This is a genomic window from Ruegeria sp. HKCCSP346 (assembly GCF_017872595.1).
GTDB lineage: Bacteria > Pseudomonadota > Alphaproteobacteria > Rhodobacterales > Rhodobacteraceae > Ruegeria.
Window position 1 is genome coordinate 1 of sequence record NZ_JAEDOT010000008.1, and the last position, 113,555, is coordinate 113,555.

General features: G+C 55.9%; 116 protein-coding genes and 2 tRNA genes. 56 read left to right on the forward strand and 62 right to left on the reverse strand.

Annotation, left to right across the window (positions count from 1 at the left end):
• Positions 1-493 precede the first annotated feature (493 nt).
• The 4 genes from I9185_RS17425 (at position 494) to I9185_RS17440 (ending at position 4,409) form a co-directional block, all read left to right on the forward strand.
• Positions 494-1,243 carry a carboxyltransferase domain-containing protein gene (locus tag I9185_RS17425; protein ID WP_209835343.1) on the forward strand — a complete coding sequence of 250 codons (750 nt, stop codon included), beginning with the start codon at positions 494-496 and terminating at the stop codon, positions 1,241-1,243.
• Entirely contained in the window at positions 1,240-2,238 is a 999-nt protein-coding gene (locus I9185_RS17430; RefSeq protein WP_210093699.1) for a biotin-dependent carboxyltransferase family protein, read from the forward strand. The genes I9185_RS17425 and I9185_RS17430 overlap by 4 nt, the downstream gene beginning before the upstream one ends.
• A gap of 12 nt (positions 2,239-2,250) precedes the next feature.
• Positions 2,251-3,012, forward strand: coding sequence for a 5-oxoprolinase subunit PxpA (locus I9185_RS17435; RefSeq protein WP_210093700.1), 762 nt, complete (start codon positions 2,251-2,253; stop codon positions 3,010-3,012).
• Between the two features lie 149 nt (positions 3,013-3,161).
• A complete protein-coding gene (locus tag I9185_RS17440; RefSeq protein ID WP_171637978.1) occupies positions 3,162-4,409 on the forward strand; it encodes a hypothetical protein in 1,248 nt (415 codons plus the stop codon).
• A 57-nt stretch (positions 4,410-4,466) separates the two neighbouring features.
• Here I9185_RS17440 and I9185_RS17445 read toward each other — a convergent pair whose 3' ends face one another.
• Positions 4,467-5,861: a D-alanyl-D-alanine carboxypeptidase family protein gene (locus I9185_RS17445; protein ID WP_210093701.1), complete on the reverse strand. Its 1,395-nt coding sequence runs from the start codon at positions 5,859-5,861 to the stop codon at positions 4,467-4,469.
• A 279-nt stretch (positions 5,862-6,140) separates the two neighbouring features.
• Positions 6,141-6,842 carry an HAD family hydrolase gene (locus I9185_RS17450; RefSeq protein ID WP_210093702.1) on the reverse strand — a complete coding sequence of 234 codons (702 nt, stop codon included), beginning with the start codon at positions 6,840-6,842 and terminating at the stop codon, positions 6,141-6,143.
• Between the two features lie 93 nt (positions 6,843-6,935).
• On the opposite strand from I9185_RS17450, the gene clpS reads away from it, so the two are divergent.
• The 4 genes from clpS to hemF are packed head-to-tail and all read left to right on the forward strand — an operon-like array spanning position 6,936 to position 10,012.
• Entirely contained in the window at positions 6,936-7,277 is a 342-nt protein-coding gene (gene clpS / locus I9185_RS17455; RefSeq protein ID WP_152456986.1) for an ATP-dependent Clp protease adapter ClpS, read from the forward strand.
• Between the two features lie 42 nt (positions 7,278-7,319).
• Entirely contained in the window at positions 7,320-8,285 is a 966-nt protein-coding gene (locus I9185_RS17460) for a class I SAM-dependent methyltransferase (protein ID WP_210093703.1), read from the forward strand.
• Positions 8,286-8,321: 36 nt separating this feature from the next.
• Complete coding sequence (locus tag I9185_RS17465; protein ID WP_210093704.1) at positions 8,322-9,122, forward strand: SDR family oxidoreductase; 801 nt, start codon at positions 8,322-8,324, stop codon at positions 9,120-9,122.
• A 5-nt stretch (positions 9,123-9,127) separates the two neighbouring features.
• Positions 9,128-10,012, forward strand: a complete 885-nt coding sequence (gene hemF / locus I9185_RS17470) for an oxygen-dependent coproporphyrinogen oxidase (protein ID WP_210093705.1) — start codon at positions 9,128-9,130, stop codon at positions 10,010-10,012.
• 3 nt (positions 10,013-10,015) lie between these two features.
• Here hemF and I9185_RS17475 read toward each other — a convergent pair whose 3' ends face one another.
• Positions 10,016-10,423 (reverse strand): hypothetical protein, encoded by a 408-nt coding sequence (locus I9185_RS17475; protein WP_210093706.1) that lies wholly within the window; start codon positions 10,421-10,423, stop codon positions 10,016-10,018.
• Positions 10,424-10,608: 185 nt separating this feature from the next.
• Between I9185_RS17475 and I9185_RS17480 the strand changes: the two genes are divergently transcribed.
• Together I9185_RS17480 and I9185_RS17485 are read left to right on the forward strand one after the other, a co-directional pair.
• The gene (locus I9185_RS17480; RefSeq protein ID WP_210093707.1) at positions 10,609-11,121 is read left to right on the forward strand and encodes a toxin-activating lysine-acyltransferase; all 513 of its coding nucleotides are present in this window, start codon (positions 10,609-10,611) and stop codon (positions 11,119-11,121) included.
• Positions 11,122-12,048, forward strand: coding sequence for a Hint domain-containing protein (locus tag I9185_RS17485; protein WP_210093708.1), 927 nt, complete (start codon positions 11,122-11,124; stop codon positions 12,046-12,048).
• Positions 12,049-12,050: 2 nt separating this feature from the next.
• Here the strand turns inward: I9185_RS17485 and modC are convergent, their stop codons facing one another.
• Genes modC through modA form a run of 3 tightly spaced genes read right to left on the reverse strand, consistent with a single transcriptional unit; the run spans position 12,051 to position 14,625 of the window.
• Positions 12,051-13,151, reverse strand: coding sequence for a molybdenum ABC transporter ATP-binding protein (modC, locus tag I9185_RS17490; RefSeq protein ID WP_210093709.1), 1,101 nt, complete (start codon positions 13,149-13,151; stop codon positions 12,051-12,053).
• On the reverse strand, positions 13,148-13,840 hold the full coding sequence (gene modB / locus I9185_RS17495) for a molybdate ABC transporter permease subunit (protein ID WP_152456975.1): 693 nt from the start codon (positions 13,838-13,840) through the stop codon (positions 13,148-13,150). Before modB ends, modC begins: the two co-directional genes overlap by 4 nt.
• 5 nt (positions 13,841-13,845) lie before the next feature.
• Positions 13,846-14,625 carry a molybdate ABC transporter substrate-binding protein gene (modA, locus tag I9185_RS17500; protein ID WP_245223627.1) on the reverse strand — a complete coding sequence of 260 codons (780 nt, stop codon included), beginning with the start codon at positions 14,623-14,625 and terminating at the stop codon, positions 13,846-13,848.
• A gap of 294 nt (positions 14,626-14,919) precedes the next feature.
• On the opposite strand from modA, the gene I9185_RS17505 reads away from it, so the two are divergent.
• Positions 14,920-14,995: transfer RNA gene (locus I9185_RS17505), tRNA-Val, on the forward strand.
• Between the two features lie 218 nt (positions 14,996-15,213).
• On the opposite strand, the gene I9185_RS17510 is transcribed toward I9185_RS17505, so the two are convergent.
• Both I9185_RS17510 and I9185_RS17515 read right to left on the reverse strand, forming a co-directional pair.
• Positions 15,214-16,206, reverse strand: a complete 993-nt coding sequence (locus I9185_RS17510) for a site-specific integrase (protein ID WP_210093710.1) — start codon at positions 16,204-16,206, stop codon at positions 15,214-15,216.
• Between the two features lie 641 nt (positions 16,207-16,847).
• Positions 16,848-20,171 carry a hypothetical protein gene (locus I9185_RS17515; protein ID WP_210093711.1) on the reverse strand — a complete coding sequence of 1,108 codons (3,324 nt, stop codon included), beginning with the start codon at positions 20,169-20,171 and terminating at the stop codon, positions 16,848-16,850.
• Positions 20,172-20,586: 415 nt separating this feature from the next.
• On the opposite strand from I9185_RS17515, the gene I9185_RS17520 reads away from it, so the two are divergent.
• From I9185_RS17520 to I9185_RS17550, 7 genes are all read left to right on the forward strand, one after another.
• The gene (locus I9185_RS17520; protein ID WP_210093712.1) at positions 20,587-21,300 is read left to right on the forward strand and encodes a ParA family protein; all 714 of its coding nucleotides are present in this window, start codon (positions 20,587-20,589) and stop codon (positions 21,298-21,300) included.
• Between the two features lie 10 nt (positions 21,301-21,310).
• On the forward strand, positions 21,311-21,604 hold the full coding sequence (locus I9185_RS17525; RefSeq protein ID WP_210093713.1) for a hypothetical protein: 294 nt from the start codon (positions 21,311-21,313) through the stop codon (positions 21,602-21,604).
• 381 nt (positions 21,605-21,985) lie between these two features.
• Positions 21,986-22,309 carry a hypothetical protein gene (locus tag I9185_RS17530; RefSeq protein ID WP_210093714.1) on the forward strand — a complete coding sequence of 108 codons (324 nt, stop codon included), beginning with the start codon at positions 21,986-21,988 and terminating at the stop codon, positions 22,307-22,309.
• A 329-nt stretch (positions 22,310-22,638) separates the two neighbouring features.
• Entirely contained in the window at positions 22,639-24,411 is a 1,773-nt protein-coding gene (locus I9185_RS17535) for a hypothetical protein (RefSeq protein WP_210093715.1), read from the forward strand.
• Positions 24,412-24,692: 281 nt separating this feature from the next.
• The gene (locus I9185_RS17540) at positions 24,693-25,121 is read left to right on the forward strand and encodes a hypothetical protein (protein WP_210093716.1); all 429 of its coding nucleotides are present in this window, start codon (positions 24,693-24,695) and stop codon (positions 25,119-25,121) included.
• A 123-nt stretch (positions 25,122-25,244) separates the two neighbouring features.
• Entirely contained in the window at positions 25,245-25,760 is a 516-nt protein-coding gene (locus tag I9185_RS17545) for a hypothetical protein (protein WP_210093717.1), read from the forward strand.
• Positions 25,761-25,949: 189 nt separating this feature from the next.
• Entirely contained in the window at positions 25,950-26,555 is a 606-nt protein-coding gene (locus tag I9185_RS17550) for a PIN domain-containing protein (RefSeq protein ID WP_210093718.1), read from the forward strand.
• A gap of 274 nt (positions 26,556-26,829) precedes the next feature.
• Here the strand turns inward: I9185_RS17550 and I9185_RS17555 are convergent, their stop codons facing one another.
• Together I9185_RS17555 and I9185_RS17560 are read right to left on the reverse strand one after the other, a co-directional pair.
• Positions 26,830-27,006, reverse strand: coding sequence for a hypothetical protein (locus tag I9185_RS17555; protein ID WP_210093719.1), 177 nt, complete (start codon positions 27,004-27,006; stop codon positions 26,830-26,832).
• 247 nt (positions 27,007-27,253) lie between these two features.
• Positions 27,254-27,727: a hypothetical protein gene (locus I9185_RS17560; protein ID WP_210093720.1), complete on the reverse strand. Its 474-nt coding sequence runs from the start codon at positions 27,725-27,727 to the stop codon at positions 27,254-27,256.
• Between the two features lie 698 nt (positions 27,728-28,425).
• Between I9185_RS17560 and I9185_RS17565 the strand changes: the two genes are divergently transcribed.
• Entirely contained in the window at positions 28,426-29,235 is an 810-nt protein-coding gene (locus tag I9185_RS17565; protein WP_210093721.1) for a hypothetical protein, read from the forward strand.
• Between the two features lie 38 nt (positions 29,236-29,273).
• On the opposite strand, the gene I9185_RS17570 is transcribed toward I9185_RS17565, so the two are convergent.
• From I9185_RS17570 to I9185_RS17625, 12 genes are all read right to left on the reverse strand, one after another.
• Complete coding sequence (locus I9185_RS17570; protein WP_210093722.1) at positions 29,274-31,394, reverse strand: AAA family ATPase; 2,121 nt, start codon at positions 31,392-31,394, stop codon at positions 29,274-29,276.
• Between the two features lie 260 nt (positions 31,395-31,654).
• On the reverse strand, positions 31,655-31,957 hold the full coding sequence (locus I9185_RS17575; RefSeq protein ID WP_210093723.1) for a hypothetical protein: 303 nt from the start codon (positions 31,955-31,957) through the stop codon (positions 31,655-31,657).
• 79 nt (positions 31,958-32,036) lie between these two features.
• On the reverse strand, positions 32,037-32,501 hold the full coding sequence (locus I9185_RS17580; RefSeq protein WP_210093724.1) for an AAA family ATPase: 465 nt from the start codon (positions 32,499-32,501) through the stop codon (positions 32,037-32,039).
• Positions 32,502-32,522: 21 nt separating this feature from the next.
• On the reverse strand, positions 32,523-32,843 hold the full coding sequence (locus I9185_RS17585; RefSeq protein ID WP_210093725.1) for a hypothetical protein: 321 nt from the start codon (positions 32,841-32,843) through the stop codon (positions 32,523-32,525).
• A gap of 143 nt (positions 32,844-32,986) precedes the next feature.
• Entirely contained in the window at positions 32,987-33,328 is a 342-nt protein-coding gene (locus tag I9185_RS17590) for a hypothetical protein (RefSeq protein ID WP_210093726.1), read from the reverse strand.
• Between the two features lie 1,031 nt (positions 33,329-34,359).
• The gene (locus I9185_RS17595; protein WP_210093727.1) at positions 34,360-35,406 is read right to left on the reverse strand and encodes a class I SAM-dependent methyltransferase; all 1,047 of its coding nucleotides are present in this window, start codon (positions 35,404-35,406) and stop codon (positions 34,360-34,362) included.
• A gap of 90 nt (positions 35,407-35,496) precedes the next feature.
• Positions 35,497-40,851 carry an FtsK/SpoIIIE domain-containing protein gene (locus tag I9185_RS17600; RefSeq protein WP_210093728.1) on the reverse strand — a complete coding sequence of 1,785 codons (5,355 nt, stop codon included), beginning with the start codon at positions 40,849-40,851 and terminating at the stop codon, positions 35,497-35,499.
• Complete coding sequence (locus I9185_RS17605) at positions 40,848-42,371, reverse strand: hypothetical protein (protein WP_210093729.1); 1,524 nt, start codon at positions 42,369-42,371, stop codon at positions 40,848-40,850. Before I9185_RS17605 ends, I9185_RS17600 begins: the two co-directional genes overlap by 4 nt.
• Before the next feature lie 2 nt (positions 42,372-42,373).
• Positions 42,374-44,209, reverse strand: a complete 1,836-nt coding sequence (locus I9185_RS17610) for a hypothetical protein (RefSeq protein ID WP_210093730.1) — start codon at positions 44,207-44,209, stop codon at positions 42,374-42,376.
• A 71-nt stretch (positions 44,210-44,280) separates the two neighbouring features.
• Entirely contained in the window at positions 44,281-45,120 is an 840-nt protein-coding gene (locus I9185_RS17615; RefSeq protein ID WP_170707375.1) for a phosphoadenosine phosphosulfate reductase family protein, read from the reverse strand.
• Positions 45,117-48,512 carry a hypothetical protein gene (locus I9185_RS17620; RefSeq protein WP_210093731.1) on the reverse strand — a complete coding sequence of 1,132 codons (3,396 nt, stop codon included), beginning with the start codon at positions 48,510-48,512 and terminating at the stop codon, positions 45,117-45,119. Before I9185_RS17620 ends, I9185_RS17615 begins: the two co-directional genes overlap by 4 nt.
• Positions 48,512-49,522: a DUF4007 family protein gene (locus tag I9185_RS17625; RefSeq protein ID WP_210093732.1), complete on the reverse strand. Its 1,011-nt coding sequence runs from the start codon at positions 49,520-49,522 to the stop codon at positions 48,512-48,514. Before I9185_RS17625 ends, I9185_RS17620 begins: the two co-directional genes overlap by 1 nt.
• A gap of 105 nt (positions 49,523-49,627) precedes the next feature.
• On the opposite strand from I9185_RS17625, the gene I9185_RS17630 reads away from it, so the two are divergent.
• A complete protein-coding gene (locus I9185_RS17630) occupies positions 49,628-50,818 on the forward strand; it encodes a cysteine desulfurase family protein (RefSeq protein WP_210093733.1) in 1,191 nt (396 codons plus the stop codon).
• A gap of 216 nt (positions 50,819-51,034) precedes the next feature.
• Here the strand turns inward: I9185_RS17630 and I9185_RS17635 are convergent, their stop codons facing one another.
• The 5 genes from I9185_RS17635 to I9185_RS17655 all read right to left on the reverse strand — a co-directional run bounded on the left by I9185_RS17635 (position 51,035) and on the right by I9185_RS17655 (position 56,788).
• Complete coding sequence (locus I9185_RS17635; protein WP_210093734.1) at positions 51,035-51,691, reverse strand: hypothetical protein; 657 nt, start codon at positions 51,689-51,691, stop codon at positions 51,035-51,037.
• Between the two features lie 442 nt (positions 51,692-52,133).
• Complete coding sequence (locus I9185_RS17640) at positions 52,134-53,375, reverse strand: membrane dipeptidase (protein ID WP_210093735.1); 1,242 nt, start codon at positions 53,373-53,375, stop codon at positions 52,134-52,136.
• Between the two features lie 50 nt (positions 53,376-53,425).
• A complete protein-coding gene (locus I9185_RS17645; protein ID WP_210093736.1) occupies positions 53,426-54,604 on the reverse strand; it encodes a carbohydrate porin in 1,179 nt (392 codons plus the stop codon).
• On the reverse strand, positions 54,601-55,365 hold the full coding sequence (locus I9185_RS17650) for a DUF3299 domain-containing protein (protein ID WP_210093737.1): 765 nt from the start codon (positions 55,363-55,365) through the stop codon (positions 54,601-54,603). The genes I9185_RS17645 and I9185_RS17650 overlap by 4 nt, the downstream gene beginning before the upstream one ends.
• Positions 55,366-55,390: 25 nt before the next feature.
• Positions 55,391-56,788 (reverse strand): amidohydrolase family protein, encoded by a 1,398-nt coding sequence (locus I9185_RS17655; protein WP_171118964.1) that lies wholly within the window; start codon positions 56,786-56,788, stop codon positions 55,391-55,393.
• A 142-nt stretch (positions 56,789-56,930) separates the two neighbouring features.
• Here I9185_RS17655 and I9185_RS17660 point away from each other — a divergent pair, with 142 nt between their 5' ends.
• Together I9185_RS17660 and I9185_RS17665 are read left to right on the forward strand one after the other, a co-directional pair.
• Positions 56,931-57,932, forward strand: a complete 1,002-nt coding sequence (locus I9185_RS17660; RefSeq protein ID WP_210093738.1) for an AraC family transcriptional regulator — start codon at positions 56,931-56,933, stop codon at positions 57,930-57,932.
• Positions 57,933-58,468: 536 nt separating this feature from the next.
• Positions 58,469-59,467 (forward strand): LacI family DNA-binding transcriptional regulator, encoded by a 999-nt coding sequence (locus I9185_RS17665; protein ID WP_171638007.1) that lies wholly within the window; start codon positions 58,469-58,471, stop codon positions 59,465-59,467.
• Here I9185_RS17665 and I9185_RS17670 read toward each other — a convergent pair whose 3' ends face one another.
• Positions 59,468-60,601, reverse strand: coding sequence for a Gfo/Idh/MocA family oxidoreductase (locus tag I9185_RS17670; protein ID WP_171638008.1), 1,134 nt, complete (start codon positions 60,599-60,601; stop codon positions 59,468-59,470).
• A gap of 38 nt (positions 60,602-60,639) precedes the next feature.
• Positions 60,640-61,743, reverse strand: a complete 1,104-nt coding sequence (locus tag I9185_RS17675; protein WP_171638010.1) for a Gfo/Idh/MocA family oxidoreductase — start codon at positions 61,741-61,743, stop codon at positions 60,640-60,642.
• Positions 61,744-61,866: 123 nt separating this feature from the next.
• Between I9185_RS17675 and iolC the strand changes: the two genes are divergently transcribed.
• The 3 genes from iolC to I9185_RS17690 are packed head-to-tail and all read left to right on the forward strand — an operon-like array spanning position 61,867 to position 64,517.
• On the forward strand, positions 61,867-62,835 hold the full coding sequence (gene iolC, locus I9185_RS17680; protein WP_210093739.1) for a 5-dehydro-2-deoxygluconokinase: 969 nt from the start codon (positions 61,867-61,869) through the stop codon (positions 62,833-62,835).
• Positions 62,836-62,844: 9 nt separating this feature from the next.
• Complete coding sequence (locus I9185_RS17685; protein WP_171638014.1) at positions 62,845-63,681, forward strand: 5-deoxy-glucuronate isomerase; 837 nt, start codon at positions 62,845-62,847, stop codon at positions 63,679-63,681.
• Positions 63,678-64,517, forward strand: a complete 840-nt coding sequence (locus tag I9185_RS17690; protein ID WP_209835328.1) for a class II fructose-bisphosphate aldolase — start codon at positions 63,678-63,680, stop codon at positions 64,515-64,517. The genes I9185_RS17685 and I9185_RS17690 overlap by 4 nt, the downstream gene beginning before the upstream one ends.
• Positions 64,518-64,520: 3 nt before the next feature.
• Here the strand turns inward: I9185_RS17690 and I9185_RS17695 are convergent, their stop codons facing one another.
• The 13 genes from I9185_RS17695 to I9185_RS17755 form a co-directional block, all read right to left on the reverse strand.
• Positions 64,521-65,300 (reverse strand): TIM barrel protein, encoded by a 780-nt coding sequence (locus I9185_RS17695; RefSeq protein ID WP_171725068.1) that lies wholly within the window; start codon positions 65,298-65,300, stop codon positions 64,521-64,523.
• A gap of 26 nt (positions 65,301-65,326) precedes the next feature.
• Positions 65,327-66,085, reverse strand: a complete 759-nt coding sequence (locus I9185_RS17700) for an SDR family oxidoreductase (RefSeq protein WP_171638020.1) — start codon at positions 66,083-66,085, stop codon at positions 65,327-65,329.
• On the reverse strand, positions 66,082-66,888 hold the full coding sequence (gene iolB, locus I9185_RS17705; protein ID WP_171725069.1) for a 5-deoxy-glucuronate isomerase: 807 nt from the start codon (positions 66,886-66,888) through the stop codon (positions 66,082-66,084). The genes I9185_RS17700 and iolB overlap by 4 nt, the downstream gene beginning before the upstream one ends.
• Before the next feature lie 48 nt (positions 66,889-66,936).
• Entirely contained in the window at positions 66,937-68,118 is a 1,182-nt protein-coding gene (locus tag I9185_RS17710) for a phytanoyl-CoA dioxygenase family protein (RefSeq protein WP_171725070.1), read from the reverse strand.
• A 50-nt stretch (positions 68,119-68,168) separates the two neighbouring features.
• Positions 68,169-69,068, reverse strand: coding sequence for a myo-inosose-2 dehydratase (gene iolE / locus I9185_RS17715; RefSeq protein WP_210093740.1), 900 nt, complete (start codon positions 69,066-69,068; stop codon positions 68,169-68,171).
• Complete coding sequence (gene iolD / locus I9185_RS17720) at positions 69,065-70,897, reverse strand: 3D-(3,5/4)-trihydroxycyclohexane-1,2-dione acylhydrolase (decyclizing) (RefSeq protein WP_210093741.1); 1,833 nt, start codon at positions 70,895-70,897, stop codon at positions 69,065-69,067. Before iolD ends, iolE begins: the two co-directional genes overlap by 4 nt.
• Before the next feature lie 153 nt (positions 70,898-71,050).
• Positions 71,051-71,872 (reverse strand): ATP-binding cassette domain-containing protein, encoded by an 822-nt coding sequence (locus tag I9185_RS17725; RefSeq protein ID WP_152459131.1) that lies wholly within the window; start codon positions 71,870-71,872, stop codon positions 71,051-71,053.
• A 1-nt stretch (position 71,873) separates the two neighbouring features.
• Positions 71,874-72,980, reverse strand: coding sequence for an ABC transporter permease (locus tag I9185_RS17730; protein ID WP_171118992.1), 1,107 nt, complete (start codon positions 72,978-72,980; stop codon positions 71,874-71,876).
• A gap of 69 nt (positions 72,981-73,049) precedes the next feature.
• Positions 73,050-73,970 (reverse strand): sugar ABC transporter substrate-binding protein, encoded by a 921-nt coding sequence (locus I9185_RS17735; RefSeq protein WP_171638033.1) that lies wholly within the window; start codon positions 73,968-73,970, stop codon positions 73,050-73,052.
• 124 nt (positions 73,971-74,094) lie between these two features.
• Positions 74,095-75,108, reverse strand: coding sequence for an inositol 2-dehydrogenase (gene iolG, locus I9185_RS17740; protein WP_210093742.1), 1,014 nt, complete (start codon positions 75,106-75,108; stop codon positions 74,095-74,097).
• 381 nt (positions 75,109-75,489) lie between these two features.
• Positions 75,490-75,566, reverse strand: a tRNA-Arg gene (locus I9185_RS17745).
• Between the two features lie 21 nt (positions 75,567-75,587).
• A complete protein-coding gene (locus I9185_RS17750) occupies positions 75,588-76,064 on the reverse strand; it encodes a GNAT family N-acetyltransferase (RefSeq protein ID WP_171638037.1) in 477 nt (158 codons plus the stop codon).
• Positions 76,065-76,376: an ETC complex I subunit gene (locus I9185_RS17755; protein WP_152459136.1), complete on the reverse strand. Its 312-nt coding sequence runs from the start codon at positions 76,374-76,376 to the stop codon at positions 76,065-76,067.
• A gap of 157 nt (positions 76,377-76,533) precedes the next feature.
• On the opposite strand from I9185_RS17755, the gene I9185_RS17760 reads away from it, so the two are divergent.
• Positions 76,534-76,791 carry a hypothetical protein gene (locus I9185_RS17760; protein ID WP_171638041.1) on the forward strand — a complete coding sequence of 86 codons (258 nt, stop codon included), beginning with the start codon at positions 76,534-76,536 and terminating at the stop codon, positions 76,789-76,791.
• Positions 76,792-76,805: 14 nt separating this feature from the next.
• On the forward strand, positions 76,806-78,992 hold the full coding sequence (gene uvrB, locus I9185_RS17765) for an excinuclease ABC subunit UvrB (protein ID WP_171364014.1): 2,187 nt from the start codon (positions 76,806-76,808) through the stop codon (positions 78,990-78,992).
• A 3-nt stretch (positions 78,993-78,995) separates the two neighbouring features.
• Here uvrB and I9185_RS17770 read toward each other — a convergent pair whose 3' ends face one another.
• On the reverse strand, positions 78,996-79,859 hold the full coding sequence (locus I9185_RS17770) for an FRG domain-containing protein (protein WP_210093743.1): 864 nt from the start codon (positions 79,857-79,859) through the stop codon (positions 78,996-78,998).
• 231 nt (positions 79,860-80,090) lie between these two features.
• Here I9185_RS17770 and I9185_RS17775 point away from each other — a divergent pair, with 231 nt between their 5' ends.
• Together I9185_RS17775 and I9185_RS17780 are read left to right on the forward strand one after the other, a co-directional pair.
• On the forward strand, positions 80,091-80,798 hold the full coding sequence (locus I9185_RS17775) for an ORF6N domain-containing protein (protein ID WP_210093744.1): 708 nt from the start codon (positions 80,091-80,093) through the stop codon (positions 80,796-80,798).
• A gap of 43 nt (positions 80,799-80,841) precedes the next feature.
• Complete coding sequence (locus tag I9185_RS17780) at positions 80,842-81,270, forward strand: excinuclease ABC subunit B (protein ID WP_210093745.1); 429 nt, start codon at positions 80,842-80,844, stop codon at positions 81,268-81,270.
• A 5-nt stretch (positions 81,271-81,275) separates the two neighbouring features.
• Here the strand turns inward: I9185_RS17780 and I9185_RS17785 are convergent, their stop codons facing one another.
• Both I9185_RS17785 and I9185_RS17790 read right to left on the reverse strand, forming a co-directional pair.
• Positions 81,276-81,509 carry a zf-TFIIB domain-containing protein gene (locus tag I9185_RS17785; RefSeq protein ID WP_209835348.1) on the reverse strand — a complete coding sequence of 78 codons (234 nt, stop codon included), beginning with the start codon at positions 81,507-81,509 and terminating at the stop codon, positions 81,276-81,278.
• 157 nt (positions 81,510-81,666) lie between these two features.
• A complete protein-coding gene (locus tag I9185_RS17790; protein WP_210093746.1) occupies positions 81,667-82,089 on the reverse strand; it encodes an excalibur calcium-binding domain-containing protein in 423 nt (140 codons plus the stop codon).
• A 146-nt stretch (positions 82,090-82,235) separates the two neighbouring features.
• Between I9185_RS17790 and I9185_RS17795 the strand changes: the two genes are divergently transcribed.
• Complete coding sequence (locus I9185_RS17795; RefSeq protein WP_210093747.1) at positions 82,236-82,718, forward strand: pyridoxamine 5-phosphate oxidase; 483 nt, start codon at positions 82,236-82,238, stop codon at positions 82,716-82,718.
• Between the two features lie 3 nt (positions 82,719-82,721).
• Here the strand turns inward: I9185_RS17795 and I9185_RS17800 are convergent, their stop codons facing one another.
• The 5 genes from I9185_RS17800 to I9185_RS17820 all read right to left on the reverse strand — a co-directional run bounded on the left by I9185_RS17800 (position 82,722) and on the right by I9185_RS17820 (position 88,117).
• On the reverse strand, positions 82,722-83,129 hold the full coding sequence (locus I9185_RS17800; RefSeq protein WP_171725080.1) for a universal stress protein: 408 nt from the start codon (positions 83,127-83,129) through the stop codon (positions 82,722-82,724).
• A gap of 65 nt (positions 83,130-83,194) precedes the next feature.
• Positions 83,195-83,521, reverse strand: coding sequence for an antibiotic biosynthesis monooxygenase family protein (locus I9185_RS17805; protein WP_152459145.1), 327 nt, complete (start codon positions 83,519-83,521; stop codon positions 83,195-83,197).
• A gap of 144 nt (positions 83,522-83,665) precedes the next feature.
• Complete coding sequence (locus I9185_RS17810; protein WP_210093748.1) at positions 83,666-85,954, reverse strand: glycosyl hydrolase family 28-related protein; 2,289 nt, start codon at positions 85,952-85,954, stop codon at positions 83,666-83,668.
• A 138-nt stretch (positions 85,955-86,092) separates the two neighbouring features.
• Positions 86,093-86,494, reverse strand: a complete 402-nt coding sequence (locus I9185_RS17815) for a DUF4864 domain-containing protein (RefSeq protein ID WP_171725082.1) — start codon at positions 86,492-86,494, stop codon at positions 86,093-86,095.
• A 48-nt stretch (positions 86,495-86,542) separates the two neighbouring features.
• A complete protein-coding gene (locus I9185_RS17820) occupies positions 86,543-88,117 on the reverse strand; it encodes a lysine--tRNA ligase (protein ID WP_210093749.1) in 1,575 nt (524 codons plus the stop codon).
• Positions 88,118-88,481: 364 nt separating this feature from the next.
• Here I9185_RS17820 and I9185_RS17825 point away from each other — a divergent pair, with 364 nt between their 5' ends.
• From I9185_RS17825 to I9185_RS17835, 3 genes are all read left to right on the forward strand, one after another.
• Positions 88,482-89,207 carry a class I SAM-dependent methyltransferase gene (locus I9185_RS17825; protein WP_210093750.1) on the forward strand — a complete coding sequence of 242 codons (726 nt, stop codon included), beginning with the start codon at positions 88,482-88,484 and terminating at the stop codon, positions 89,205-89,207.
• Positions 89,204-89,578: an EamA family transporter gene (locus tag I9185_RS17830; RefSeq protein WP_210093751.1), complete on the forward strand. Its 375-nt coding sequence runs from the start codon at positions 89,204-89,206 to the stop codon at positions 89,576-89,578. The genes I9185_RS17825 and I9185_RS17830 overlap by 4 nt, the downstream gene beginning before the upstream one ends.
• Before the next feature lie 88 nt (positions 89,579-89,666).
• A complete protein-coding gene (locus I9185_RS17835; protein ID WP_210093752.1) occupies positions 89,667-90,089 on the forward strand; it encodes a tellurite resistance TerB family protein in 423 nt (140 codons plus the stop codon).
• Between the two features lie 19 nt (positions 90,090-90,108).
• On the opposite strand, the gene dacB is transcribed toward I9185_RS17835, so the two are convergent.
• From dacB to I9185_RS17850, 3 genes are all read right to left on the reverse strand, one after another.
• Entirely contained in the window at positions 90,109-91,587 is a 1,479-nt protein-coding gene (dacB, locus tag I9185_RS17840) for a D-alanyl-D-alanine carboxypeptidase/D-alanyl-D-alanine-endopeptidase (protein WP_210093753.1), read from the reverse strand.
• A gap of 66 nt (positions 91,588-91,653) precedes the next feature.
• On the reverse strand, positions 91,654-92,274 hold the full coding sequence (locus tag I9185_RS17845) for a nicotinate-nucleotide adenylyltransferase (RefSeq protein WP_210093754.1): 621 nt from the start codon (positions 92,272-92,274) through the stop codon (positions 91,654-91,656).
• A gap of 32 nt (positions 92,275-92,306) precedes the next feature.
• Entirely contained in the window at positions 92,307-92,777 is a 471-nt protein-coding gene (locus tag I9185_RS17850) for an MOSC domain-containing protein (protein WP_171638071.1), read from the reverse strand.
• 136 nt (positions 92,778-92,913) lie between these two features.
• Between I9185_RS17850 and ettA the strand changes: the two genes are divergently transcribed.
• The 8 genes from ettA (at position 92,914) to I9185_RS17890 (ending at position 99,658) form a co-directional block, all read left to right on the forward strand.
• Complete coding sequence (gene ettA / locus I9185_RS17855; RefSeq protein WP_210093755.1) at positions 92,914-94,581, forward strand: energy-dependent translational throttle protein EttA; 1,668 nt, start codon at positions 92,914-92,916, stop codon at positions 94,579-94,581.
• A gap of 121 nt (positions 94,582-94,702) precedes the next feature.
• Positions 94,703-95,413: a hypothetical protein gene (locus I9185_RS17860; RefSeq protein WP_210093756.1), complete on the forward strand. Its 711-nt coding sequence runs from the start codon at positions 94,703-94,705 to the stop codon at positions 95,411-95,413.
• Positions 95,414-96,158: 745 nt separating this feature from the next.
• Positions 96,159-97,001 carry a 50S ribosomal protein L2 gene (gene rplB / locus I9185_RS17865; RefSeq protein WP_170356688.1) on the forward strand — a complete coding sequence of 281 codons (843 nt, stop codon included), beginning with the start codon at positions 96,159-96,161 and terminating at the stop codon, positions 96,999-97,001.
• Between the two features lie 3 nt (positions 97,002-97,004).
• Entirely contained in the window at positions 97,005-97,283 is a 279-nt protein-coding gene (gene rpsS / locus I9185_RS17870; RefSeq protein WP_068348022.1) for a 30S ribosomal protein S19, read from the forward strand.
• A gap of 3 nt (positions 97,284-97,286) precedes the next feature.
• Complete coding sequence (gene rplV, locus I9185_RS17875; RefSeq protein WP_039538267.1) at positions 97,287-97,667, forward strand: 50S ribosomal protein L22; 381 nt, start codon at positions 97,287-97,289, stop codon at positions 97,665-97,667.
• Positions 97,667-98,377 (forward strand): 30S ribosomal protein S3, encoded by a 711-nt coding sequence (gene rpsC, locus I9185_RS17880; RefSeq protein WP_171638079.1) that lies wholly within the window; start codon positions 97,667-97,669, stop codon positions 98,375-98,377. The genes rplV and rpsC overlap by 1 nt, the downstream gene beginning before the upstream one ends.
• Before the next feature lie 12 nt (positions 98,378-98,389).
• Positions 98,390-98,803, forward strand: coding sequence for a 50S ribosomal protein L16 (gene rplP / locus I9185_RS17885; protein ID WP_117872242.1), 414 nt, complete (start codon positions 98,390-98,392; stop codon positions 98,801-98,803).
• Positions 98,804-99,037: 234 nt separating this feature from the next.
• Positions 99,038-99,658, forward strand: coding sequence for a 2OG-Fe(II) oxygenase family protein (locus I9185_RS17890; protein WP_171638081.1), 621 nt, complete (start codon positions 99,038-99,040; stop codon positions 99,656-99,658).
• Positions 99,659-99,735: 77 nt separating this feature from the next.
• On the opposite strand, the gene I9185_RS17895 is transcribed toward I9185_RS17890, so the two are convergent.
• The gene (locus I9185_RS17895; RefSeq protein WP_171638083.1) at positions 99,736-100,179 is read right to left on the reverse strand and encodes a GFA family protein; all 444 of its coding nucleotides are present in this window, start codon (positions 100,177-100,179) and stop codon (positions 99,736-99,738) included.
• Between the two features lie 339 nt (positions 100,180-100,518).
• Here I9185_RS17895 and rpmC point away from each other — a divergent pair, with 339 nt between their 5' ends.
• From rpmC to rpmD, 11 genes are all read left to right on the forward strand, one after another.
• On the forward strand, positions 100,519-100,725 hold the full coding sequence (rpmC, locus tag I9185_RS17900) for a 50S ribosomal protein L29 (RefSeq protein WP_010437082.1): 207 nt from the start codon (positions 100,519-100,521) through the stop codon (positions 100,723-100,725).
• A gap of 4 nt (positions 100,726-100,729) precedes the next feature.
• Positions 100,730-100,960, forward strand: a complete 231-nt coding sequence (gene rpsQ, locus I9185_RS17905; RefSeq protein ID WP_171638085.1) for a 30S ribosomal protein S17 — start codon at positions 100,730-100,732, stop codon at positions 100,958-100,960.
• A gap of 75 nt (positions 100,961-101,035) precedes the next feature.
• Positions 101,036-101,404, forward strand: a complete 369-nt coding sequence (gene rplN, locus I9185_RS17910; RefSeq protein ID WP_008757934.1) for a 50S ribosomal protein L14 — start codon at positions 101,036-101,038, stop codon at positions 101,402-101,404.
• Positions 101,405-101,406: 2 nt separating this feature from the next.
• Positions 101,407-101,718, forward strand: coding sequence for a 50S ribosomal protein L24 (gene rplX / locus I9185_RS17915; protein ID WP_152459159.1), 312 nt, complete (start codon positions 101,407-101,409; stop codon positions 101,716-101,718).
• Complete coding sequence (gene rplE, locus I9185_RS17920) at positions 101,711-102,271, forward strand: 50S ribosomal protein L5 (RefSeq protein WP_171638087.1); 561 nt, start codon at positions 101,711-101,713, stop codon at positions 102,269-102,271. Before rplX ends, rplE begins: the two co-directional genes overlap by 8 nt.
• A 19-nt stretch (positions 102,272-102,290) precedes the next feature.
• Positions 102,291-102,596 (forward strand): 30S ribosomal protein S14, encoded by a 306-nt coding sequence (gene rpsN, locus I9185_RS17925; RefSeq protein WP_010437098.1) that lies wholly within the window; start codon positions 102,291-102,293, stop codon positions 102,594-102,596.
• 13 nt (positions 102,597-102,609) lie between these two features.
• Positions 102,610-103,002, forward strand: a complete 393-nt coding sequence (rpsH, locus tag I9185_RS17930) for a 30S ribosomal protein S8 (protein WP_068340741.1) — start codon at positions 102,610-102,612, stop codon at positions 103,000-103,002.
• Between the two features lie 11 nt (positions 103,003-103,013).
• Positions 103,014-103,547, forward strand: coding sequence for a 50S ribosomal protein L6 (rplF, locus tag I9185_RS17935; RefSeq protein ID WP_210093757.1), 534 nt, complete (start codon positions 103,014-103,016; stop codon positions 103,545-103,547).
• A gap of 11 nt (positions 103,548-103,558) precedes the next feature.
• Complete coding sequence (gene rplR, locus I9185_RS17940; RefSeq protein ID WP_039523386.1) at positions 103,559-103,918, forward strand: 50S ribosomal protein L18; 360 nt, start codon at positions 103,559-103,561, stop codon at positions 103,916-103,918.
• A 116-nt stretch (positions 103,919-104,034) separates the two neighbouring features.
• Complete coding sequence (gene rpsE, locus I9185_RS17945; protein ID WP_170328768.1) at positions 104,035-104,601, forward strand: 30S ribosomal protein S5; 567 nt, start codon at positions 104,035-104,037, stop codon at positions 104,599-104,601.
• A gap of 12 nt (positions 104,602-104,613) precedes the next feature.
• Positions 104,614-104,802, forward strand: coding sequence for a 50S ribosomal protein L30 (gene rpmD / locus I9185_RS17950; RefSeq protein ID WP_050605831.1), 189 nt, complete (start codon positions 104,614-104,616; stop codon positions 104,800-104,802).
• 100 nt (positions 104,803-104,902) lie between these two features.
• Here the strand turns inward: rpmD and I9185_RS17955 are convergent, their stop codons facing one another.
• Positions 104,903-105,334 (reverse strand): MarR family winged helix-turn-helix transcriptional regulator, encoded by a 432-nt coding sequence (locus tag I9185_RS17955; RefSeq protein WP_171638089.1) that lies wholly within the window; start codon positions 105,332-105,334, stop codon positions 104,903-104,905.
• A 77-nt stretch (positions 105,335-105,411) separates the two neighbouring features.
• Between I9185_RS17955 and I9185_RS17960 the strand changes: the two genes are divergently transcribed.
• The 4 genes from I9185_RS17960 to I9185_RS17975 all read left to right on the forward strand — a co-directional run bounded on the left by I9185_RS17960 (position 105,412) and on the right by I9185_RS17975 (position 108,724).
• Positions 105,412-105,780 carry an antibiotic biosynthesis monooxygenase family protein gene (locus tag I9185_RS17960; RefSeq protein ID WP_210093758.1) on the forward strand — a complete coding sequence of 123 codons (369 nt, stop codon included), beginning with the start codon at positions 105,412-105,414 and terminating at the stop codon, positions 105,778-105,780.
• Between the two features lie 21 nt (positions 105,781-105,801).
• Entirely contained in the window at positions 105,802-106,263 is a 462-nt protein-coding gene (locus I9185_RS17965) for a hypothetical protein (protein WP_210093759.1), read from the forward strand.
• A gap of 164 nt (positions 106,264-106,427) precedes the next feature.
• Complete coding sequence (locus I9185_RS17970) at positions 106,428-106,640, forward strand: DUF1127 domain-containing protein (protein ID WP_171638095.1); 213 nt, start codon at positions 106,428-106,430, stop codon at positions 106,638-106,640.
• A 1,265-nt stretch (positions 106,641-107,905) separates the two neighbouring features.
• Entirely contained in the window at positions 107,906-108,724 is an 819-nt protein-coding gene (locus tag I9185_RS17975) for a hypothetical protein (RefSeq protein ID WP_245223628.1), read from the forward strand.
• Positions 108,725-108,937: 213 nt separating this feature from the next.
• Here the strand turns inward: I9185_RS17975 and I9185_RS17980 are convergent, their stop codons facing one another.
• From I9185_RS17980 to I9185_RS18010, 7 genes are all read right to left on the reverse strand, one after another.
• On the reverse strand, positions 108,938-109,570 hold the full coding sequence (locus I9185_RS17980; protein ID WP_210093760.1) for a hypothetical protein: 633 nt from the start codon (positions 109,568-109,570) through the stop codon (positions 108,938-108,940).
• Positions 109,567-109,863 carry a 50S ribosomal protein L23 gene (locus tag I9185_RS17985; RefSeq protein ID WP_008757532.1) on the reverse strand — a complete coding sequence of 99 codons (297 nt, stop codon included), beginning with the start codon at positions 109,861-109,863 and terminating at the stop codon, positions 109,567-109,569. Before I9185_RS17985 ends, I9185_RS17980 begins: the two co-directional genes overlap by 4 nt.
• Positions 109,860-110,477 carry a 50S ribosomal protein L4 gene (gene rplD, locus I9185_RS17990; protein WP_171638100.1) on the reverse strand — a complete coding sequence of 206 codons (618 nt, stop codon included), beginning with the start codon at positions 110,475-110,477 and terminating at the stop codon, positions 109,860-109,862. The genes I9185_RS17985 and rplD overlap by 4 nt, the downstream gene beginning before the upstream one ends.
• Entirely contained in the window at positions 110,474-111,199 is a 726-nt protein-coding gene (gene rplC / locus I9185_RS17995; protein ID WP_171638102.1) for a 50S ribosomal protein L3, read from the reverse strand. The genes rplD and rplC overlap by 4 nt, the downstream gene beginning before the upstream one ends.
• 15 nt (positions 111,200-111,214) lie before the next feature.
• A complete protein-coding gene (gene rpsJ / locus I9185_RS18000) occupies positions 111,215-111,529 on the reverse strand; it encodes a 30S ribosomal protein S10 (RefSeq protein ID WP_008756422.1) in 315 nt (104 codons plus the stop codon).
• A gap of 298 nt (positions 111,530-111,827) precedes the next feature.
• Positions 111,828-112,697 carry a DUF2971 domain-containing protein gene (locus I9185_RS18005; protein ID WP_210093761.1) on the reverse strand — a complete coding sequence of 290 codons (870 nt, stop codon included), beginning with the start codon at positions 112,695-112,697 and terminating at the stop codon, positions 111,828-111,830.
• 175 nt (positions 112,698-112,872) lie between these two features.
• Positions 112,873-113,555: EF-Tu/IF-2/RF-3 family GTPase (locus I9185_RS18010; protein WP_245223629.1), on the reverse strand; the 683-nt coding region annotated here is incomplete at its 5' end.

Genomic DNA, 113,555 nt, shown 5'->3' on the forward strand with positions numbered 1-113,555 from the left:
AGCGTAACCGCCGCTTCCGCCGCGTCCCAGCGCCTCAGCAGCGCCGGTGAAGGGGGTTCTAAGTATAACAAACAAATCCCGCAAGCGGAAAATGACGCCGCAGAGCATTTTTTTGAAAATTCTTAGATAACCATTTAAAAACAGCATATTACAAGCGTCGAAAGCTCACCTTTCCTGTGTCGGTCGGGACTCTCTCCATCGGATGGCCACGACACAACCCGGAAGACACAAGATGGCACTACTATATATAGGGAATCGACCGACACTGAACACAAGGCCGCGCGACTCAAGCCCGTGAATCGACTCGGGACTCTGCCAGAATCTGCATTGAAAACCCTAAAGGCCAGATTTCGAACTGCATCATGCCGAGGGGGTCTACATGATTCCGACCACACCTTGAGCGTGCCAACATTCTGAACACCAATCTTGAACATCCCACCGAGATGAGTTCTGGTCTGGGACATTCGTTTTCGACTTCTTCAGCGAGACAGGCATGACGCGTCACCTTACGTTCCCACTGGTCAGAACCGTCGGATTTGACGGAGCGCTTGTCACATTTGCGGACACGATGTCTGAGACAGCGAACCGAGCGGCGCTGGCCTTTCGATCTGAACTGGATCGGCTTCAATGGGCAGAGGTCACGGAATCTTCTGCCACGCTGGCCTCGGCATATGTCCGGTTCGATACGCAAAGCACCACCCACCAACAGATGCTGCACAAGCTTCAGGACCTCGTCGATCAGAAGGACTGGTACAGCACACCACTTCCAACAGGCCGCAGGCTGTGGCGAATTCCGACGGTCTATGGCACCGACCTTGCGCCCCAGCTGGACGATGCCGCTGCTGCTGCCGGTCTCGCGCCGGAAGAAGCAATACGGCGGCTTGGCCAGTCCCGCGTGCGGGTCTTGACGATAGGGTTCGCCCCCGGGCAACCCTACCTTGGGCCATTACCCCCCGAGTTCAATATTCCGCGGCTGCAAAACCTGACCCCCATGGTGCCCGAAGGCGCTCTGGTTCTTGCAATATCTCAGTTTGTCCTGTTTTCCGGGCCGACGCCAACCGGGTGGCGGCATGTCGGGCAGACGGCTTTTCGGTGTTTCCGGCCCGAGACGACCGAGGCATTCGCCCTCAAGCCTGGGGATGAACTGATATTCGAACCCATTTCCCGCGAAGACCTGGAACAAATCAGAGCCAAAAACGAAGATGGCACGGGCGGAGCAACCTGCGAGGAGATTGCGCCATGAGCCTGATCGTCCACCAGATCGGCCCGGCTTGCACCATCCAGGATCAGGGGCGCTCAGGTTATCTGGACCAGGGCCTGTCCCGGTCCGGGGCCGTCGATACACTGGCCCTTCATGAAGGCGCAGCATTGCTCGGCCAAAGCCCGGAACTTGCTGCGCTGGAAATGGCCGGAATGGGCGGCACGTTCGAGGCGGCACAGAACATGCGCATCGCATTGACCGGTGCGCAGATGCAGGCCAGCATTGATGGCAGCCCCGTGGCCTGGAATGCCTCGCATCACCTGAAGCCCGGACAACGGCTGGTCATCGGTGCGCTTCTGCAAGGCAATTACGGCTATCTTCATTTGGGGGGCGGTATCGATTCAGAGGTTTTTCTTGGATCTCGATCCGCGCACCTGACGGCACGGATCGGGCGAGCGGTGAAGCCGGGCGACCGGCTGACCTGTGGCGCGGAGGCAGGCGACGCTGGTTTGAAACTGCCCCCTTCCGAACGCTTCTCGGGTGGCGTTCTGCGTGTCGTCGCCAGCTTCCAGACGTCCTTGTTTGATGACGCAACGCTTGATCGGTTTGCGCGCACCTCATTCCATCGTGGCGCACGCGCCAACCGGATGGGGATGCAAGTCAACAGTGACGGCGACGGGTTTGCGGCCACTGGCCAACTGAACATCTTGTCCGAGGTTATTTCCCCGGGCGACATCCAGATGACCGGAACCGGAGACCCGTTCATCCTGCTGCCCGAATGCCAGACCACAGGAGGGTATCCCCGCATCGCGACCGTTCTGCCGAGCGATATGCCCCGCGCGGCACAGACACCCGCGGGCGGAGCGATCACGTTCGAATTTGTCAGCATCGAGCAAGCCACCGAATTGCACGCGGCATTCATGGCGGATCTTGCCCGCCTGCCCTCGAAAGTCGAAGCGTTGGTGCGTAACCCGCATGACATCCCGGACTTGCTGTCCTACCAATTGATCAGCGGAGTGATTTCTGCCACCGACTAAGGAGATGTGCCGATGCCAAGCGTCGATCTGAATGCCGATATGGGGGAAAGCTTTGGCCCATGGAAAATGGGCGACGACGAAAGCCTTCTGAAGATCATCACCTCGGCCAATATTGCCTGTGGCTTTCATGCGGGTGATCCGGATGTAATGGCATCGACAATGAAGCTGGCAGCCGAGAATGGTGTCGGCATCGGGGCGCATCCCGGGTTTCCCGACCTGCAAGGCTTTGGCCGCCGGAACATGAAGCTGTCTCAGGACACCCTCCGCAATCTGGTGCGGTATCAGTTGGGCGCAGCCATGGGCATGGCCAAAGCGGTTGGCACCAAAGTTCGTCATCTAAAGCTGCACGGCGCACTGGCCAATATGTGTTCGCTCGATGTCGATATGGCGCGGGCCTGCTATCAGGGCGCGCTGGACGTCGATCCCGACATCATCGTGATGGTTCTTGCCGTGACGAAACAAGAAGACGCCGTGCGCGAGCTGGGCTGCAAATGGGTGGGCGAGATTTTTGCCGACCGCGCCTACAATGACGACGGAACATTGATTGACCGCAGCCTGCCCGGCGCGGTGATCCACGACGCGGATGTCGCAGGACCTCGCATCCTGAACATGGTCCGCGAAGGCGCGATCATCACCGAAAGCGGCAAGCGGCTGGAAACATCGATCGACACAATCTGCCTGCATGGTGACGGACCAACTGCGGTGCAGATCGCCCGTTCTGTTCGTGAAAGCCTGATCGGGGGCGGTGTCGAGGTGACGAAATTCACCCGCTGAACATCATGGGTTAACGTCGGCAACCCAAATTCACGACTGTTGCCCGTACAGGCCTCAGCGCCTAGCATGGCGGGCAAACGCATATTCTGAATACTACAATTTCAAACAATGCCTTGACCCATGGCGGGCAAGAGCAAGGAGGTCGTGGAATGTCATTTGATCTGATGTCTTATCAGCCCCGGGGCGACAAGAAGAACTCGGACTTCTTCAACGAATACCTTCCGAAGATTTACGAACGCCGGACAAGCTCGGGCATTGCGGATCAGGTCGGCGCGATGCGGGCCATCATCATTCAGGTCGAACCCGACGCGGTGTTCGACACGATGGTCGAACTTTACGTGATGACACCCTATCGGCACACCGCCAGCTATCTGGGACGAACCCACAGAGTCTCGGTTCTGCATTCACATCCCGACTATCCTGCGCTGATCCTGATGGCGCCGCTCAGCCCCGGATTCGAAGACTTTATCCCCCGCATCAATCGCATGTATCCACTGGCGCGCAACACACCGCAGACGCGCTATGTAGGCGAGGTATTTGCTGCCTGTGATCTGGACGCGCTGACCCATGCACTTGAGGATCAGAACATACGTTTCGAATATCCCGGAGATACCGAGAACCCGTTCTACACATCGGACGGGTTCCGATTCACCACCCCGTCCGATTTCACCTGCAACCGCGTCGGGTATTCGACCCACGACTTTAACGACACCGACAGTCTGGGCCTTGGGGATCGCGTGTTACTGAGCGACACGGAACAGGCCCGTCTGGAACAGGCCGCCGCCTTTGGAACCGAAAGCAAAATCGCCCCGCTGATGCTGGGAATCGACCATCTTGCGACGCGGGTCCTGGCGGGCGAGCGCGAGGATGCGATCCTCGAGTTTCTGACCATGGTGCCCTATTATTTCTGGGGCGCTTACAACATATTCGACATGAACTCATCGACCAACGTGAACCGCAACGGCAATGTGGACGATGACAAAAAATCTCCGGCCAAGGTATTCACCGCAAACAACACGCCATCCTTCGTCAACTCCTTCGCCAAACTGCCGATGCCGACCGAGGATTTCGTGCGCAATTTTGGCCGTCGTCTGCACCACATGGCCGTCGAGATTCAGGATGGCGATCACGGCGCCGGGGAAAAGAACGTCGATTTCGTTGTGAACACTTTGAAGGACAAGGGTGTGCCGTTCCTGGCCCATGTGGTGGGCGAGTGCAAAGACGACCCGAACCTGAAACAGATCTTCTCGAAACACTCCAAGCACACCCTGCTGATTACCGAGTATATCGAGCGGTGCCACAAATATGATGGGTTCTTCACCAAGGACAATGTCGCCGCCCTGACAGCCGCCGCCGGACAGGACGAACAATACCAGCACGGTCACGTTTTCGATTGAAAAAAGGGCTGCGGAATACCGCAGCCCAGACCCATTCAGGAGAGAATATGCCGAACCTTATGATGGCCCGATCATGAAACAGGTGACGTTGCGGGCCTGCAAACGGCGACAGGCCAGATCCGCCTGTTCGCGGGTCATGCCCTGAAAGGTTGCGTCAAACCCGCGCGCGCTTTGGTTCACTTTGCGCAGCGTGCCTTCCAGTGTGGTCATTTCCGACAATGCGGTTTTCAGCAAAACCTTCTCGGCCTCATACCGCGTGGTATAGCGCCCCACATTGACCCCCCACAGGTGCCCACCTGACGAAGACAACCGAGTGACAACCTCCTGCTCAGGCTCTGGCTGCTTGGTGGAATCCGTCGAAGCCAGAACCAGATTGTCGGGGCGCAATGCCGGACGGGTATCGGATGTTTCCACCGGCGGTGCCGTTGGTGCGATATCCGCTTCGGCAATGGCCGCCGCGATCGCGCTGTTAATGCGGCCACGATTCTCATCAGCTGTCACAGCAACCGCGCTTGCGACTTGCGTCGACGCGGAGGGGCGCCGAACCGGGCGCAAACTGGATTTTGGCGCGCCGCTCACGCTGGCGACCTGCGTCCCGACACCCAATCCGGTATTTCCAGCATAGGCCGGTCGGGCAGGTTTGCGAATGGGCGCACGGGACGGGGCGCGGCGGAAACCCAAATCCAGAAGCTCGGCAACCTTGGCATTCCGAGAGGCGCCGGACTTTCCGCCGAAAACGGTGGCGATGATACGTTCATCCTTGCGTTTTGCCGATGCCACAAGATTGAACCCCGCCGCACGGGTGTAACCGGTTTTGATGCCGTCGGCGCCTTTGTAGGCCGCCAGCAGGCGACGGTTGGTGTTGGGAACGGTTTTGATCCCTGCATGCGTCGATTGACGCGAGAAAAGGTTATAGTATTGCGGATAGTCATACAGCAGATGCCGACCCAGCGTGGTCATGTCACGTGCGGTCGAAAGATGCCCCGCCTCGGTCAAACCATGGGCGTTCTTGAAGGTCGTGCGGCTCATCCCCATCGCCTTGGCGGTTCGCGTCATACGACGCGCAAAAGCTGCCTCGGACCCGCTGATGGCAATACCGATGGCCGTGGCAGCATCATTGGCCGATTTCACAGCAGCCGCGCGGATGAGATAGCGAAAAGCAATTGTCTGACCAGCGCGCAGGCCCAGCTTCGACGGTGGCTCGGCTGCCGCCTTTTTGGTGATCCGAACCGGGGTATCCAGAGTGATCTCACCGTTCCGCACCGCTTCGAACGCGATATAAAGCGTCATCATCTTGGTCAGCGATGCCGGGTGAAGCCTTGTATCAGCATTGCGCGAATGCAGAACCTCTCCGGTTCGGGCATCAATCACCATCGCTGCGTAAGGTGCCGCCATGGACCTGAGCGGCGCAAACGCCAGCACGCACAACACCACTATGAGAAAAAAGCCCATTCGGGCCGGAACTATCCGCCGAATCTGCACGATTTTTGCCTCTGTCTGCCTCGCGCCGCCGGGTATTCCCGGTCAGCAAAAATTATTTTATTATCGTAAACACTATCACAGAGACTTGGTGAAATAAACCGAAAGCTGAGCATTTCGCGGTTTCGTTAGGTTGCCTGAACTGGGCTATATCTAGACAAATACTGCCCAAAGCCCACCAGATGCGCGATTGAGGCAGAACTTGGTCAACACCCGGCAGGGTTTTCGTGGAACTGCGGCCAATAGGCAACATCACTTCAGGCTATGCACCAGATCGGCCAAACCGCCCAAATCCCTCAACTCCCGGAATCGGGGACTGTCGACCGGGGCTTCGGCATGCTCCACCTCCCAGACAAGGCCGTGCGGGACATGAACCCCCCAGCTTCCTGCCTGGATCGGAGCCACAACATCAGATCGCATGGAATTGCCAACCATCATCGCGCGCGCCGGGCCATCACCATGCCGCTCAAATATCGACCGGTAAGTTTCAGGGGTCTTTTCAGACACGATTTCCACTGCGTCGAACAGATCGCCCAGACCCGACTGGGCCAGTTTGCGTTCCTGGTCGATCAGGTCCCCTTTGGTAATCAAGACAACCCGGCACAAGCCTGTCATGCCTTCCACCGCGTGGCGGGCATGGGGCAACAGCTCGATCGGATAGGCCAGCATCTCTTGCCCGGCTTCGATCAATTGGCGAATGACCAAGGCCGGCACACGGTCATCCGTGACCTCGAGAGCGGTTTCGATCATCGACAGAACAAAGCCCTTGATGCCATAGCCATAGTGTCGAATGTTGCGCTTTTCGGCCGCCAGAAGCCGCTCCATCAGATGATCCTGGTCGGCATGATCGGCCAGCAGCTCGGCAAAATGCGCCTGCGTCAGCTGAAAAAAACGCTCATTGTGCCACAGCGTATCATCCGCATCGAAACCGATTGTCGTCAGCTTGTCAGTCATCTCGTTTACGTCCGCTTGCTCTTTTCACCGGCCATCCCCACGTTATATAAGCGCGAAGATAAACCCCAAAACTGAATCGGACAGTTGCCTACGATGCTGGAAAAGACCTGGATGATGTCTGACGAACCGGACGACGACAGCGACGCGTCCGTTCTGGTACAGACGCGCCCAAAAACCAAGCGTCCGCCTTTGTACAAGGTGCTGTTGCTGAACGACGATTACACGCCGATGGAATTCGTGGTTCATGTTCTGGAACGTTTCTTCGGCATGACCCATGCAGAAGCATTCGAGATCATGCTGACCGTGCATAAAAAAGGTGTGGCCGTCGTCGGGGTCTTCAGCCATGAAATTGCCGAGACCAAAGTTGGCCAGGTTATGGATTTCGCCCGCCGGCACCAGCACCCGCTGCAATGCACCATGGAACGCGAAGAATAAGGCTTTTCGCCTGACCCTCACACATATTTGCCGGAATTGCCCATGTCCCCTCGCCTGGAACTTGCATTGCAGAACGGCCTGTCGCTGTCGTCGCCCCTCAGCGTGATCTGCCCTGTTCCAACCCATGATCTGTCGGCGCTTCCCCATGCGGCGCAGGTGGTGCAGCCGTTCAAACCTTTTTATGACCATTTTGCCGCGCAGGGCTTTGACACGGTGCCCGAGGCAGAAAACCCTTGCGAGGATGCAATTGTGTTTTTGCCGCGGGCCAAGGCGCTTGCACGGGCGATGATCCATCTGGCCAGCTCACGAGCCCGCGGCGTTGTCGTGATCGATGGCGCAAAGACCGATGGCGTGGACAGCATTCTGAAAGATTTTCGCAAAAGGGTCTCGGTCGAAGGGCCTCTGTCCAAGGCACACGGAAAAATCTTCTGGTTTCAGGCTGACCCGCACAGCTTTGCAGATTGGGCTGCGCCAAAGACGCAGATCGTCGATGGGTACCACACGGCACCAGGTGTGTTTTCAGCGGACGGGATCGATCCCGCCTCGGCCATGTTGCTGAACGCCTTGCCTGCCAAGCTGGGGCCGCGCGTGGCCGATCTGGGTGCCGGGTGGGGGTATCTGACCGCAGAGCTTTTGAAGCGCGACAACCTTAAATCCGTGCATCTTGTCGAAGCAGACCACACGGCCCTTGCCTGCGCGCGCATCAACGCCTCTGACCCCAGGGTCCGGTTTTATTGGGCTGACGCCGTTACTTGGACGGCGCCAGAGCCATTGGACACGGTTGTAATGAACCCCCCGTTTCACACCTCACGCAGTGCCGACCCCACGCTGGGGCAGGGTTTCATCGCAGCAGCGGCACGCAATCTGACGCGCAACGGAACCCTATGGATGGTCGCCAATCGCCACCTTCCCTACGAAACCACTCTGAACGAACACTTCGCTCGGGTCGATGAAGCCGCCGGCGACAACCGGTTCAAGGTGTTTGAGGCCTCTCGCCCTCGGCGATAAGGCCAGCTAACCTGCCCCTAATTCAGGAGGATTCGGATGTCCTTTTCCATCGCAGGCAAGACCGCAATCGTTACAGGCGGGGCCAATGGCATCGGGCTGGCCATAGGTCGGCATTTCGCGGATGCGGGCGCAAATGTCATGTTCGCCGATATAGATGAAAAACGTCTGGTCGATGAGCTGGGGGAACAGGCAGAAGACGGCAATATTCGGTATTTCGCAGGCGACCTGCGTGAAAAGCTGACCATTGCCAATTTGCTGTCGGCAACACTGGATGCGTTTGATCAGGTGGATATTCTGATCAACGGCGCGCGCCAGGTGATCCAGTCTGATCCGCTTGATCCCGATGACGACTCGATGCGCACCTTGCTGAACCAGAACCTGATGCCCGCGCTGCGGCTCAGCCAGTTGGTCGCAAAGCGTATGATCAAACAGGCCGGGGATGACGATGAGAGCCCTTCCGGATCGATCATCAACCTGTCATCCATCGCGGCCCGCCGCACGCATCCCGACCTGATGGCCTATTCCGTGTCGACAGCCGCGCTGGACCAGATGACACGTTCACTGGCCGTGGCGTTGGCGCCGAACCGCATCCGGGTCAATTCGATTGCGCTCGGCTCGGTCATGAGTGCATCACTGCAATCGACACTGAGAGAGAACCGGGAATTCCGCGACGATATCGAAAAGCACACACCGCTTGCCCGTATCGCGTCGGCCACTGAATTGACGGAAACCGCGCAGTATCTGGCATCGGATGCAGCCGGATTCATCACCGGCCAGATCCTGACAATCGACGGCGGCCGCACATTGCTTGACCCTGTTGCCGCACCTGCGCATTGAGACCCATGTTCGAAACAGAAAAAAACACCGCCTCTGCCTGGTTCCGCCAATTGCGCGACGACATCGTTGCCGCATTCGAAGCATTGGAGGACAGCCACGACACCGGCCCGTTTTCAGACGCAAAGCCCGGCCGCTTTGAAGTCAAGGAAACCAAACGCCAGTCCGAGGACGGCTCTGACGCAGGGGGCGGTCTGATGTCCGTGATGCGCGGCGGGCGCGTGTTTGAAAAGGTCGGGGTCAATGTCTCGACAGTTTACGGGACCCTGGGCGAACGTGCACAACAGGCGATGGCAGCACGCAAAGGCATTCCCGGGATGACCGAAGACCCGCGTTTCTGGGCCTCGGGGATCAGTCTCGTGGCGCATATGCAGAATCCCCATGTCCCGGCGGTGCATATGAACACTCGGATGTTCTGGACCCCGCACGCCTGGTGGTTCGGCGGCGGATCGGATCTGAACCCCTGCATCGAATATGATGACGATACGGCGCATTTCCATGATACCCAAAAGGCTCATCTGGACCCGCATGGACCCGGACATTATCCACGCCTGAAAGAGTGGGCGGACGAATATTTCTATATCCCCCACCGCAAACGCGCACGCGGCGTGGGCGGTATTTTCATGGATGATTATTGCACCGGAGACTGGCAGGCCGATTTCGCCCTGACTCAGGATATCGGTCGGGCTTTCCTGCCCGCTTTCGTGCCATTGGTTGAAAAACGGCGCGCACAGGGTTTCTTGGACGCCGACAAAGACACCCAGCTGGTGCATCGCGGTCTTTATGCGGAATACAATCTGGTCTATGACCGCGGCACCAAGTTCGGACTGGAAACCGGACATGATCCGGACGCGGTTCTGATGAGCCTGCCACCATTGGCGAAATGGGTCTGACGCTCAGAACGTGTCCATGATGAAGTTGTCATAGCAGTAGTTCTGCGCCGACGACGCCGACATGTTGGCCCCGACTTTCCTGACGGTGATGGAATATCCCGGCTTGGTATCCGCCCCCGGCGGCGGGGTCAGCGAGAATTGCACGGTCCGGACGCCGGGTTCATAGGCGCGCCAGATATAGATCCGTTGGTTGTTTGGCACGCCCAGACTGCGGATCGCGTAATCCCCAATTCCACACCAATAATTCACGGGCGCTGAGGATCCGATGGCCTTGACCTCGTAGACACCGTCCGGCATCGGCGTGATTTCCGTACGGAATTGCGGCCGAACGGACAGGCCGAAACCGACAGCCTCGGCCATCGCAGGTATCGATAAAAGCACGGCAGTAGCCAGAGTCTTGAATGAACGCATAATCCAGGTATCCCGAAACAAGGGTCCGATACCAATAGCATAGTCGGGACGACCTGCGAGTAAAGCAGGACAGGCCAACGAGCCGGCAACACTGACCACATCAAAGAATTTATTCTACCCATATTGCAGGAAAGCAGTACACTCGCTGTAGACTTTTGGTTCCCGTTACACTGTTGGGCATCTCTTTGAGCAAGACGTTTCCAAAAGACTGGTTCGACTTCACGCCGGAAAAATATGCGGATCTGGGCGCTATGTTCTATCTGGCGGGTTTGACGAAAACACATCAGAAACGCAGTCTGGCACAGGTTTTGTACGCGTTCGAAACTCCGTTTCGCCTGGGCCAGTACCATATCTTCCGGCAGCACGGATTCCCTCGTGGTTTTGTCACCTTCGCCGGGCTCAACCCCGAAGCCGAGTTCCGTTATGCGGTGAAAGAAAAACCCCTTTCCGACACGGACTTCACCAGCGGATCATCCTTCTGGATCATTGATCTTGTGGCTCCGTTTGGACAGACCAGCCAAATTGTTGATATCCTCAAGCAGGAAATCCCGCACCCGCGTGTGCGCACCAACCGGATGGACAGTGACATGACACGCAATCGCATCGTCGAATGGACGCGGGATGAAGCGGGCGAGGTTCACATGCGCCTGTATCGCAAGAAGGAATTTGAACGCGTGTTGCAGCAAAGCGAGGGTTAATTGGTTTCGGTTCCGATCACAGGTGAACTGACCGGGGATGTGACTGGTTTTCCACCCAACGTTGAGACGGGGCAACCCACTCTGGACAATGGAAACTTCAATCCGGTCACGCAAACCTGGACGATTGCGGCACAGCCCGCCAACGGAACCGCTTCGATCGACCCGAACACAGGAGAGTGGACCTATACCGTCGACCCGACATTTTTCGATGGTCTCGACAAAGGCGAAGTCGTCTTCGATTCTTTCTTCATCAGCATCTCGGGTACAACGCAAGCCGGCCCATTCACCCTTCCATTCACCGGCACACCGGACCCGGTTGAAGTGATCATCAGGATCGAGGGCGTCTGTTTTGCGGCCGGAACTCTGATCGAGACTGAAAGCGGCCCGCTTGCGATCGAAACGCTGCAAGCAGGTCATAAGGTGGCCACTGCCGATCACGGTCTACAACCTATCCGCTGGATCGAAAGCAGCAGGATTCCACCCGAACGATTATGCGATGAACCTGCTTTGCGCCCCGTTCGTATCTCGGCGGGCAGTCTGGGGCCGAACGAACCCTCACGTGACCTTCTGGTGTCGCAGCAGCACAGGATCCTGGTCAAAGGCCCGAAGGTCGAACTGCTTTTCGGCGCATCCGAAGCCCTGGTTGCCGCCAAACACCTGTGCGGATGGCCCGGCATCTGCATCGATACATCGGTTCAAACGGTCGAATATCTCCACGTCCTGCTGGACCGGCATGAGATCCTGAACGCCGAGGGCGCGCAGGCCGAGAGCCTGTTTCTGGGGGAAGAGGCCCTTTATTCGCTGTCCTCTGAGGCATTGCGGGAACTGGCTTCGATATTCCCCGACAGACCGACCTCGGGTCGCACCGGGTTCGGGCGCGCGGCTCGCCTGATACTGCGCGAACACGAAGCCCGCGCCCTCGCCTGAGCCTAGCTGCCGGCCACAATGCGCCCGCCGACATCCTGCGGGGCCAACGCAACCGTCTTGATTACGGCATAACATGTGCTGCCCGGTTTCAGGTTCAGGGCCGCAACAGAGCGACGCGTAACCCGCGCAAGCACATTGCCCGCCGGGGTCTTTACGGACACGATGGCACCCGGCCCCTCGCCCGACCGGATCGTATCCACGGTCCCGGCCAGCACGTTCAGCGCCGAAAGCCCCTCGGGTTTGTTGTTCGACAGGATCACTTCCTGTGCGGGTATTCGAATACGCAAGTTTGCCCCGACCTCATGCGCGATTCGAGGCAGAAAGAGCCGCGCGCCATTGGCGTTCAACTCTGTCAGCCCGTCGGAATGATGCTTTGCAACCTGAACTTGCAACACGGCCCCGACGGCGCGAATTCCCGCAGGAGCCACTGACGGGTCGGCAAGCATTTCGGATGCGGGCCCGTGACGAACGGCCTTGCCATCCTGCAACGCAACAACGGATGTTGCCAACCGGGCCACTTCGGCGGCAGAGTGGGTCACATAGAGGATCGGAACCGAGACCTCGTCCCTGAGACGCTCGAAATAGGGCAGGATTTCCGCTTTTCGCTCATCATCCAGTGCTGCCAACGGTTCATCTGCAAGGATCAACCGCGGGCTTGCCAACAAGGCCCGCCCGATGGCGACGCGCTGTTTCTCACCGCCTGACAACCCGGCAGGTCTGCGGTCCAGCAGATGACCGATGCCCAGCATGTCGATGACCCTGTCGGGGTCTTCGCGGCGTGTGTTTTTCGGCGCAAACCAACGCCCATAGGCAAGGTTCTGGCGCACGGTCAGATGGGGGAACAGCCGCCCTTCCTGAAAAATATATCCCAATCGACGCCGATGCGGCGGCAGCCACAGGCCCTGTTCCGTGTCGAACAGAACCCAGTCATCTACTGCCACACGGCCCGCCTGGGGCCGCAGCAACCCTGCCACGGCATTGACGATGGTGGTCTTGCCCGATCCCGAGCGCCCGAACAGCACCGTCACGCCCTGTGGCGCATCAAAACTGACATCCAGATCGATCCCCGACAGATGGTGGTGCAACCGAACAGACAGGCTCATGATCCGGCCACCCGAGCTGCAGCACGCCGCCCCACATACTCCGACAGCAACAACGCGCTCATTGCGATGACGATCGATATCAGAACCAGCCGCGTCGCGGCTGCCTCGCCGCCTGGGACCTGCAAAAAGGCGTAGACAGCCGAAGGCAACGTCTGCGTCTGACCCGGGATGTTGGACACGAAGGTAATCGTCGCACCAAATTCACCCATGGCCTTGGCGAAGGCCAGAATAGCCCCGGCTATGACACCCGGTAAAATCATCGGCAAGGTCACCGTACAAAACACCATCGGACGCGACGCGCCCAGAGTTGCCCCGGCCTGTTCCAGCTTCGGGTCCACCGCTTCGATCGACAAACGTATCGCCCGGACCATCAAAGGGAAGGCCATGATCCCGGCGGCAAGGGCCGCGCCTGTCCAGCGAAAGGCCACTACGATCCCGAACTCGGCCAGAAGCCGGCCCAGCGGCCCTTGAATGCCAAAAGTCAGCAACAGCAGGTATCCGGTGACAACCGGCGGCAGGATCAAAGGCAAATGCACCAGACCGTTCAAAACCTGCCGTCCGGGAAACCGCCAACGTGCCAGAGCATAAGCGACAAATATCCCAAACGGCAAAGTCGCCAGCGTCGCCCAAAAGGACACGCGCAATGAAAGCTTCAAAGCTTCTGCTTCGGCAGGCCCCAACCAATCCAAGGCAATCACCTGACCGGCAGGGTAAATCCCTGCTCCAGAAATACAGCCGTGGCTGCATCCGTTTTCAGGTGTTCAAGAAAGGCGTGTGCTCCTTCTTTTGCATTGAGGGTCAGTGCCGCAGGGTAAATTATCGGTGGATGCAGATCGGCAGGGAATGTCGCAACGACTTGGACCCTTTCTTCCACCCTGGCATCTGATTGGTACACGATCCCAAGCGGCGCGGCCCCTGCCGCCACCAGAGCCAGCGCAGCGCGCACATTGTCGGCCTGCGCCACCTGTGTCCGCACAGCCTCCCACTGGTTCAGACTTTGCAAAGCAGCTTTGCCATAGATACCGGCAGGCACCGCGTCGACCAGTGCCATGGCCAGATAGCCGTCTTTCAAGTCCGCCTTGAGGTCATATCCGGGCTGGATCTCACCCACTTGCGCATGATCTTCAGCCCCGATCAGAACCAGGCCGTTGCCCAGCAGATCAACCCGAGAGTCTGCCCGGATCAAACCGTCCTGCTCCAACACATCCATCCAATCCGTATTGGCGGAGACAAACACATCCACGGGCGCGCCGTGCTGAATCTGCCGGGCGAGGACCGACGACGCCGCATAGGAAACGGAAACGCTCTGACCGGTCTGCTTTTCGTACCCTGCAACGATTTCATCCAATGCGGTCTTGAGGCTGGCCGCTGCAAAGACCAGAATGCCTTCTGCACCGGCCTGAATCGGGGCCAGCGCCGTCATGCCAAGGACCAATGCCACCATCCAAAATCGGCGGGCGAAGGATAGGGTCATGTACACTCCCGACCGGTTTGCTTCAGTCTCTCTGGGGATATCGGACGTCACCGGTGGCGCGCAAGCGCCTTTGGCCATTTACACATGATGGGTCGCAGGTTGAGCAAGGCGGTTTCCATCGATCCGTCTTAAAATGTGCTGCCCACCTTCCAGCCCGAGAGGCGCCCCGAACGCCCGCCTGTTCGGCCTACTGCTGACAATATGCCCCGTTGGACGGCCGCCAGCGAAGGAACGCAAGAAAATCTTCCAGACCCTCTTGCACCTGCCCGCAGGCTTGGCTAAATGCAGCATCACGGGTGATTAGCTCAGTTGGTAGAGCGCTTCGTTTACACCGAAGATGTCGGGAGTTCGAGTCTCTCATCACCCACCATTATTTTCCTCTACAATCAACAATTTCAGGTGTCGTGCCAAAAATCTTCCGAAGCGTATGCAAAGTTCAATGAACTTTTTGCTCGGCTCCGCCATTATTTAGCCAACAGAGAGCTATCGGCTGCGCTATTCAAGAAAACAATCTTCTTTCGGAGAAAAGCCAAAAGCCCGCCACATAAAGCGCAGCGGACTTGAGCCATCAAGATGTCTTTCTCAACGTCAGGAATCGTCTAGAAAATCCAGAGCAGTAGCGGCTGACGCAAGGTGCTCTGGTTGGAAACGTGCATAGATTTTCTTGGTGATGTGAATATTCGAATGCCCTAGGAAGTCAGATACTTTTTCGATAGTTTCTCCGGCTTCGAGCATCTGAACAGCAACTGTGTGTCGGATTTGATGAATGTTAACACCTTGAATCTCTGCGCGTTTTAATGCGCTGTAGAAACCGGTTCTCATCGATTTGATCGCTGCACCGTTGTATTCAACGACCCAGTCGGTCTGCCGAGCGGCGTACGCCTCTTCGAGTGCGGTCCGCGCCATTTTGTTCATTGGCACGATTGCACGCCCCTTTCGGGTCACACCATCATCGAGACGCAGGTCAATCGTTCCGCGACGGAAATCGATGTGCTTCCACTGGCGGTCCAAAACAGCGCCGACTCTGGCTCCTGTTGCAAACAGAAGAATAACCGCGAGTTTCTGGTGGGGTGCCGCACAGTTGTTGATAAGTTTCCTAATTTCACTCCGAACCAATGGGCGAATATCTGAATCAGGTTTCGATGGAAGTTCGATATGAGGAGCTTTTTCAACCAAGCCATTGCTGTCAGCCCACAACAAGGCGCTTCTGAGATGACCGAGCTCCGTCCAAACAGTCCCGACCTTGCGTCCTTCTTTAAGACGACTTTTCGTGTAGTCCCGCGAGTCTTGGATTTTAATGATTTCGACTGTCATGCTTCCAAAATGAGCTTTGATCGGTTTACCTGTGTAGCGCATTGTCTTCGACGTCGGTTTATCACCCAAGTACTCGCGGTATTTTTCCCAGATTTCCGAAACTGTAAGTTTGGAAGAACCAATGGATTCCTTCATGTACCGCAAGCGACCTTCGGCCTCCGCCTCTTTTCGTGTGCGTGCCTTAAGTTGATAGCGTCGCCGCTTTCCAGTTTCTTGCCAGGAAACGCAGTAACCGCCTCTAAGTCTGCCGATTGTAATTTCTTGCATTGTTCGATTGCCTCAACTTCTGTTCTTGGAATTCTGAATAGTTTACCGATTTTGAAATGTTCGATTTCGCCCGCGCTGCACATTTGACGTACTTTCGTAGCGCTAATCTGCCAGCGCCCTGCGAGCGTTTCTGGGGTAAAAGGTATTGGCGTCTCTGAAGTAAGCGGTCGCTCCAAACACGCCTTATTTGCCTGTATCATTTTCTTAGTTGTTACCTCTTTAAGTTACAGGCTCACCTTACATGGTGTCGGAAATCGAATCCTTTATAGCAGGTTAAAGAAACCGGAATTTTGGACTACAAATGTCACTTGGCTGCTAGGTACAGCCGGATGACGCGACCTAACCTGACCTTGGTGCTTGGACATCACCTATTTGCCGATGCCCAAGGCAATTTCGCGTGTTGCTCAAACTCACAAATAGCGGTTTATCAAGGCATACAACGGCCATCTCCACCTAGAACACATGAACGCATCATAGTTCCTGCCCATGGTCGAAGCACGCACCAGGATCAATGCTAGGACAAGGCTACTCTTCGAGTTGCTGGAATTAACGGCCATCCCATTCCCACCGCAGAGTCCGCGCCAGCTGCGCAAATTTTTATGTTGCCTGACCATGGAGACAGACAACACCTTCGAAACCCGTCATGGGAGATCGGTTCTCAAAACCTGAAACTTGGCCAGCGGCCCGGTCAGCACTTCCAGTCGAACGCGGGCATTGGCCTCGCCCGCAAACACGGCTGCCGTTCTCCTTCTCGATTTCCGACCCGACGGTGTCTCTGGCCAAAACGCCACATGGAGCGGGCACTTTCCGTCAAATCCCCCTTCGTAGATAAATCTACATGGGTCTTTTGACATTTCTTTCGCGGGGGGGAGGTCGGTGGCCGCTAGCTGTTTGGATGCCCATATGTGTGGCATGTATTTGGCGCAGTCGGTTGGCGAAAGAAACACGACGGCATGCCTTGCAATCGCTTGGGCGACCCGGCTCCCTCCCTTTTTGAACGTACGCCATGGCTCAATTCTGTCGACTGTGGCATCCACAACCACGGGTGAAAGCAAGATGACTTGCTTCGGTTTTGGATTGTGAATAAGCCGAGCCCGATCCATCGCTTGCTCAATTTCTGCTTCTCGGATCTGCCGGAGAACCCGATCCCCCCAGGGGTCGCCGTGCACTTTAACTTCGGTTGAATGAACGTTCTTCTTTGTCCGGATTCCCCGTGTGGCGGTCACATAGTCTCCTGGGGAAAAATCATCACCCGCGGCTGCGGCATAGGCTCGCGCGGTTGCTTCCAAGTCATCCAAAGGTGGTTGCTCCCTACCAATGATAATGACGGACTCATGGTGCTCCCATCTGTTCTGACCACGCAGAGCTCCGAAGTGGCCGGCTCGCTCTGGATCCGAAATCGCAAGCGACTTGATGACACTGCGGTTGCCAAAAACGGCGGCATTCGGGTAGCGTGAAGTTACTTCTTCCAACCACGACTTCAGCCTTTGGTTTTCGCTCAGGATCTTTGGAGTCAGTTTCTGCCTTCCTTGGGTTTCATCACACAGGCGTCGCTTGGCGAAATTGCATCCCAAGACCTGCGTGATCTCGGCATGGCGCTCAACAGGATATCTATGGCAGTCTAAATCTGCACCAAATGCAATCCGTGCCATGTCAGGATCGGCCGTTCCATCGAGATAGAGAAAAGGGACCTCTAGCCCATGTTTCAACTCCTTTACCCTGACTGCGGAAATACCAGGTTCCCACACGCGGTTGTTAGGGTTTGGTACTCGTTTAAAGACGGAAACAGCCATTTCGTGCTCCCGTTCGATTTCCTGCCGCAGGCATTCAAAAAGGAACCGGAGTCGGTGGACTGGGCTTACTACGGAGCTTTTCAATTGCGCCGTCAAAAGCGAGAGATCCGTATGCGACGCTTCTGCGGTTCTGCCCCCAAAAGTTTTGCCTAGGATCCGCAGAATGTTATTTGGCTTGAGGGTCTCCAAATCCGCGATGGCTTGATCCAGGATCTCCCGCGTCACACCCGAGCTCCGAAGCATCATGAGAGATAGGCCTGCCGAGGCACCCGCTGCTCCAAGGAGAGCCCGTTTGATCGGTTGGATGGCCCTCTCCTGAACGAACAAGGACTCGCCAACCTCTTCATCGCGATATTCTCGCGACCGCGCGAGTCCGCGCAGAGGCGGAATGATAGCCTCCTCCAGCTCCCGAAGGCTTACATGAACTTCCTCGACCGCAAAGTCCCTCGGCCGCTCGTCAAAAACCACAAGATCAGGCTTGGCTTCCCCCGGCAGCGGGAGATAGGCGAACTCGTGGGGGGCGAAGATCACCAAGCCAACTTTTCCCTTAAGGTGGTGTTTGATGTCCGCTTCTTGTCGTAGGTATCCGCAATCGGTTTGAAACGGGCACTTCTTGCAAAGAGTCGAGCGAACCGGCACCCCGTGTTCAGACAATTGTTGCGCTGTTACATTTGCTCGACACATGGTGGTCGAGCTGTCATTTGTAGCCGGATCCGGCCTGTTACGCCCCCTCAAGACTACGGCTGGTGGCGAACCAGAAGGCGCGTATTCCAGGTAGTCCGCCAAGGCTGCTTCAGCTTTTTCGTGACTTGGCAAAAGCATGAGCGAGACCAATCCGTGCGTGCTGTGCAGAAATCCTGGATTATCACTTCGCCCCACCAGAAAGGCCGTTTTGCCTATACCTTGGGCACCGGCGAGCAAAGCACGGGGCGCCGTCTTGGTACGTGGGTGATCCCAGCCTTTCCAAGCTTTTCCATGAAAAGCCAAAGCTTGTATTCCCCAGTTTTCCAAGACCCTGGCGTGCCTCGAAATTGCATCTTCCCTAGAAAGCACCGGTGCCGGATAGAATGGCTCCTTGACCAATGCGGGAGCAACCGAGCTGATGGGGCGACCTATACCGGTTTTCAGGCCATTTTCGACTACCTCGTCGGCTCTGGCGTAACCCGTCGATTGGGCGGCGCTCAGAAGTGCGCTTCGGGCATTGCTCAACACAATCTCGCCGCCTGCTACATAGCCACCGATCAGCTGCGCCTGATTGAATATTTCGGGGTTGGACGCCCCCTTTTTGCGGATCTGTTCACAAGCTTTGGACAGCAACTCTTGTCCTTGCCTGGAAGTCACTTCCTGATTTTTGGCAGGTTGTTTTTGGTGAACCTTTGCTTTTCCAGTGCTCGCTGGCTTTAGATTGGCAAGCCTTCCCTTTCCTTGGCTTGGGAAGGAAATCCTTGACGTGTCCAGCCTTTCCTTCGTCCCCTTGATGGTCCCTGACCGCGGGAGGCCATTCAAAGGATCTTCAACGCTATCGAAAATCGGGTTGGCCGAATAATTCGGTTGAGCGATTGATGCGAGAGACGTGTCACTACCGACAAGTTGGAATAGGTGCCGGCGTTCAAATGCGTGAAGCGGACGGTCTGCAAGGCACCAGAAATGAAATTTGGCCAGGTGCTTTTTACCAGGTATCGCTGCGCTGGACGACGCTTGCCAGACTACAGACACCTCTTTCAATGTGGGGAGGCGGCCGCAGACTTGATCCCAAGTCCACTTCGCCAAGACCGCCGGATCCTCCCATCCGAGGTGATCCGGTTTCAAAAGATCGTCGACGTCGAAGTGCAATAAAGCGCTGCCTGAATCTTCCAGGGTTGCCGGGCTATCCTCTCTGTGATGCGCTAGCCTGCGGATGCTCGTTTGGTCGCGGTATTCCGCTTTGACGGCTCCCATCACGATAACTTTGCATGGTTCTGTCGCTAAGCTTCGGATGAGACTAGCCAGGTCGTCGAAGCCCTGGATTTCGGTTTCAGTCGGTTGAAAGAACTTTGCCCTGCTGCTTCTATCGACTCCGCGTTGGTGGAACCTCTTGGTTTGTGGTCTGTTGTTTGGTGCCTTCAGGATCGTAATCCTGATTGGACTGGTACTGTCAGTTGACCTAATCGCTGTTTCGGCTTTCTCTATCATCTTCTTTCTCCCGGAACCGCGAGGTCGGGGAGAGATCAATTCTTCGGTTTGCGAATATCATTTGCTTCAAAGTCACTGCTCGGTTCCGGCCATTGCGGCTCTCAATATTGGCCAGCGAAATTGCTGACGGACGCAGTGTTCGGAGAAAGGGTTTCGCTGAGATTTAACGAGCGAGCTCCACCATCGAGTGTTCAGAGTTCGTTAATCTTTGACGACGGCGAGGCCAGTCCTGGGCAACTCATTGTTTGGAGTTGCAATCTTAGTCATTCATTGGAAAGCCAAGCCTTGGCTTGGCCACGCAAGTCTTTCCGTGACACGGCTGGCCTATCCATTCCAAGACGTGGTTTCTCATGACTTGCCAACCGAAGGCTGAGCAAGGATTTCTTAAACCTTTCCGAAAGGCCGATCTGCAAGAATGAATTCAGGCAAAATAAGGAGTTACCAAGTGTCTGTTATTTCATTTCTTTCGCCCAAAGGTGGGTGTGGCAAGTCGACCGCATGCGCGTTGATTTCACAAGAGTTTTCGCGGCTGGATTTGTCCTCGGTCATCCTGGACACCGATCCAAAACGCTGGTTGTCCAGTTGGGCAAACCTGAAACCGCTAAATTCGAATATCAAAGTTCGACAAGTTGATCAGGAGGATCTTACCGACGAGGTCTTCCAGGCCGCCCTGGAAGCAAGCTTTGTTTTGGTCGACGTCGAGGGTTCCAGTGACGCCAGCCTCATTGACGCCGTGTTGGTATCCGATTTCGTAGTTGTGCCTTGCCGCGCAAGCCGGATGGACGCGTTGGGTGCGGTGCAGGTTCTCAAGCAAGTCCGCCAGAAAAGCCAAGTCCTCCGCCGCAGCATCCCCGCAAGCATTCTGCTCAATCAAACGGAACCAGGCGCGGTTGAGTTCAGAATTACCGGGGCCATCAAAACTATTCTAGAGGAAGCAGGCGCACCGATCATGAGAACGCAGCTGGCGGCACGGCCAATTTTTCAGGCAATGATGAGCCTGGGAGGAGACTATCTTGATCTGCCCCGCGAGTTTCAAGGGTCATCACCAAAAACGGCTCAAGCCAATGCGTCAGCATTGGCGAACGAATTGCTTCTGACGGCATTCACCAACAATCACGAAGCGGCATGAGGGGGCGCAAATGACCAAGGAAGCAAAAATTGCGGCTGTAGGCAGCATTTTGGAAGATGCAGTTCAGGACATGCAGTTTGAGCGCAAGAGACCGGTGTCGCCGTCGCAGCTGAAGCTGGAACAGATGAGCCCCAGCCGACGGAGGGCCGCGCTCAGGACAAAGACGTTCACAGCAGATGTGAACCCGCAACTGTATGCCGCATGGGACGACCTGCGCGAGGGCAAGGAGCTGACGGTCGTCCGGGCTCTAGAGCTATCCTTGATCGCCTTCCTGAAAGCAAATGGACAAGAGTTCGAACTGTGAATTCATCCTCCGGCGCTTTTCTGCGACGGAGGAAACAGCCTTGTCTTGATTTCTGTTCGAGGTCAAATTTCTCTGCCAAACCAACGAACAAACCTTTTTCATGACGAGGCAATCAGAATGACACCAGAACAGAAGGTCATGTATTTAGTATCCTCGGGCATCTGAGCAGGAATGACTATTCGGATGCCCGCAAATACGAAGGCGCGGGCCAGGTCTCAAAGCTTGTACCGCGGCTGATTTCGCTGACTGTCTGATGCACACCGCGAACGGGATGCTTGAGGATTGGTCACCGGCCGAGGTGGCTCTTGAGCGCGGAGGAATGTTTCTTTTGAACCAAATCCGACCCTGGAAGTGTCTGCTTGCGGTAATCGGCTGCAAGATGTGGTCCATTCGGGCACGCTGGAATGCGGTTCGAAAACGTTCAAGAAAAAAGAAAAAAATTGCTTTGATGTGAGAGTCACACAACCAGAAAAGACTCCGGTGGTCGAATCCGACACCCAAGTCGGCCAACCGGAACGCAATAACAAACTTCTGGAACTCACAATGAATAGAACATCGAAACAAGTCATGGCAAAAGCCAAAATGACGAGCGCAGCCGCCGCGAGAATTCAGTCGGCAACAGCCAAGTCGCGCGGCGGAAAAGTGTCGACCAAGAGTTTTGCCGCTCGTGCACAGCGCGCAGCCAGCAAACCCATCAAGCGTTAAAAAAACGACAACACCGGGTGGGGAGTTTAACGACCCTCCCGGTCATGCGTTGAGGTGTTTAAACAGATGACAATTTACAGCAAGGACAAGATGATCAACGCCTTCGCTAGAGATCTTCGGCGATTGGGATGGCGTTACCGAAGAGGAAAGAAGCATGGTGTACTGACTGCCCCCAACGGGCGGAGGGTAACCGTGTCGACAACTCCAAGTGACTTTCGATCTTTCCAGAACTTTCGACGAGATATTCGCCTGGCCTGCTCGGAAAGAGTTCAATATGAATCCCCTTCTGTGCAGAACGCCGGTAAGTGCAGCAGTGATGAGAAATGAACATGAAAAATGACAATCTAACTGCCAGCTCAATTCGTGCCCGTGTAATTCAATCGCTGACAAATGTCGGGCTTTGGCCTGGGGACGACGCGACAAGAAAGTCATTCATTGAATCGGTCAGAAGTCCAGTAGACAAGAACAAGGACCTTTTTCCGAACCGTGTCCCGATGAGTGTTTTTGAGAACATCGCTATCCTTAAAATTGCCTTTGGCTTCAATAATACGGGCGTTAAAGACGTTGCCTCCGGAAACACGTCGGTAGTTGAAGGGAAATTGAAAGCGCGGGAGGCAGAAATCACATTTCTGGCCGACGCGTATCAACACGCCAAGTCTCAGTTCCCTAAATTAAGGCAAGCGCTGCAATCCGGTAAGGCTTTTCATGAGATGAGCCTGAAACAAATGATGTCATCGACACATTCCGGGCAGGCGTCAAATACAAGCGCACCTGCGGCCCCACTTCATGTCGTTCGGGCTCTCGAAAAGGTTCGATGGAGCGAGGAGTACCAAGAAGGGAACCCCGATGCCATTTGTATTGCGGCCGAGCACTACCTGGCGGCTGGTGCGATGGAAATTGCTGAACCATTGATCCAAGAAGTCTTGGACGTGCATTCCGAACATCCAGGTGGTTGGTTTCAGAAGAGCCGGCTCCTACTTGAGAAATCCAAGCAGGCCGCACGAAAAGCGACGCGCTACAAGGTTATGAGCGAAGATGCGGATGTCCTTAGCGCGGCAGAACGGCATTACGAAGAATTGGCCTTTGATGAAGCTGATGCTTCAAGGAGTCTGGAGGATCAGGCATTTGAAACCTGCATCACGGCTTACAAGCTGCTGCCAGACAACAAGTCTTATGAACAATCGGCCATCAAATGGTCGCGAGACTATGGAACGCTTCGTGAACTCCGCCACAGGATGTTGCTCTTTATAGTTTCCATGGCAGCAAAAAGATGTGATCCCAATGCGTATAACAGTCCGGTTTTTGAACGCGTCCGGGCTCGGTTGGGGCGTGTTAGAAAATACGATCCCAAAACTGGAGGATCCACACCCGACTTGGACAAAATCACCGAATTGTCCGCATTACCGCTGTTTTCTGCGGACACGGATGCACTTGTACTTTCCGCCTACGACGAACTCATGAACAAGTTGCATTGGAGGCATTTTGATAGCACCGCCCTTCGGTTGAACTCGTTGAACTTCTTCCGCCTCTTAGCTCCAAAGCCGGATTATCACGATGAAGTTGAGAAATTTGTGGAGGATTTGAAGCGCGGAATACCGGAGGATTCATGCCGCTATTTCGGGGTGTTCTCAGACCCGGAATGGCTAACCGGATGGCGAAACACTCTGCATGAACATCTCGACGCCGTGATGAGCCGGCACGAGCAACGGGAACTTGTGCGGGAACTCCATAGAGCATGGGTTACCGACATTGAGAAAAGGCGCGACGACGCGTTGCTGTCGATCTACGATGACGAACTTCGAATGAAATTTGATGCCCGCGATCCCTTGGGGGCATTCGATGTGGCAGTCCGTGGAGAGAATGAAGGCATCTATCGGCGTGACGATGGGCATGGAGCTTTGGTTCTTAGAAGAACCGCGCAGCATGCGGAGCTCGCTGCTGACAAAAAAAATAGTTCAAACGTTAAAATTCGATATTTGCTACAGGATCAAAGCCTGCAATCTGTTGCAGAGGAGTATTACGATCAGCGCTTGGCAGAATCTGATCCTTTAGATGGTCCAGATCCCTTCCCTGAGTATTTGTATGAGGTCAATTCGGACTAGGAACTTGAATGGTCACACTAAGTAAGCTGTATCCTTTTTTGAATTAGCATATGTGGTGTGGCCTAAATCTCTGATCCGGGCAATTCAGGGCGGGTGTTATGATTTCCCTTGCTGTCGAGAGTTGGGAGCTCGGACCGCAATGGAAATCTACATTCGCTCGAAACAGTTGCATGTAAACTTACCTCAAGCCAAAGCACCCTCGCCGTAGGCTGGGCCAAAATCTGCCGCAAAATGAACAAGTTCCGAAGTGAGAGAAAGGGCTGAGTTGGCTAGGTGGTGGCATGTCCCAAGATCTTTCCCTGTGTGAGATTTCGATTTTGGTTTGTTTATTGCCTACCGAACACGTGGCGGTTTGCCGCGTCGAGCAAGCAATGCAATTCGGACCTGGCTTTGGGCGTGCGTGGTATGCCAACCAGAAAGAACACTGGATCGGTTGGCCGGCAGACTACGAGGGGCCCGGAGCTTATGTAAAAGCACCCAAGGGAAATGTTGCCGCTGAATACGTATATCGCCGGATGGTTTGTACACCGGCACTGTTTTGGTTGGTCGTTCAGTCTGCGTCTATCGAGCGAACCGCTGCGCAAGCTCTTGTCACATCCATACTGGCAGATCCGAATGCCGCGATGGCCAGCCATAGCACATTAAAACGGCGTACAGTGCCTTGGGATGTCGTTCGAACGGCGTTACTCAATCGTGGACCGATTTCATGAGAGGAATGGAACAGCGCTTGTGCAACGCTCCTCGAAACTCGTGAGAAGTTACGCACCCATTGTTATTCACAAAAGGCTTGTGCAGCGACATGCGAATTCGAACAGATAGTAGACGAGGTCGAAATGGACATAGAAAAGATCATCCATAGTTTGCCCCAGAAAAGTACTGCTCAGCGGCAAATCATGCGCCGAAATGCCGAGAAGCTCATGGATGACGGTGCCGATGAACAACGAAGTGCGGCAACGCAACTGATCTCAGCGCTGGATGAGTTGGAGGAGCGGGAACGCAAAACCTTGAATCAAAAACTATCAGGAATGAAGCCGGCCGAAAGGGTGATCCATGCGTTCACCTGCGTACCGCCCAGCGAAACCGAAATTGGACTAATCCGTGTTTTGATGGACCGCCCCGGATCCACATCAACTGAGCTCAGCCGCGCTCTCGGTTGGGACGCACAAACTTGGCATTTGCATTTTGGTACGATGTGTAAACGGCGGGAAGCAGATTTGTGGCCGGCGGACGCTTCGAATATCCGTGATTCAAGCTTCTACAGCGGGATTCTCGCAAACTTTGACAACCAAAACGCTACTTGGGAGCTCAAACCTGAAGTTGAGGCGGCATTTCGAAATCTGGGCATCTAGTTGGTTGAAGATTGTTTAACGCCGATGGGCAGACAGGGGTTGGCGCATCTCTTGTTGCCATGAAACTGTGCTTTTCTGGTGGTCGACCAGCCCTGCCATTTCTTCATCACGTCAGAACGAAACTCGGTCGTGAATGCAGCAAGTAAAGAATAGATCCTGCTCTACCAGAAACCAAGTGGAGAACGCCAATTGAAAAACAACTACATTTTGATCGATTTTGAGAATGTTCAGCCTGTGAATCTTGGAGCCCTCAATAGTCACGACTTCAGATTGATCGTCTTTGTCGGCGCCAACCAGAAAAATGTCCCTTATGACTTCGCGACAGCGCTGCAAAACCTGGGCGAAAAGGCCACTTATCAGAAGATCTCGGGCAATGGCGCTAACGCGCTGGATTTCCACATCGCCTTCTACATCGGTGAACTCTCGGCCAAGGACGAGAACGCCTACTTCCATATCATCTCACGTGACAAGGGCTTCGATCCGCTCATCGTTCACTTGCGTGAACGCAGGATTTACGCGCTCCGCCATAAGGACCTGTCAGAGATCCCCTTTGTCAGGATATCAAACGCTGAATCACCCGACGAAAAAATCGATGCAATTGTTGCCAGTCTAAGATCCCGCGGTTCTTCGCGCCCAAGGAAAATCAAAACCTTGGCAAGCACGATTAATGCCCTGTTTATGAAGACCTTGGACGAAGCTGAACAGGACAGGTTGGTAGCGGAGTTGCAAAGTCGTGGGCACATTATTGTAAACAACCAATCGGTCAGCTACGGCGCTTCGATTGTTGGCTCATAGCGCTATTGCCTTGGTATTCAAGCATGCTGTAAAAACAGGCTTTAGCAAGGGAACGCTATTGATTGAGATCGACGGCACCGCACCCATTTTGAACCAAAAAATGCTCCGGCGTAGCGGATTCAGCTGACAGACAGTCCAGAAAGACTTTGTGTCCTTCAGGGAAACCAATCCGGCAACAATTCTCAAGAGCATTGTCGATTTAAGTGTTCGGGCACTGGTATCCGAAATCAGCTTTTTTGCGACGGCAGCGCAGCCGGTGAGATCTAGGTGTATTTTAGTCAGCCGTCTTTGTCGTCGATGCGGCCAACCCCAATTTCACTAGCTCTCGGATCGCCTTGGTCCGTGCACGAATTCTATGGTCGAACCCCCAGTCGTCAATCGCATCGACTTCATCTTGGGGCAGGTAGATATGCAGTCTAACGTTTTTCTCTTTTTCAACATCTTCGGTCATATGGGTCTCCTTGCCCTCAAAAATGGGTATAGATGCTTCTTGTGTCAATTGTGCTACTGACACACTGGCTAAATTTTGGCACAAAAGTCCCACTAGGCACAATCATGATTGGAGACGCCATGATCCAAATTGCAAAGGAAATCTATCACCAACTGCACGTTGCAGCTGTCATCATTCACGTCTCGCTGGTGTTCGGTGAGATGTATCACCTGATCCCACACGCTTGATCGAGGTCATGATGTTTTTGTTAAATTTCATTCAGATATCTCGGCCAGATCGGGCCTCGTGATGACATACTCGATGCGGAAAACCTGGGTTTAATCAGCCATTTCCGCGCTACGCCAGACGGTCGCGGCGACTGTTCCTGCTTTACGATTTCCAAAAAACTCAACTTCAGAGACTTCGTCTTCAAATCTTTGGCAGACACCCAAAGGTTGCACAAGAAGTCGCGCTCATCGATTCTCACAGCGCCGACCATGTTAGGATCACCCGAACTATTCTGTTCCACCACTTCCAGTTTTCCCTTGTGGATACAGGCGCCTTGTTCTGTGTGAGCATGGAATTGTAGGAAGGCCTCCGCCTGGCGGCCTGGGAAAATTTCGATGTCGGCGACTGTGATCAAATGCTGATCATCAAGCTCCAAAACACCAAGAAATACAGGAGCGCCCGGTCGTCCAAACAAGACCGATTTGTACAGTGTGACGCGAGCAATTTCTTCCATCCAAAATCTCCTCAGTGTTGAAAATCAGATTGTCGACTGCTCGCAATGAACAAGCACCTTGTGCCAGACCGGCGCCTTCTTTGTGCCTTGCAAGCGGCCTGACACATTCTTGTGCAACGGGTTTTAGCCAGTCGTGTTGCAAGCCGGATTTGAGCAGAGGAGTTTACAAATTGAAGAGAACAGCAATAAGGAAGCAGACGGAGATGATAGGTCTGCGGGTCGATCAGGCTCTATTCAGCGCTTAGGGAACGCGCGGACAACCAAGGTGTTTCGACAACATCCTGCGCCCGGCTATTGATCGCTGAAGCACTTGGTTACAATGCGGATCTGCCTCTGGAGCGCGCCAGGCGAAGGCTATCTAAGAAGCCGGTTCAATCTGAACTGAAGAATGCAGTTCAGTTTTTGGCGCTCCTAATCGACATCAGCACAGACTTGAGATCGGTGGTGCGCAGGTTCGGAGAAATGTCTGCACGCGAAGAATTCTCCGAAGCGGAGTTGAGAAGCACCAAGATTTTAATGAAGAAAACACACGATAGTCTGGCTGAAATCCGCGCTCATCTATTGGAGCGGGCTCAATGATACTCAAATCGACAAGGGTGCCAGCTGGTCGAGCCAGGCAGATAGCGAACTATCTTTCCGATCAAAAAGACAACGACAGAGTGTCCTGGTTGCGAGGGTGCCCCCAAGACATTTTGACCATGGGAGAGATCTCCGGCTTGGCCGGCAAAGCGTTTGCGGTTCGGCATTTCACCGTGTCACCAGGTGCGAAGATGACCACCGGTGATCTGGCGCTCGTGATCTGTGAACTCTGCCGTGAGTTCAGCATCCCAAAGACTTCCGCTAATCGAATAGCAGTCGTTCAACACGACAAGCCTCGTGCATCCGGGTCGGGAAATGAACAGCACTGGCATCTGGCCGTACCGGAAGTACATGCTGAAACACTGCAAACCCTCAATAGCTCTTTTTTCAAGATACGGAACGAAAAGGTGTCCAGGGTTTGTGAAATCAGGTTGGAACACCCAGTGGTTCCCGGCAGGTTCAATTGCAAAGTGTTTCGAGAGCTTCAAAAGGCCCGCCCGGAATTGGACTTGGCGATGTTTGAGGCTGCTCTAAGAAGGGCCGCAGTTAAATCAATGATGAAGGAAGACGACTGGCTGAATTACCGCGCGGTGGCTGCCTTCTCGAACAATCATAATAGATCGTTGGAACGCAAGTTGGATCAGGTGACCGGCAAAACCTGTTTGGATGTACGTGCCGCAAAGCTCCCTGCGATCCGGGCGCATGTCGGTAAATTGGCGGACGAACGGCCTGCGGATGCGCTCTTGTTGGAAATGCGCAGGCAAGGCTTTGAAATCAGACGCGGGCAGAAAGGCCAGCCGGTGATCTTCGGCAAGGATGTGTACCTTGGCGGACTAGAGCGAATGTCCGGCGGTTACAAACCACCTTTTGGGTCACCCGCCCCAATCCAGTACTCGATTGAAAACACAGTAGTCAGCAACGAGCATTGAATTCCTCCGGTATCAGGTTGGTAGTTGAAAGAACCTGACTAGAATGCCCGTACCTCTGACAGAGGCAGCGTCAAGTCTTGGTTAGGCGAGACCTCCGTGGTGGCCTCGGGTACATGCCCACCAAGGTTTGGTGTTAGAATAGCTTCCAAATCCTTCGGGCCCAATTGCCGGTGCTCCATCAAGGCCGTTGCTACAGCCATGACCTCTTTTCTGCTCTTTAGAATTGCGGTCTTTGCTGTCTTCTCTGCTCGTTCCAGTCGAAGAGCTACCTTGTGGGAAAATTCGGGCTCAGCGAACAGCGAATTCAATTCATTGATCTCGACGGGGCGCCAAAGCAATCGCTGCGCACCAAACCCAAATTGGTTTTCCATCTGAACGGCAAGCAGAGTTGCTTTCGCCAGATCGCTACCTTCATCCCCGCCAGCCCCAGTCGAGACGGAATTCAGGAAGACACGTTCCGCAATACGGCCCGCCAGAGCGGTTGAAATCAGTACTTCCAGCTCAGACGCGGTTGGGTAATTCCCTTTAGCGTGGAATTCAACAGACCCACCTTGAGAACCGATTTCTGCACGAATTGGGACGCCCTGCCCAAGAGCATGACCAACAATAGCATGCCCAGCTTCGTGGAGAGCTGCCCTTCGCAGATCCTCTGGAAGCGAAGCCGGTGCGAAAAGCCTTGCCGCCGTCAAGAGGTCTTGGTCGGTTAACTCTCGCTTCTGGCCTCGCGCCAGACTCTTGGCCTGGCGCACAACGGCGGCGGCATCGGCACCGGTGCATCCGACCAAATGAGCGGAAACCTCATGTAACGTTTGGTTGGACACAGCAGCACCGACATGACCGTCCAGGATTTCAGCGAACACCGCCTTATCTGGAAGCTTCATTTCAACTTTCAGATCGAACCGCCCGGATCGGATCAATGCAGAATCGAGCTTGTCAAAGCTGTTGCACGCTCCAACAACCAGAACGCCCTCTGTCGAACGAACCCCATCCAGCTTCTCAAGGAGCGCGTTGACGGCGGCTCGGGTGTAGTCGGCATTGTCACCAGCAGCTGTTTCACGATCTGTGAAACTGTCAATTTCGTCAATGAAAAGCAAGCTGGGAGCGTTGTCGCGGGCTTCAGTAAAGGACTTGGCCATCGCATTGAGAAAGTCCCCTAGATGCCCATGTTTCTGCCAGTCCGCGTAGCTGGTAGCGACAAAGTGGAAACCTGTCTGCTCTGCGAGTTTGCCGGCCGTAAAGGTCTTTCCTGTACCCGGAGGGCCAAAAAGCAAGGTGCCCCGCGGAATCTCTGACCACTCTACATCACCAGCAGCCCACGTTGTCATGTCGGCGGCAAGCTGCTCCAACAGGATGCGGGAGTCACCTAAGCCTTTGACGTCTTTGAGAGCATCAGGGTTTGCAACTGATTGTTCTCTTCCCGAAGATTTCTCGATTGCAGAAACAACATGGGCAAAATCTGGCTGGCGTGCTGCCAGAGCCAAGCTGTCCGGTTTTGCACGAGAAAGAAAACCAGTGTCAGACGACACAGGTTGATTCAAGATTTCGGGCCACCGTTCCTTTCGGCCATGCAAAATCTCATGCAGTCTGCTGACCATGGGCCAAGTCAACGACGCCAAGGACTTCCAATTGGTAGCTGCTTCCCTCGCCACATCCGGCAATGAATCCGCACGGTCGGTAACGAAAATGACTGGTTCCCGTTTCGCCAGTCGTTCCTCTACTTCCCGTGCAAACTCATCACGTGCGGCGCGTCTTTTGGCAATCGATGGAACCTCGTGAGACACCGCCTGAATTTTTGGCAAGTACTTATGTTTGCTGCGGGTTGCAGGCAGAAGGCCGCTGTTCAGCGCCTTCCGTGTTGAGAAAATCCAGGCTGGGTCCTCGGTTTCAATCACCGTCACCGCGAAAGGCTGATAAACAGATTCCACAAGTTCGCCCGGAGCGCGGGGGAGTGTTGCAAACAATCGCACCAGCGCTGCTACCGAAGCTACATCATACTGGCCAGAATTTGACTGCCAGATGGAGCACGGACCTTCTTCCTTATCGTCGGAATTGGTGATCTCCAGCCAACCAGCATTCTCGTCCAGGTATTCCAAGGCATTGGTGAAGATCTCGTTGAATTCTGGGAAGGCGGTAGAGGGGTTCTGCTTTTGACAGGCCATGAAGGGTCCTTTTCGACATCAATCTGAATGCAACTGGAAAGGCACCGCAAAACGCGGCGCCAAATGGATCAGTTGCGCAATATCGAGTTCGCGACGGCGAACTGGTCATACTCAGATTTCAATGTCGAAAAGCACATGGATAGTATTCCTCTCGGACGAAACAACTTAAGGATGCGACTGCCGAAGGTCAAGGTAAAGCGCCGTCACGCGCAGGTAATGGTAATTTCAGCGGCCCGCCGGATATTGATAGGCGGTCAATTTCAAGCCGCCTTATCTTGGCGAGATTGGGTCCATTCAGCACGCAACTCATCAAATACATCTTTGTCGAGCAAGGACTGGATGCTGTGCCGAGTCGTCAGCACGTAACGAATGGCTTCAACTGCACACTCCGCATGTTTTGCATCAAGTGACATCAGGCAGCTGGGGTCAAATGGATACCATGCTGGCTCCACGCAAAACATCAACACATCCCGAGCTACAATCCCTGAGTTCTGTTTGTGACGAGTGGCCAAACTGGTTAAAGTTTCAATGGAGGTTGCAAGTGTTGCTCGATCTTCAGTCATTTTTTGTTCTCTCTTCTGACTATGTCAGCAAGCTACCAAAAGATGTTTAAACTGAAGTTTCGCGACAAGCGTTTTTCCTCTATTTGTGCCACCGCTCCATCCGCACCCTTTGCAGCGCGACGATGTCTTCAGGTACATCGTGAACATTCGGAAAGCGCCCCTCCATCGTGATCACGGTTACGTTTGGGGTCATCTGGGTATAGCACTCAACTTCCCATCGCTTTGTCAGGGTGTTCGCAACCGCGACGTTTTCCCCCCGCTCCAGCGCTTGTTTTGTGCGGCGCTGGCACTCTGCGTGGCAATATTTCAGCCGACTTCGATCATGTTTATAGTTGCCTGTGTCGTCTACCATCCAATCATCGGCTTCGAAGACGTGATCAACGATACCGGCTTTAAGGAGCGTGTTGGCAAACGTAGTTTTTCCTGACCCTGATGGGCCGCGCAGAAGATAGAGCATGTTTGGACTCGATTTGGCGGCGAGATTTTTCCCGTGCGCGGGTTTTTTGTTTCTGGGGCGGCTATTTTTGCCGCCCCAATCTGACACTTGGGTCTCCAAGAAAACTGTTCAGGAACCGCTTGGTCGAGAGGTCGAGCTGTGTTCAGGCTCCTTTCGGGCAAGCCATTGCTCGAACCAAATTTCTCCATCCTCAAGCAGCCGCGGGGGGATGTCATAGCCAATCAGGTCGTCAAAACCCCAAAATGCAATACGATTAACTGCTGTATCAAAGTAGATACAGCCTTCGCCAACCTCGCCTGGGTTCTGGATCAGACGTGCGGCTACATACACCTCTTTGTGGTCATCTCGGTAGGTTTCATCCAGAATATGGAATTGCCACAGAGGCTCCGAGGATTGGGCGGTTTCGCCGGATTTGTTGATTGAAGACATGCTTTTCCTTTTGTTCTTCGTCTGTTTGAGCCATCGCCACTTGGTCGATTGGCAAAATGAAGGGGCGCGATGAACAGCTGTTCACCACTATTTCGGGTTTCGGGTTCTCTTGTGATTGGGGGACGTGAAAGCGCGCGCAGCAACTATGCGGTTGCGCTCATTTCGCTTTCTACAAGCTGGACTAATCGGCGCACGTCTCGCTCGTCTATATCGAAGAGTTCAGCTACATGGCGAAGGCTGCGACCATGTGCCATTTCTGAATAAGGATATGAACGCGAAGGTCTTCGAATACCTTCACAGCAGGCCCTTCGCTCCTGACTTGCCAGATAGAAGCGTTGTCCACCGTCAAATTCTCCATTTGGATGGGACAGTCGACGCTTGCGCTTGATATATTCCAGTGCAGCACTGCGCACCTCACTGGATAAGTCGCCAGAAACGTTTCTGTAGACGCTTTCAACGGCGGTTTCGAGTTCTTGTGTTTTCATTTGACCTCCATTTTCCATTCAATAAAGCAACCTAATTGATTGCTCGACGGGGTTATTGCCAGATTTCAAATCGGGCTTGAGGCCAATTGTTGTAAAAAAAAGGCGCCCCACCAGCTTAAAAATCAATTCACTCGAATTTTATTTCCGGACGAAATCAGCGCTATAACTTCAAATTTGCGTCAATCACAGAAGATTCTTCGAAATATTGGAAACCAGAGGAGATATTTGCCTCAAGTTGATGCCTGAGGCATTAACCAATTTTGATACCAAAAAATACCAAAAAGTAGCGGAAAATTAGCCTGTTGCAAAAGTGAAACGGCGCAAGAAAAATACAGGATGCTCCCTCTTGAAAATGCAACTTTTTCAGCAGTTAAACCCGAAGCGCCTTTTTGAAATTAGACAGCTTACTTCAAAGAAGTCTGAAACAAACCCCATCTCTGTCTCGAATTCTGGACCCGCCATATAAAAAGAAATGCTGTGAGCACTAGAAAGCAAAGCTCAGCAATTGGTCCCGCAAGCCAAACACCAATCTCGCCAAATCCACGTGACAAAAGGATGGCAAGAGAAATTGCGAAGAGGTAGGGCTTGACAAGCCCAAGTAGTCCAGCGCGTCGAGCGTCGTCGATAGCATGAAAATGCACTGCAATCATCATCGACGGGTCCGTTGCCACAAATACACGAAGCCAAGCTTTGCGTTTTCTACCTATCCTGCCGCAGCCGTGTTGGAAGGCAGTTGCCCTCATTGAAAATGAGCACAATGAACGCGCCCACGACCAAAAGTGCCAAACCGAGTGCTCGGGCAAAGACCGCACATGCCTCACCCAAACTGTTTTCACCCAACTGGTTTGCCAAAAGGCCGGACATACAACTTAAACCAGCGCTTAGAGAACCGCGCATAGCACAAATCCGAAACCCCGCAGGCTCGCCACTACTTCGTCAAACTAAGTCTAAGCAGCGGTGGACCCGCTCAACACAAATGAGGCCACATTGGATGCCGACAAGGGGTCAACCCAGAAGATCCCATTTACACCCTAGCTTTCGGGGGTGCGGTCCAACCGATACATTTTCCAGCTTACGTCGGGCCTTTCAAGAAGATCGGCGAAATCGCCCATTGGAACGACTGTGAAACCGGCGTTCTCTGCACGTGCCACAAACTCACTAGACGATATTTCGAACATGCCTCTTTCGCTATCTTGAGGCCCAAGGCGTAGCGAAACGAAGGCAGACCCTTCCGGTTTCGTTGATGAATGCAACTGCCTCATCGCCTCATCCCGTTGAGTCCGTGGAATGTGCATCCATACCGCGTTTGCCAACACGACATCGAAATCCCGAGCCTCTAGGCTGGGGTCGCTGAAACGAGGCAGACGATCATCAATCCAGGAAATATTCAAGCCGTCGTGCAACTTTTGAGCAATGGTCCTCATGGATTCAGATGGCTCCACAGCAAACACGGTGTGCCCTCTTTCAGCGATCCATGCGGCATCCCGTCCGGTTCCTGCACCAATATCGACGACCGTCAACGGAGCCCCTTCAAATAGCGTGACGAGGAATGGATAGGCGTCCTCAAACGCAACCGATTCATACCCGTCTGCGAGCGTTGCGGCGTGCGCATCATAGAAAGCGACTGCCGTTCCTGAATTCGGCACTTTCAAACTCCATTCCCGATCATACCAATAGCCTAGAAACACAACTAGGCTCCACGCTGAAGCCCAATACAGCATATATGAGAACAAAGTACGAACTTTTTTATTTGTATTCCGAAACCGTTCGCGCTTGCTCTTCGAGCTTGAGTTCGGGCTAGCATTGACGAACCCTTCTGGAAAAGCTTCTTCTAGCCAATCCAAGTAGCACTGCATCACGTGCCGGAACCGGTATAAGATACCCGCCAGCATTAGGTTTCCAAACACGGCCGTGAGCAACAGAGCGCTTGTGAGAAGTGGCGCATCGCTCAACCTTGAAACACCAAACCACAAGCCCCCGGTTAGCGTCATCGCCAGCACGGGTATTTGCCACATGATCTGGTTGAGCGAGCGAAATTGTTGGTAATTTTGTTCGTATGCGGACTGTTCAATACTCATTGAAGGCATTCTTTAGTGGAATTTCATCTACGACTTGGCGAAAAAGAGGAAGTGGTTCCCAGCCGGGATGCGGAGTAGCATCTAAGCTGGCTACAAAGTTCCTCCATCACACCAAGCTGCGGTGATCAGTGCCGCGATTTCAGCCATTTCATCCTCATCAGCAAATGGAACCTGAGCGAGCATGATATCGGCTTCACCTGAGAGCTTGGCAGCGAGATGCCCGCGTCCAAGCAAGCGTTCGGCTCCTGGTTCATCGAGAACCAAGTTGGAATTTCGCTTGTCGGCAACTTTGAGAACGAGCCGGTTGGTCAGGTTTGCCCTGAGTTGCATCGGCAGAGCGTCTTTGTCAGGGCGCTGTGTGATGAGAACCAGATTGATTCCTGCGGCGCGTGCTTTCACGCCGAGGCGACTGGCATTCAATTCAACGGCATCGCGGTACTCGTCAATCAACATCCAATCGGCAAGTTCATCATGGAACACCCATATGCGCGGCAATCGCTCGGACGGTGCGACCTTCTTGTTATAGCTCGCGAGTTTGGTTACGCCCGCATCAGCAAGAAGACGATTGCGCCGCTCCATTTCTTCAACAAGCTCCTGAAGCGTTTCGACGGCCTCTTCCTGAGTGGTGATAAGATCACCATCAAGATGCGGCATTCTCCGCAGCCAAGGGAAGTCGATTCCGGCTTTCGGATCGATCATTCGGATGCGTGCGCTGTTTGGCGAGTTCGTAGCACAGATGTCCAAAAGCAAACACTGGACAAGAACACCCTTTCCGCTGCCCGTTTCGCCCGCGATAAGGGTATGAGGGCCATGCGGATGCAGGCCTCCAAATCCGTCCCCAACATTGAGATAGAGTAATTCGCCATCCGACTCACGCGCGCCGAGAAGAAGGCTTGTGTTAGTTTCAGGCGCGCTATCTGGAAGCTCGCGCTGACGCCAGAGGTCTCTGAGATGAAGGACCGCTCGCTTCGGGCGCCCGACCATGATGATAACTTCCATAGGCGCAGCGAGCACATTGATCACATTGATCGCGTGTGAAGTTAAGAGCTCTTGGCGTCGCTTTTCGACCTTAGGAAGTGTCAGGTCATCAGAGCCCCTGAAACGTACGAGTGCGGCATTGGGTGTCAACCGTGAACCTATGAGCTCGGCTGTCATGTCGTATCCCCGGAGCGCTCGCTGGAGCGCCGAGACTGTATTGTTCAGCCACTGCTCAGCTTCGTCATCACTCTCAGTGGTCTCCTCGCCAATCCACTGCAAGAGCTCTGCGGAAGGCAGCTTTGAATCCGTTGGCAAGGCAACTGGTGTTGAAGGCGGACTGTCAGGTTGCTCGTCCGTGGCGGGTGGCGGCGTGGGCTGAACCGGCTCAGTTTTCGCGTCCGCATGTTCAGCAATTGCCTCCTCCGGTTTGACTTCGGGTGCTACGGTTGGAGTCTCCTTAGCTGCTGTCATTTCGGGAGCGAGCATTCTCTCGGCGACGGCTTCGTCTGCGGTCGTGTCAACATCAACAGAAACGAGAGCTGCTGCCCAAACATCGTCCGTGTCTTTGGCTCCCCCCAACGTTTCCTCAGTCCCAGAAGCAAACGACCTTAGCGCCGCCGCGACGCGAGGTTTATCAAAAACCTGCTGATGACAATGGGGCATGCCACTGAGCGGCAATGGCTCGCCTGCATCGACATATTCGTCATCGTCGTGGACAAATACATGGGAAAAACCAGCAAGAATAATTCTCACATTATCTTGCCTGACTTCATCAGACCATCGGTGCAAGTCCCAGCCATCAAACAGGGCAGGATCAAATGGCTCCATACCTTCGATGATGAAATCACCGAGGCGATGCAGCCACGACTCCCGGTCGATCCGTTTGTGGTTAGGATCAAGCGCGCGTCCAAGACGCGAAATGGTTTCTTCTAGCTGTTTCGCGGATTTCTTGGCCTGTCCTTTGTAACCGTTGGAACCTACAAATTTCGCTTCAGCGATTGCGATACGCAAAACATGCTCGCCGTCTTCAAAACGAGGGGCAATCGCCATGATATCAGCGATTTGCTCTTCGCGTTGGCCAAACCAGGACGCATAATCGTCAAGGAAATACCACCCGATTGGAAGGGAACGGTCGCCCAAACCAGGTTTTAGCATTTCCATCGACAAGACAATGCCGAGAAGTTCGTTCGCGTAGTGACCATAGCGGGCGGCCCGCATCACAACATGCCCGGACAGCGTAGTCGCTTCGTCGATCAGTTTTGTGATTGGTGTATCGCCATGCGCGTTAACGATGCCGGGATCGATACGATTAAGGCGCTCCCTAAGCAGGGTTTGAAGCAAACGCGGCTTTGAAGTCGTAGATACGGTGATGTTTCGATCCACACTGCGATCATGGATGTGGCGAATTACCTGGACGCCATTGTTTGCAAGTAGTCTCCGGTCAACAAGCTCATCGAAGTTTACAACCCACTCACCGATCCGATGTGCATCGTTAAAAACATCTCCGACTTCGGCATCTGAGAAGTTGACTTCGCGCGCCGGAATGACATCTCCGCTCTGAGCGTTTTCACCGTGAAGAAATGTTTGGATCGCGTTCAGATAGATTTGACCAATCCAAGGCTGGACAGGTGCCGTCAGATAGACAGATGTGGAATTGTCAACCGCACTTACCGGCCTTCGGCGCGACCACGTGTGAGGGATGTGTTCGAGCAACTCCGGGCGCCGTTCTACGGGTGCCTTTTTCCAGACGACCTTAGCATTGCGGGCAATGACATCTTGAAGGGCAACGAGGTCGGACGCGCGCGTATCGTCGCCTTCGGGAAGATCATTCGCGTCCAGAAAGCCTACCCGCAGTCGCGAAAGGAAATTTCTCGCAGCTTCGCTGGCCATGACTGACCCGGAGTCGTCCCCGACGGCCACGTTCTGTTGCTCGTAAATCTTTCGCATCCGCATCGGATGTGAGTGTGTGAGCAAGAGGTCGCACTGGAGATCGTTTTCTTGCTGGACCTTGTTCGAAAGCTCACTTGCCAAAGCGCCCGGCAAAGCCTTTGACTCCGCGTTGTAGAGAACAACTGAGAAGTTGTTCTGCTCGTGTGGCAAGAGTTTCAAAAACTGTTCACCGACGGCGCTGAACGCACGGGCTGCAATACCGGGTTCGATATCAAGGGCGTCGTCGCCGTCTGCGCTTGCTCTGCGCTGCGGAGGCTCGGCGAGAGAGTAATCAAACTTGCTTTCGGTGAGCGAAAGCAAGGTGGGCTTGCCGTCGTCAAACCCGATGCAAACTTCGGGATAATAATCCGCAAGCAATTCCGCCTGTTTTTGCTGGAACAACAAATCAGCGCGGAAGATGTCTTCCTCGCCCGCATGAAGAACCGCATTCACTATCTTCGCCACCTGAGCGGCTTTAATGTGAAGCTCTGCCATCCGCAGTGGGTGCCAGGGCAAAACGATAGCGGCCGGTGCCCCGCTGCCGACGTTCGCCGTGCCGATGCGCATGCACTCTTTCCAAAGACTCTCTCGCGCACGGTCGTTGTTGGCATTTTCATGCAGGGCATGAAGGAGCTCCCCGTAGGCCTGTGCTTGGGTCAGCAATACTTCTGAAGAAATCCCCTCGCCGTTGGTTCCGGCCCAATCACGAATGGCCAGCTCATAACCTTCTGTGAATTGCAGGAAAGCCGCGCGGATCGCATCGATGCGCGGCGCGGCAAGGACGCTCGACAAATCGTCCAAGGCATCTAGAAAAGCTGCCGCACGGTCGCCGCTTTCGCTATTCGGCGCGACCATGACGCCGTCGTTCCCGTTGCAAACATCGCGAATGGTGTTCACGTCGGTTAGATCAATACGCTGGATTTGCCCCTTGGCGCTTATCGACTGTCTAGTGATGTCCGCTGTCGGAAGAAGAGCGTGATCTCCGGTCTCATTGGCGATGCGGACAAGGTCATCGGCCATACTTGTTGCAAGAGCATCGACCGGCATCTCCCAAACAAACATTAGCTTGGCCTTTACACCGCCCGGATCAAGTTCCACCTCAAATTTCAGACTACGGGCCTCTCGGGCGCCTGAGGTATTTTTCTCAAGCTCGCTATCGAGATGCGGAAAGTAGAACTCATTCAACTTGCCGAAGTCGAATGAAACGTCCGTCCCAAAAAGCTCCTGAATGCCGCGATAACGCACCGCGAAATAACGCGCGATCTTCGCGTTCTTTGAGCGCCAGAAACTCTTCTCGCGACTGCGCGGAATTCGTACAACGATTTTGTTCTCGGTAATCTCGTCATCGCCCGTCCGTTCACGCAAGCGGTGCAGCGTGGCGATAAAGCCGACAAAGAAATCGTCAAATTGCTGCGGGTTGCTGTAAATATACTTTTCCCAAGTGCTGTAGAGCTTTTTATCTCGTGCAATATGCTCTTGGTGCTCTTCAAAAAAATCCTTGAGATCATGTGTCGGATCTTTGGGAAAGGCTGAACCCAAAAGGTTGCGTTGATCTTCATTGAGCGGATCGTCGAATTCGTCTTCAAAAAACTCTATCGTGCGTTCACCCAATGGAAGGCTATCGACCTTTTTCAGCCCCTCAAAAACTTCATAGATTGAGCGCCAATCTAGATTGACAAGGTCAGTTTGGATGCTCGTCCAGCCGTCTGCGGATATGTCGCTGTCCAAAAAAGCTGAAATGACAGCTTTTTCCGAATCCGATAATCGCTCGCCTACTGCATCGAAATTACTTGCCAGAGTTTCGTCAAGCGGCTCGCCACGCTCGCTCTCACGAGAGAGGAGTGGCCGAGTTTTTTGGTGCAAACGCCTGAATATCTTTGCCCATTCGGAAGGGTTGTCGCGTTTGTTCTCTGCAACGCGATCAAATTGACCTGCATAGCTCGGCAGGCGCAACGCAGGGAGCGCGCTGTCTACGGCCTTCTGTAGAGGCAGCCCCGTTGAAAGGGTGGCATTGGCAATTTGCAGCACGAAGTCAGCAAAATGCTCTATTGTACGTGCCGCATAGGTTTCATTCGCCGCTTGTAGGGCGGCTCGAAGGTGCGCGCGCTTTAGCTTATCCAAATGCGCTTGCGTTAATCCCGCTTGCTCGATCCAGGTTTCATAAAGCGTACGCAGCGCATCCGTTTCAATTTTCGTTATCTTTTCAACGCTCTTGTCATTGCGTTGCAGTTCTTCTTGTGAGGCAACGAAAAGAACGGCACGTTTGCCTTCCGGGAGGCGGCAGTGACGCCAGTGCGTGATGGATTCATCGCTACGTAAGTCTGCGGGAAGCTCGTTATCGGGATCAAATGCCGTCGCTATTTTGCTCAGCATAACGGCACGCGTGTCGGCATCGCTGTCAGCGGCGCACGCTATCGCGCGAACGATGGTCGGCTCCAGCCCGAGCATGCAGACACGCAGCGTACCTTCCGGCTCATTTTCAAGCTGTGTCTTAATGTGTTTCAGCGCAACTGCGGCGATGAGCTCATTCCGTGTCATGCGCGCCTCCGATATGGGTTTTCTACATATGCGCAATCGTCCGACAGGCGGCGCAGCAAGCCGAGAGTGCGAAGGCGCTGTTCGAGACGTTGAGCGTTTTGGGTAAATGCGTGTTGGTCTGTCGGCAGATTGCCGAAAGCCTTTTCCGCCTCCGGCGCTGCGATAACGAGGCGGAAGCGTTCATAGAGCTTGGCGAGAAAACGGTGATACTCTTCGCGGCCATCTTCGACGGTACACATTACCAATGCTTTGAGAAGAGAATCGCTTGGCGCGTACCATGTCCCAACCCCGCGCCGCGAAACGGTCAAGCCGATCTGGCGTGTCCACTCGTTGTGAACCTTCGCAACGTGTTGCTGGTGTCGCTTTTCGGCGTAAGAACGAAGTACAGAAAAAATTGCATCTGGATCGCCGCCCACAGGGGCATCTTCGGGTTTCCAGGCAAAGCGGTCTGCAAGATGGGTGCGCACGGCATCCGCGGGAACACGTGCGGCGAGGGCGTCGTGCCAACCTTGATCATTCTTTGCATTTTCGACATGTGCACGCACCGCGCGTAGCGTTGCCATGCGGTTCGCGCGAAGGCTCTCGGAGGAAAGCTCAAACAGTGTCGTTTTGCTTGGAGCCGCAATTTCGAGCACGAATTTCGGCTCAGCATTGTCACCGATTTCTTCGCCTGCGCGGCGCATCATGTAAAGAAGCATATGTAGCGAAGAAAGTCTGACAAGCGGATCAAATAGCGCGGCGCCCGGAAGATCGAGCTGCAAGAGATGTCGCCATGTTTGCGCAAGCTCTTTATATTCGTCTCTGTCCGCATATGGCAGATAGCCAATTGCACTTGATATTGCCCCGGAATCGCTGCGATAATCTTCTGGCAAAAGGGCCTTCGAAACACGGTTCCATGGGTCGGTTTCTACAAGCAAACGCTTGTTTATCAGTTCGGCAATTTCTGGTCCGTGACCGCTGCGACATAGCATCAGATAAAGCAATTCACCGCCGCGGGCGAAGAAGCGGCGATCAGGGCTACCTTGAGGATTTCCTGGCAAGTCGGCGTAAAGACAATCTGGTCCGTAAGGGAAGATGAAGCGTGATGTCCATCGTCTTTGCCTGTGGGGCTCTACGGCTGTGTTCTGGAAGTACTCGACAACATGGGTAAGCCTTGAGAACTCCCCGAAGCGATCCCGGAGAAAAGAGAAATCGTAATCGCCATTGACTTGCTTCAGCCAAGCTGCCCACTTCTCGCTATCGCTGCGCTTGGTGGCGTCAATATGTTGGATGTGGGGGTTATTAAAGACAATGTCACGGAGCGGGATTAGGCGCGGCACATGGTAGGTTATGACTTCATGGGCACCGTCTGCACGCGGTTCGTCGAGTGCACGCCCATCAAGATGCCGTCCTCGAAATACGGATAGGAATTCAAGGAAGACCAACCAAGGCGTCTGATCGTTGTAAAATCGATGGCCCCAAATGGCCTCATCGACCCAGACATTGACATCTTTTTTGAATTTTTCAGGTGCAGGGATCATGCTCATATTCCCCCCACTCTGATGCGAATGTTGTCGGGCTGGGGCCTTCCGCGCTCATCGACTTTGACTGCTTGAACACTAATTTCGTTGGGCCTTGGTTCATCACCGATTATCGGCACGAGATGCTTGATGACTCGCAGTTTGAAATCAAGGAAATCTTCATAGCATTGCCGGGAGAAACTCGCGGGCAAGCTGCCTTTAGCCACGCGCATGAGGTACTCGAAGTGCGTAATTTGAAGCTCTAGCTCATCGATCACGCTATCTGCGTCGGCTGCTGGGTCAACGATCATCATACGCGGGGTAAGGCCGTCATGCGCGAGCCCGAAATCGAGATAAGGATCGCGTCTGTGGCGGGAGACACCGATGTCGAAGTTCAATATCGAGGCAATGCGGCCTCTGCCGTCACCACCGGATGAGGCAAGGTAGAGTCTATCCCCTTCGTCGATCATCATGCCGCAGAAGGTTCGATTCAGACCTCGGACTAGGATTTCGGCGATGCGTGAGGCGTCATCACCAGCAGCAAGCCTTTTGCCAAATTCGAGAAACGTTCCAGAGGATTGATAGACACTTAGCGACCAAGGCGAAAGATCGCTGTCGAGCGGCAAAGAAAAGAAAAGCCGCTGCCGTTGCAGCGCGAGGGCGCGCATGAACTCTCCCATATTCTCACGCTCACCTTCGAGGTAGTCGCGGAGATAATTCCTATAAGCGATACCACCATAGAAAGGGTCATTACCAATCAGGGCTTGGTAGTTCTTCTCATCGTCATAGGGTCCGTAGACCAAAAGGTTATCGATCTTGTTGTCGGTCTCCCGGCCGATGCCAAAAGCTTCCAGTGTGGAAAATGCCTGATACTGTTGACGTTGGCGCGGCCGCAGGTTGGCTCCAAATGCGTTGGCGTAAGGATTTGTTTCGCGATAGGCCTCGCTTTCGGCTCGGTTCATTGCCTTCCGGCATGTGAGGAGGCTTCGTGATTCATGATCCCCCAGAATGATGTTTACGCACAGCAGCAACAAATCGCGGATAGGCAAGTGCATGCGATTAGCACGCGCGAGTTTGAGAAGTTCGGACATACGGTGGCGAAAGGGCGAGACACCATCATCCGTACCACGCAACCTGTCGCGGTTAATTCTGATTGGACATTTCGTCGATCCGTCCTCAGAGAGCAGCGTACACCCCTCGCACTGCCGCCACTGCGGGTGTTCGGTCACTTCCGTTAGGATTTCTTCAAAGTGCTCTGAGCCATCAAGATGGCTCAGATTGTAGAGAAGGAGAGACAAGTTCTTGTTTGTGGTCTTTTCGTCGACAAGCATCCCTTCGATGGACTTAAAGTCCCGGTAGTATTCACCGCCACTAGCTTCCGCGAAATCGCGCCAGCTTGCGAGCAATTGGCCGTCATTGGCGGCAACAAGATAGATGTTGCGCGTGTTCTCACCGCGGACAGCATCTGCCAATTCAGGCAAAATGCGCTGTTTTTCTGCGACCGTGAGTTCGCTCAAGTCTTTTACAATTATTAGGTGTTTCCCCGAAGCCGGAAGCCGTAGTTCAGCGGCTTTTGTTCCGTCTCGCCATCTTTCAGGATCACCCCCAAAATGTTCCCAGACCCGGCGACAGTGGTAGGTTTTTCCGTCCCCGGCCGTGCCGGTCAGGATGACGTTTTTGGGCTCTTCGGCCTCAAAATTCTCAATGACTTCAGGCAGCCGTGCGGGTGGAATATTGATCGGTTTTTCTATGCCGTAATGTTCAATTTCAGTCTGTATGAGCTCGTCATACATATTGTCGCTTGCCGGTATCGGGCCGTAATGCCGTAGAAACGCGACAAGGTTGTTCGAATGGGACATGTACTTCTCTGCTCGCCCTTTGCTTGCTGTATTATAAGCTCCTAAAAATCATATACTATTTCTTATCGCCTTCACTTGTGACAGGCTAGGCACATTTTTGATGAACCATACAATTCGTCCAAATCCAGCTCCTCGACGTTTTGGCGCAGAGGATTGAGTTGTCGCCTCTCTCTCAGGCGCTCCAGTCTCTTCTCATAGTCTTGCTTGATTTGGGCAACACGATCCGGCGCCGTCAGCTCATCCAAAGACTCTCCCTGAGACCAGGTGAAAGGCGAGCCGTGCGCGACAGCATCCTTCTCGTAGGACTTCGCTTCTTCGAAAGCCTCGGGGTGATGCTCCTTGAGCCGAACCCACTCAATCTTCTGTTGATAAAAACAGAACGTACAACCGCTGCGTGAACGCCAATCATAGTAGCGCGGCAAGCCCAGCCCGGAGTCATCGAGGATATCAGTGACACCGGCCTTGTCGATTCCGTCATCCTTAAACGGAAGCTTGATGATCAAATTGTCATTCTTGGAGCTATAGCCTTCGCGGTATTCTTCATCGGCGCGGATCGCCACGTAGCTGTAAACCCGCATACCCTCATCAAGTAGCGGCCTAATCCAATGCTCGAACGGGCGCAGTTTGAGTTGACGGGTGCACCACCGAGTCTGTGGCGAAGGTAAAAAGCTCTTGTAACGCTTGAGCCAGAAATCAAAATCCCTGTCCGGATTAAGCCTTAAAATAGGCTTGCCAAGAAAACCCTCCAATCGACCCAGGAATTCATAAACCTCAGGCAGCTCTTTTCCGGTATCGGTGAAAAAATACTCGATATCCAACTCAGGGTGGTGCTGGCGCATATAGACCGCTAGGGCGGCGCTGTCCTTTCCACCCGAAAGCCCTAGGACGTGCTTTTCCAAGGGAGCAGTCATGAAACGACCCTTTCGTCGGTATTTGTCTCCGGTTCCGCATTCGTGGCGGGTTGCATGTACCGTGCACTGAGTTCGGCCAAAGCCGCGAGAATGACGTTGCGCCTGTCGGGTGCGGCACCTGAAAGGGCGACCTCAACGCGCGCGATAAGTGCATCTACATCCTGACGGTCGGCATCGGTGATCGAGAACTCCTCAAGTATTGGAGCCGGGCGGCCATCAACTCCCACGACCACAGCCATCGCTTGTCGTTTGTCGCGGCGGCCCTTTACGCGCGCGAAAGACTCATTGCGAATGAATTGTTGTGCAAGTGCGGTCACCTCAACGGCCGCCTTGTCCAGATCGGGATCAGTCCAGGTGCGCGGCGGTTTATCTGCCGCAAAACTGGCGATACCTTCAATATCTGCCACACTTCCCTCGAATTGAGAAAGGCGGGCAACAAAGGCCTCAAGGCGGAAATCCCCGCCAAGCGCTCTAATATTTTCAGCCCTTGCGCGCAATTCTGATAGGGCTTGCGGTGAGCCGTTCGGCACCTGCAATTCTTCCAGCATCAAGTCGGCAAGCCTTCGCAGCATTGCAGGATAGGCGTTGGTGAGTTCTTCGAGGCCCTCGCGAACATCCTTTATCATTGCTATGAGAATTGCTTCATCATCGAGTCCGGCATTCGCGCCAAAGGTAGCAGGAATATCGTCAAACAAGAACTTGTTTGGATCACTCGCATGCTTGAACAGGTTTCGCACATGGACCGCGTTGGCCGAGAGCCGCGTCGTACGTTTGGTCCACGCATGGAGACGCTCATAGACGGCAATAAGCCCCCGCGCCACGTCGATGGGTGTAAGGTGCGATAAGCTGTTTCTTTCATCAAGCGTACGGACAACATCCGCCATGCCGGACAAAAGCCGCCGTGCCACTGCCGACAGGTCCATCCAACGTAGCTGAACTTCGGACGGGTCCGTAGCCAGCATTTCAACATCCACATCTTTGAAGCGCGGCTGGAAAACGCCCTGCCGATAAATTGCGACCTTGTCACGCCGCGACATTATGAATGCAACGGCCAGAACTGGCATAAGTCCGTCTTTCAGGCCAAATGGCGGCGCTGCCCAAAGATTGTAAAGCTCGGCGACATCAACTGTTCTGTCCTCGGACGCAGCAAGATAATCGGCAGCCGCGTCCCACAAAGGCTTCAATTCGCAAGGATCTCTGCCTTTTTCCGGTTGGGAAAAACGCCAGTTTTTTTTGTCTTTGATGTATAGCCCGGTGACTTCGAGAAGAGAGGCATAGAGCCCACCCTCGGCCGGAAATCCTTCGATGCTTAGACGTTCTTCTCCTTCATTCACGACCATGTGGCGCAAGAGCGCGTTTTGCGCTGCGACCGCATTGCTTGAGGGCTTAATTCTATTGAGCAACTCGTTGTGGATGCGCGGTGTTTTTGGGTAGCGGGCGTCTGCGAGTTCGGAGGCCATGCTGTTGAGTTCAGCATGCAACCAATGCCGCTCTTTTCGCCCTTTGCGGTGCCAAGTGGCATGATCGAAGGCACGGCGAATCTCTTCTTCGAGCTGCCCTTGCAGCGCGGTATGCCGTGCCTGAACTTCGCGCTGCGCAACGGGGTCGCCTGCCAGGTCCGGATGTTCTTCCCTCACGGTTTCGAGGGCTATGAGTTCCCGTGCAAGATCGGTGATTGCCCAGGCCCGTTGCGAAAGCCCGGTAACGATGTCCCAATCTTGCGACTGGCGTGCTGCTTCACGGCAAATCCTCTGCGCGTGTTCCTCGCTTTCACCTTCTGTCGGAACAGCAAGTAGGAACTGGCCAATCGTTCCCTTTTGCGGCTTGAACGTGATGGCCTTGTCAACCAAGCCGTTCAGCGGCGCGAGGTGAACGTCAAACCAACGTAACGCCCCAGTCTCATGGTAGTGGCGCTTGGCAAGGATGGGTTGCATGCCCGCGAGTCTTTGAAGCACATTGAAGTCGGCTTCCCGAACATACTCCAAAGCATCGCCCACAGCGCGGTCGATATCAAAATCGCTTCCGGCAAAAATAGCAAAGGCGTCGGTGAACTTGCGGTAAATTACAAGCGACCACTTCCGCAATTGCTCAAGGGCCTTTTTGGTGTCCGCCTCTGAGAGACCGCCTACACAGCCACGTAACAAAGCGATGTTGGGAACAAGCCCGGATCGCTCTTTAAACAAGTCGATAAGTGCGACGGTCTTGAGCAGCCGTACATGGTCCTCATCACCGCCAAGAGCTTCACAGCGCTCAACAGCTTCGGCGGCCATCGCCCATCTGTGGCCGTCAGGTGATGCCAGGATCGAAGGTTCCAGATTAACACGCAAATAATCCCAAAGCCGGGCCGGCTCGAAAATATCCTCATCGGCTGCGTGGCGAATGAAGTCCTGGAATCCGAATGGTTCGGCCGAATTCAAGAATCCGAAAATGCTGCGTTGGTTTTGGCCGAAACGCCTGCGGGAAATCGGACCAAGCAGACACGCCACAACCGGATGCAAAGGCCAGCACCCTTCAAGTATTGTCGGCAGGTAGGCCGAAGATGCCGGTCTTTGTCGCTTGATTTCTTCCGCGACAAGAATTGCTCGTGCACCCGGTTTGACGGGGCCACGGCCATTTTCGATGGCGCGGGAAACGAGCTCGATCTGCTCTTCGCCCGCAACATTGACGGCCAAATCTACAAACCGCCCTTGGATTTTTGACCACTCATCGCGCATTTCCCGCGACAGGCGCCCGGCATAGTCCTCGAAGGACTGATGCAAGATGCCGATCAGGAGAAGGCGCCCTCCGCTTCGAGAAGCGGCTTCGGCAAGAAGCTGAAAGAGGTAAACATCGGATCCGTCCTGAGCGGCGGCTTCAAGGAATTTGCCCATCTCATCGATGAACAGGATCAGCCCCCCTTCACTAAGCGGATGTTTTGAAGCGATTTCGGTTAAAGCGGAAACTACCTGCTTGTCGTCCCATGTCGCGCCGTTGGCGCACTGTGAATATCCTCCGGCTTCGATGGCTTCGCCGATAACGCGCGCCGGATCGTCCCGCCGCCCGACGACAGGCAGAATGCACCAACCTTTTGCCTTGGGAGGCAGTGCTTCGAGAACCGTCTGCGCGGTCTTCTTCCCGATGGCAGCACTTGCTTGTTCTCGCAACGCCTTGTCTTGGCCTAGCAACGCGCTGAGTGCGACAACGAGACTTGACTTCCCGCTACCGTAAGGCCCGGTCCAAGTGAAAGCACCATGACCTGTCCGCGCAACGTGGTCGGCGGTTGTAATAAGAACATCTTCAGATGATTTCGGACAAATAAAGCCTTCGAGTGCTTTTGAGTCGTTGAAATCGGCATCTATCCTAACGGCACGTTGAAAACGGCGGGCAATATGGATGCGCTCGGCAAGGCTCATTACGCCACCTCCTTTTCCGGAATACGGCCAAAGTCCGCATCAACAAAATTCAAGGCCGCCTGAAGATCGAGATCGCCTTCACGAATGACTTGCTTGAGGCCAGCCGTTTCAGACCAACGAAACACCCCATCAGTAAACTCTTCAAGATCAAGCAACCTGCCTGCAACATCGTTTTCATCAAGCAGGAAAACACGCCCCGGCGAACCAGGTTCATGGGCAATGGCCTCAAAGGACAGAGTGCGTGCCGGAGAGTATGCATTCCAGAAGTCAATGAGAGCATAAAGAAACACACCGCGGCCAAGTGTTGATTTAGAGCCGCGCACAAACCGGAAACCGTCCTTTTTCCCCGTTGCTTTGATCAGTCCAAGCTCCGCGAGCGGCGATTCAAGAGTGTCTTCGTGAGCTGCTTGACCGGTCGCATGCCGCGCCACATAGGTCCGCACGAAACACTCTACATCACGCTTTATCGTGGTCGCCGCAACCCTTGACCACTTACGGTTTTTCGAAACTTTTTCAATACCTTGTACCAGACTCTCACGTTCAAAGTTCGCGCTAGGATAGTTGCCAAAACTCCAATACCACGTCGTTTTTTTGGGGTGCCCGGCAATCTGCCAATGAATAAGCCACAGGCTCGCCGGATGTTCCATATAGGGATCAAGGCCGCTCTCACCGAAGAGCTTTCTGCCAAGGGCAGAGGTTGCCACGGAATTCGGCTCTTTGCCGTCGGCAATGATACCGGCTGCCATCGCCCAATGGCGCATCGATGCTACCATATTCTTGCCAAGCCCAAAGCGAGCGATGGCCTCATCGGCCAAAAATACAGATTTACCGCCCGCCTCACCATCGCATTTGCTGACAGCGTCAAAGGCTTTCTTCAACCAACCGTATCGGAGCGGGAAAGTTTCATGTCCGGAAAGCTGTGGTGTGTAATCATCTAGGAATAATGGGCCGCGTGGCATTGATTTTCTCGAACTGGAGGATTGATCCAGCTCGACACTAACCCACAACATTTGGTAGGGTCAATCCAAGAGCTGGAGACATCTCCCAGATGCCCGGAAACGTTAGATGCGCGCAAGAACAATCCGATACATTACCCCTAGTGAATTGTAAATAATATGAAAAACGAGAAATCATACTATCTGGATTATCAAGCTACAACGCCCCTTGATTTAAATGTTTTAGAGCAGATGTCACCATATTTCGCAGATTCGTTCGGGAACCCGCATTCTGCCGATCATGCTCGCGGTTGGAAGGCTGCACAATCTGTGGAATTGGCCGCGCTTCGCATTGCCGCACTGCTTGGCGCAGACTCCAATGAAATCATCTTCACCTCTGGCGCAACAGAGGCCAACAATCTTGCGCTTTTGGGCCTTGCACGTCGAGCATCTGGCGGCAAGCGGCGCCGGATATTGCTTAGCGCGATTGAGCATAAGTGCGTCCTTGCCACCGGGCGCGCCATCCAAAAAGAGCTCGGGTTTCAGATTGAAACGCTCAAGGTCGACGCTTCTGGTCGCGTCGATTTGGATCATTTTGCAGAGCTGATCGGCGATGATGTTCTGGCCGTCTCAGTCGTCGCAGTAAACAACGAAATTGGTACGATTCAGGACGTCGAGGCTATCGGTAAGATCGCCCATTCCTTCGGCACCGTTTTTCACTGCGATGGCGCGCAGGCACCTTGCGCGATGGATATTTCAGGATTGGTCGAACATGCCGACATGGTCAGCCTGTCCGGGCACAAAATGTATGGTCCGATGGGCGTCGGTGCGCTCTACATTCGGCACGATTTGCAAAACGCCATCGAGCCATTGATCTACGGCGGGGGTCAGCAAGACAATCTGAGATCCGGTACCCTTCCCACACCGCTATGTGTCGGCATGGGTGCAGCGGCCGCGCTCTTGGACGGTGAAAATTCACAATCTGAGCGTGCACGCCTTACGCGGCTACGCGACCGGTTTGTCCAAAAACTGACGGCTCTTCCCCAAACGATAATATTGAACGGTCCACCTTCGGGGGCGATGCGTCACCCTGGCAATGCCAACGTACGGTTTGAGGGATACTCAGCGCAGGACATTCTCGGAGCGCTTCAGCCCCACATTGCGGCGTCTAGCGGTGCTGCCTGTACAAGCGGCATTCCGGAACCATCCCATGTGCTGCGCGCAATCGGCTTAACAAATGATGAAGCGGACGCCTCGATCAGGTTCAGTTTGGGGCGCGGTACGAGTGAAAAAGACGTAGATGAAGCTGCCGCGTTGATTGGAGACGCGCTAAACGAATTTGAGAACGAGCACGCGTTGCACATCGCTTGAAACGCACAACCCGTCGCGAGATTTCAACGTTATGGAAACTCACGGCCTTGCCCGAGTGTGAGCAAAGAAAGTCAGATCGTTATCACGAAGCAAAGCGGACGGACGATTTTTGGCTGCGGCAAGTCGTTTCCTTTGCCCCAGACTTAATTTGTAGACAGTGGATCATTTAGTTTTGAAACAGCGATGACCGGGTCAATGGGATAGGAGGGTGATAGTCTAAATCACACCGCGTAAATCAATGTGCTCAGACGCCGTCTCCGGGGAAATTAGGCGTTCGAGCAAGATGAGAACATAGAGTAGCTCCTCCCTGATAGCCGACCGGGGGCGGCGGTCGTCGGCTTGATCTAAAGCACAACGTAAATTCAGAACCAGGGCTGACAGCTCCCGCAAACGACTGTCACTATCATGGGGCCATAAAAAGAACCGGGCAACAGAATGCTCTGCTGCGCGTTTACTTGGGTTGCAAGGACAAGCATCGCGGCAGGAGGCCTGACCACTTAGTATTGCATCAAACGCAGAATCCATCACCACGCCGCCGACGACGAGCTCGCCACCTTCCAGCAAATCGGTATCGGCGCGCCCGTCGTCCAAGACGTACCGCCAATAGCCGGCATGGCCTTCGAGTTCCCATTTGGCCTTTTCTTCGTGGTGCGGGTCTCCGCAGGGTGCGTGAGCACTGACATCTATCGCGCCAAGAGATCTTAGTCCGTTCTCGAATTCGACGAGCAGCGCGGCAAGGCGTTTTTTTGTAAGCCAGTTGGGAGACTTGTCCCAAAACCGATCACTTGGCGCATTCTCCAAACCGGCAATAAGATCGATAATCTTCTGACGGCTTTCGGCGGCAAATTTGAGTTCCTTATCCTTAGTGATCATGGCGTTAGTCCTGTGATGGCCGTTTCTCAAACGCTGGCGGAAAAGCTGACGTCTGGACTGCATAATCCTCAATATCCCCAGCCACTTGCATACACTTCACGCCAGGGATCGTCATCCCTGCAAGCCAACACTTCATATGCTTCAAGGGCTGCACCTGAATGATTAGCTATTCTCTCTATTGGGTAGAGCCTAAGCTCCAGTTTTACGAAGCGCTTGCCGGTTCATTGAACCTTCGACGCTCGATCCTGGTTGCCCAGGGAATAGAAAGCAGAAAAATCCCGGCGTTCACGTTCAATAAAATCAGCATGTTACGCGCAACCCACTTCGTTTACACCGAAGATGTCGGGAGTTCGAGTCTCTCATCACCCACCATCCTTTCCCCCAAAATTTCTGCGCTGTTCCGCATCCGGGGCCAATCATCATTGATGCCGGTCCCGAAAGTCTATCGCGAATAAAACCCTTCTCGCAATTCCTGCCTGAGACGCAGACGCTCGGGGTATTCTTTCAGAAATTGTTCGGGGGGGGTGCCCTCCCAGACTTGCGCGTAAACCCGCATCTTGTTGCCGCCATAGATCTTTTCGAGGTCTTCATCGGAATAACCTCTTGCCCAGAGATCATCGGTAATTGCCGCAAGGATTTTGGCCAACTCACCGTTGCCGGTCGCCCCTTTGTTGAACGCGTCGATCATATAGCCGCCATCATCATACATGCTGGCGTTTGCAGTCGCGAACTGCACAACCAATTCAGTCGAGAACATGTCATCCGTTGCGATCCCAACGTGGTCGACCCCAACAAGTTGAACATAGTAGTCGATCATGTCGGCGGCTTGCTTGGGTGAGATATCTTCAGGCCAAACGCCGTCCATCATCCATTCAGTGAATGTCGGAGAAACATAGCCGCCCGATTTGGCCGCACGCAGGGCCTCGTCATCGGGAATGGCCCGATAACACCCGCGTGGCGTCGCACCGGGTTCGTTTGCGTAAAGGCCGGCAGGAACCGAATGCGTGTAAACATAAGGCACGCCGGGATAGTTTTCGTCCATGTAGTCCATGGCGTCGTTGGCCGTTTTGGAACCCGTGTGGCTCAGGTCCAGAAGGATGCCGAAACGCACCATATCATCGATCACCGACTTGCCCCAAGGGGTCAGACCGATATCGCGCCCGTTATAGGCCGCCAACTGCCCCGACCCGGTGCGGAAGATATCGTTGTAGGCCAGGATCATACTCTTGATCCCCATATCCTTAAGCAACGCCATCTTCCTCAGGTCGCCATCCAGAATCGTCGCCGTCTGGCTGTTCCAGATGACCGCCGTCTTGCCTTGAATATGGGCGGCTTCGATATCGCGGGTTTCATTCACGATCAGGTAATTCTCTGGCTGTTGCGCCATCGCCGACCGGAAGTGGTAGTGCTGATCAAGAAAGGTCTCAAAAGACATATCCGCTGCGGCCAGCGTCATCTCATGACCTGTTATTCCGTGGTCCCGAGCCCGCGCGAAGTAAGTGTGCAGCTGTTCCTCTTCAGTCCAGCCGGTGCCGTAGGGGCTGGCCAACATGCCAAGCACGATTGTGTCATTCACAAATTGCTTTGCTTCATCCGACGCATCCCATGTCTTGCTTTCCTCGCTCGCGTGCAGCGCGGCACCGGATACGATTGCAATGGCGCTTGCGGCCAACCAAGTTTTCATGACTGAGCCTCCCAAATTGGTTTCGTGTGAGTTGCTGCTTTCGAGCCGCATCAAAAAACGATCCGGGTGCGCAGGCTGAACAACGTGATGCTATCCTGATTGGCGTTCAGCAGCGGATTGGAGATGAACTGTAGTGACGGCGTGATTTGCAGACCGGGTGAGATTGAAAAGCGATAGAATGCTTCCAGCGTGAACTGATCGCCGTCGATGTTTCTTGCTTCGGCCCAGTTCAAACCCAAACCGGCCAGATCGGTGTTTCGACCGTAATAGCCCAGCCCGGCAGAAACCGAACGATCATACAGCGCTGCCGTGCCTTTCGACGCTCCTGCCCGAACGAACGGCATCCATTTGTTGTCGACAAACCAAGCCGCGGAAAACACGGCGCCATAATCTTCTGCACGGCTGCCATCGTCGGCCGCATCTGCATGCCAGAGGGTCAAATGGACATTGTCGAAATAGATGCGATCAAAGCCCGAAGTGTAGCCAATCTCAAACGATTTGAAGAGATTGCCGTCCCTGAACACGTCAAGACTTGGATCCGACGGATCGGCGTTTGCGTCTGCAACGCTGGCAACGGCGTAGAAGTTTTTGCTCAGCTTTATCCCACCGGCAATGCCAATTCCCTGGTTGGGTGTGTTGATTGTCGGGTTGGTGTTGAACGACAGGTTTTGGAACCCGCTGTAGGGGCTGACCAATCCATAGATATCCACAAAGTCCGTCACATCAATCTGGCCGACTTGCAGCGTCCACACGCCGTTCTCGGCCCTTTGGGTCCAGAACAGGTTGGTCAGCAACAAACCATTGTCGTTGAAGGCTGTCCCGGTGATCGACAATGCACCTCCGTCCAGCCCAAGGAATTGCGGGGCAACATCGGTGTATCCGTGCCGATCTTCGATTTTGAATGTCAAAGAACCCCGCTCGGTTGCCTGCCAACTGCCGTAGACACGCGCGATTCCACTTGCGGCCTCACCAGTTCCCAAATCAGCGTTCGTGGATTGGCCCAACGCCAGGTAATCCACGTTGAACCGAAACCCGCCCTCGGCCAGCCGGTCTTTCCACCGAAACCAACCCGGCGCGATGTTGCGCGGAAATTCGGAACGGTATTGCGGATCGGTCAGGCCATCGCCAGGTTTCAGCTCGGCCTCGACCGAAGAAGGCCCGGACAACCCCTGCGCAGACGCCGTACCCGCGCAGGCAATGCTCAATGCGGCAACAAGGCGCCCTATCATTCCGACGCCTTTGCGCCGCCAGTTTTACGATTGCCAGCAGCTCGGAGGCGATCGGCTGCACGCTGTCTCCATTCCAGACCGTCGGCCTTTGTTTCCAGCGTTTCAACGCTGTCCGTCTCCAGTTTGAAGGTTGCATTCATCGGCACAAGCCCATCCACGACCATCATGTTCTGAACCGAGGGTTCAATCGTCAGCCTACCTTTGAGCCGAACGGGTTCATGGAAGTAACTGGGGGCCCAGTCGCCGTTCAACCGCACCCGGATCATCTGATTGGGCGGAGGCGGGGGCATATGGCTGCACATCCCGCGTTCTGGCACCAAATATGCAACCGCTCGCCCGTCCGGATCGTTCGGCGCGGGAATGGCAAAGCCTGTCAGCGTAACACTCTGGCCATCGAGTTGCGGATTTCCGTTTGTTCCTGCCTTTCTTCGCCGCTCTTTCACAGCCTCTCGCTGATCGAGCAGCCAGTCGACATCAACGCCACCCTCGGCCAAGGCGTCTTCAGTCTCGGTCAGAAGCTCTTGCCATTTCTGTCTTTCCTCAACGCTGCCGACATCCTGCTGCAACCTGCCGCGCAAGCGCACGACGAAGAGGACATCGTCAAACTGTTCAGGGCTCAGATCACGATAAGGGTCATCGAACACCTGCACCGACGGGTCCGGAAGGTCAGACCAGTCAAGCGTCGCATGGGGCGTTGCCATTGCGGAATGACCGCTCAGGACAAAGCCAGCGAAAACTGCGGCGCGAAACCAAGGGAACATCAAATCTCTCCAACCGTTATTTGGGTCAGTCCAGTGTGTTCTTGTATATCACACCGTCCTTCATAATCAGTCGGATCGTTTCCGGGCTTTCCGGCCTCGGGTCGGCGCCAAACCATTGATCCCCGGTTCCAACGACGGAAAAGTCTTCAAGTGGGTTTCCGTCGATCAGCAGGATATCAGCATAGGCCCCTTCCTCGATAACGCCCAGATTGCCTTCGGGATAGGGGTTCATGAACGGTCCGGACAAAGCGGCGATTTCACCGCCAGTAGATGTCATTGCGACCAACGATGCGTGAGAGCCAAAGAACTCATTATTGAGATGTTTTTCATAGGCAATTTGAATATTGCAGGCAGCTACAGAACCTACGCAATCCGTGTGAAACCCTCTTTTAGCTGGGCACTCATTCATGTTTTTTATGTAGTCGCCGAAAGCCTGCGTGGCGGACTGTGCCTTTCGTAAGCTGGCTGGGACATCTCGAATGGCAGGAATATCGAAGAGATTTGGATCAAATGCCGTGAGATTGGTTGTGATGTAGGCTCCTTTCTCTTCCATCAGCGCTGAAATTTCACAATCAAACATGAAACCGTGTTCAATTGATCGCACACCAGCATTCAGTGCCGCCATGATCGTTTCCTTGCGGTAGGAATGGGCCATGACGTAGCTTTCGTATTCGTTGGCAACCTGCACGGCCGCTTCTAACTCTGCCGTCGATCCAGCCAATAACTGCCACGGGTCAAACACTGAAACTACACCGCCTGATTGCATGTACTTCAATTGTGTTGCCCCCATCCGAAAGTTGTTACGAGCAAACTTGTACATTTCGGAGACACTGTCGACTTCTTGGGCCATATTCAGACGGCTGAAATTTGAAGACTGGCCAACAGGTGCTGTAAAGTTGGCGAAATCAGCATGGCCACCACGCGTACTTAGAAAAGCAGCCGCAGGGTAGAAACGCGGCCCGACAATAGTCCCGGTGTCGATTGCGCGGCGAAGCCCTCCATTAGCGCCACCTGCATCTCTTACGGTGGTAAAGCCTTGCATTAAGTACATCTCAGCCATTTGAGTGCCGTGAATCGCGAGGTCTTCCCAAGTGCTGTTGGCTTCCATTGCGGGCAACGTGGGTCCTGGCAGCATCAGGTGTGCATGATTTTCGATGAAGCCGGGGGTCAGTGTCCGCCCTTCTCCGTCAATAACCGTAGCATTGGGGGCATCAATCACTTCAGTTGATACGGCCTTAATCAGGTTGCCCTCGACCAATACGCTGGCATTCTCGATACGTTGCTCATTCACGCCATCAAAGACGTGCACATTGGTGAACAGCGTTTGAGGATCTTCTTGATCCTGAGCCTGCGCAGCCACCGAAAAACCAAAAACTGCCGCGACCATTACCGCCGGGCAAAGGGATATTCGCATGTTGGTCATAGGTCTTCCCTTCACATTCACGTTTTACCGAACGTAGCCCGAAAACTCTTGGGCGGGTTGCCACTTTTGGATTAACATGTGCGAATGTGACCGCAAAAAAGGCCACTGAACGAAACCATTGGTTTAAAAAAGGGTGACGGACGTGCCACTCAGCTCCACTTCTGAAGCGCATAGCGAAGGCTTTATCCGCCTCGCGCTGGCCGCCCCGTTTCTGCAATATCTCACCGACCGCAGGATCAATCCGCAACCGGCCTTGGATCAGGTCGGCTTGAAGGCCGACCTGCTGTCCGACCCATCTGTCTATGTCCACTCGGAACTGGTCTATGGTCTGTTGAATGCCTTCTCAGAGTTGTCAGGGGATCGATACCTTGGCCTGAATGTAGGAGAGACATTTGACCTGCAAGGATGGCCGCCGTTCGCTCGGTCGTTGCAATCCTCGAACACTCTGTTCGAGTTTTTTGCCCGGTTCGTCAGGCTTGTGCCACAAGAGTCCAACTCCGTGCGGCACAGCCTTGTCGTGGAAGCAGACAAAGCGATCTATCGGATCGCGCGGCAACAGGAACCAACCGTTCCGCCCGTTCAGGTTACCGGGTTCGGGGCTGCCATCTATGTGCGCCTGTTGCAAAGCGTGGTCGGAAACGCGTGGGATCCGTCCCGGGTGCGATGGGAAAGCAGATACATCCTTGGCTTGCCACGCGGTTACAAAGGTATCGAAGTCGGTCTTGGACCCAACCCCGGAATGCAGATCAGTTTTCCCGTGGAATGGTTGTTTCTACACCATGCGGCAGAGGAGTCCGAAGTGCCGACAGCCACGATTCGACACAATGAAGACGTCACCGTAGTGGCCGCTTTGCGGTCTGTCCTGCGTGGAAAACTCGATGAGTCAGAGCTGGGGCCGGAGGTTGTGGCCGGATTGCTGGGTATCCAGCCCGAGCGGTTCCTGAAAGCACTTCAGAAACATCAGACAACACTTCCCCGAGAGGTAAGGCGTCTGCGGGTCGATGTCGCCAAGAAGCACCTCAGAGAAAGCAAAATGACAGTTGCCGAGATCGGTCTCATGCTTGGCTATTCCGACAAGTCCCACTTCACTCGGTTTTTTCGAAACCAGACCGGTGTGACGCCAACCAAATTCCGCCTTGGATAGCACCTGCGCTGCGAATGGGCGGGTTGGCGTTCCACTGCTTCTCTCATGTGTGTCCACCAAGGGATGGCAAGAGTTTTTGCCACGGTCATGGAGCCAATGCCAAGGGTTGAAAAAGCTGTTGCCCCACGGTCCTTTTGGCAACGCATGCGCCGTCACGCATGCCTGTTGCGGCTCGATCGGACGTGATCTTGAAAGCGGCAGGAAAGGATATGCCCTTGAACCGCTCCGCGGTTTGTGCAACTTCAAATCGCTGACAACACCGGGTGTCTCTGGGAACCTGTGCCCTTGGCGGCAGTGCAAGACGGCGCTTGGGTACATCTGCGGATTGGAAAATGCGCTTCGGTTATGCCGAAGATGTCAGGAGTTCGAGTGTCTCATCACCCACCTTTTTGCCTTCAAAATTTCGACGCTCAAACACGGTTGAATCGTCGCGGCAGAGTTGCAACCGGTTGCAAGTTCAGGTCGATGATGCATAATGCTCGGGCAATGCCAGACTTATCTGTTTTCCTGCCTCGCTGTAATCGGAGTCCCGCAGCGTGAGCGTGACCCTGAAAGACGTGGCCGCCTTGGCCGGTGTATCGCGATCTGCGGTGTCGCGCACCTTTACCGAAGGTGCCTCGGTTTCCGCAAAAACGCGCAGCAAGGTTGAAAAGGCCGCGCGAGAGCTGGGCTACAGCCCCAATGCTCTGGCTTCGTCGCTGACGACCGGGCGCACCAAACTGATCGGGTTGATTTCGAACAACTTTCACAACCCGATCTTTCTGGAAGTCTTCGACCAGTTTACACGCGCCTTACAGGAACGCGGCCTGCGCCCGCTGATCGTGAACCTGACGGACGAGACCGAGCCCGCCAATTCCGTACGCATGCTGCGGCAATATTCGGTGGATGCGGTGATCGTCGCCTCGTCGACCTTGCCGCCCAGCTTTGCCAAAGCGTTCCACGATGCGGGCGTGCCGGTGGTGCACACGTTCGGCCGGTCTGCCACCTCGCCTGAGGTGCATGTGGTCGGGATCGACAATGTGGAATGCGGCCGCATGGCCGCGCGCGAGCTGGTCGCGCGGGGTTATGCCAGCGTGGGCTATCTGGGCGGGCCGCAGGATGCGACCTCGTCCCTGGACCGGCAGCGGGGCTTTTTCGAGGAAATGGCCAACCATCCGCAGATTCCCGTCAACCACTCCTTCGCCGGAGCTTATTCCTTCGAGGCCGGCCGGGCCGAGATGCTGCGCCTGCTGGCGGGTGATCCGGCGCAGGCCTATTTCTGCGGCGACGACATCCTGTCGATCGGGGCGCTGTCGGCGCTGGCCGATCACGGGCTGAAACCGGGCACCGATATCGGGATCATCGGCCTGAACGACATGGAGATGTCGCGCTGGGAATATATCAACCTGACGACTATCCATCAGCCGATCAAGCAGATCATCACCTCGTCGGTCGATCTGGTGGAAGAGATGCTGAAGGCGCCCGATCGCTACCCCGAGGCACGGATTTTCCCCTGCCGGGTGGTCGAGCGGGGCACGTTGCGGCCCCGCCCCTGATCAGCGGAACATCGGCGGGCGGGCGTCTTGCCAGGCACCATCTGCCTTGCCCGACACAACAGCCGCGTGCACCGCTGCGATCGATCGCACGCCATCCGCTGCGGTGGGCAGGCCATCCCGGCTTTCACCGCGGATCGCATCCGCCAGATCACAATAGATATTGGCTACGGCCAGCGGGAAGCCTTCGGGGTGCGCGATGGCGACCCGAGACAGGCGCTGCACTTCATCATGAAGACCCCCTTCGCCCTTTTCGATGATCTGGGTGCGCCCTCCTACCGGGGTGTAGATCAACTGGTTGGGTTGCTCCGACGCCCAGCGCAACCCGCCGGTTTCGCCAAAGACCTGAATGTCAAAGCCATGCTGGCGCCCGATCGCCACAGAAGATGTCCAAAGACGCCCGACTGTGCCGCTTTCCATCCGGAAGTTGATCATTGCATCGTCTTCCAGTTCCCGGCTTGCGATCGTTGAGGCCATATCAGCCGAAAGCGTCTTCACCTCATCATCGCAGATAAAACTGGCCATATGCAGGGCGTGGATACCGCAATCGGCGAACTGCCCGGAAACCCCTGCCATCGCAGGGTCATAGCGCCAGCGCACGCGCGGATTGTCCGCATCGGTGGCATCCCCATGATGGCCGTGGCTGAAATTGGTCACCACAAGACGCACCTGTCCGATTTCGCCTGAGCGCACCATAGCGCGGGCCTGCCGCACCATCGGATAGGCGGAATAGCAATAGTTCACCGAGCAGATCTTTCCCGACGCTTCGGCGACGCGGACTATTTCCTCACCCTCTTCTACAGTCATGGTCATCGGTTTTTCACACAAGACATTGAAGCCCGCCTCAAGATAGGCCTTGGCGATCTCGAAATGCGTCGAATTCGGAGTGGCGATTGTCACCAGATCGATCCGGTCTTCACGGTCCTTCTCACCGGCCAGCATCTCTTGCCAGTCGCCATAGGCGCGATCGGCGGCAACACCCAATCGCTGCGCGTATTCTCGGCCCGCTTCGGGCCGGTGATCCAGCGCGCCTGCGGCAAATTCAAACAGCCCGTCAGCCTGTGCCCCCAAGCGGTGCGCGGGGCCAATCTGGCTGCCTTCACCACCACCGATCATGCCCCATCTCAACTTAGCCATGGTCATCGTCTCTCATTAGAACTTTTTTGTTTGAGCGATCAGAAATCGCGGATGTCTTTCCACTGCCGCTGCTCGGACGATGCCAAGGCGGCGGCAAGCACCCGGTTGACCTCATGCCCGTCGCGAAAGGTGGGCCAAGTGGCCGTTCCGGTGTGGACGGCCTGAAGAAAGTCTTTGGCCTCGATGATGATCTGGTCCTGATAGCCCGTTCCGTGGCCCGGACCCTGGCAGAAGGGCTCGTAATCCGGATGCGCCGGTCCGGTCAGGATTTTTGTGAACCCACGGGACGCTTCGGGTCCTTCCCGCTTATACAGCCACAGCGCGTTCTGGTCTTCCTGATCGAACCGGATGGCGCCCTTTGTTCCCGATATTTCATAAGCATAGCCCATTTTCCGCCCCGTCGCGACGCGGCTGAAATACAGGTTGCCCATAACCCCGTTTTCAAAACGGCACATCATCTGGGCATGATCATCATTTGTCACTTCACCACCCGGTCGGGTTTTGTGAACCGTTTCAACATCCGCCATCACACGCGCGATCGGTCCAACCAGCGCCAATGCACCGTTGACCATATGCGGTGCCAAATCTCCGATGGTGCCATTGGCCATGCCCGTCGTACGCCAAGAGGCAGAAGCGTGCGGGTCGGCATAGAAATCCTCGGTGTGCTCGCCCCGGAACCAGGTGATATCCCCGATTTCACCATTTGCAATAAGCTGGCGTGCGTATTGCGTCGCAGGCGTACGAACATAGTTGAACCCCACCATGTTGACCGCGCCCGACGCTTCGGCAGCAGCAACCATGGCCAGACTGTCCTCAAGCGATGCGCCCAGTGGTTTTTCACACAAGACCGGTTTACCCAGTGCAAAAGCTGCTTCGGCAATCTGACGATGTGTCGATTGAGGCGAGGCGATGACAATTGCCTGAACCCTGGGATCCTCAACCAATACCCGCCAATCATCGGTCGCTCGGTCAAAACCGTAGGCCGTCCTGTAACGTTGGGCGCTTTCGGGGCTGGAGGCACAGATGACCTCGAGCCGGGGTCTCAATGCCGTGTTGAACACCGCGCCGACCGCTGACATGGCCACGGAATGGGCCTTGCCCATATAGCCGCCGCCGACGATTCCAATTCCGATTTCAGGCATCTGCAACGGCTCCGAACATATCATTTGCAACCGGTTGCAAAATCAGTATCGTGTGAATCGATTCAACGCAAGGTCCAAACTTTGCCGACCCATTCTGCCGGAGGACAAAACTTGAGCGTTTTGATGGATGGTATCAAAGGAAACCGTTTCGCCGTTCTGGGGCGTGCGGGTATGGACCTTTACGCAGACCCAATTGGCGTCAAAAGCGAGGATGCCAGCACGTTTCATGCCGACCTTGGTGGTTCTTCTGCCAACATTTGTGCCGGGCTGGTCAAGTTGGGCAGCGAGGCGTCGCTGATCACGTCCGTCTCGAACGATGCGATTGGGCGGTTCTGCCTCAACCGGTTGCGGCATTACGGGGTGGACACATCCTATATCCGCATTCTGGGCGGCGAATACCGCATGTCTTTGGCCGTGTACGAAAGCCGGATCGAGGACTTTCAGAATGTGATCTATCGCAACGGGGCCGTTGATTTCCAAGTCACGAAAGAGGATATGGACAGGGTCGATTATTCATCTTTCTCGGCAATCATCTCGGCTGGAACGGTCTTTGCGTCCGAACCGTCGCGCAGCGCCACATTCCAGGCCTTCGAGAACGCCCGAAGCGCAGGACTGCCGATCATCTTCGACATCGATTACCGTCCGTACAGCTGGCCCTCGGCCGAGGTGGCTGCCGAAATTCTGTCGCGGGCTGGCGAAGCCAGCGACCTGATCGTCGGCAATGACGAAGAATTCGGATTCATGGCCGGCGGCATCGAAAAGGGTTTTGCCAAAGCGCAGGAACTTGCCCAAAAACCGGGTCGGATCGTCATCTACAAGATGGGCGAAAAAGGTGCTGTCACCTTTGTGGACGGGCAAGAGCTGCGAACCGGTATTTACCGGGTTACGGCCGTCAAACCCAACGGGGCTGGCGACAGTTTCATGGCCGGGCTGCTGGCCTCGATCGCGGCGGGGCACGATCTGAAAGACGCGGTCATGCGCGGTTCGGCCTGCGCGTCGATCGTGGTGTCGCATCCCGGTTGCGCACCCGCCATGCCAACGACACCAGAACTGGACGCGTTCCTCGCTTCGCATCCCGGCCCGACCACATAGGAGAGTACCATGCATATCGCGCCCTATGACAATCGGAACAAACCCATCGTAGACGCCGATGATCCGACCGTTCCGCTGAACTATTTCAACATCGTCAAACTGAACATAGGTGAAGCGTTCGAATACCAGGTGCCGGGCTACGAGACCTGCATCGTGCCCGCCACCGGCAGCGTCGACGTGGACGTCGAAGGCGTGCGCTTTGCCCATCTGGGTAATCGGGGCGAGGATGTCTGGGATGGCGAGCCCGAGGGCGCCTATGTCCCGTCGGGAGCACGGGCGCAGATGGTCTGCGTGTCAGAGGCTGCCGAGGTGTTCGTGGCAGGCGCAAAGTATGACAAGGTGCTGGATCCGTTCGACGTGCGCGAGCACGACCTGGTGCAATACGGCAGCGACGACACCAAGACCCACCGCAAAATCAAGCACATCCTCGGCCAGAAACAGCATGACAAGGTCGGTCGCCTATTGGTGAGCGAGCTGTTCACCGTCGGTCAGGGCGGCTGGTCGGGCTTTCCCAGCCACAAGCACGACACCAACCGCCTGCCGGACGAGACCCGGCATGACGAAACCTACAATTTCCGCTTCAAACCCAACTGGGGCTCGGGCCTGCAGATGCTGCAACGCGAGGACAACGAGCCGGGCGATGCCTATCACATCGTCGATGGCTCCACGATCTGCATCGACAAGGGCTATCACCCCTGCTGCGTGCTGCCGGGATACGAGATGTATTACTTCACCATCCTCGGCGGGCTGACCCAGCGGTCGCTGGTACAGTATTTCCAACCCACCCATGCCTATCAGATCGAAACGATCCCGGGCATCAAAGACATGATCGCCAAATTCAAATGACCCTCGTTACGCTCAAAGACGTCCTGCAACCCGCCTACGAACAGGGCTATGCCATCGGCGGCCTGGTGACGCTGGGCTGGGAGGACATGCGCGCCTATGTCGCCGCCGCCGAGGCCGAGAACGCCCCAGTGATCCTGCAAGCCGGACCCAGCTGCCGCGAGCACACCCCGCTGCCGATCCTAGGCAAGATGTTCCGGTATCTGGCCGAAAACGCCTCGGTGCCCGTGGTGGCGCATCTGGACCACGGCTATACCTTCGAGGACTGCAAGATCGCGCTGGACAGCGGGTTCACCTCGCTGATGTTCGACGGGTCGCGCAAGCCCTTGCAGCAGAACATCGATGAAACCGCCGCGATTGCCGAAATGGCCCATGCCGCCGGGATCTCGTGCGAGGGCGAGATCGGCTTCGTCGGCTATTCCGGCGGTGAAGGTTCCAACGGCACGGATCCCGAGGAAGCCGCGAAGTTTGCCCGCGACAGCGGCGTGGACGCGATGGCAATCTCGGTCGGAAACGTCCACCTTCAGCAAAAAAAGGAAGGTGGTCTGGACGAAAACCGCATACGCCAGATCGACTCCATGACCGACGTTCCACTGGTCATCCATGGCGGATCGGGTGTGCCGGTCGAACAGCGCGCGCGGCTGGCGCGTGAAACCGCGATCTGCAAATTCAACATCGGGACCGAGCTGCGCATGGCCTTCGGCACCGCCCTGCGCGAGGCCGTAAACCGCGACCCCGACCGGTTCGACCGGGTAACGATCCTGAAGGAAACGCACGACTCGGTTGAGGCTGCTGCCCGCACGGTGATCCGCGCCTTTGGTGCGCCACCGCAGCGGTAACGCTCAGAGCGTGAATGCCGACCGGAAGGCGTTTAGCGCGTCTTCCGGGTCGCCTGCGGCGAAGGCTTCCATCCCGACCGGGCCGCGATAGCCCAATTCGTTCAACGCACGCGCCACGGCGGCATAGTTGATCTCACCGGTTCCGGGCTCGCACCGACCGGGATTGTCGGCCACCTGCACCTCTCCGATCCAGGGCAGGCATTTTTCACACCAGCGGATCAGATCCCCCTCGCCGATCTGGGTATGGTAGAGGTCGAGATTGATCCGCAACTGCGGACGATCAACCGACGAAACCAAGGAAAGCACGTCCGCCGTTGACCCGAACGGACAGCCTGGATGGTCCAGCAGGTTCAGGTTTTCAAGCGTGAACACCACATCTTCGGCCTGGGCCAGATCACAGATCCGGTTCAGGGTGTCCCTGGCCTTGAGCCACATCGGCCCTGTGACCTCGTCATGTTGCCAAATCGGTATGCCACCGTCACCCAACCCGGTGCCGTGCAGATTCAGACGCGCAACGCCCAGGCGCTTGCCGACCTGAATTGTTTCGGCCGCCGAGGCCAGCAGCATCTCGGCCCCGTCATCGTCGGCCAGCCGCCCCTGAAGATAGCCGTTCATGATGGTGAAACTGGCGCCGGTTGCGACCAGTCTGGGAATATCGAGCTCCGGCCAGTTCCACATCCCGACACCGAACCCCATCTCGGCCAGCCGGGCGGCGCGCCAATCCATCGGCCTGTCCAGCCACAGCATCTCGGCACAGGCCGCAAGTTGAAACGGTTGAGGCATTGATTTCTCTTTCGGTATGGAAAGACTTAGATCGACCCGCCTTCGACCATGAAGTTCCCGGCACTGCACATGGCCGCGTCGTTCGAGGCCAGAAACAGCACCATCCGCGCCACATAGACCGGGTCGATCGGGTCGGGCAGGCACTGACGGTCGATCTGCTTGGCCAGAGCCTCGGGGGTGACCCACAGATCTTTCTGGCGCTGGGTCATGATCCAGCCGGGCACGACCGTGTTGACGCGGATACGGTGATCGCCCAGCTCGCGCGCCATGGTGCGGGTCAGTCCATGCACAGCGGATTTGGCGGTGGCATAGGCAGGGAAACCCGCCCCGGCCTCCCACCACGAATTCGAGCCGATATTGATGATCGAACCTGCACCCCTGGCGATCATTCCGGGTGCCACCGACTGAATGGCAAAGAACATGTGGCGGATATTTGTCGCCATGCGCTCATCCCAGTAGTCAGGCGTGACGTCGCGCCAGTCGTGCCGGTCATCCCGGGCCGCGTTGTTCACCAGAACACCCGCCTCGCCCAGCTCTTCAACCAATTGCCCTATTGCGGCGTTCATCTCGTCAATGTCGCGAAGATCGCATTGGGCGAATGCATGCTCTCCGTCCAGTTCGGAAAGCAAAGCAAGCCCGGCATCGGCGTTGAGGTCCAAAAACCCAACCTTTGCCCCCTGTTCGGCAAAGGCCCGAACGGTTTCCGCGCCAATTCCGCCGGCGCCGCCGGTGATGAAAACAGTCTTCCCTGCGAGGCTTGGGTAATTGGCAAAAGTTTGGCTCATCCGTCACGCTCCATGATCCATTCGACCTCGGGGGCCGGCACGAACCGCCATTTCCGCAGCGGTCCGGCCATGACGTTCAGATAATACATCTCGAACCCATAGGGCGCACCGCAAGGGTGATGGCCACGCGGGACAGTCACAACGTCGCCATCGGATACCGCCATCGTCTCATCCAACTGGCCGTCATCGGTGTAAACCCGCTGGATCCCAAATCCGTTCGACGGGTTCAGGCGGTGGTAGTAGGTCTCTTCCAGATAGGTGATGTGGGGATAGTCATCTTCGTCGTGGCGGTGGCTGGGATAGGACGACCAGTGGCCGTTCGGCGTGAACACCTCGGTCACCAGCAGGCTGTCGGCGTAATCCTCGGCCTCCATCGCGATGTTGTTGATATAGCGTGTGTTTGCGCCCTTTCCACGTTCAGTCAGGGTTATCCCGTCCGGACCGATCCGCCGGGCCTCGTGGCCGCCCTTGCCCGGGGCTGAACACACGGCGATCACACAATCGGTTTCGGCCACGGCCTCCCATGCGGTTCTGTTCGGCAGATAAAGGCAATGCGGCGGGGTCTTTTCAAAGACGTTCATCCGCTCGCCCAACACGCCCCAGTCCTGACCTGCCCCGGTGATCCGCGCCTTGCCTTCGACCATCACAAGGATGACTTCGCGATCCGCGGTCACTTCGTTTGCGCGATCCCCGGCCTTTAGCTGATAAAGCCCAAAGCCCACATATTTCCATCCAGCGCTTGACGGAGTGATGTCATGTACCTTGCCGTGGGTTCCGACCGGTTTCTTCAGCAGGTCTGCCATTCTTGATCTCCTTCTTGGGCGGGCCCCGAGCGCCCGCCTGTGTTGTATTCAGGCAGCTTGCCTTTGGTTCCGGGCCGATAGGGACTTGTCCAGCTGCGCCTGGGTCCATCTTTCCGCAACCGCGCGACGCAGAATATCCGCCTGGCTTTCCGGCGCATTGCCCCCGACCGGGGGGTCCGTGTCCAGATTGGTCGGGAAGGGATAGCCCTCAGCCGTGGCCGCAATTGCGGCCTCCACCTGCGCTGTGTCCAGCGCCCCGCGCTGTTTTAAGGCGATCAGTGACGGGAACACCGCCACGGACATCGCCCGCCGATCCACCGACTCCATCGCGCGCCCGAAGGCAGATGAGATTTGCAGCAGGTTTGCCATGCGATTGATGTTGGCGCTGCTGTTCGCGCCCGCCGAATGGAACAGCGCCGGATTGAAGAACACCGCGTCACCCTTTTCCAATGGCAACTGGATACAGCTGTCTTCGAAATGCGCCCGGTGTGCTTCATCGTGGAACGCCAGATAGCCCGGCGGGTAGAGCTGCGAGAACGGTAACAACTTGGTCGGCCCGCTTTCCACCGGCATGTCACAATGCGCAACCGCCCCTTGCAGGGTCAGCGAGGCCGTCACCAGATGGGCGTGAACCGGATAACTGGCCGCGCTTTCGGCGCTTTGAAACCCAAGGTGATAATCCCGATGCGCCTGTTGCGCCTTGCCACCGGGGCGCACCTGATTGATCTGCGCGGTCATTTGATAGTTCGGCCCCAGCCACGCCTCGCAAGCCGCTGCAATGGCCACATTCCCGAAATAAAGCGCAAAGCCCTCGGGATCGCGCAAGCACTGTTTCTGCAATGCGTTCCATATCCGGTCATTCGCGCCCGAGGCTGCGAAGTGGTCACCTTCTCCGGCCCCGCCCTGACGTTCTTCCTCGATCATCTGATGGAACACAGCGGTCGCCCGGTCGATCACGGACGTATCCGCAAATGCGCCTTTTAGAACGATCACACCCGCAGATTTGTCCAGCACATACGCCCATTCCGCCAGCAGCGCTTTTCTTTGATCAGCCTTCTCCAACGCCGGGCGCAGCGCATGCATATCATAGATCGGAACGTTCTTTTGCACCGATGCGGCATGAGGCACCGCACCGGTTGTCAGGTTTTGCGAGGTCAACACCTTGAATTCGTCCAGATCACAGGATTCCCGGTCGAAATAGCCGACATATCCAAGGTCCTGTTGTACCATGACGCGCTCCTCTCTGATGGCTTCGGTGTTGCCCCGTTTGGGGTGGTGATCTATGGGGTGATCTTCAGCCCGGCCTTGCCGCAGACCTCGACGATGTGGTCATAGCCCATTTTCGAGTACTCGTAGGGCGGCGCCTTGGCCGGGTCCTGCTCTGCCTCGACCACGATCCAGCCGCTGTAATCCATTGCTTTCAGTGCATTGGCCACGGCCTGAAAGTCGATGCAACCATCGCCCGGCACGGTGAACGCGCCCGCGATCACCGCATCCAAAAAACTGCGATTGTTCTCACGCGTGACCTGTACGATTTCAGGGCGGATATCCTTGAAATGCACGTGATGCACCCGGTCGCCCCAACGGTTCAGCGTGGCCATCACATCGCCGCCGCCAAACAGCAGATGGCCGGTATCGAAACACAGGCTCAATTCGGGGCCTGACCCCTCCATCAGCCAGTTCACCTCATCTTCGCTTTCGATGATCGTGCCCATGTGATGGTGATAGGCCATCGGCATGCCCTGATCTGCCATCCATTTGGCAAGCTCGGTCAGCTTCCCCGCATAGGCCAGAACCTCGTCCCGCGACAGTTTGGGGCGATCATTGACAGGTGTTCCAATCTGTCCCTGGACGGTATTGGAGCATTCGGCATAAACGATGCACGGGCTGTTCAGCGCAACGAATTGTTCGACCTGTTCGCGCACGACGGCGATCTCGGCGTGCAGGTCGTTAACCAGCGTGCTGCCCGAGCACCACCCCCCACACAGCGCGATGTCATTTGCGTCCAGATAGGCCCGCAACCCTTCGGTGTCGGCGGGCATCCTCTGGCCGCGTTCGACACCTGTATAGCCGATCTCGCGCGCTTCTTTCAGCGCCTGCTCCATCGTGTAAGCTGCGGTCAGGTCCGGCAGGTCGTCATTCTGCCAGGCAATCGGAGAGATACCGATCTTCACGCTCATTTCGTGTTTCTTTCCTTGATGGCGACTTCATAGGCCGCGCGTTTTTCATTCACTTCGGGGCGGGTGCTGACCTCGGGCACCGCCACTTCCCACCAGGTTCCGCCATATTCGGTCGATGGGTAGGGATCGGTGTCGATCACCACGACATAGGGGCCTTTGACCTCATCGCGTTTGGCCAGCGCGTCTTCGAGCTCGGCAATCGAACTGACCTTGACCGAAGTCGCCCCCATCGCTGCCGCATGGGCGGCAAAATCGATGGCTGACTTTGTCTCGTGCACAGTGTGGTCGAGAAGGTTGTTGAACTCGGCCCCGCCTGTCCCCATTTGCAGACGGTTGATGCACCCAAACCCGCGGTTGTCCGTGACGACAACAGTGAACGAAATCCCCATCATCGCCGCCGTCGCCATTTCCGAGTTGGCCATCATATAAGTGCCGTCACCGGTAAAGCAGATCACGTCGCGGTCGGGCTGGGCTATCTTGATGCCCATGGCACCGGCGATCTCATACCCCATGCAGCTGAAACCATATTCCATGTGATAGGCTCCGGGGCGTGGTGCCTTCCAAAGCTTGTGCAGCTCACCCGGCATCGTTCCGGCAGCGCACATCGCAACAGTGTTTTCCTTGGCGGCCCGCTGCACGGCGCCGATCACCTGCATATCCGTGGGAAGTGCATTGCTGTCCGCAGGGGCATCCGTCAGCGCATCAACTTTGCCGAACCAATCAGATTTCAATGCCGCGGGCAGATCCGGTGCGCGATGGCCGCCCAGCGCTTCGCTGAGTTCATCCAGACCAACCCGAGCGTCGGCCTGCAACGGCATCGCTCCGTGCTTCTCTGCGTCATAGGCGGCGGTGTTCAGGCTGATCAATTCCCGCTCGGGGTTCGCAAACAACCCCCATGACCCGGTGGTGAAGTCCTGAAACCGGGTGCCGACGCCCAGCACAAGATCCGCCCTTGCGCAGATGTCGTTGGCAGGTTCCCCCCCGGTGACACCAACAGGACCAAGGTTGAGCGGATGATCCCAGGCCAATGCGGACTTGCCGGCCTGTGTCTCGGCCACGGGGACATTGTGTGCCTCGGCAAAACGCTGCAACGTGGCGGTTGCGTCCGAATAATGCACACCTCCGCCGGCAACGATAACGGGGCGCTTGGCGGCCTTGATCGCGGCAACGGCGCGCGCCAGTTCCCCCTCATCCGGGCGAATGCGGCGCTGATACCAGACGCGCGGCTCAAAGAAGCTTTCAGGATAGTCATATGCTTCGGCCTGCACATCCTGACAAAAGGCTAGCGTCGCCGGGCCGCAATCCGCCGGGTCCGTCATCGTGCGGAAAGCGCGCGGCAGAGCCGTCAGCAGATGTTCCGGGCGGGTGATGCGGTCGAAATACCGGCTGACCGGTCTGAAACAATCATTCGCACTGATGGTTCCATCCGAGAACACTTCGGGTTGCTGCAAAACCGGATCGGGGCCACGCGTCGCAAATACATCGCCGGGCAGCAACAAAACAGGCAGACGGTTCACGTGGGCCAGAGCAGCGGCCGTGACCATGTTGGTGGCCCCCGGTCCGATCGACGATGTCACCGCCATGGCGCGTTGCCGACCCAACTGCTTGGCATAAGCAATAGCGCTGTGTGCCATGGTCTGTTCGTTGTGACCGCGATAGGTGGGAAGACTGTCTTTCACCCCATGCAGCGCCTCGCCCAGACCGGCCACGTTGCCATGGCCGAAGATCGCCCACACACCTGCGATGAACGGCTCTCCGGCCTCGTTCATCTGCGCGCCCAGATAGCGCACCAGAGCCTGCGCCGCGGTCAATCGGACTGTTTTGCTCATCATGATCCCTTTCAACTCGGAGCCGCCATCGGCGGTCCGCGGGTTTTCTCATTTGCGAAGGTGTCAGGCCTTTTGCCAGAGCCTGAAATCAGAGTGGCGTCAGGTGCCACCGCCCGATGGATGCCCCCCGTGAGGGCATCCGAGTGTCTTGCTTTAGACAGTACCGCCCAGCGATCCCTCAAGCTCGGCCATTTCCTGACCACCGGCCATCAGGTCCTGCAACTCTTCGGGTGTGATTTCACCGCGTTTGGCAGTGCCCAGTGTTTTGCCGCGGTTCAGTACGGTAAAACGATCGCCCACCGCCAGCGCATGGCGCACGTTGTGGCTGATGAAAACCACGCCGACACCCTGGCTGCGCACCCGGTCGATCGTGGCAAGAACATTCGACGTCTGACGTACACCAAGCGCCGAGGTCGGTTCGTCGAGGATCAGGATCTTGGCGCCGAAATACACCGCCCGCGCGATGGCCACCGTCTGACGTTCGCCGCCGGACAATGTCCCAACCGCCTGATCCGGCGCGCGCAGATTGATGCCCATCTTGCGCATCTCTTCCATGCAGACTTCGTTTGCATGATCCACATCGAACCGCTTGAGCAACCCTTTGCCCTTTGTGGGTTCGCGCCCCATGAAGAAATTGCGCGTCACGCTCATCAGCGGGATCATCGCAAGATCCTGAAACACGGTCGCGATGCCCGCTTCCATCGCGTCACGCGGCGTGTCGAAATGCAACGGCTGGCCTTCGAACAAAATCTCGCCCTTGGTGGGTTTGTGCACCCCGGACATGGTCTTAATGAAGGTGGACTTGCCCGCGCCGTTGTCGCCCAGCAGGCAATGGCATTCCCCGGGCTTGACGTCAAAGCTGACGCCAGCAAGTGCGATGATATTGCCAAAGTGCTTTTCGATGTCTTTCATCTGAACGATGGGCGCCTGATCATCGACGGCATCGCCATGGTGGAACTTGGTGTCTTCGGTCATATCAGCGCTCCCCGGTTACGCGCTTGCGGATCGCGTTGTTGAACAGAACGGCAATCAACAGCATGGCACCCAGGAAGACCTGGAACCAATCCTGATCAAAGTCGGTATAGGTCAGTCCGATGACGACCATTCCAAAGATGATCGAGCCGAAGAAAGCCCCGATGGCCGAGCCGTATCCGCCGGTCAGCAGGCAGCCGCCGATCACCGCGGCGATGATCGCCTCGAATTCTTTCTGGAACCCCCGCCGCGCATCGGTCGAGCCTGCGTCCATGACGGTAATGATCGCCACAAGGGCGGCACAGCACGCCGTCAGCATGAACAGTGAAACCTTGACGCGGTTCACCGGTACACCCGAATTGGATGCAGCCGTGCTGTCACCACCCGAGGCGAAAATCCAGTTCCCTACCGGGGTACGCAGCAGCACGTAGGTCGCCGCCAGTGTAATGACGATAAACCACAGGATTTCGACCGGAATACCCGGGACCTTGGGCGCGCCGCTTTTGAATGTATCGATCATGCCGTTGGCGGCCAGCCATGCGAACAGGCTGCCGAATGCTTCGCCCGAAAAGAAGGGGGCCAGCCAGTCGTTTTCGACCGCGTCGCGCACGCCGCGCAGTTGGGTCGAACCGCCTGTCGCCATTTTCAGCCCCACCAGTGACAGGCCACGAAGGATGAACAGAAACGCCAGCGTTACAATGAACGAAGGCAGGCCCGAACGGATCACGATATTGCCGTTGACCGCACCGACACAGGCCGCAAATACGAATGTCATTGGGATGGCAAAGATCAGCGGCAATTGCCAGGTCACGACGCAGACGCCGAAAAACAGCCCCGAGAACGCGACCATCGATCCGATCGACAGGTCGAACTCTCCACCGATCATCAGCAGTGCCGCACCGATCGCCAGGATACCCAACTGTGCCGCAGGGGTCATGAAGTTCATGACACCGGCAAGAGTGAACATCGATTCATCTGCGGTGATCGCAAAGAACACGAATACCAGAACCGCCCCTGCAATGGCGCCCAGCTCGGGTCTTTTCATCAGTTTGGTCAGGAACGGTTCTTTCTTGACCCTTTCGTCCGACAGGACGGGCGCTGATTCACTCATGGTTTCCTCCCAATTCGGTGAGACCGGCGCGTTGGCGCCGATCCTGTTGTTTGTCGGATCGCGCCGAAATCAGCGGATACCCTGCGCGGACAGTTCGATGACCTGTGCGGCCTTGTCCTGAGTGATCAGGTTCGGACCCGAAGGCACGTCGCCGCCCGGCATCAGGCCGTATTTGGCGTGCAGACCCATGAAGTTCACCGACAGGTAGCCCTGAAGGTACTGCTGCTGGTCAATGGCAAAGGCCGCGTCACCATCCACGATTGACTGGAGGAAGTTGGCCGACAGGTCGAACGAGGCAACATTCAAATCCCGCCCCGAGGCTTTGGCCGCGGCGACCGAAGGCTCGCCGGCCGAGCTCGCGCCCAGCGCCATAACGGTATCGACGCTTTCGTCAGCGGCCAGCGCGGCGGCAACTTTGGACTCGATCTCGGACGGATCGTTCGAGGTCGGCAGAACGGTTACTTTACCGCCAAACCCTTCGGTGAAGCCTTCACAGCGCAGGTCAAGTGATACGTTGCCGACCTCGTGGTTGACACAGATCGCATTGGTTCCACCCATCGAGGCCAGCTTTTCACCAGCCGCCTTGCCCGCATCATATTCGTCCTGACCCACATGCAGCAGAGCGCCCAGTTCCTTGGCCACTTCCGCACCCGAGTTGATCGAGATCACCGGGATACCGGCGGCAACCGCACGTTCGATCGAGGGGCCAAGCGCATCGGCATCCGGGATCGAGACGATCAGTCCGTCAGGCTCCTGGTTCACGGCGGCGTCGATCAGCTGCGACATGGCAACCATGTCAAAGGTCTCAGGTGCACGATATTCCACATTCACACCGACATCTTTTCCGGCCTGCTCTACGCCGTTCTTCACGACGTTCCAGAATGCGTCATTGGCCTGGCCATGCGACACGACCACGATTTCCTGCGCAAATGCAGGTGTGGCCAAGGCCAGTGCCCCCGCAGCAAGCGCGCCTTTAACGAATTTCTTCATTTCAGTTTCCTCCCAATGGTTCAGTCTGATCTTCTGTCGGGGTACCGGCCCCAATCATCCGGCTGTGCCGAATCTCAGTGGCTGCGGCGCTGGGCCGAGCTGGTATTAGTTTGAAGAATTTCGATCATTTTGCAACCGGTTTCAAAATCTCTTCCATCCGAACGGGCTTTCCCGTCTGCGCTGACAGGGTCGCGGCCTCGGCCATCGCCAGCGCTGCAACACCGTCCTTCAGCGTGACCGGAACTTCGGATCCACTTTCAACAGCGTCGACAAATGCGGCCCATTCCACACGGTAAGCAGGCATGTAGCGTTCCAGGAAGAAATAGGTCGGCTTGGCCCCCACCACACCGTCCGCCGTTGACTTTACGACAGTGTTTTCCAACATGTTCTGAGCCTGTAGCAACCCCTCGGACCCCAGCAGTTCGACCCGCTGGTCATAGCCATAGGCCGCGCGCCGCGAATTCTTGATGACCGCGATGCGGCCATCCGCGTAAGTCATTGTAACTGCCGCTGTATCCACATCCCCCGCGGCGCCGATTTCAGCATCCACAAGCGAGGACCCAACCGCCGAGATCGTTTCGGGAACGTCCCCCATCAGGAAGTTAGCCATGTCAAAATCATGGATCATCATGTCCCGAAACAAACCGCCAGACACCTTTACGTAGCTGACTGGTGGTGGCGCCGGGTCAAAAGATGTGATCGACATGAGCTCTGCCTTGCCGATCTCACCCGCATCCAACCCCGCCTTCAAGGTCGCAAAATTGGGATCAAATCGCCGATTGAACCCTATCATGACCGGCTTGCCGCGTTCCGCGACGGTATTCAGACAATCCGAGGCGCGCTTCAGGTCCAAATCAACTGGCTTTTCACACAGGACGGCTTTTCCTGCGCCTGTCGCTGCTTCAATCAGGTCAGAATGCGTATCTGTTGGAGTTGCAATCAGAACCGCGCCGATTTCCGGATCCGCAATGATCTCTTCGGAACTGCGCGCCTCGGCCCTATGATCACTGGCAAGGCTGGCCGCGGCCTCGGTCAAGGCATCGGAAACAGCAATGAGTTTGCTGCCCGGATGCGATGCAATCGCCTGCGCATGAACACGCCCGATGCGCCCGGCACCCAACAATCCGACGTTCAACATACAGATCTCCCGAATCTTGTTGTTGCGCGCAACAATGATTCTATTTGCAACCGGTTGCAATATTTTTTTCACAACCTTGGCGCTTTTGCGGCCCAGGCCCCATATCACCCTGAAAAATTCGCGTTATGATCCCGGATCCTGATCCGCCGGCTGCAACCCACACGCTGAAATCCGCGCATTGGCCATCCTACGGGAATCCCCCAATTTCGGAACATGGTGAATCAGGTTAATGTTTGGTTAAGGAACACACACTACCACTCTGTGACCCCTTAGAAGGGCTGGCATGACCCCCTCGTCCAGCCCTTCATACCTTACCCGACAACCGCGAAGAAACAGCCCGCATTGCGGCCTGACGTGTTCATCGAAATCGAAATTCGAGAATGGCGATCCCTGAAGGACTCGAACCCTCAACCTGCTGATTAGAAGTCAGCTGCTCTATCCAGTTGAGCTAAGGGACCGCTGCACCCTTCTTGCGGTTTTTACGAGCGGGGTTCAAGAGCCAAGCGCATGAATGCGCTGTTCGGATCGTCACTGTACCCAAAGATCGGTCCGCAATAGGAATAACCCAACGCTTCGTAAAGCTTGCGGGCGGCATCATACTCTGGAAGATGCTCTGCCCCGGTTTCCAAAACCAAAGCCTTGACGCCTTCTGCGCGCGCCAGATCGGCCAGATGAGCCATCATGACACGCGCCAGTCCGCGCCCCCGTGCCTGTGCGAGGATATGCACCGATTTCACCTCGGCCGTGCCATCGGGCAACAGCTTCAAGGCGCCGCAGCCCAAAGCCTGCTGATCGTCGTAAATCGCACAGAATCGAATGCCCGATCCGGCCAGTGATTCTGCGCTCATCGTATGGTTGCTTTCCGCAGGGCCGGCCGATTCGCTGTGAGCGAAATGAGCTTCCACAATCGGGCGCAACACGTCCGAGGTCGGGTCTGCCTCGCGAATTTCGATCATTCAGTGTGTCCAGGGCCCACGGCGGTCGGTGGCGAAGTTTTCTCCGTATCCGCGTGCGCGCAGGTTGGGTTTGCGCTTGTGCGGCTCGCTGACCTGCGCATCGATGCCATTGTCCCTGGCATAATCCATCGCCTCTTTCTTGGTGTCGAATTTCAGGCGTATCTGGGTTTGCGTGTCATTGGATGATGTCCAGCCCATCAGCGGATCAACCTCACGTGCCGAAGCGGGGGCATATTCCAGAACCCACTTGCGGGTCTTGGCCATTCCTGAAGTCATCGCATTCCTTGCAGGCTGGTAAATCCGTGCGCGCATGTCGCCTCTCCGTACTCACTTGGCTGGACCTGTTTATGCGTCAGAGCGCAGCCCGGGACAAGACAACAATTGTCGCGGATTGTCGAAGCAAGCCAATGACAGAAACTGTCATCAGGGCCAACTATGATCTTCGACAAGTCAGCCGAAGGATAAGCAGATGATCCATCGTGAATGCATTCTGGACGTCAACGCAAACCCCGGGAACAACCGGGCGATGCCCTCGACCGAAGCCCATGCCGTGATCGCCGGCAAACCGATGATGACGAAGGCTCTCATCGGCGACCTTGCCGCGTTGGCCGGCAAGGTTGGCTCGGATCACAATCCGGATGCGTATCTGCCCAGTTTCAAAACTGGGGAATTTGTACCGGATCAGCCCTTGCAGTTGGACAAAATAAGAACAAATGTAGGGGCCTGATCCGGAGCCTGCCCATGCCATACGCCCATTCCGACAAGACTCAAATGACAACCGAAGATGTTCGGGCCCGCCTGAAACTGGAAGGCGGCAAACGGTTTGTCATGCATACGGAGTTCGCCCCCGCAGGAGACCAGCCAACCGCGATCAAGGAACTTGCAGGCGGCATTCTGGATGGAGAGCGCGATCAGGTTCTGTTGGGGGCGACCGGTACGGGCAAAACCTTCACCATGGCCAAGGTGATTGAAGAAACCCAACGCCCGGCCATCATCCTCGCCCCCAACAAGACATTGGCGGCGCAGCTTTACGGAGAGTTCAAGGGGTTTTTCCCGGAAAACGCGGTCGAATATTTCGTCTCCTACTACGACTATTACCAGCCCGAGGCCTATGTCGCGCGATCGGACACGTATATCGAGAAGGAATCGCAGATCAACGAACAGATCGACCGGATGCGCCACTCGGCCACGCGGGCGCTGCTGGAACGCGACGACGTGATCATCGTGGCCTCGGTCTCGTGCATCTATGGCATCGGCTCGGTCGAGACCTACGGGGCGATGACGCAGGATCTGAAGGTCGGGCACGAATACGACCAGCGGCAGGTGATGGCCGATCTGGTGGCCCAGCAATACCGCCGCAACGATCAAGCCTTCCAGCGCGGGTCATTCCGCGTGCGGGGCGACAGCCTTGAAATCTGGCCCGCTCACCTTGAGGATCGCGCCTGGAAATTCTCGTTCTTCGGTGAGGAACTGGAAAGCATCACCGAATTCGATCCGCTGACCGGCGAGCGCGCCGCGACGATGGAACAGGTGCGCGTCTATGCGAACTCGCACTATGTCACGCCGAAACCGACGATGCAGCAGGCCATCATCGGCATTAAAAAGGAACTGCGTCAGCGGCTGGATCAACTGGTGGGCGAGGGCAAGCTGCTCGAGGCGCAGCGGCTGGAACAGCGCACCAATTTCGACCTCGAGATGCTCGAGGCCACCGGCGTCTGCAACGGGATCGAGAACTACTCGCGCTATCTGACCGGCCGCGCGCCGGGCGAGCCGCCCCCGACCCTGTTCGAATTCATCCCCGACAATGCCATCGTTTTTGCCGACGAATCCCACGTCAGCGTGCCGCAGATCGGCGGCATGTATCGCGGCGACTACCGGCGAAAATTTACGCTGGCCGAACACGGGTTCCGCCTGCCCTCCTGCATGGACAACCGCCCCCTCAAATTCGAGGAATGGGACGCCATGCGCCCGCAATCGGTGTTCGTCAGCGCCACCCCGGCCAAGTGGGAGATCGAACAGACCGGCGGTGTCTTCACCGAACAGGTGATCCGCCCCACGGGTCTCTTGGACCCCGAGGTCGAGATCCGCCCGGTCGAGATGCAGGTAGACGACCTGCTGGACGAGGTGCGCAAAGTTGCCGCCAATGGCTTCCGCACGCTGGTCACCACGCTGACGAAACGCATGGCCGAGGACCTGACCGAATACCTGCACGAACAGGGCATCAAGGTCCGCTACATGCATTCCGACATCGACACGCTGGAACGGATCGAGATTCTGCGCGACCTGCGGCTGGGCGCATTCGACGTGCTGGTCGGCATCAACCTGCTGCGCGAGGGGCTCGACATCCCCGAATGCGGGCTGGTCGCCATTCTGGATGCGGATAAAGAGGGCTTCCTGCGGTCCGAGACCTCGCTGATCCAGACCATCGGCCGCGCCGCCCGCAACGCCGAAGGCCGCGTGATCATGTATGCCGACAAGATCACCGGCAGCATGGAGCGCGCGCTGGAGGAAACCAACCGCCGCCGCGCTAAGCAGATCGCCTATAACGAAGAACACGGCATCACGCCCGAGACGGTGAAGAAGAATGTCGAGGACGTTCTGGCCGGTCTTTACGAAGGCGACGTCGACATGAACCGCGTCACCGCCACCATCGACAAGCCGATGCACGGCGCGAATTTGGAGGCGCATCTGGACGGGTTGCGCGAGAAGATGCGCAAAGCCGCCGAGAACCTGGAATTCGAAGAGGCCGCCAATATCCGGGATGAGATCAAACGTCTGGAAGCGGTCGACCTGGCCGTCGCCGACGACCCCATGGCGCGCCAATGGGCGGTCGAGAAAGCCTCGGAAGACGCGGTGAAATCACGCGGACGGTCAACGGCTGGCAGGCCGGGGCAGCGGGGTGGGAATGTGAAGCGGCGGAAGCGGTGAAGGTTAGTTTTCTGGCCCCTTGGAGTAGTGCCGCTTTAGCCATGTCGCCAGACCATCAAGGCCAGGGTAAATTACTCTTTCCGTAATGTTCGACTGATCAAGTCTATCGCGCACTTTCCACTTCAGACTGGCTGGAACAATGATCTTCTTTGCGACAATTTGGTTCGATGAGAGCCAGTCGTGAATTGGTATTCTGCATCCAGAAAAGACAGAGAATAATGCGAATTGGTTTACCACTCGATCATCAATGGAAGATGGCTCGAAAAACAACCCAAAATCTTTGTGGTGCAAGCCACCAAAATCCCTAAGAGAACTGATCGACGACGCGAACATATCAATGTTTATTGTATTGCCTTCGCGACTCTGTTTGATTCCCGTTTGAGAGAAATTCTCTAACATTTCAGTGGTAAAGACAAAGGAGCCCTCATTTCTCAAATGCTCCTTCAGTGCATTTGGTAATAGTCCGTGGACACTTGGCATATCAACGACCCAGACAACTCCGTCAATATTCATCGAACTAATATTGTCGGTTGCGAAATGCAGAGCGATGTAGGGCGAGTAAGTCCAGTCCAAAAGCCGCGTGGGAACACCATGATGTTGCGCTACGGTCAACCAATTCCAAAAAGAGTCCCGCTCGACAACATTTCTGTGTGCGTATTTTTTGAAATTTCGCAGAAGATGATATTCGATGTCCTGAATTGGCCCGCCAAGCCTTTGCAGGCTGGTGTCTAATCCCCAATTCGAATTTGTCATACCGCGGAACACACAGGTTGACCGATGGCGTTTTAACTCTTCATCCCAGTCGTTTTCGAATAGTTGAGTATGAAGCTCTTCCCATGTGTCTGGGCGAATGGTCTGAAAAGACATAGATTTTATCACTTTGCTGCTTGAACATCTCAATATGCTTATTTGACAGCTTTTTCATCGGTAGCAACCCTAAGTAAGCCTAGCATGGGCTTCCAACTTCTCGCTAAGACGCGACCCAAACTTATAATGGGGAAATACCTCATCCTATGCGGCATCCCACACTCCACCCTTGCCACCCGCCTCCCCCTCCTCCACGTTTGAAATCACAAATTGTGATTCCAAACGGCTGCCATGACGAACCCGAACACCCTGCCCTCCTCGCATGAGGTCCAAAGCGCCATTCACCGGGTGCGCGGTACCCGCGTGGTGCTGGCCGAGGATCTGGCGCGGTTCTACGGAAAATCCGTCAGCGCCTTCAATCAGGCCGTCTCGCGCAACAAGGACCTGTTCGAGGGCTACCGCTTTCAACTGACCGACGCCGAGGTGGCCGATTTGACATCACAGAATGTGATTTCAAAGCCCAAAGGCCGCGGCGGGCGGCGGGTCAACCCGTGGGTCTATACCGATTACGGCGTGGCCATCGCCTCGACCCTGTTCAAGGACCCGCGCGCGATCAAGATCACCCGCATGATCACCGAGGCATTCGTCGACGGCGCCAACGCCCTGACCGAAACCCCACGCAGCGCGCCCGAGATCCTGCCGCCCGAGGACGCCCCCGCCCCGCTGCTGCCCAATGGCCAGCAACTGCGCGATCTGGCCGAAAACATCCTCGATTCCGGGCAGCAGAGCCTGGTCGATTACATCGCCAACCCCACCACCAAGCGTCAGCAGGCCGTGGCGACAATCATGAAGACCCTGGCCGAAACCGCCGGCGAAGAGGTGCGCACCCAGCACGAGCGTCTGCGCCTGCGCATCGCTGAACGGTTGGCTGCGGGCGATTATGCCGATGATGACGACCGCAAGGGGTTGCTGGACCTGCTGAATGCGATGAAAGACTGACGCAGCCCTTGCCCCGGACCTTTCGGCCGCTAGACTCGGCACCATGCGCGTTGTCCTGTTATCATTGATCCTCGGAACACCCGCCGCCGCGTGGGAAGCAACGGTGGGCCAGATCTGCACCCTGTCACACGTGACGGACACGGCAGAGATATTCCTGACCTATGACCCCGCAAAGCCGCTCTATACCCTGTCCGTTACCCGCAAGACCGAAGGTTGGACCAATACCCCATGGTTCGCGATGCGGTTCCAGGGGCCAAACCCTATCGAAATCGCCACTCCGCATCATGTCCTATCTGACGGTGCATCGATGTTGACGGTTACCGATACCGGATTTGGAAACGTGCTGGACGGGCTGGAATACAACCTGACCGCCTATGCGTTTACGCAGGACAGGGTGAGTGAATTTCCCTTGGACGGTGCAGCGCCCCAGGTTCGCATTTTCCGCGAATGTGCCGGGGCCCAGCTGTCCTAACCGGGTCAGAAATCGAACAGATCTTCCAGAAAGCCGCCTCTTTTCTTTTTCTTGCGATGGCCGTGATCCGCCCGGTCATCGTAGCCGGGTTGTGGCGAAGAATACGCTGTCGAACGCTCGATGATCTTGTCCAGTTCGCCCCGATCCAGCCAGACACCTCGGCATTGCGGACAATAGTCGATTTCAACCCCGTTTCTGTCCGTGATGACCAGTTGAGTTCCGTCAATCGGGCATTGCATCATACGATCTCCTGTTTTGCCATCCATATGAGATGGGGTTGATCCGCTGCATTGCCATCCCACTGTGACATGACGCCCGTTCGCTTGAGGCTAACTGGATGACACAGGCAACCGGCCCCGGCCCGAGCAGATTTTCTGGACTTCGCGATTACAACCGTCAGGGGCGCACGAACTTGGCCGTTCCAAGAGACCGCTGTTGCGGTTCGGGATTGTTGTGAACTGGCGGCGCAGTTGCCCGGGGCGGGCTGGCAGCGCCACAGGCGACCCCGTCGCCATCCGGGTCATTACGCTTGTGATAACCCGCCTGCCCCTCGTAAAACGGCCCCACCCCCAGCGACTGCGTTGCATCACACCCTGCCAATGCGATCAGGTGGATCACCGCCTCTTCCCGCTCAAATTCGGACAGGCGCAGAAAAACACCCGTGGCGATCAGCACGGTGGTCAGCGGCAACAACAGAACCATGACCAGAATGCGTATCGGAGACAGCGCATGCCTGCGCGTCGCCTCTGCGCGCCGGTGTCGTCTGGACGGCCGCGGCTTCGGATCAGGCGTATCCTGCGAGGGTTTCTTGAACAGCATTGTCTGATCTGTAACGTCGATTTGTGGCAAAGCCGAGGCAATCCCATATCGCTGAGGTAAAACAAATGGCGCAATCCATTTCAGGCACTTAACTTAAAATGACAGGGACCGTCATCTGCCCGAGTTTTTGCTGCCGAACCGATATCGTGACCCAATCCGATCCTTATCAGACGCCCGACGCAGCGGCGCGCTTGCAAGCACAGGACCTTCTCTTTCAGGCCAAATTTGCCGCACTGGCCTTTCTACGCCCTGACACCGGGTTGCCGTCTGTCTCGCGGATCGCGCTGGCCACGGATGAAGCAGGTTGCCCTGTTTCGCTGATTTCAACCCTTGCGGAACACACGCGCGCGCTGAGCGCTTGTCCCAACTGCGCCCTTCTGATCGGAGAGCCCGCAGACAAGGGCGACCCGCTGACCCATCCGCGCCTGACATTGCACGTGATCGCTCAGCCAGTTCACCGGGACATGGCAGGCTATGGTGACTTGCGCGACCGGTACTTGGCGCGACGGCCCAAAGCGAAACTCTATATCGATTTCGCCGATTTCGGACTGGTCCGGTTCGCCATCCAAGACGGCCTTTTGAACGCCGGATTTGGCAGGGCCTGCCGCCTTACCGCACAGGATTTCTAGCCATCAGCGGACCACATGCACGGCACATGCCGCATGACGAACGACATGAGACGCGGTAGAGCCCAGTAGCAGGTCCTGCATCCCCGGCCGGTGGGACGCAATTATGATCAGATCGGGTTTGTTCGCCTCGGCCCAATCCAGAATGGTCCGGCCGGAATGTCCCTCGATCACCAAACCCTTTGCATTCGGCAGCTGCGATGCCAGTTCATCCAGTTCTGTCTGAATCGCCTTACGCGCCTCTGTCAGATATTCTGACGGCATGTACGAGATTGCATAGTTAGGAATATGCTCGACCACATGCAACAAGGTCACCTGCGCGTCTGGCGTGGCCAGAATCTGGGCCAGCTTCAAAGGCCCGGATGTATCTCTTTCAACATCGAACGAGATGGGGACCAGAATGTTGTGATACATGATGTGAGCCTCCGTTGTTGCAGGCTAACTTTGAAACAGATACGAATTGCAGGCTTTGATTCAGGTCAGGAACTGCCGAATGTCTCAGCGACGTCATACATGACCGGTTCAAAGCTTTTGCAGAGTTCGTTGATCTTGCGGTTGCGATCGCGCATTTCAGGCGTGCGCAGCATGGCAAGGAAATCTTCGCGGCGTTCCCATTGCGAATAGTTTGCTATTCGGGTTTGCGCGTCATTGACGTGCAGCCCGGCGGAAACGAAACCTGGCTGCTTCGAAATGAATTCGGCATAGGCATCCGTCAGAGCTTCCAGAAGGTCCTGACAGGTGCCGGGCGTCATTTCAAAGGTCGTGATAACTGTTTGAACACTGGCGTTTTTGGCGATTTTCAGCATCGGGATTCTCCACTTTCTGTCCCAAGCCTAACACATCAAAATGAAACGTCGCCTATTTCCTGCCGACCTTGCAAACCGGGTCTGTCATTTTACGGTCAGATCAGAGTGAAATGGCCACCCGTTTCGGGGTGGCCAGACAGCCTTTTAACGTTCCATGCGCATCAGAACCGAGGCCGTACCCTTCACATGCTCTGGCCAACGCAACAGAAAACTGTCGCCTGTCGCCCCCTGTTCGACCTCAACATGAGGCGCGCTGAAGACGTGGTTGTTGAACACCCCCGAGAGCACACCGATCGTCGCAACCCCATCGCAGCTTCTTGCTTTGCCGTCGAAAGGCAACTGCCCGTTTGCCGAAACAGGCCAAAGATTGGACACCGAGTTCTGCGTATAACGAACCCTCAACGGGTTTGCGGATTTCCTTGTTACGCCATGATACGTATTGTTCTGGAAGGTCACGTTCGAGTGCCTGTCTTTGTTCAAGTCGGCAAAGCTTGTATCCACCCGATCCGCTCGAAAGATTTCACCGCTCGTGGCACGGAACTTGTTGCCAGTCACGACCAGGCCATTGAGAAAATGCCCGGGCCCATAGGGACGAATGACGATGAAACTGAACCAGGACGGGGCCTGACTGGAATAAAAGATGTTGTCCGTGATGCTCATTGCACTGAACGAAAAGCCACTCGTGTAGGTCGGCGACGGGTCGCGTTCATTCGTCCATTCGACGAAACAGTTGTCGACATAATTCTCGGCGATAGTGGAACTGTTGTAGGTGCCGATCATGATCAAACCGGCCGTACGCACACCTTGCGGGATGCTATCGCCCTGAAAGACATGGTTGCCCAGGATCATGTTGTTGTCACCGCCCAGAACGGCGAAATGTCTGAAACGCACCGCTCGGTTGTGGCGCAACTTCACATCGTTTGAATTGGTATTCAACGCAATGGAATATCGGTCCGTGACGACAAGGGATTCTTCTGCTGACAGGAACTGGCAATTATCGATCAGCATACCCTTGCACCCCGTTCCGGTCGACGTGATCCCCCGGTTTTTCGGGCGGCTGATAAAACAGTCGCTCAACGAAAACGTACTGCCGGAGGCCGCCAAACGAATTCCGCTGCATCGGCTGTTGCACTGAAATTCGATCTGTTCCATGCCGAATTTCCGGAGCGTGCTGAAGCCGCTGAAATCCAGCAGGTACTTGAGTGAATAGAATGTGAAAGACTGGGTCCCCGAAGCCCCCACAAGAGGCGCACTCAGTGTGATCTCACCCGCACCGACATTCTTTGACCGTACATAGATTTCGCGCCCGACTCCGCTGCCGGCAACGTAGGACCCAACAGGAATGTTGGCGACATTCGCGACATTGGTCAGACGCGTTTTATCCGACGGATCATAGGTTGCAGTCGAGGTGAACGTTTCGGTATCCCACGCCGAACTGCTTTTGACATCAAACTGACCATTCCGGATCACGCGACGGGTTGAAAAACCACTTTGCTTGTTGGGAACCGCTGCGGCCATGTCGATCGGCGCGGTGACGGAAATCTTGCGACCACCCAAATCCAGCGAGTCATGATCCGAATTGTTCAGAAGGGCCTGAAACGCTTTTTTGAACGCCAGTTCTTCGTCTCCGAAAGCCGAGATGTAAGCCGGCAGATGGAAATCCTTTGTCAGCAACAGCATCTTGTCATCCGGCATGGTGACTGTGCCTTCAAAGTCCATTTCGGATGTCATACTGGTGTTTTCGGCCAGATGATAAGTCCCTTGCGGAACGTAAACCCGACGGCCACCCGCCGCCTGATCGGCCGCTTCAAACGCAGCTGAATCATCCGTCACACCGTCGCCGATGGCCCCATAGTCGCGCACATCCACAACACTGATCATCTCACGCAGGAAGACACCGGTGACATCCGTGATCTCCAGGTCGTCGACACGCACCAGCGCCCCATTCGCGCCCTCAATATCCAGACCAAAATGGCCATACAGGGCGGCCAGCCCCCAAGGCATGTCCACGCCGGGGCGTTTGCCGGTTCCGACAATCGCCGTTATTTCATGCACTCCTCCATAGCCCGACAGCTGTGTTGCAGGCCCCTGCTCCACAACACCTGACACATGCGTGTCCCCCGCGCCCCCGGCCCAGGCCGCTATGCGCACCGACGGCAAAGGGCCGCTGATCGCCTTGACCCGCGCTTTGATCTGCAAATAGCAACCTGGCAAAATCGGCGTCTGGCCCATGTATCGAAGCTGTTGGGTGGTTTGGACTTTCAGGATCTCCAGACAGCCACCAAAATCGGCATCCGCAGGCACGAAAACCCCCGTGCCGGATCCACCATATGTGGGCGAGCCGGGCGTTCCGTCCCCCGCAGACCAAACGTTCAGGCCATTCGCGAATTGAGGCGGCATGAAGACGATGCCGTCAGTGATTGCCTTGTTCATTGAAAACCCTTTCTAAATCGCGCCACGCCAATCTGGCGACGCGTCCAAACCCCGTGTCCAGGTCCGCCCCGAACGCGTCAGTCTGAATACCGAAAGAGAATTAACCACGGCTCATATCACCGTGACGTTGGTGTTGCCTCAGGCCGCAGGGTCAGCGTTGCCCAACAATTGGACGCCATTGATTTTCCAACCGCCTTCCAGAGGGATCATCTGATAGTCCAATATGTGCACACGCCCGTTTGCATCCGTGATCATCACCTTCTGCCACAAGGCTCCTGCAATTTCACGCAACTCCAGAAAACGTATGTCGGCAGGACGCCAGACCATCGGATATCCATTGCGCACCATCTGTCCGAAATTGTCGGGGTTCTGAAAAAGGCGCTGGATGCTGGGGCTGGCAAAGGTGAAGGCCGTGGCAAAATCATCCGCCTTGAAGGCCTGTATCTGCGCCGAAATGTTTGCTTCGATCTCTGCGTTTTGCGCAAACGCGCCCGACCCCAGCCCAACACTCAGGGATACAGCAAGCAAAAATCGACGCATGGGGCCACCTCCTGCAAAAAGAGTAGCCCCATAGGGGATCAGGTCAAATCAGACCAGCTCTCCGGCCAGCGCCTTGTCGATCAGGCCAATTGTCTCTGGCACACCGTACAGCGCGATAAAGCCGCCAAAACGCGGGCCCTGCGATGCACCCAGAAGCACTTCGTACAACGCCGTGAACCAACCGCGCATGGGGTCGAACCGCTCACGCCCGATGGAATAGACCACTGATTGGAGCGCCTCGTCCTCGGTCGGGCCATCATAAGCCTCAAGCGCGGCTTTCAGCGCTTCCAGCGCCTCGCGCTCCTGATCCGTGGGTGCGCGATGTTTGCGCGTTGGTTTGACGAAATCGTTGAAGTAGCGAACCGCAAAGCCCGCGGCCTGATCCAGATCGGGATGGCTTTCAGCCGTTGCTTCCGGCGCATAGCGGCGAATAAAGCCCCACAGCGTCTCCTTGTCTTCCGCGCCCGAGACCGACGCCAGGTTCAGCAACATCGCAAACGGTACGATCAGGGTCGATTCTGGAACGTCGCCACCGTGAATGTGCCAGACCGGGTTGTTCAACTGAGCTTTCAGGTCCTGCCCCGGATAGGCGCGCAGCTGCTGATGATACTCATCATAGGCTTTCGGGATCACGTCGAAATGCATCCGCTTGGCCGTCTTGGGCTTTTGGTACATGAAATACGCTAGGCTTTCAGTCGGCGCATAGGTCAGCCATTCGTCAATCGAGACACCATTGCCCGACGATTTCGAGATCTTCTGGCCATTCTCATCCAGAAACAGCTCATAGCTGAAATGCTCGGGCGCGCGGCCACCCAATGCACGGCAGATCGCGTCATAGATCTTTTCGTTGGTAGCATGTTCTTTGCCGTACATCTCAAAATCGACACCCAGCGCTGCCCAGCGCGCCCCGAAATCCGGCTTCCATTGCAGCTTCACGTTGCCACCGGTGACGGGAACGGTCCATTCCTTGCCGTCTTCATCATCGAATGTGACGGTATAGGTCTCTGCACACACTTTCTTCATCGGCACATACAGAACCCGACCGGTTTCCGGATGGATCGGCAGGAAAATCGAATAGGTCTGCTGGCGTTCTTCCCGCAAGCTTTTGAGCATGATGGCCATGATGTCGTCATAGCGCTCGACCGCGCGCTTCAGGATCTCGTCGAACTGGCCTGACCGATAGAAATCGCGTGCCGAATAGAACTCATAGTCGAATCCGAACGTATCGAGGAACCGGCGCAACATCGCGTTGTTGTGCTCGCCGAAGCTGGGGTATTCGCCAAACGGATCGGGAACCGAAGTCAGCGGGCGCTGCAAATGCTCTTCAAGCGCCTCCGGGTTGGGCACGTTGCTGGGCACTTTGCGCATCCCGTCCAGATCGTCCGAAAAACAGATCAGCTTGGTCGGTATGTCCGAAAGCGCCTCGAACGCGCGCTTGACCATCGTAGTCCGCGCAACTTCGCCGAACGTACCGATGTGTGGAAGGCCCGACGGGCCGTAACCGGTTTCGAACAGCACATACCCCTTTTCCGGAGCACCTTTCTGATAGCGTTTGAGCAACCGGCGCGCCTCTTCAAAAGGCCAGGCCTTGGACGACATCGCGGTTTCACGCAGTTCAGACATTTCAATGTGCTCCATCGGGGAAAATGTCACGGTCACCCCATGCAACCGGACCGGCCCCTCCTATTGTGCCAGTGCAGCATGAGTCAATAAAGCAGTGGCGCAATTCGCGACACACTGCGCCAAAAAACAGTCGTCCTCGGGCCGGTAGGGAAACCGTTTTTGGGCCCGCAAACACTCTGTCGGGGATATTTGCGCTGCATTTTCACCGCCCAGCCTTGCTCAGGCCACAATGGCGGTTCGATTGTTCCCCGAAACAAAAAAGACACGGGCGCGGGCGCAAACTTGACCAGGTTGTTTCGCACGCTTACCGGGCGGTGTTAGACAAAGGCGACACGGGGGTTTTCCCCGGACCAGAGGAAACGGGATGCGACGCGAAACCACCAACCGTATACGCTTTGTACTCGAAGATATCGTGCCGCCTATCCTGCGTGACAGCGCCGCGTTTCATTGGCTGGCATGCAGGGTTTGGGGCGACCATATCACGCGCCTTGCCGAATTCCGTGAACGCGCAACCTATCTGACGGATGACGAATACGAAAAGCTCTACCGCGATCATCCGCGCGTGCATCAGGGCACCGACAATTCCGAAGCCTGCATCAAGCGGATAGCAAGGGATATCGTTGGGCAAAGCATATGCGATATCGGCTGCGGCACCGGAGTTCTTTTGCAACGCATCAAAGCCGCCCGACCGGATATCACGCAGCTGACAGGGGTGGATTTCGTCGTCGATGATGCGGATGCAATCGACAATATCGACTATGTCGCCGCCCGGATCGAAGAGCTTCCGTTTGAAGACAACAGCTTTGACACCGTCATCTGCACCCATGTGATCGAGCATCTTCTGGACTACCGGCAAGCGATCGCTGAACTGCGTCGTGTCGCGCGAAAACGCGTCATTATCGTCGTCCCGCGTGAACGCGAAAGCAGGTTCACCTTCAATCCACATTTCAACTTTTTCCCATACACTCACAGCTTTCTGCGTGCCGTGCATCCCAGCCCGGACATCCATGTCTGCGAAGATCTGGGGCGCGACATCTATTACTGTGAAGACCGCCCCGAGGAAAAACCGGAACCGGAACTACAAGGATGACCCTGCCCGCCCCCACGACACTGGTCTGGGCTGGGTTGCTGTGCACACCAGTCATGATCTCAGCCGGGCAAATCCTGTTCAAACTGGCAGGAAACCGGATTGATGGGCGCGAAGCCACCGGATTGGCGGGCCTCATCCAGACGCTTTTCGATCCTTTCCTTCTGACAGCCTTTGCCATCTATGGCTCGGCAACGGTGCTGTGGGTGTATGTCCTGCGGTATCTGACACTGTCCCAGGCCTACCCCTTCATGGCCCTCAGTTTCGTTCTTGTGCCACTTGCCTCGCACGTCTTCTTCGGCGAAACACTTGGGCTGCGCTACTGGCTGGGGGCTGCGCTTTTGATTTCGGGAATGATGGTCATGAACACCTGATCGCACGGGGTGGATGAAACAAGGTGTTGAACCTGACCCGCTGCGCTCATATCGTGCGTCTTCGAACAACCCCAATCAGGACCATCCCATGACCGAGCAAGTGCCCCACCCGATGTCCCCGCAGGATTGCCTTGTGGCGATCATGGTTGCAGTCTCGGCCTCTGACGAAAACATCCGAACCGCCGAGCTGGTCAAGATCGAAGTTGCCGTCAACATGTTGCCGGTCTTTGCAGGATACGACAGTGATCGGACCCGTCGCGTATCGCAGATTGTTTTTGACCTGTTCGAACAGGAAGACGGGCTGGATGCGCTGTTTGGCCTGATCCGTGAAAACCTGCCCGAGCGTCTGAACGAAACGGCCTATGCTCTGGCTTGCGATGTTGCGGCTGCCGATGGTGCGCTGGCCGAAACGGAACTGCGCCTGCTGGAAGAAATCCGGTACGAGCTGAATATCGACCGTCTGCATGCCGCCGCAATCGAACGCGGGGCGCGCGCACGCCACACGGTCTGATCCGGGCAATCTACGGGTTTCAGCTTCCGTAGAGTGCGCCCCAACGTTCCAGCAAGGCCCGTTGCAGTTTCCGCGACCTGCGGTTCCAACTGCGCGCACCTTCAGGCCGTTCACGTTGTGCGCGTGGGATCTTGGCGCGATGGGCCACGTCCGCCGTAAAAATGGCAAAAGCCAGATCAACCCCGTCCGCCGTTGTCAGGAAACCGCCCAGCCCGGATACGAAGTTCAATGTCCCTGTCTTGGCATCGACCTTGATCGGGTGGTTCTTGACCGGCCGTCCATTGCGATCCGTCAAGGCAAATGGCTTCATCAATGGGCGCAATGCGCCCATTTTCCGGGCCGCGACAAGGGCCGCGACCAGATCCGCCGGCACCATACGCGAGGCATCGCCAAGACCGGAATGATCGACCATCGCGATCCCGTTCACGCCAAAGCTCTGAGACGCCCAACGGTTCATCTCGGCCGCCGACTCCGCCAGGTTGCGCGGGTCAACGCCCCGCGCTTTGGTTGCGGCCAGCCCAACCATCTCGGCCGTCAGGTTCGTCGAGTATTTCAGCATCCCGCGCAAAATACTGTTCAATGGATCGCTGCGATGCACCACAAGGTCGACGCCTTTTGGCGTCTCTCGTGTCACTTGCACCCGATTCAAAACGATTCCATTGGATCGGGCTAAAGTACGAAACACATCACCCGCGTATAATGCGGGCTTGCGCACAGGCAGCCAGCGCGCCCCGCCATTGCCCAGCGCGCCCTTGGCCACGGTCCAGCGGTCCTGCCGCGCACTTGGCTGATAGGTATAGATAGGCAAGCTGCGGTTCTCGACCCGCATGGCTGCCACATCCACTGCCGGCACATATCGTGCGCTGCGTGCATCCATGGTCACATCGTACCCCTTACCGGCACGCTTCCACTCGAAATGGACCCGATTGAAATTCAACGATATCCCGCTTACCGCCGGGCTGTACCCCACATGATCCGGCTGTCCGGGATCAATGCTGAACACGAAGGGCAGCGCCCCGTCATAGACCTTGAAAGCTCCTCGAACCTCGGTGATTCCGGCCTCGCGCAGGTTGGCCCCCAGCGTGGCCAGCGCATCCGTATCCAACAGCGGGTCACCCCCGCCTGCCAGTATCAGATCGCCATGCAGAATCCCGTTTTCAATTGGCCCATCTGCGATCAAACGGGTTTCGAACCGGTGGTCAGGCCCCAGAACGTCCAGCGCGTAAAGCGCGGTCATCGCCTTGCCGACACTGGCCGGGGGCAAGCCCGCACCTTCACCAAAAACCTCCAGCGGCATTCCGGTCGCCACATCCGCGACGGCGAAAACAACTTCGCCCGTCAACCCTGCGGCTGCAACCAAACGCTCGGCACCACTCAACAGCGCCGCACGCGCGCGCGGTCTGAGCGAGACCAGCGGCGCCTGCGCCAAACCAGTTGCCGGGATCAGAGACGCCCCCAATCCTCCCAGAAACTCACGACGTGAAAAACGACCAGCCATAGTTGGAATAAAATCCCACAGATCAAATGCGCGCAACCACTCGCTGCGATTATGCGCCGGGCAAGGCTATTCCGGCAACACTTCCGCGCGCCATTCGCCGCGCGTCCGAATCTCAGTGGAACTGACATCAACCATCGGCACATTCACGAAACACCAGGCCGGAGCCTGCGCCCGCCCCAAAAGATGCCGCGCCTGCCCGTCGATCCTGTACTTGGCATAGACCCGTGCCGCCCTGGACATCCGGGCAGATATCCGGTCGCCGGGCCGCGCGACCACACCGACAGGGACACTGTCCATGATCCCTCGCCAGTCTTTCCAGCGGTGAAACTGCGCCAGATTGTCCGCCCCCATCAGCCACACAAATCGGACCTGTGGATACAATCGCTGCAACACTGTCAGAGTATCCGCAGTCGCGCGTGTACCTGTGAGCGCCTCGATGTCCGTCACTTCGACACGCGGATGCTGCATCACATTCCGCGCTGCCGCCATTCGCTTGTCCATGGGCGCGGGCCCGCGTTCCTTCAACGGATTGCCCGGCGATACCAGCCACCAAACCCGATCCAGCCCGAACGCCTTTATCGCTTGAAGCGTGACATGCACATGGCCCTGATGCGGTGGATCAAACGACCCGCCGAACAGACCGACGACCTGCCCAGGTCGCGCATAGGGTATGCCGTACCGCTCCATACCCTGCTGATGTTCAGAACTGCGAGGCGTTGTCAATCAACAGGTTGCACCACATCACCCAGCCGAACCCGCCCGGGTCGCACGACTTCGGCGCACCATCCTCCGTGCCCACGCACGGAGGAATAGCCGCCTTTGCCCAGCGCTTCTTCCATCCGGCTGCACGGCGCACAAATCACGGTGAGGCGCAAAATTGCCTCGCCCACCTGCACCTCGCGCCCTTTGAGCGCCGTCAGATTGATCCCCGAAACCACCAGGTTGCGCCGCAGGATTTCAGGCGCAACCGGCCCCTGCCCCAGATACGACCCAATCGCCGCCAGATGCTCCTGCTGGATCAAAGTCACTGCTCTCTTGCCAACGCGGGCGCGGTCACTGATCAGACCGGCCTCAGTAATCACGGATTCCTCCAGTGACACCATCTCGGCCCGGCGCTCTGGTCGCGCTCCGATCCAAGTCACGCAACCGGGCTGCGCCCAACCCGCAATCAACTCGGCCAGTTCCGACATAACACCCCCATTTACAACGCACCCACACTATGCCGCCCGACCCAAAGACGAAATTCACAAAACCACCAGCTTGCCCCGCCCGTCCCGCTCGGATATCCAGCGTTTCAACCAAATTCCCCGACCCAGAGGACGCGACATGGCTGCCTATCAATATGTCTACCACATGCAGGGTGTCTCCAAGACCTATCCCGGTGGCAAGAAGTGTTTTGAAAACATCCACCTCAGCTTTCTGCCCGGCGTGAAAATCGGTGTCGTCGGCGTCAACGGCGCCGGTAAATCGACGCTGATGAAGATCATGGCCGGCCTGGACACCGACTTCACCGGCGAGGCATGGGCCGCCGAGGGGGCCAAGGTCGGCTATCTGCCGCAGGAACCGCAACTGGACGAATCCCTGACCGTTCGCGAAAACGTCATGCTGGGCGTGGCCGGGAAAAAGGCCAAGGTCGACCGCTTCAACGAGATCGCGATGGAGATCGCCGAGAACTACTCGGACGAGCTGATGGAGGAAATGACCACCCTGCAGGACGCGATCGACGCGGAAAACCTGTGGGATCTGGACAGCCAGATCGATGTCTCGATGGAGGCGCTGCGCTGCCCGCCGGACGACGCCGATATTGCCAATCTTTCGGGTGGTGAGAAACGCCGCGTGGCGCTGTGCAAGCTGCTGCTGGAAGCGCCCGACATGCTGCTTCTGGACGAACCGACCAACCACCTGGACGCGGAAACCATCGCCTGGCTGCAACAGCACCTGATCGACTACAAAGGCACCATCCTGATCGTCACCCACGACCGTTATTTCCTGGATGACATCACCGGCTGGATTCTCGAATTGGACCGTGGCCGTGGTATTCCGTACGAGGGCAACTACTCCGCGTGGCTGGAACAAAAAGCCAAACGGCTGGAGCAGGAAGCGCGCGAAGACAAGTCCAAGCAAAAGACCCTACAGCGCGAGTTGGAATGGATGCGTCAGGGCCAGAAGGCCCGTCAGGCTAAATCCAAGGCCCGGATCAACGCCTATAACGAGTTGGCGGAACAGTCCGAGCGCGAAAAGCTGACCCGCGCCCAGATCGTCATCCCCAACGGCCAGCGCCTTGGCGGCAAGGTGATCGAGGTCGAGGGCCTGTCAAAACACATGGGCGACAAGCAACTGATCGAAGGGCTGGACTTTGCCCTGCCCCCCGGCGGCATCGTCGGCGTCATCGGCCCCAACGGTGCCGGTAAATCGACGCTGTTCAAGATGCTCACCGGTCAGGAACAGCCCGACAGCGGCACCATCACGCTGGGCGACACGGTCGAGCTGTCTTATGTCGACCAGTCCCGCGACGACCTGAAAGACAACGACACAGTGTGGGAGGCGATCACCGGCGGTGCCGAGATCATCCAACTGGGCGACGCGCAGGTCAATTCCCGCGCCTATTGCTCGTCCTTCAACTTCAAGGGCGGCGACCAGCAGAAGAAGGTTTCGCTGCTGTCAGGCGGTGAACGCAACCGCGTCCACATGGCCCGCCTGCTGAAAGAGGGCGGCAACGTCCTGCTGCTCGACGAACCGACCAACGACCTCGACGTCGAAACCCTGCGCGCGCTGGAAGACGCGTTGGTCGATTTCGCCGGTTGCGCCGTGGTCATCTCGCACGATCGTTTTTTCCTCGACCGGATTTGTACGCATATTCTGGCCTTTGAGGGCGATGCGCATGTGGAATGGTTCGAAGGCAACTTCGAGGATTACGAAGAGGACAAAAAGCGGCGTCTGGGACCGGACGCGCTGGAGCCCAAACGGTTGAAGCATAAGAAGTTTGCGCGGTAATATATGGGGGCGGCTAGGTTGCTGCCCCCTTTTCATTTAACAATAGTTCAAGACTATGAAGAGATTCCGAGAACTTCGTTTCTGGTTGAAACATGCACTTTGGTTCGTACCCTGTGCCTACTTGCTGAATTTCATATATGCAATTCAGTCAGACCAATCAGGCGGCACATTTGGTGACACATTTGGTGCGGCCAACGCCCTTTTTTCCGGCACCGCGTTACTAATGCTAGTGCTTGCGGTGAGCTTGCAACGTGAAGAGCTTGAAGAAGTCAGAAAGGAACGAAATGACACTCGCAAACTACTAGAAGGACAAGAGGAGCTTAATGAGCTTCAAAAAGAAGCACTAGAAAGGCAGAATTTCACACAGACATTCAATTCTTTGCTGAACTCCGCGCTTCAAGAAAAAAACCGTTTGGCTATTCGCCCGGTCGTGGATGGAAGACTAGGACAGTCCGAGTATTCTAGCTCGAGTTTTTTCTGCGCAAGCCTTCTTGAAAAAGTTTCAGCAGGCGTCCGTACTGAACTGATACTTCAGGATTCAATAAACAAGCTGGCAAACAAGAATTTTTTCTATGTTTGCATGTTAGTCCATCTCACAAATCTGGTAGATCGGAACAATGAAGCCGAAGACATGGCTAGCTTACTGCGCTCTTTGTTTGACGAAGAGTGCGCATATTGTTTGGCTTGGTATATTGTCAAGTCGACTATACTAAACGAAAAGAATGACCACCTATTAGTTGTATTCTCGGCTTTCGAAATGATTGAGATGCTGGATGATGAGGCCCTAAATGGGTTTTTGAAGACGCGTCCGGAGTACGCTGAACTTGCTTAGCAAGCGTAGGATGGGGTTTCACCCCATCACTCACTCAACGACCCTACCTGAACACCCGCACGATCTGTTCCCGCGCACCAAATCACTTCCAAACTCCAACCTCTCAAATGATGGGGTGAAACCCCATCCTACGGCTCTCCGAACGCCCCTTCGGTGACCACATCACTCCACTCCGGATCAACCCGGCCTGCGCGAATATCGCGATAGATTGACGATTACGGCCAATCGGTTGGATGCTTCCCCAGCCCGCTCATGAATGCGGCCGCCAAGCAGCAGCGGCTCAGCCTAAAATACATTGGACTGATTGCAGGGGCAGCACCTTGCCAGATCGGTTTCCGCGAAACCTTCCGACCCGACACCAATAAACCCGGTCCCCGAGCCTTCCGATCGGGGCTCACTGCACCAGAGTTCACAGGAAACGATTTCAACCTTTTCTGCCAGGTCCTGTTCACGCTCTGAGAGTTCCAGCAACAGTTCGAACATTTCTGGGTTTAGCATCCAGGCCGTAAACCACAACGCGTTTGGCCAGGGTGCGGTTTTCACGGCCACAGAATTAGTTTGACACTCTCTCTTGTCACCCGGCCCCAACACTGCTAAACGCTCCCAATCTTACGGCCTCGGATTCGTTCCGGGGCCTTAGATATTTTGAACCGGGGACCTTCGGGGCCCTATACCCTTGGCACCTACGGGGGCCTCTCACATAGCGGGGAAATCCCCTGCACTTGCTAAACGGAAGACAGAAAGCATGGCACTCAAGTCGTACAAGCCGACGACGCCGGGCCAGCGCGGGCTGGTGCTGATCGACCGTTCGGAGCTTTGGAAAGGACGTCCGGTCAAGTCTCTCACTGAGGGTTTGACCAAATCGGGCGGCCGGAACAACACCGGACGGATCACTTCACGCCGCCGCGGCGGTGGCGCAAAGCGTCTCTACCGGATCGTTGACTTCAAACGGAATAAATTTGATGTCGCGGCAACCGTCGAGCGGATCGAATACGACCCGAACCGGACCGCATTCATCGCACTGGTAAAATACGAAGACGGCGAGCAGGCATATATCCTGGCTCCGCAGCGTCTGGCTGTTGGTGACAAGGTCATCGCGTCGGCAAAAGCTGACATCAAGCCGGGCAACGCAATGCCGTTCTCGGGCATGCCGATCGGTACCATTGTCCACAACATCGAGATGAAGCCTGGCAAAGGCGGTCAGATCGCACGTGCGGCAGGTACATACGCTCAGTTCGTTGGTCGCGATGGCGGCTACGCTCAGATCCGTCTGAGCTCGGGCGAGCTGCGCATGGTCCGTCAGGAATGCATGGCCACCGTTGGTGCCGTGTCCAACCCCGACAACTCGAACCAGAACCTCGGTAAAGCCGGTCGTATGCGCCACAAAGGCGTACGTCCGTCGGTTCGTGGTGTTGCAATGAACCCGATCGATCACCCGCACGGTGGTGGTGAAGGTCGTACCTCGGGTGGCCGTACACCGGTTACACCGTGGGGTAAGGACACCAAGGGTAAGCGTACCCGCAACAAGAACAAAGCGTCCCAGAAGCTGATCATCCGCTCGCGGCACGCCAAGAAGAAGGGACGTTAATCTATGTCTCGCTCTGTTTGGAAGGGTCCTTTCGTCGATGCTTATGTGCTTAAAAAAGCCGAAGCAGCGCGCGAGTCGGGCCGCAACGAAGTCATCAAGATCTGGTCACGTCGTTCCACCATTCTGCCCCAGTTCGTGGGTCTGACCTTTGGTGTGTACAATGGCCAGAAGCATATCCCGGTAAACGTCACGGAAGACATGATTGGTCAGAAGTTCGGTGAGTACTCGCCGACCCGGACCTATTATGGTCACGCCGCAGACAAAAAAGCGAAGCGGAAGTAAGTCATGGGCAAGGAAAAGAACCCCCGCCGCGTGGCTGAAAACGAAGCAATGGCGAAAACCCGCATGCTTCGCACCAGCCCGCAGAAACTGAACCTGGTTGCGCAAATGATCCGCGGCAAGAAAGTCGAGAAGGCTCTGACCGACCTGACTTTCTCGAACAAGCGTGTCGCGCAGGACGTCAAAAAGTGCCTGCAGTCCGCAATCGCGAATGCCGAAAACAACCACAACCTGGACGTTGACGAGCTGATCGTCGCCGAAGCATGGGTTGGCAAGAACCTGGTCATGAAGCGCGGTCGCCCGCGTGCCCGTGGCCGTTTCGGCAAGATCATGAAACCGTTCTCGGAGATCACCATCAAGGTGCGTCAAGTTGAGGAGCAAGCCTAATGGGACATAAAGTCAATCCGATCGGCATGCGCCTGCAGGTCAACCGCACCTGGGACAGCCGCTGGTACGCTGACACCAAAGATTACGGTGATCTTCTGCTGGAAGACATCAAGATCCGTGAGTTCATCCAGAAAGAGTGCAAGCAGGCCGGTGTTGCACGTGTGATCATCGAACGTCCGCACAAGAAGTGCCGCGTCACGATACACACCGCACGTCCGGGTGTCATCATCGGCAAGAAAGGTGCAGACATCGAAGTTCTGCGCAAGAAGCTGGCCCAGATGACCGACAGCGAACTGCACCTGAACATCGTCGAAGTGCGCAAGCCCGAGCTTGACGCGCAGCTGGTTGCCGAGTCGATCGCTCAGCAGCTGGAACGTCGTGTTTCGTTCCGTCGCGCAATGAAGCGCTCGGTTCAGAACGCCATGCGCATGGGTGCCCTGGGTATCCGGGTGAACGTCGCTGGCCGTCTGGGCGGCGCCGAAATCGCACGGACCGAATGGTACCGCGAAGGCCGCGTGCCTCTGCACACCCTGCGTGCCGACATCGATTACGCACATGCCGAAGCGATGACCCCCTACGGGATCATCGGGATCAAGGTCTGGATCTTCAAAGGTGAGATCATGGAGCACGATCCGCAGGCACGTGACCGTAAAGCACAGGAACTCCAGGACGGCCCTGCACCTCGTGGTGCTGGTGGCGGTCGTCGCTAAGGAGGGAAAGATATGCTTCAACCAAAGCGTACTAAATTCCGCAAGATGCACAAAGGCCGGATCAAGGGCGAAGCCAAGGGCGGCTCTGATCTGAACTTTGGCACCTACGGTCTGAAAGCCCTGCAGCCCGAGCGCGTCACCGCACGCCAGATCGAAGCTGCACGTCGTGCCATGACCCGTCACATGAAACGTCAGGGTCGTGTCTGGATCCGTATCTTCCCCGACACTCCGGTCACTGCAAAGCCGATCGAAGTTCGTATGGGTAAAGGTAAGGGTTCGGTGGACCGCTGGGTTTGCAAGGTCAAGCCCGGTCGCGTGATGTTCGAAATCGACGGCGTCAATGACGACATCGCCCGCGAGGCCCTGCGCCTGGCCGCGATGAAGCTGCCGATCAAGACCCGCGTCGTGGTTCGCGAAGACTGGTAAGCGATCCGGGGGTTTCCCCGTTCGTGATATATTTGACCCCCGTCGGGAAACCGGCGGGGGTTATCATTTGGGGGCGCTGCCCCCGCCGCGGCAAGCCGCGACTCCCCCGGGATATTTATGGCCAGATGAAGCAGGGGATCCGGATTTCATCTGGCAAAAAATATCCCGGAGCGCGAGGCAGAGCCTCGCAAAAGAGCCATCGCAATCGCGGTGAAGCTGGGTTAAGAGGGCGCTATGGCACAGATTGAATCACTCTTCGTAACCCGTCTCTACCGCGCTGCATTGTCTGAGTTTGATCCCAGGATCGACCCGGAAGAACTGGAAAACTCGTGCCTTGTCATTGCCGAGGACGATGAGGCCGGGCAGGATTGGTGTGAGGAAAACGGCTATCCCGGTTATACCAGTTATGCCTCGCTGACCGATCTGCCATGGCGGTTCCCGATCTTTGCCGATTTGGTCAAAGTGCTGGATCAGCATGTGGCGGCCTTCGCCAAGGATCTGGAATTCGATCTGGGCGAGGGAGAGTTGAAGCTCGAGGACCTCTGGATCAATATCCTGCCCGAGGGCGGCATGCACTCCAGCCACCTGCACCCGCACAGCGTGATCTCGGGCACGACGTACGTGTCGATGCCCGAGGGGGCAAGTGCGCTGAAGCTGGAAGACCCCCGCTCGGGCCGTATGATGGCGGCCCCAACGCGGATCAAAGGTGGGCGGCGCGATTTGCAGCCCTTTATCTATATGAAGCCTCAGGTCGGCGACGTGCTGCTGTGGGAAAGCTGGCTACGCCACGAGGTGCCGATGAACATGGCCGAGGAAGAGCGGATATCGGTCAGTTTCAACTATCGGTGGGACTGAACGCTCCCACCGAATACCGGCATCTTGAATGTCAGCGAACACGGTTGGTACTTCGCTCAGAATGAGCGTAAGCCCTGTCAGGTGGCAGGTGAAGGCCAAGCAAATTCTGGACGAAGCGCTTCATATACCGGTCGTCCGTCATCAGGCTTGGGGTACCCTTTGCTGTCATCATAAAACGCGTGGTAAGTCGCTGCCGGAAACTGGCTGTCATCATACCCCATCACGTTGGGTACAGCCACGCGTATGCGCTTTTGCTTATCATCAAGCATCAGCGCGGCCCCGCACTCTGAACATGTGCAAAGCTCTAAAGGGCCATCGGGATTGTTGGCGTTGAATGGTTGACGGTTCATCTTATCTTCGGGGTCTGCTGACAGGTCTGAGTAGTTAAAGAACGCAACATGTGTTGTGTGCTGTCCGGTCACGGACTTACAGACATCACAATGGCATTCATGGTTGTCTATCGGTTCTGCCGTCGCGACTATCTTGACGTGTTCACATCCTCCTGAATAAGGACTGGTCATTTTCTTACCTCCTCTGTGAACTTCAGGCTTTTGGGCCTTCTCTATTGGGCGCCGAACGCGGCCTGTTGGCAATACAGACCTTGGCCTGAGTTTGGATGAGGAATACTTCGAGGAACCTTTGTGGTTGGCCACCTGCTCAGCGACCGGGAGCAACTTATTCCCTTGGCGTAAAGAAGACGTCAAACTTACCCTTGCCACCCACCCCCTAAACCCTTATACGACGGCATCCTGCAAGTCCCCCGGCCGAGTCGGGGGATTCGTGTGTCTATCATTCATCCACCAGGTCCAAGGTGACCCTGCAAGGGGGCCTTCTGGTGTTTTGAGCAAAGGAAAAAGGCGATGAACGCCCAAGAACTGCGTGACAAGACCCCGGACCAGCTCCGCGAGGAACTGGCCAACCTGAAGAAAGAAAGCTTTAACCTGCGCTTTCAACAGGCAACCGGTCAGCTGGAAAATACAGCTGGTATCAAAGCGGCCCGCCGCAATGCTGCCCGCGTCAAAACCATTCTGAACGAAAAGGCCGCTGCCGCGGCATCGGAGGAGTAATCCTATGCCCAAGCGTATCCTGTCCGGAGTAGTAACCAGCGACGCCAACGAGCAGACCGTGACTGTTTCGGTTGAACGCCGTTTCAAGCACCCGCTGCTGCAAAAAACCGTTCGTAAGTCCAAGAAATACCGGGCTCATGACGAAAAGAACGCCTTCAAGGTCGGCGACACTGTACGCATCATCGAATGCGCGCCGAAATCGAAGACGAAACGTTGGGAAGTTCTGGAGGCGTAAGCCCCCAGACCTTTCCATTTGTCGAAACCCTGGGGGAATTAACAAGACCAGCCCCCACAGGTCGGGAGAAACCACATGATCCAGATGCAGACCAATCTGGATGTCGCTGACAACTCCGGCGCACGCCGAGTTCAGTGCATCAAGGTCCTGGGTGGTTCCAAGCGTAAATACGCCTCCGTCGGCGACATCATCGTCGTCTCGGTGAAGGAAGCCATCCCACGCGGCCGCGTAAAGAAAGGTGACGTCCGCAAGGCCGTCGTCGTGCGCACCGCCAAGGAAGTCCGTCGCGAAGACGGCACCGCGATCCGTTTTGATCGCAACGCCGCCGTCATCCTGAACAACAACAACGAGCCAGTCGGTACCCGTATCTTTGGCCCCGTTGTTCGTGAACTGCGCGGCAAGAACTTCATGAAAATCATCTCGCTGGCACCGGAGGTGCTGTAATCATGGCTGCTAAACTCCGCAAAGGCGACAAGGTCGTCGTGCTGGCCGGCAAGGACAAGGGCAAAGAGGGAACCATTTCCTCGGTTGACCCCAAGGCCGGTAAAGCTGTTGTCGATGGCATCAACATCGCCATCCGCCACACCCGTCAGTCGCAGAACTCGCAAGGTGGTCGCCTGCCTCAGGCAAACCCGATCGACCTGTCGAACCTGGCACTGTTGGACAAGAACGGCAAAGCAACCCGCGTTGGCTTCCGCATGGAAGGTGACAAGAAGGTGCGCTTCGCCAAGACCACAGGGGACGTGATCGATGCTTGATTCCGCAACCTACACCCCGCGTCTGAAAGCTCAGTACGTCGAAACCATCCGTGCCGCTCTGAAAGAAGAGTTCGGTTACAAGAACGACATGCAGCTGCCCAAGCTGGATAAGATCGTTCTGAACATCGGTTGTGGTGCCGAGGCCGTCAAAGACTCGAAGAAAGCAAAAGCTGCCGTCGAGGATCTGACTGCGATTGCCGGTCAAAAGGCCGTTGCAACCAAGGCGAAGAAGTCGATCGCGGGTTTCCGCGTCCGTGAAGACATGCCGCTGGGTGCGAAAGTGACCCTGCGCGGTGACCGGATGTACGAATTCCTGGATCGTCTGATCACCATCGCGCTGCCGCGCGTTCGTGACTTCCGCGGTGTAAAGCCTTCTTTCGATGGTCAGGGCAACTTTGCCATGGGCATGAAAGAGCACATCGTGTTCCCGGAAATCGATTTCGACAAGGTCGACGAGGTCTGGGGCTTGGATATCGTAATTGCCACCACAGCGAAAACCGACGCTGAAGCAAAGGCACTGTTGAAAGCGTTCAACATGCCATTCAACGCATAAGCGCCGGGAGGATTGAGACATGGCTAAAAAAGCAATGATCGAACGCGAAAAGAAGCGCGAACGCCTGGTGGCCAAATATGCCGCAAAGCGTGCCGAGCTGAAAGAAATCGCGAATGACGAGAGCAAGCCGATGGAAGAGCGCTTCAAGGCGCGTCTGAAACTGGCGAAACTGCCGCGCAACAGCTCGGCCACTCGTCTGCACAACCGCTGTCAGCTGACAGGTCGTCCCCACGCTTACTACCGTAAGCTGAAGGTCAGCCGTATCGCGCTGCGCGAGCTGGGTTCTGCTGGTCAGATCCCCGGCATGGTGAAATCGAGCTGGTAAGGGAGACATAGATATGAATGATCCTATCGGCGATATGCTCACCCGTATCCGCAACGCGCAAATGCGCGGCAAGTCCACCGTTTCCACCCCGGCTTCCAAGCTGCGCGGTTGGGTTCTGGACGTGCTGGCGGACGAAGGCTACATCCGTGGCTATGAAAAGACGACCGGTGAAAACGGTCATCCGGCCATCGAAATCAGCCTGAAGTACTACGAAGGCACCCCTGTTATTCGCGAACTGAAGCGGGTCTCGAAGCCCGGCCGTCGCGTATACATGGGCGTCAATGACATCCCGCAGGTCCGTCAGGGACTGGGTGTGTCGATTGTCAGCACTCCGAAAGGTGTGATGTCGGACGCAAACGCTCGCTCCAACAATGTTGGCGGCGAAGTGCTCTGCACCGTCTTCTAAGGAGGTCTGCAATGTCTCGTATTGGTAAAAAGCCGGTCGAGCTGCCCAGCGGCGTTACTGCCACTGTGTCGGGTCAGACCATCGAAGTGAAAGGTCCGAAAGGCACCCGCAGCTTTACCGCCACCGACGACGTAACGTTGTCGGTTGAAGACAACGTGGTCAAGATCGACCCCCGCGGCATGTCCAAGCGTGCCCGCCAGCAGTGGGGCATGAGCCGCACAATGGTTGCCAACCTGGTAACCGGTGTGACGACTGGCTTCAAAAAAGAGCTGGAGATCCAGGGTGTTGGTTACCGGGCTCAGATGCAGGGCAACACCCTGAAGCTGAACCTGGGTTACAGCCACGATGTTGATTTCACTGCTCCGGAAGGTGTCACCATCACCGCACCGAAGCAGACCGAGATCGTTGTGGAAGGTATCGACCAGCAGCAGGTGGGCGAAGTCGCGGCCAAAATCCGCGAATGGCGCCGTCCCGAGCCGTACAAAGGCAAGGGCATCCGCTATAAGGGCGAGTTCATCTTCCGCAAGGAAGGCAAGAAGAAGTAAGGACGCAAACAATGGCAAACAGCAAAAGAACCCTGTTTCTGAAGCGCCGCCTGCGCGTTCGGAACAAACTTCGCAAAGTCAACGCCGGCCGTGTACGCCTGTCGGTTCACCGTTCGAACAAGAACATCAGCGTTCAGCTGATCGACGACGTTCGTGGCGTGACCCTGGCCTCGGCCTCGACCCTGGAAAAAGATCTGGGTGTTGTTGGCAAGAACAACGTCGAAGCGGCCACCAAAGTGGGCGCGGCCATCGCCGAGCGTGCCAAGAAGGCAGGCGTCGAAGAGGCCTATTTCGATCGTGGTGGCTTCCTGTTCCACGGCAAGGTGAAGGCAGTTGCCGACGCCGCGCGTGAAGGTGGTCTGAAGATCTAAGACCTGCGGGCGGATTTCGATCCGCCCCGATGATCCGGGGGCCCTGACGACAATCGGGGCTCACTTGGATTGAAGAAAACGGCGCCGTATGCGCCACATGAGAAAAGGGATGCCAAATGGCAGAACGTGAAAACCGTCGGGGCCGTGGCCGCGACCGTGAAGAAGCACCGGAATTTGCCGATCGTCTGGTCGCAATCAACCGCGTGTCGAAAACCGTAAAAGGTGGTAAGCGCTTTGGCTTCGCCGCTCTGGTGGTTGTCGGCGATCAGAAAGGCCGCGTCGGCTTTGGCAAAGGTAAAGCGAAAGAAGTACCTGAAGCTATCCGTAAGGCGACTGAACAAGCCAAGCGTCAGATGATCCGCGTGCAACTGCGCGAAGGTCGTACTCTGCACCACGACATCGAAGGCCGTCACGGCGCCGGTAAAGTGGTTATGCGCACCGCACCTGAAGGTACTGGTATCATCGCCGGTGGTCCGATGCGTGCCGTGTTCGAAATGCTGGGCGTCAAGGACGTTGTGTCCAAGTCGCTGGGCTCGCAGAACCCGTACAACATGATCCGCGCCACCATCAACGGCCTGCAGAAAGAGCAGAGCCCGCGTTCGGTTGCCGCACGTCGTGGTAAAAAAGTTGCCGACATCCTGCCCAAGCGGGACGAAGCACCGGCTGCTGAAGCCGAAGCGTAAGGAGAGCGACCCATGGCAAAAACCATCGTCGTCAAGCAGATCGGTTCTCCGATCCGCCGCCCCGCCGAACAGCGCGCAACCCTGATCGGCCTGGGCCTGAACAAGATGCACAAAACCCGTGAGCTGGAAGATACCCCTTCGGTCCGCGGCATGATCCGCAAGATCCCGCATCTGGTAGAGATCGTCGAAGAGCGCGGCTAATCCCGCAGCTTCGAAGACTTATAAACGCCTCCGACCTCGGTCGGGGGTGTTTTTGTTTAATGGCTTGCCTGCCGGTGCCGTAAACTGATCCTCCTTCAATTCACCTTGAGCGCATGCCGCCTATGACTCGACGCATATAGTTCATGAATTGTGTGCGCTCAGGGTCATTCAAGACCTGTAATGCATCGGCATTCACGTTCTGAGCTGCCTCGTAGGCGCTGCTGCGAAGTGCTGCGGCCTTCTCGGTCAACCAAATCAATTGAGCCCTAGCGTCAGCAGGGTTCTTCGTTCTTTTGATCAAGCCATCACGTTCCATACGGTTGAGCGTGTTGGCCAATGTCGCTTGTTCGACGTCAATTTTGGTCAGCAGATCCTTTTGCGTCACACCGTCTTTGAGCCAGAGTTCCAGCAAGATTGGGAATTGTCCGACGACGATGCCAAAGGGCGCAATGCGTTGCTGCAACTCCTTTGCGAACAATCGTGCCATGTGATTAACCAGATACCCGGCCGAGTTTTCTTTTTCGAAGTCCATGTCCTAGATTTACACTTGAATAGCATGCTATGCAATTTTATATAGCTTGCTATATTTCAGGATCGAAGGGAATCGAAATGGCTCGTATCAAAGAGTTGGACACGATCGTCACGCTGGCAGATCAGATGCAGACCGAGGAAGGACCGGTGGTGCTGATCAACCTGTTTACGGTGGACGCCGAAGACGAAAAGGCGCTGCTTCGGGCAAGGGCGCATGATGTGGATTTCATGAAATCGCAACCGGGATATATCTCGACCCAGCTCCATCAGGGTATCGCGGGCAGTTCGACCTTTGTGAACTACGCGATCTGGCAGAACGTGCAAAGCTTTCGCGACGCATTCACTCATCCCAAGTTCCAGCGTCGGATCGCGGACTATCCAGCAAGCGCAGTGGCCAGGCCACATCTTCTTCGCAAGCTCGCAGTCGAAAACCACTGCGTCGCCTGACCCTCATTTGGGAGTAGCAACATGTTAAGAACCATCCACCCCATCGCCGGAGTAGTAGGCTTTCTTACGATCCTCGTATTCTGGACATCCACTTTGTACAGTGAGTTATTTGCAAACCATGAGACCGTCGCGGCAGTAAAGTCCATGATCGTCAGCGGGCTCTTTGTTCTGGTGCCTGCAATGATGATTGTCGGTGCATCCGGGGCGACACTTGGGCGTCGTCGAAAAGATGCCCCTACGCTCACCAAAAAGAAACGGATGCCGATCATTGCTATGAACGGTCTCATCGTCCTTGTTCCAGCCGCCGTCTACCTGAGCGCAAAGGCAAACGCGGGCTCGTTTGATACCAGCTTCTATATTGTACAGATCATCGAACTGATTGCCGGGGCGACCAATCTGACACTGATGGGGCTGAGCATACGTGATGGTCGGGCGATGGCCGCCCGCAATAAAACGCGCGAAAGAAATGAAAGCGGCGTGTGATTGACGTGCCCACGACATGTATAGCCATTCAACAGATGCATATCGGCTAGACCAAAATCTGCGTTGTTAGCGATAGCAAACGCTCCTATCTCTGCCTTGTCCAATGAAGGAACTCAAAAGGAAACGTCAGGGAATACGCCCTGATACGAGAAAGGAATACAGAGATGACAACTGCAACACTGACCCATACCGGCTTCAACTTCGGCACCCGGATCGCTGACATGGTCACACGGATCAAAACAGCCCGTGCACGTGCTGCTGAGTATCAGCGCACCTATACCGAGTTGCAGCGCCTGACCAACCGCGAACTGGATGACATCGGCATCCGCCGCTGCGACATTGCAGATATTGCGCACAAGCATGTTTACTGCTCGTGATCGCGGATATCCCAGTGCAAGACACAAAGGCGCCGCACGGCGCCTTTTCTGTTTCCGGGAGAAGCCCGCAGAACGGCCACAGAGCACCTGAGCGCCCCCTCATTCTGCCGAAGTACGCTACCCCTACTGTGTGACGCTAATATCGGGTCCATGCCCCCTGCTGGATGTCGGGGGCTATGGCACCATCTCAAAGCTCGTGGCTCGACCGAACATGGCAAGGCCGCAATATGCGTGTGCGCTCTGCTGACGCGCCGGAGGCCACCAGACCCTATGGTCGCCTGCGGCAGCTGCTGGCGCATGACGCGGGCCGAAACGTCTTGAAACACACGGTGTCCGGATTGGCATTCCACACTTGAACAGGTTGATCGGGTGGTTTGTCATCTGCACCTTTATCTTCTGCAACGCGCAGTCCTGGTCGCAGTGATCCACGAACCGACGGGCCACGTGCGTTAAGCTGAGCAGGCAATGCCCTTGCGGACGATTCTCGATGTAACGGGCAGCTCAAAAGGGGACGTGGCCGGTGCATGAAACCTGGAGATAAACAGGCGCAGATCTGCTGTTGCGTGTTCCAACAACGTGCCAGACGTCTGGGCGACCCGGACGAATCGGTCTTTCAGACCGCATGGCGACCCATCGTCAAAGAAACCGTATCCACATCGACACGGTCCTATTTAAGGCCATCGGAAACGGACAACGGCCCCATCTTTTTATCGGCAACCTGAAAACGGGCTCGGCGCTGACACCGCGCATTTGTTTCCAACGCCAGACGGCGCAGAATTTCGGGGCTGAAATGAAATCGGCGCCGACGGGTGAAGCCGCCGGGGCTGTGATCAGCCGCTCATGTTGGGTCAAAAACCGGTGCTCAGAACGATTTCATTGCTCTTTTCCAGAACTGCATCTGACGTCCAGCCGTCTTTGCGGCGATCAAAAATATCGCGCTTATACGACTTGAGTGTCATGCTTTCTGTCTTCCGTTTAGCAAGTGCGAGGGGGTTCCCCCGCTATGTGATAGGCCCCCGTAGGTGCCAAGGGTATAGGGCCCCGAAGGTCCCCGGTTACAAATATCAGAGGCCCCGGAACGAATCCGAGGCCGCAAGATTGGGAGCGTGAAACAGGGTTGGGGGTGGGTGTCTATAGGAACCTTAACCAAAACGTCAGTGCAGTTTGCCTTACTCCTAAACTCGAAGCGATGCGCCATGGCTCATTTTCTTGACTTATTTCCGACACCATCAAAAATGCACTTCTTAATTTGATTAGAGGGACTCATGACTGAGCGGACAAAGAAATTTTCGAATGCGCTGGCAGCCCTAATTGAAGAAGGCGAAAAGCTGGAAATGGCACTTGGCTATGATTGTCACGGTGAAGCATATATCGAGGCTTTGAGCAAACATTTCGACAATGATGAAGCCAAGGCAAAGAAGTTCGCCGACGACTTGCCGAACTTCGGAAAAAGTTACCAAAAATGGTACTCAGAAGCGCAAGCTGTAATCAAACAAGTACTACCTGATCGTTTATCAGATTTCACGTCCTACTATGAGTTTCCGAGAGTTCGTAAAGACATTACGTTTCAAAACTATATGATCAAAGACTACCTTCAAGGCCTGCGTATAACACGTCGGGGAGGCTACGAAGTGGTCGTCGATGGATCAGCGGCCATTCCAGAATTCAGTCAACAGCTAAATCTACTACGTGCCTCGCGAGATGCATTGGACTCTTTGCTTATGGACCTAACCGGTGTTCTGCAAGCTGACCTTTTTGATACCGAAATCGAAACCGCAACGGCCTTAGCCAAAGCTGGTTACCTGCGGGCTTCTGGCGCTATTTGTGGCGTCATAATTGAAAAGCATCTCAGTCACGTTTGTGATGTCCACAATCTGAAAATAAAGAAGAAGAACGCCGGCATCTCAGACTTGCTGCAACAGCTTCGCGCTGCAGGAACAATATCGCTGGCTCAAGAGAGATTTGTCCAAAGTCTCGCTGACACACGCAACCTTTGCAGCCATGCAAAAGGCCGAGAGCCCAAGAAGGAAGAGATTTCCGAGCTTGTCGAGGGAACACAGAAGGTTCTCAAAACGATTTTCTAAGACGCTAACGATCAAGCATCCGATACAACACCCGGCACCCAAGCGCGGGACAAGGCCCAAGGCCGCCGCGCCAGCGACTGCCCGTCCCGGCGGGCTGGCGCTTTGGGAACGTTTGCTCCTCGATATGAGGTCGGATGTATTTGGCACCATAAAGCGCATTGATCAGCCGTTCTGGCGCCATCCCACGGGCAGTCGCTGGCGCGGCTTGCGCTTTTATCCGAGGGATCGCCTGCGGCACAGCGGCTCAGCCTCAACCGCGATCCGCTGCTTGAGCTTGATATGTCCCAGCACCTCGCGAAAGGTGCGGTGTTTGGGTTTGCCTTCCAGATAATCCGCCAGTTTGAGCAGGTTGATCGGGTGCTTCGCAATCAACGCCTCGATCCGCTGCACGGCCTCGTCCAGCGCGTAGTGGTCCACATACTGACAAGCAACCTGCGTGGGCGTCAGTAGGCAGTAATCCTGCGGGCGTTTCTCAGTATACCGCGCTATGTCGAAGGGTGACGCGCCAAGGGCGTGGAACTTGGGGATGTGAACGCGCATATCGGCCTCGGCGTGCTCTAACACCGTGCCGGAGATTTGGCGAAACCCCAGCGGACCAAGCTTGCCCACCACATGCTTGCGCATCGCCGGTGAGATCATGTCTACATCCGCCCGGTCGTATTTCAGATCATCAAACACCGACAGCAGCCCCAGCTTTTCATCGGCAATCTGAAAATAAGGCTCAGCACTGAACGCCCGCATTTGATCCAGAACCTGCGCACGCACAGTTTCAGGGGCTGAAACGAAATCGGCCCCGGCGGGTTGAACCGCCGAGGCCGTGAATAGTCGCAGTAAGCGTCGGATCAAAGACCGGTGCTCACGTCGATTGTGTTGCCCTCTTCCAGGGTCACATATGCTTTTTTGACGTCTTTCCGACGACCCAGCTGGCCGCGGAACCGCTTGACCTTGCCTTTGGTCACGGTGGTGTTCACCGCTTTGACCTTCACACCAAACAGCGCCTCAACGGCCTCTTTGATCTGCGGCTTGTTGCTGTCGATCGCCACTTCAAAGACAACCGCGCCGTTTTCGGACGCCATGGTCGACTTTTCGGTGATAATCGGCTTGCGGATCACGTCGTAGTGTTCTGCCTTCGCGCTCATTTCAGACGAGCCTCCAGTGCTTCGACAGCCGCTTTGGTGAGCACCAGGGTGTCACGCTTGAGGATGTCATAAACGTTTGCACCCATCGACGGCAGGATATCCAGACCTTCGATGTTGCGCGACGCCTTCAGGAAACCTTCGTTCACGGTCGCGCCGTCGATGACCAGAGCGCGTTTCCAGCCCAGGTTTGCAACCTGTTTGGCCAGTGCGGCGGTCTTGCCTTCGGCTTCGGCGTTCTCGATCACAACCAGTTCACCTGCTTTGGCTTTGGCCGACAGAGCGTGGCGCAGGCCAAGCTTGCGGAACTTCTTCGGCAGGTCGTGGCCGTGCGAACGCGGGGTCGGGCCCTTGTAGATACCACCCTTGCGGAAGATCGGCGCGTTACGGTCACCATGGCGTGCGCCACCGGTGCCCTTCTGGCGATAGATCTTCTTAGTCGAGTAGCTGGTTTCCGAGCGGGTCTTGACCTTGTGGGTGCCGGCTTGCGCGTTGTTGCGCTGCCAACGGACCACACGGTGCAGGATGTCCGCGCGCGGCTCGAGGCCGAACAGGTCTGCATCCAGCTCGATGTCGCCGGCCTTGCCGCCGTCCAGTTTGATTACATCAAGTTTCATGCTTCACCACCTTCCGCGGATACTTCTTCCGCAGGTGCTTCGGTTGCAGCCGATTTCACAGCAGCCGGGAAAGGCAGGCCTTCCGGTGCTTTCTTCTTTACGGCGTCCTTGACGGTGACCCAGCCCGATTTCGGTCCGGGAACGGCGCCTTTGATGAAGACCAGACCACGGTCGGCGTCGGTTTTGACAACCTCGAGGTTCTGGGTGGTAACACGGGCAGCACCCATGTGACCGGCCATCTTCTTGCCTTTGAACACCTTGCCCGGGTCCTGACACTGACCGGTCGAACCGTGCGAACGGTGGCTGATCGAAACACCGTGCGAGGCGCGCAGACCACCGAAGTTGTGGCGCTTCATTGCACCGGCAAAGCCTTTACCGATCGAGGTACCCGAAACGTCAACCTTCTGACCAGCCAGGAAGTGTTCTGCCGAGATTTCGGCGCCCACTTCGATCAGGCCATCTTCGGAGACGCGGAACTCAGCCAGCTTACGCTTGGGCTCGACCTTGGCAGCGGCATAGTGACCGCGCATGGCTTTCGAGGTGCGTTTTGCCTTGGCAGCACCGGCGCCCAGCTGAACGGCGGTGTAGCCGTCTTTTTCAGCGGTCCGCTGTGCAACGACCTGCAGGTTGTCCAGGTGAAGAACGGTCACAGGGATCTGCTTGCCGTCTTCCATGAACAGGCGGGTCATGCCAACTTTTTTTGCGATAATACCAGAGCGCATTCTCATACCCTCCGATTACGACTGCAACTTGATCTCGACGTCCACACCAGCAGCGAGGTCGAGCTTCATCAGCGCGTCAACGGTCTGGGGGGTCGGATCAACGATGTCGAGAAGACGCTTGTGCGTGCGGATCTCGAACTGGTCGCGGGATTTCTTGTCAACGTGAGGGCCACGGAGAACCGTGAACTTCTCGATCTTGTTCGGCAGCGGGATCGGGCCGCGCACGTTCGCGCCGGTCCGCTTGGCAGTGTTGACGATCTCTTGCGTGCTGGCATCCAGAACGCGATAGTCAAATGCCTTCAGCCGAATACGGATGTTTTGGCTTTGCATATTAACAGCCTTTTATTCAGGCGTTGGAGTTGAGAGGAGGACAGACGCGCATCGCCAACCCTCATCGAACCCAAAAGGCGGGAATCACCCCGCCTTGATGTTCTTATGGAGAACTCGCGCGTATTAGTGGGGTTGAGGGGGTTTGGCAAGGGGGTAAGTGAAACCTACCTCCGACTTCATTTGTGTTGCGGTCTTAGTCTGTGCGCAACGGAATATCTGACGAAACCACCTTTTCTCGATGCTCAGTCACGTTGGCCTGTTCCAACACGTGCCGGAATGCCTCAGCACTTACATAGGGTTACTCTGTAGGCCCGATAATGACTCGATCCAACAAACTTGGCACATCAGCACCAAACAAGCCAACTTTTGGATCATGTTTCAAAGGCAGAACATAGACAATTTGTATAACACCGCCCAGCACTTCGACACGCCTTTCCATAGCGGCGCTGTGCTCTTCATTTGGCCGGTAGAAGAGGCGCCATTCCCGCTCTTCAGAAAACCCAGGGTGCTTTGTCACGATGGCAGTATGAAACAACATATGGTGAATGTAAGTGACGAGTGTATCTTGCCCCAATGACTGCAAGTATTTGCGGTTTATTAGTATAGCGTCCGTGATTTGATCCAGCCGTGCCTTATACCCATCTTCAGAAAGATACATCACAGGCGCAGAGTAGACCGCCAACTTATCAGTAAACGCCATCATTGGAGCATTATTTACGACAAGCGCTGTATCGCCGTAGGCACGCCACATCGACAGCCGACCACTCTTGTCCTCATCCTCACTGTGCTCAGAAATGCATGCGATGTAGGTTTCTAACTCCCAATCATGCATCCAACCTTGCAAGCGTTTATCAACAAGACTGATCGTTCCCTCAAATATATCCTCAACAGCCTCCCTAAAACGTTCTCCAGCCTCTCCCGAAAAGACTTTATGTATTAGATCAATACCATATGATATTTCCGAAAAGTCGTTCATTACGGTCGCATTACGGAACCAAAGCTCCTTATTGCTGATGACTTTCAGAGCTGTATCTGCGTTCGTATAGTAGGCGAAACGACGTTTCTTCTCAGCTACTTCGACCATCCTTTCGGGGTAACCGGGTTGGAATATCGCCCAGAATTTTCGAGTTGCGTCATCAACTTCGATCAATTTACCAAATTCCTTCATTCTCCAAAGTTGCTAGGAAACTAATCGTTGGCGGTTAGGGCGCAAGACACAATCAGTCTCAGTCGAACGACAAGAAAAAGGCCGCCCCGATTTGGGACGGCCTTCTTTAGTTCGACGGTGTGGGCTCTCATTGCTCTTTCAGAGCAACTGCCGCCCACCAGTCGGCAAAGCCGACTTACTCGATGATTTTCGACACGACGCCGGCGCCGACGGTGCGGCCGCCTTCGCGGATGGCGAAGCGCAGGCCGTCTTCCATCGCGATCGGAGCGATCAGCTCGACGGTGAAGCCGACGTTGTCGCCAGGCATAACCATCTCGGTGCCAGCCGCCAGGGTCACGGTGCCGGTCACGTCAGTGGTCCGGAAGTAGAACTGCGGACGGTAGTTCGCGAAGAACGGGGTGTGACGGCCGCCTTCTTCCTTGGTCAGGATATAGGCTTCGGCTTCGAACTTGGTGTGCGGAGTCACCGAACCCGGCTTACACAGAACCTGGCCACGCTCAACGCCGTCACGGTCGATACCGCGCAGCAGGGCGCCGATGTTGTCGCCCGCTTCACCGCGATCCAGCAGCTTGCGGAACATTTCAACACCGGTACAGGTGGTTTTCTGAGTGTCGCGGATGCCGACGATTTCGATCTCGTCGCCAACATTGATCACGCCACGCTCGACACGGCCGGTCACAACGGTACCACGGCCCGAGATCGAGAACACGTCTTCAACCGGCATCAGGAACGGCTTGTCGACTTCACGCTCAGGGGTGTCGATGTAGTCATCAACAGCCGCCATCAGTTCGCGGATCTTCGCTTCGCCGATTTCCGGGTTGTTGCCTTCCATCGCGGCCAGAGCCGAACCTGCAATGA

Bases quoted from the DNA above. Each gene is read 5' to 3' on its own strand.
- I9185_RS17425 (WP_209835343.1), top strand. From the start codon at position 494: ATGACGCGTCACCTTACGTTCCCACTGGTCAGAACCGTCGGATTTGAC.
- I9185_RS17430 (WP_210093699.1), top strand. From the start codon at position 1,240: ATGAGCCTGATCGTCCACCAGATCGGCCCGGCTTGCACCATCCAGGAT.
- I9185_RS17435 (WP_210093700.1), top strand. From the start codon at position 2,251: ATGCCAAGCGTCGATCTGAATGCCGATATGGGGGAAAGCTTTGGCCCA.
- I9185_RS17440 (WP_171637978.1), top strand. From the start codon at position 3,162: ATGTCATTTGATCTGATGTCTTATCAGCCCCGGGGCGACAAGAAGAAC.
- I9185_RS17445 (WP_210093701.1), bottom strand. From the start codon at position 5,861: ATGGGCTTTTTTCTCATAGTGGTGTTGTGCGTGCTGGCGTTTGCGCCG.
- I9185_RS17450 (WP_210093702.1), bottom strand. From the start codon at position 6,842: ATGACTGACAAGCTGACGACAATCGGTTTCGATGCGGATGATACGCTG.
- clpS (WP_152456986.1), top strand. From the start codon at position 6,936: ATGCTGGAAAAGACCTGGATGATGTCTGACGAACCGGACGACGACAGC.
- I9185_RS17460 (WP_210093703.1), top strand. From the start codon at position 7,320: ATGTCCCCTCGCCTGGAACTTGCATTGCAGAACGGCCTGTCGCTGTCG.
- I9185_RS17465 (WP_210093704.1), top strand. From the start codon at position 8,322: ATGTCCTTTTCCATCGCAGGCAAGACCGCAATCGTTACAGGCGGGGCC.
- hemF (WP_210093705.1), top strand. From the start codon at position 9,128: ATGTTCGAAACAGAAAAAAACACCGCCTCTGCCTGGTTCCGCCAATTG.
- I9185_RS17475 (WP_210093706.1), bottom strand. From the start codon at position 10,423: ATGCGTTCATTCAAGACTCTGGCTACTGCCGTGCTTTTATCGATACCT.
- modC (WP_210093709.1), bottom strand. From the start codon at position 13,151: ATGAGCCTGTCTGTTCGGTTGCACCACCATCTGTCGGGGATCGATCTG.
- modA (WP_245223627.1), bottom strand. From the start codon at position 14,625: ATGACCCTATCCTTCGCCCGCCGATTTTGGATGGTGGCATTGGTCCTT.
- I9185_RS17510 (WP_210093710.1), bottom strand. From the start codon at position 16,206: ATGCAAGAAATTACAATCGGCAGACTTAGAGGCGGTTACTGCGTTTCC.
- I9185_RS17515 (WP_210093711.1), bottom strand. From the start codon at position 20,171: ATGATAGAGAAAGCCGAAACAGCGATTAGGTCAACTGACAGTACCAGT.
- I9185_RS17520 (WP_210093712.1), top strand. From the start codon at position 20,587: ATGAATTCAGGCAAAATAAGGAGTTACCAAGTGTCTGTTATTTCATTT.
- I9185_RS17525 (WP_210093713.1), top strand. From the start codon at position 21,311: ATGACCAAGGAAGCAAAAATTGCGGCTGTAGGCAGCATTTTGGAAGAT.
- I9185_RS17535 (WP_210093715.1), top strand. From the start codon at position 22,639: ATGAAAAATGACAATCTAACTGCCAGCTCAATTCGTGCCCGTGTAATT.
- I9185_RS17540 (WP_210093716.1), top strand. From the start codon at position 24,693: ATGTCCCAAGATCTTTCCCTGTGTGAGATTTCGATTTTGGTTTGTTTA.
- I9185_RS17545 (WP_210093717.1), top strand. From the start codon at position 25,245: ATGGACATAGAAAAGATCATCCATAGTTTGCCCCAGAAAAGTACTGCT.
- I9185_RS17555 (WP_210093719.1), bottom strand. From the start codon at position 27,006: ATGACCGAAGATGTTGAAAAAGAGAAAAACGTTAGACTGCATATCTAC.
- I9185_RS17560 (WP_210093720.1), bottom strand. From the start codon at position 27,727: ATGGAAGAAATTGCTCGCGTCACACTGTACAAATCGGTCTTGTTTGGA.
- I9185_RS17565 (WP_210093721.1), top strand. From the start codon at position 28,426: ATGGGAGAGATCTCCGGCTTGGCCGGCAAAGCGTTTGCGGTTCGGCAT.
- I9185_RS17570 (WP_210093722.1), bottom strand. From the start codon at position 31,394: ATGGCCTGTCAAAAGCAGAACCCCTCTACCGCCTTCCCAGAATTCAAC.
- I9185_RS17575 (WP_210093723.1), bottom strand. From the start codon at position 31,957: ATGACTGAAGATCGAGCAACACTTGCAACCTCCATTGAAACTTTAACC.
- I9185_RS17585 (WP_210093725.1), bottom strand. From the start codon at position 32,843: ATGTCTTCAATCAACAAATCCGGCGAAACCGCCCAATCCTCGGAGCCT.
- I9185_RS17590 (WP_210093726.1), bottom strand. From the start codon at position 33,328: ATGAAAACACAAGAACTCGAAACCGCCGTTGAAAGCGTCTACAGAAAC.
- I9185_RS17595 (WP_210093727.1), bottom strand. From the start codon at position 35,406: ATGAGTATTGAACAGTCCGCATACGAACAAAATTACCAACAATTTCGC.
- I9185_RS17600 (WP_210093728.1), bottom strand. From the start codon at position 40,851: ATGACACGGAATGAGCTCATCGCCGCAGTTGCGCTGAAACACATTAAG.
- I9185_RS17605 (WP_210093729.1), bottom strand. From the start codon at position 42,371: ATGATCCCTGCACCTGAAAAATTCAAAAAAGATGTCAATGTCTGGGTC.
- I9185_RS17610 (WP_210093730.1), bottom strand. From the start codon at position 44,209: ATGTCCCATTCGAACAACCTTGTCGCGTTTCTACGGCATTACGGCCCG.
- I9185_RS17615 (WP_170707375.1), bottom strand. From the start codon at position 45,120: ATGACTGCTCCCTTGGAAAAGCACGTCCTAGGGCTTTCGGGTGGAAAG.
- I9185_RS17620 (WP_210093731.1), bottom strand. From the start codon at position 48,512: ATGAGCCTTGCCGAGCGCATCCATATTGCCCGCCGTTTTCAACGTGCC.
- I9185_RS17625 (WP_210093732.1), bottom strand. From the start codon at position 49,522: ATGTTGTGGGTTAGTGTCGAGCTGGATCAATCCTCCAGTTCGAGAAAA.
- I9185_RS17630 (WP_210093733.1), top strand. From the start codon at position 49,628: ATGAAAAACGAGAAATCATACTATCTGGATTATCAAGCTACAACGCCC.
- I9185_RS17635 (WP_210093734.1), bottom strand. From the start codon at position 51,691: ATGATCACTAAGGATAAGGAACTCAAATTTGCCGCCGAAAGCCGTCAG.
- I9185_RS17640 (WP_210093735.1), bottom strand. From the start codon at position 53,375: ATGAAAACTTGGTTGGCCGCAAGCGCCATTGCAATCGTATCCGGTGCC.
- I9185_RS17645 (WP_210093736.1), bottom strand. From the start codon at position 54,604: ATGATAGGGCGCCTTGTTGCCGCATTGAGCATTGCCTGCGCGGGTACG.
- I9185_RS17650 (WP_210093737.1), bottom strand. From the start codon at position 55,365: ATGTTCCCTTGGTTTCGCGCCGCAGTTTTCGCTGGCTTTGTCCTGAGC.
- I9185_RS17655 (WP_171118964.1), bottom strand. From the start codon at position 56,788: ATGACCAACATGCGAATATCCCTTTGCCCGGCGGTAATGGTCGCGGCA.
- I9185_RS17670 (WP_171638008.1), bottom strand. From the start codon at position 60,601: ATGGCTAAGTTGAGATGGGGCATGATCGGTGGTGGTGAAGGCAGCCAG.
- I9185_RS17675 (WP_171638010.1), bottom strand. From the start codon at position 61,743: ATGCCTGAAATCGGAATTGGAATCGTCGGCGGCGGCTATATGGGCAAG.
- iolC (WP_210093739.1), top strand. From the start codon at position 61,867: ATGGATGGTATCAAAGGAAACCGTTTCGCCGTTCTGGGGCGTGCGGGT.
- I9185_RS17685 (WP_171638014.1), top strand. From the start codon at position 62,845: ATGCATATCGCGCCCTATGACAATCGGAACAAACCCATCGTAGACGCC.
- I9185_RS17690 (WP_209835328.1), top strand. From the start codon at position 63,678: ATGACCCTCGTTACGCTCAAAGACGTCCTGCAACCCGCCTACGAACAG.
- I9185_RS17695 (WP_171725068.1), bottom strand. From the start codon at position 65,300: ATGCCTCAACCGTTTCAACTTGCGGCCTGTGCCGAGATGCTGTGGCTG.
- I9185_RS17700 (WP_171638020.1), bottom strand. From the start codon at position 66,085: ATGAGCCAAACTTTTGCCAATTACCCAAGCCTCGCAGGGAAGACTGTT.
- iolB (WP_171725069.1), bottom strand. From the start codon at position 66,888: ATGGCAGACCTGCTGAAGAAACCGGTCGGAACCCACGGCAAGGTACAT.
- I9185_RS17710 (WP_171725070.1), bottom strand. From the start codon at position 68,118: ATGGTACAACAGGACCTTGGATATGTCGGCTATTTCGACCGGGAATCC.
- iolE (WP_210093740.1), bottom strand. From the start codon at position 69,068: ATGAGCGTGAAGATCGGTATCTCTCCGATTGCCTGGCAGAATGACGAC.
- iolD (WP_210093741.1), bottom strand. From the start codon at position 70,897: ATGAGCAAAACAGTCCGATTGACCGCGGCGCAGGCTCTGGTGCGCTAT.
- I9185_RS17725 (WP_152459131.1), bottom strand. From the start codon at position 71,872: ATGACCGAAGACACCAAGTTCCACCATGGCGATGCCGTCGATGATCAG.
- I9185_RS17730 (WP_171118992.1), bottom strand. From the start codon at position 72,980: ATGAGTGAATCAGCGCCCGTCCTGTCGGACGAAAGGGTCAAGAAAGAA.
- I9185_RS17735 (WP_171638033.1), bottom strand. From the start codon at position 73,970: ATGAAGAAATTCGTTAAAGGCGCGCTTGCTGCGGGGGCACTGGCCTTG.
- iolG (WP_210093742.1), bottom strand. From the start codon at position 75,108: ATGTTGAACGTCGGATTGTTGGGTGCCGGGCGCATCGGGCGTGTTCAT.
- I9185_RS17750 (WP_171638037.1), bottom strand. From the start codon at position 76,064: ATGATCGAAATTCGCGAGGCAGACCCGACCTCGGACGTGTTGCGCCCG.
- I9185_RS17755 (WP_152459136.1), bottom strand. From the start codon at position 76,376: ATGCGCGCACGGATTTACCAGCCTGCAAGGAATGCGATGACTTCAGGA.
- I9185_RS17760 (WP_171638041.1), top strand. From the start codon at position 76,534: ATGATCCATCGTGAATGCATTCTGGACGTCAACGCAAACCCCGGGAAC.
- uvrB (WP_171364014.1), top strand. From the start codon at position 76,806: ATGCCATACGCCCATTCCGACAAGACTCAAATGACAACCGAAGATGTT.
- I9185_RS17770 (WP_210093743.1), bottom strand. From the start codon at position 79,859: ATGTCTTTTCAGACCATTCGCCCAGACACATGGGAAGAGCTTCATACT.
- I9185_RS17775 (WP_210093744.1), top strand. From the start codon at position 80,091: ATGACGAACCCGAACACCCTGCCCTCCTCGCATGAGGTCCAAAGCGCC.
- I9185_RS17780 (WP_210093745.1), top strand. From the start codon at position 80,842: ATGCGCGTTGTCCTGTTATCATTGATCCTCGGAACACCCGCCGCCGCG.
- I9185_RS17785 (WP_209835348.1), bottom strand. From the start codon at position 81,509: ATGCAATGCCCGATTGACGGAACTCAACTGGTCATCACGGACAGAAAC.
- I9185_RS17790 (WP_210093746.1), bottom strand. From the start codon at position 82,089: ATGCTGTTCAAGAAACCCTCGCAGGATACGCCTGATCCGAAGCCGCGG.
- I9185_RS17800 (WP_171725080.1), bottom strand. From the start codon at position 83,129: ATGTATCACAACATTCTGGTCCCCATCTCGTTCGATGTTGAAAGAGAT.
- I9185_RS17805 (WP_152459145.1), bottom strand. From the start codon at position 83,521: ATGCTGAAAATCGCCAAAAACGCCAGTGTTCAAACAGTTATCACGACC.
- I9185_RS17810 (WP_210093748.1), bottom strand. From the start codon at position 85,954: ATGAACAAGGCAATCACTGACGGCATCGTCTTCATGCCGCCTCAATTC.
- I9185_RS17815 (WP_171725082.1), bottom strand. From the start codon at position 86,494: ATGCGTCGATTTTTGCTTGCTGTATCCCTGAGTGTTGGGCTGGGGTCG.
- I9185_RS17820 (WP_210093749.1), bottom strand. From the start codon at position 88,117: ATGTCTGAACTGCGTGAAACCGCGATGTCGTCCAAGGCCTGGCCTTTT.
- I9185_RS17825 (WP_210093750.1), top strand. From the start codon at position 88,482: ATGCGACGCGAAACCACCAACCGTATACGCTTTGTACTCGAAGATATC.
- I9185_RS17830 (WP_210093751.1), top strand. From the start codon at position 89,204: ATGACCCTGCCCGCCCCCACGACACTGGTCTGGGCTGGGTTGCTGTGC.
- I9185_RS17835 (WP_210093752.1), top strand. From the start codon at position 89,667: ATGACCGAGCAAGTGCCCCACCCGATGTCCCCGCAGGATTGCCTTGTG.
- dacB (WP_210093753.1), bottom strand. From the start codon at position 91,587: ATGGCTGGTCGTTTTTCACGTCGTGAGTTTCTGGGAGGATTGGGGGCG.
- I9185_RS17845 (WP_210093754.1), bottom strand. From the start codon at position 92,274: ATGGAGCGGTACGGCATACCCTATGCGCGACCTGGGCAGGTCGTCGGT.
- I9185_RS17850 (WP_171638071.1), bottom strand. From the start codon at position 92,777: ATGTCGGAACTGGCCGAGTTGATTGCGGGTTGGGCGCAGCCCGGTTGC.
- ettA (WP_210093755.1), top strand. From the start codon at position 92,914: ATGGCTGCCTATCAATATGTCTACCACATGCAGGGTGTCTCCAAGACC.
- rplB (WP_170356688.1), top strand. From the start codon at position 96,159: ATGGCACTCAAGTCGTACAAGCCGACGACGCCGGGCCAGCGCGGGCTG.
- rpsS (WP_068348022.1), top strand. From the start codon at position 97,005: ATGTCTCGCTCTGTTTGGAAGGGTCCTTTCGTCGATGCTTATGTGCTT.
- rplV (WP_039538267.1), top strand. From the start codon at position 97,287: ATGGGCAAGGAAAAGAACCCCCGCCGCGTGGCTGAAAACGAAGCAATG.
- rpsC (WP_171638079.1), top strand. From the start codon at position 97,667: ATGGGACATAAAGTCAATCCGATCGGCATGCGCCTGCAGGTCAACCGC.
- rplP (WP_117872242.1), top strand. From the start codon at position 98,390: ATGCTTCAACCAAAGCGTACTAAATTCCGCAAGATGCACAAAGGCCGG.
- I9185_RS17890 (WP_171638081.1), top strand. From the start codon at position 99,038: ATGGCACAGATTGAATCACTCTTCGTAACCCGTCTCTACCGCGCTGCA.
- I9185_RS17895 (WP_171638083.1), bottom strand. From the start codon at position 100,179: ATGACCAGTCCTTATTCAGGAGGATGTGAACACGTCAAGATAGTCGCG.
- rpmC (WP_010437082.1), top strand. From the start codon at position 100,519: ATGAACGCCCAAGAACTGCGTGACAAGACCCCGGACCAGCTCCGCGAG.
- rpsQ (WP_171638085.1), top strand. From the start codon at position 100,730: ATGCCCAAGCGTATCCTGTCCGGAGTAGTAACCAGCGACGCCAACGAG.
- rplN (WP_008757934.1), top strand. From the start codon at position 101,036: ATGATCCAGATGCAGACCAATCTGGATGTCGCTGACAACTCCGGCGCA.
- rplX (WP_152459159.1), top strand. From the start codon at position 101,407: ATGGCTGCTAAACTCCGCAAAGGCGACAAGGTCGTCGTGCTGGCCGGC.
- rplE (WP_171638087.1), top strand. From the start codon at position 101,711: ATGCTTGATTCCGCAACCTACACCCCGCGTCTGAAAGCTCAGTACGTC.
- rpsN (WP_010437098.1), top strand. From the start codon at position 102,291: ATGGCTAAAAAAGCAATGATCGAACGCGAAAAGAAGCGCGAACGCCTG.
- rpsH (WP_068340741.1), top strand. From the start codon at position 102,610: ATGAATGATCCTATCGGCGATATGCTCACCCGTATCCGCAACGCGCAA.
- rplF (WP_210093757.1), top strand. From the start codon at position 103,014: ATGTCTCGTATTGGTAAAAAGCCGGTCGAGCTGCCCAGCGGCGTTACT.
- rplR (WP_039523386.1), top strand. From the start codon at position 103,559: ATGGCAAACAGCAAAAGAACCCTGTTTCTGAAGCGCCGCCTGCGCGTT.
- rpsE (WP_170328768.1), top strand. From the start codon at position 104,035: ATGGCAGAACGTGAAAACCGTCGGGGCCGTGGCCGCGACCGTGAAGAA.
- rpmD (WP_050605831.1), top strand. From the start codon at position 104,614: ATGGCAAAAACCATCGTCGTCAAGCAGATCGGTTCTCCGATCCGCCGC.
- I9185_RS17955 (WP_171638089.1), bottom strand. From the start codon at position 105,334: ATGGACTTCGAAAAAGAAAACTCGGCCGGGTATCTGGTTAATCACATG.
- I9185_RS17960 (WP_210093758.1), top strand. From the start codon at position 105,412: ATGGCTCGTATCAAAGAGTTGGACACGATCGTCACGCTGGCAGATCAG.
- I9185_RS17965 (WP_210093759.1), top strand. From the start codon at position 105,802: ATGTTAAGAACCATCCACCCCATCGCCGGAGTAGTAGGCTTTCTTACG.
- I9185_RS17970 (WP_171638095.1), top strand. From the start codon at position 106,428: ATGACAACTGCAACACTGACCCATACCGGCTTCAACTTCGGCACCCGG.
- I9185_RS17975 (WP_245223628.1), top strand. From the start codon at position 107,906: ATGACTGAGCGGACAAAGAAATTTTCGAATGCGCTGGCAGCCCTAATT.
- I9185_RS17985 (WP_008757532.1), bottom strand. From the start codon at position 109,863: ATGAGCGCGAAGGCAGAACACTACGACGTGATCCGCAAGCCGATTATC.
- rplD (WP_171638100.1), bottom strand. From the start codon at position 110,477: ATGAAACTTGATGTAATCAAACTGGACGGCGGCAAGGCCGGCGACATC.
- rplC (WP_171638102.1), bottom strand. From the start codon at position 111,199: ATGCGCTCTGGTATTATCGCAAAAAAAGTTGGCATGACCCGCCTGTTC.
- rpsJ (WP_008756422.1), bottom strand. From the start codon at position 111,529: ATGCAAAGCCAAAACATCCGTATTCGGCTGAAGGCATTTGACTATCGC.
- I9185_RS18005 (WP_210093761.1), bottom strand. From the start codon at position 112,697: ATGAAGGAATTTGGTAAATTGATCGAAGTTGATGACGCAACTCGAAAA.